Source organism: Cupriavidus sp. KK10 (assembly GCF_018223725.1).
Classification (GTDB): Bacteria; Pseudomonadota; Gammaproteobacteria; order Burkholderiales; family Burkholderiaceae; genus Cupriavidus; species Cupriavidus necator.
In genome coordinates, this window is the sequence record NZ_CP073677.1 from 611,489 (window position 1) to 723,668 (window position 112,180).

At 67.5% G+C, this 112,180-nt stretch carries 103 protein-coding genes and 5 pseudogenes (2 of these 108 cut by a window edge); 47 read left to right on the forward strand and 61 right to left on the reverse strand.

The features are described 5' to 3' along the window. Positions 1-838 carry the 5' portion of a sensor histidine kinase gene (locus KB879_RS03090; RefSeq protein WP_013955620.1) on the reverse strand. 719 nt of this gene lie to the left of the window's left edge, so the window shows 838 of its 1,557 coding nt (coding positions 1-838); the start codon lies at positions 836-838; the stop codon falls past the left edge of the window. Between the two features lie 55 nt (positions 839-893). Beyond that, on the reverse strand, positions 894-1,583 hold the full coding sequence (locus tag KB879_RS03095; RefSeq protein ID WP_013955621.1) for a response regulator transcription factor: 690 nt from the start codon (positions 1,581-1,583) through the stop codon (positions 894-896). 226 nt (positions 1,584-1,809) lie between these two features. Between KB879_RS03095 and recA the strand changes: the two genes are divergently transcribed. From recA to KB879_RS03135, 8 genes are all read left to right on the forward strand, one after another. Beyond that, entirely contained in the window at positions 1,810-2,874 is a 1,065-nt protein-coding gene (gene recA, locus KB879_RS03100) for a recombinase RecA (protein ID WP_010812222.1), read from the forward strand. A 100-nt stretch (positions 2,875-2,974) separates the two neighbouring features. Next, positions 2,975-3,442 (forward strand): recombination regulator RecX, encoded by a 468-nt coding sequence (gene recX, locus KB879_RS03105; protein WP_211980735.1) that lies wholly within the window; start codon positions 2,975-2,977, stop codon positions 3,440-3,442. A 312-nt stretch (positions 3,443-3,754) separates the two neighbouring features. Continuing rightward, entirely contained in the window at positions 3,755-4,450 is a 696-nt protein-coding gene (locus KB879_RS03110) for a DUF2889 domain-containing protein (protein ID WP_011614567.1), read from the forward strand. A gap of 89 nt (positions 4,451-4,539) precedes the next feature. Beyond that, a complete protein-coding gene (gene sucC / locus KB879_RS03115) occupies positions 4,540-5,706 on the forward strand; it encodes an ADP-forming succinate--CoA ligase subunit beta (RefSeq protein WP_013955623.1) in 1,167 nt (388 codons plus the stop codon). A gap of 99 nt (positions 5,707-5,805) precedes the next feature. Then, entirely contained in the window at positions 5,806-6,687 is an 882-nt protein-coding gene (gene sucD / locus KB879_RS03120; RefSeq protein ID WP_011614568.1) for a succinate--CoA ligase subunit alpha, read from the forward strand. 246 nt (positions 6,688-6,933) lie between these two features. Next, a complete protein-coding gene (locus KB879_RS03125; RefSeq protein ID WP_013955624.1) occupies positions 6,934-7,629 on the forward strand; it encodes a TerC family protein in 696 nt (231 codons plus the stop codon). Positions 7,630-7,948: 319 nt separating this feature from the next. Continuing rightward, complete coding sequence (locus tag KB879_RS03130; protein WP_211980736.1) at positions 7,949-8,464, forward strand: pilin; 516 nt, start codon at positions 7,949-7,951, stop codon at positions 8,462-8,464. A gap of 96 nt (positions 8,465-8,560) precedes the next feature. After that, a complete protein-coding gene (locus KB879_RS03135; protein WP_211980737.1) occupies positions 8,561-10,372 on the forward strand; it encodes a Wzy polymerase domain-containing protein in 1,812 nt (603 codons plus the stop codon). A 1-nt stretch (position 10,373) separates the two neighbouring features. Here KB879_RS03135 and KB879_RS03140 read toward each other — a convergent pair whose 3' ends face one another. The 3 genes from KB879_RS03140 to moaC form a co-directional block, all read right to left on the reverse strand. Further along, positions 10,374-10,880, reverse strand: a complete 507-nt coding sequence (locus KB879_RS03140) for a hypothetical protein (RefSeq protein WP_211980738.1) — start codon at positions 10,878-10,880, stop codon at positions 10,374-10,376. Between the two features lie 14 nt (positions 10,881-10,894). After that, a complete protein-coding gene (locus KB879_RS03145) occupies positions 10,895-11,329 on the reverse strand; it encodes a hypothetical protein (protein ID WP_013955628.1) in 435 nt (144 codons plus the stop codon). A gap of 228 nt (positions 11,330-11,557) precedes the next feature. Beyond that, complete coding sequence (moaC, locus tag KB879_RS03150) at positions 11,558-12,037, reverse strand: cyclic pyranopterin monophosphate synthase MoaC (RefSeq protein ID WP_013955629.1); 480 nt, start codon at positions 12,035-12,037, stop codon at positions 11,558-11,560. Positions 12,038-12,134: 97 nt separating this feature from the next. Here moaC and KB879_RS03155 point away from each other — a divergent pair, with 97 nt between their 5' ends. Continuing rightward, a complete protein-coding gene (locus KB879_RS03155) occupies positions 12,135-13,973 on the forward strand; it encodes a M48 family metalloprotease (RefSeq protein ID WP_153953261.1) in 1,839 nt (612 codons plus the stop codon). Between the two features lie 80 nt (positions 13,974-14,053). Here the strand turns inward: KB879_RS03155 and KB879_RS03160 are convergent, their stop codons facing one another. Beyond that, entirely contained in the window at positions 14,054-15,091 is a 1,038-nt protein-coding gene (locus KB879_RS03160; protein WP_211980739.1) for a helix-turn-helix domain-containing protein, read from the reverse strand. Positions 15,092-15,335: 244 nt separating this feature from the next. Here KB879_RS03160 and KB879_RS03165 point away from each other — a divergent pair, with 244 nt between their 5' ends. Next, positions 15,336-16,358 (forward strand): serine hydrolase, encoded by a 1,023-nt coding sequence (locus KB879_RS03165; RefSeq protein ID WP_013955632.1) that lies wholly within the window; start codon positions 15,336-15,338, stop codon positions 16,356-16,358. A gap of 395 nt (positions 16,359-16,753) precedes the next feature. Here KB879_RS03165 and KB879_RS03170 read toward each other — a convergent pair. Continuing rightward, a pseudogene (locus KB879_RS03170) lies at positions 16,754-16,840 on the reverse strand (IS200/IS605 family transposase); the annotation flags it as partial. 22 nt (positions 16,841-16,862) lie between these two features. Here KB879_RS03170 and KB879_RS03175 point away from each other — a divergent pair. Both KB879_RS03175 and KB879_RS03180 read left to right on the forward strand, forming a co-directional pair. Further along, on the forward strand, positions 16,863-18,023 hold the full coding sequence (locus KB879_RS03175) for an RNA-guided endonuclease TnpB family protein (RefSeq protein WP_049800573.1): 1,161 nt from the start codon (positions 16,863-16,865) through the stop codon (positions 18,021-18,023). Between the two features lie 244 nt (positions 18,024-18,267). Continuing rightward, positions 18,268-19,290 (forward strand): IS110 family transposase, encoded by a 1,023-nt coding sequence (locus KB879_RS03180; protein ID WP_211980740.1) that lies wholly within the window; start codon positions 18,268-18,270, stop codon positions 19,288-19,290. A gap of 299 nt (positions 19,291-19,589) precedes the next feature. Here the strand turns inward: KB879_RS03180 and KB879_RS03185 are convergent, their stop codons facing one another. The 6 genes from KB879_RS03185 to KB879_RS03210 all read right to left on the reverse strand — a co-directional run bounded on the left by KB879_RS03185 (position 19,590) and on the right by KB879_RS03210 (position 24,178). Then, the gene (locus tag KB879_RS03185) at positions 19,590-20,171 is read right to left on the reverse strand and encodes a DUF2946 family protein (RefSeq protein ID WP_013955635.1); all 582 of its coding nucleotides are present in this window, start codon (positions 20,169-20,171) and stop codon (positions 19,590-19,592) included. Between the two features lie 48 nt (positions 20,172-20,219). Next, positions 20,220-21,314 carry a YheT family hydrolase gene (locus KB879_RS03190; protein ID WP_211980741.1) on the reverse strand — a complete coding sequence of 365 codons (1,095 nt, stop codon included), beginning with the start codon at positions 21,312-21,314 and terminating at the stop codon, positions 20,220-20,222. Positions 21,315-21,358: 44 nt separating this feature from the next. Continuing rightward, positions 21,359-21,799 (reverse strand): nuclear transport factor 2 family protein, encoded by a 441-nt coding sequence (locus tag KB879_RS03195; protein ID WP_013955637.1) that lies wholly within the window; start codon positions 21,797-21,799, stop codon positions 21,359-21,361. A gap of 31 nt (positions 21,800-21,830) precedes the next feature. Beyond that, positions 21,831-22,853, reverse strand: a complete 1,023-nt coding sequence (waaF, locus tag KB879_RS03200; protein WP_013955638.1) for a lipopolysaccharide heptosyltransferase II — start codon at positions 22,851-22,853, stop codon at positions 21,831-21,833. 112 nt (positions 22,854-22,965) lie between these two features. Further along, on the reverse strand, positions 22,966-23,160 hold the full coding sequence (locus KB879_RS03205) for a zinc-finger domain-containing protein (RefSeq protein WP_013955639.1): 195 nt from the start codon (positions 23,158-23,160) through the stop codon (positions 22,966-22,968). A 97-nt stretch (positions 23,161-23,257) separates the two neighbouring features. Next, positions 23,258-24,178, reverse strand: coding sequence for a branched-chain amino acid transaminase (locus KB879_RS03210; protein WP_013955640.1), 921 nt, complete (start codon positions 24,176-24,178; stop codon positions 23,258-23,260). Between the two features lie 182 nt (positions 24,179-24,360). Between KB879_RS03210 and KB879_RS03215 the strand changes: the two genes are divergently transcribed. Continuing rightward, on the forward strand, positions 24,361-27,357 hold the full coding sequence (locus tag KB879_RS03215) for a DEAD/DEAH box helicase (RefSeq protein ID WP_371827388.1): 2,997 nt from the start codon (positions 24,361-24,363) through the stop codon (positions 27,355-27,357). 140 nt (positions 27,358-27,497) lie between these two features. After that, positions 27,498-28,517 carry a tripartite tricarboxylate transporter substrate binding protein gene (locus KB879_RS03220; RefSeq protein WP_211980742.1) on the forward strand — a complete coding sequence of 340 codons (1,020 nt, stop codon included), beginning with the start codon at positions 27,498-27,500 and terminating at the stop codon, positions 28,515-28,517. A gap of 75 nt (positions 28,518-28,592) precedes the next feature. Here KB879_RS03220 and KB879_RS03225 read toward each other — a convergent pair whose 3' ends face one another. After that, a complete protein-coding gene (locus KB879_RS03225) occupies positions 28,593-29,735 on the reverse strand; it encodes a helix-turn-helix transcriptional regulator (protein ID WP_013955643.1) in 1,143 nt (380 codons plus the stop codon). 101 nt (positions 29,736-29,836) lie between these two features. Continuing rightward, positions 29,837-30,943 (reverse strand): helix-turn-helix transcriptional regulator, encoded by a 1,107-nt coding sequence (locus tag KB879_RS03230; RefSeq protein WP_013955644.1) that lies wholly within the window; start codon positions 30,941-30,943, stop codon positions 29,837-29,839. Positions 30,944-31,325: 382 nt separating this feature from the next. On the opposite strand from KB879_RS03230, the gene KB879_RS03235 reads away from it, so the two are divergent. The 7 genes from KB879_RS03235 to KB879_RS03265 all read left to right on the forward strand — a co-directional run bounded on the left by KB879_RS03235 (position 31,326) and on the right by KB879_RS03265 (position 39,095). Then, a complete protein-coding gene (locus KB879_RS03235) occupies positions 31,326-32,522 on the forward strand; it encodes a phosphoglycerate kinase (protein WP_211980743.1) in 1,197 nt (398 codons plus the stop codon). Between the two features lie 54 nt (positions 32,523-32,576). Next, entirely contained in the window at positions 32,577-34,013 is a 1,437-nt protein-coding gene (gene pyk, locus KB879_RS03240) for a pyruvate kinase (protein ID WP_211980744.1), read from the forward strand. A 168-nt stretch (positions 34,014-34,181) separates the two neighbouring features. Beyond that, complete coding sequence (gene fba, locus KB879_RS03245) at positions 34,182-35,246, forward strand: class II fructose-bisphosphate aldolase (protein WP_211980745.1); 1,065 nt, start codon at positions 34,182-34,184, stop codon at positions 35,244-35,246. A 104-nt stretch (positions 35,247-35,350) separates the two neighbouring features. Next, positions 35,351-36,259 (forward strand): phosphoribosylaminoimidazolesuccinocarboxamide synthase, encoded by a 909-nt coding sequence (locus KB879_RS03250; RefSeq protein ID WP_211980746.1) that lies wholly within the window; start codon positions 35,351-35,353, stop codon positions 36,257-36,259. Between the two features lie 53 nt (positions 36,260-36,312). Next, a complete protein-coding gene (gene purE, locus KB879_RS03255) occupies positions 36,313-36,810 on the forward strand; it encodes a 5-(carboxyamino)imidazole ribonucleotide mutase (RefSeq protein ID WP_010812195.1) in 498 nt (165 codons plus the stop codon). Between the two features lie 28 nt (positions 36,811-36,838). Next, on the forward strand, positions 36,839-38,083 hold the full coding sequence (locus KB879_RS03260; protein WP_211980747.1) for a 5-(carboxyamino)imidazole ribonucleotide synthase: 1,245 nt from the start codon (positions 36,839-36,841) through the stop codon (positions 38,081-38,083). Positions 38,084-38,105: 22 nt separating this feature from the next. Further along, complete coding sequence (locus tag KB879_RS03265; RefSeq protein WP_013955652.1) at positions 38,106-39,095, forward strand: L-threonylcarbamoyladenylate synthase; 990 nt, start codon at positions 38,106-38,108, stop codon at positions 39,093-39,095. 7 nt (positions 39,096-39,102) lie between these two features. Here KB879_RS03265 and KB879_RS03270 read toward each other — a convergent pair whose 3' ends face one another. The 7 genes from KB879_RS03270 to KB879_RS03300 all read right to left on the reverse strand — a co-directional run bounded on the left by KB879_RS03270 (position 39,103) and on the right by KB879_RS03300 (position 45,714). Next, a complete protein-coding gene (locus KB879_RS03270) occupies positions 39,103-39,429 on the reverse strand; it encodes an AzlD domain-containing protein (protein ID WP_013955653.1) in 327 nt (108 codons plus the stop codon). Next, on the reverse strand, positions 39,426-40,253 hold the full coding sequence (locus KB879_RS03275; protein WP_153955647.1) for an AzlC family ABC transporter permease: 828 nt from the start codon (positions 40,251-40,253) through the stop codon (positions 39,426-39,428). Before KB879_RS03275 ends, KB879_RS03270 begins: the two co-directional genes overlap by 4 nt. A gap of 189 nt (positions 40,254-40,442) precedes the next feature. Continuing rightward, positions 40,443-42,017, reverse strand: coding sequence for a D-alanyl-D-alanine carboxypeptidase/D-alanyl-D-alanine-endopeptidase (dacB, locus tag KB879_RS03280; RefSeq protein ID WP_211980748.1), 1,575 nt, complete (start codon positions 42,015-42,017; stop codon positions 40,443-40,445). Positions 42,018-42,065: 48 nt separating this feature from the next. Beyond that, positions 42,066-42,653 carry a MarR family winged helix-turn-helix transcriptional regulator gene (locus tag KB879_RS03285; RefSeq protein WP_211980749.1) on the reverse strand — a complete coding sequence of 196 codons (588 nt, stop codon included), beginning with the start codon at positions 42,651-42,653 and terminating at the stop codon, positions 42,066-42,068. Next, entirely contained in the window at positions 42,650-43,801 is a 1,152-nt protein-coding gene (locus KB879_RS03290) for an ABC transporter substrate-binding protein (protein WP_194946887.1), read from the reverse strand. The genes KB879_RS03285 and KB879_RS03290 overlap by 4 nt, the downstream gene beginning before the upstream one ends. Positions 43,802-43,851: 50 nt before the next feature. Beyond that, entirely contained in the window at positions 43,852-45,105 is a 1,254-nt protein-coding gene (locus KB879_RS03295; protein ID WP_211980750.1) for a flavin-dependent oxidoreductase, read from the reverse strand. 156 nt (positions 45,106-45,261) lie between these two features. Then, entirely contained in the window at positions 45,262-45,714 is a 453-nt protein-coding gene (locus KB879_RS03300; protein WP_013955659.1) for a PACE efflux transporter, read from the reverse strand. 111 nt (positions 45,715-45,825) lie between these two features. On the opposite strand from KB879_RS03300, the gene KB879_RS03305 reads away from it, so the two are divergent. Next, positions 45,826-46,731 (forward strand): LysR family transcriptional regulator, encoded by a 906-nt coding sequence (locus KB879_RS03305; protein WP_013955660.1) that lies wholly within the window; start codon positions 45,826-45,828, stop codon positions 46,729-46,731. Here KB879_RS03305 and KB879_RS03310 read toward each other — a convergent pair. The 4 genes from KB879_RS03310 to KB879_RS03325 are packed head-to-tail and all read right to left on the reverse strand — an operon-like array spanning position 46,718 to position 56,099. Then, a complete protein-coding gene (locus KB879_RS03310; RefSeq protein ID WP_211980751.1) occupies positions 46,718-48,196 on the reverse strand; it encodes an efflux transporter outer membrane subunit in 1,479 nt (492 codons plus the stop codon). The genes KB879_RS03305 and KB879_RS03310 overlap by 14 nt on opposite strands. Before the next feature lie 17 nt (positions 48,197-48,213). Continuing rightward, positions 48,214-51,513: an efflux RND transporter permease subunit gene (locus KB879_RS03315; RefSeq protein ID WP_211980752.1), complete on the reverse strand. Its 3,300-nt coding sequence runs from the start codon at positions 51,511-51,513 to the stop codon at positions 48,214-48,216. Between the two features lie 2 nt (positions 51,514-51,515). Continuing rightward, complete coding sequence (locus KB879_RS03320) at positions 51,516-54,638, reverse strand: MdtB/MuxB family multidrug efflux RND transporter permease subunit (RefSeq protein WP_211980753.1); 3,123 nt, start codon at positions 54,636-54,638, stop codon at positions 51,516-51,518. 9 nt (positions 54,639-54,647) lie between these two features. Beyond that, positions 54,648-56,099: an MdtA/MuxA family multidrug efflux RND transporter periplasmic adaptor subunit gene (locus KB879_RS03325; RefSeq protein WP_153955654.1), complete on the reverse strand. Its 1,452-nt coding sequence runs from the start codon at positions 56,097-56,099 to the stop codon at positions 54,648-54,650. 339 nt (positions 56,100-56,438) lie between these two features. Between KB879_RS03325 and KB879_RS03330 the strand changes: the two genes are divergently transcribed. After that, the gene (locus KB879_RS03330; protein ID WP_013955665.1) at positions 56,439-57,182 is read left to right on the forward strand and encodes a response regulator; all 744 of its coding nucleotides are present in this window, start codon (positions 56,439-56,441) and stop codon (positions 57,180-57,182) included. A gap of 52 nt (positions 57,183-57,234) precedes the next feature. Continuing rightward, a complete protein-coding gene (locus KB879_RS03335; protein WP_013955666.1) occupies positions 57,235-58,506 on the forward strand; it encodes an ATP-binding protein in 1,272 nt (423 codons plus the stop codon). Between the two features lie 28 nt (positions 58,507-58,534). Here the strand turns inward: KB879_RS03335 and plsY are convergent, their stop codons facing one another. From plsY to KB879_RS03365, 6 genes are all read right to left on the reverse strand, one after another. Further along, a complete protein-coding gene (gene plsY / locus KB879_RS03340) occupies positions 58,535-59,143 on the reverse strand; it encodes a glycerol-3-phosphate 1-O-acyltransferase PlsY (protein WP_013955667.1) in 609 nt (202 codons plus the stop codon). A gap of 122 nt (positions 59,144-59,265) precedes the next feature. Further along, positions 59,266-59,757 carry an aminoacyl-tRNA deacylase gene (locus KB879_RS03345; RefSeq protein ID WP_153955656.1) on the reverse strand — a complete coding sequence of 164 codons (492 nt, stop codon included), beginning with the start codon at positions 59,755-59,757 and terminating at the stop codon, positions 59,266-59,268. A 23-nt stretch (positions 59,758-59,780) separates the two neighbouring features. Then, the gene (gene xerD / locus KB879_RS03350; protein WP_153955657.1) at positions 59,781-60,719 is read right to left on the reverse strand and encodes a site-specific tyrosine recombinase XerD; all 939 of its coding nucleotides are present in this window, start codon (positions 60,717-60,719) and stop codon (positions 59,781-59,783) included. Then, a complete protein-coding gene (locus KB879_RS03355; protein WP_013955670.1) occupies positions 60,716-61,195 on the reverse strand; it encodes a methylated-DNA--[protein]-cysteine S-methyltransferase in 480 nt (159 codons plus the stop codon). The genes xerD and KB879_RS03355 overlap by 4 nt, the downstream gene beginning before the upstream one ends. Positions 61,196-61,301: 106 nt before the next feature. Then, on the reverse strand, positions 61,302-62,270 hold the full coding sequence (locus tag KB879_RS03360) for a tripartite tricarboxylate transporter substrate binding protein BugE (RefSeq protein ID WP_013955671.1): 969 nt from the start codon (positions 62,268-62,270) through the stop codon (positions 61,302-61,304). A 103-nt stretch (positions 62,271-62,373) separates the two neighbouring features. Next, positions 62,374-63,045 (reverse strand): chalcone isomerase family protein, encoded by a 672-nt coding sequence (locus KB879_RS03365; protein ID WP_228772607.1) that lies wholly within the window; start codon positions 63,043-63,045, stop codon positions 62,374-62,376. 186 nt (positions 63,046-63,231) lie between these two features. Between KB879_RS03365 and KB879_RS03370 the strand changes: the two genes are divergently transcribed. Beyond that, entirely contained in the window at positions 63,232-64,125 is an 894-nt protein-coding gene (locus KB879_RS03370) for an AEC family transporter (RefSeq protein WP_010812244.1), read from the forward strand. Here KB879_RS03370 and queG read toward each other — a convergent pair. Continuing rightward, positions 64,118-65,329: a tRNA epoxyqueuosine(34) reductase QueG gene (gene queG, locus KB879_RS03375; RefSeq protein ID WP_041227760.1), complete on the reverse strand. Its 1,212-nt coding sequence runs from the start codon at positions 65,327-65,329 to the stop codon at positions 64,118-64,120. The genes KB879_RS03370 and queG overlap by 8 nt on opposite strands. Before the next feature lie 16 nt (positions 65,330-65,345). Between queG and tsaE the strand changes: the two genes are divergently transcribed. Together tsaE and KB879_RS03385 are read left to right on the forward strand one after the other, a co-directional pair. Next, the gene (gene tsaE / locus KB879_RS03380; RefSeq protein ID WP_153955658.1) at positions 65,346-65,858 is read left to right on the forward strand and encodes a tRNA (adenosine(37)-N6)-threonylcarbamoyltransferase complex ATPase subunit type 1 TsaE; all 513 of its coding nucleotides are present in this window, start codon (positions 65,346-65,348) and stop codon (positions 65,856-65,858) included. Next, a complete protein-coding gene (locus tag KB879_RS03385; RefSeq protein ID WP_013955675.1) occupies positions 65,852-67,354 on the forward strand; it encodes an N-acetylmuramoyl-L-alanine amidase in 1,503 nt (500 codons plus the stop codon). Before tsaE ends, KB879_RS03385 begins: the two co-directional genes overlap by 7 nt. Positions 67,355-67,411: 57 nt before the next feature. Here KB879_RS03385 and KB879_RS03390 read toward each other — a convergent pair whose 3' ends face one another. Continuing rightward, positions 67,412-68,437, reverse strand: a complete 1,026-nt coding sequence (locus tag KB879_RS03390) for a bile acid:sodium symporter family protein (RefSeq protein ID WP_153955659.1) — start codon at positions 68,435-68,437, stop codon at positions 67,412-67,414. Between the two features lie 103 nt (positions 68,438-68,540). Here KB879_RS03390 and KB879_RS03395 point away from each other — a divergent pair, with 103 nt between their 5' ends. Next, the gene (locus KB879_RS03395) at positions 68,541-69,458 is read left to right on the forward strand and encodes a LysR family transcriptional regulator (protein WP_013955677.1); all 918 of its coding nucleotides are present in this window, start codon (positions 68,541-68,543) and stop codon (positions 69,456-69,458) included. Here the strand turns inward: KB879_RS03395 and KB879_RS03400 are convergent. Both KB879_RS03400 and KB879_RS03405 read right to left on the reverse strand, forming a co-directional pair. Continuing rightward, a pseudogene (locus KB879_RS03400) lies at positions 69,458-69,724 on the reverse strand (helix-turn-helix domain-containing protein); the annotation flags it as partial. The gene KB879_RS03395 and the pseudogene KB879_RS03400 sit on opposite strands and share 1 nt — an antisense overlap. Positions 69,725-69,937: 213 nt before the next feature. Then, positions 69,938-70,717, reverse strand: coding sequence for a class I SAM-dependent methyltransferase (locus KB879_RS03405; protein ID WP_153955660.1), 780 nt, complete (start codon positions 70,715-70,717; stop codon positions 69,938-69,940). 152 nt (positions 70,718-70,869) lie between these two features. On the opposite strand from KB879_RS03405, the gene KB879_RS03410 reads away from it, so the two are divergent. Further along, positions 70,870-71,682: a helix-turn-helix domain-containing protein gene (locus KB879_RS03410; protein WP_153955661.1), complete on the forward strand. Its 813-nt coding sequence runs from the start codon at positions 70,870-70,872 to the stop codon at positions 71,680-71,682. A 17-nt stretch (positions 71,683-71,699) separates the two neighbouring features. On the opposite strand, the gene KB879_RS03415 is transcribed toward KB879_RS03410, so the two are convergent. From KB879_RS03415 to KB879_RS03445, 7 genes are all read right to left on the reverse strand, one after another. Continuing rightward, positions 71,700-72,458, reverse strand: a complete 759-nt coding sequence (locus KB879_RS03415) for a 3-hydroxyacyl-CoA dehydrogenase (RefSeq protein WP_211980754.1) — start codon at positions 72,456-72,458, stop codon at positions 71,700-71,702. Positions 72,459-72,631: 173 nt separating this feature from the next. Next, positions 72,632-73,297 carry an adenylate kinase gene (gene adk, locus KB879_RS03420; protein ID WP_211980755.1) on the reverse strand — a complete coding sequence of 222 codons (666 nt, stop codon included), beginning with the start codon at positions 73,295-73,297 and terminating at the stop codon, positions 72,632-72,634. Between the two features lie 372 nt (positions 73,298-73,669). Further along, the gene (gene kdsB, locus KB879_RS03425) at positions 73,670-74,479 is read right to left on the reverse strand and encodes a 3-deoxy-manno-octulosonate cytidylyltransferase (RefSeq protein ID WP_153955662.1); all 810 of its coding nucleotides are present in this window, start codon (positions 74,477-74,479) and stop codon (positions 73,670-73,672) included. A 9-nt stretch (positions 74,480-74,488) separates the two neighbouring features. Beyond that, positions 74,489-74,695 carry a Trm112 family protein gene (locus KB879_RS03430; protein ID WP_013955684.1) on the reverse strand — a complete coding sequence of 69 codons (207 nt, stop codon included), beginning with the start codon at positions 74,693-74,695 and terminating at the stop codon, positions 74,489-74,491. Continuing rightward, positions 74,676-75,779 (reverse strand): tetraacyldisaccharide 4'-kinase, encoded by a 1,104-nt coding sequence (gene lpxK, locus KB879_RS03435; protein ID WP_153955663.1) that lies wholly within the window; start codon positions 75,777-75,779, stop codon positions 74,676-74,678. Before lpxK ends, KB879_RS03430 begins: the two co-directional genes overlap by 20 nt. 150 nt (positions 75,780-75,929) lie before the next feature. Beyond that, positions 75,930-76,361, reverse strand: coding sequence for a biopolymer transporter ExbD (locus KB879_RS03440; RefSeq protein WP_013955686.1), 432 nt, complete (start codon positions 76,359-76,361; stop codon positions 75,930-75,932). 21 nt (positions 76,362-76,382) lie between these two features. After that, the gene (locus KB879_RS03445; protein ID WP_041228296.1) at positions 76,383-77,003 is read right to left on the reverse strand and encodes a MotA/TolQ/ExbB proton channel family protein; all 621 of its coding nucleotides are present in this window, start codon (positions 77,001-77,003) and stop codon (positions 76,383-76,385) included. A gap of 1,061 nt (positions 77,004-78,064) precedes the next feature. Here KB879_RS03445 and xseA point away from each other — a divergent pair. The 3 genes from xseA to KB879_RS03460 all read left to right on the forward strand — a co-directional run bounded on the left by xseA (position 78,065) and on the right by KB879_RS03460 (position 81,908). Then, complete coding sequence (gene xseA / locus KB879_RS03450; protein WP_194946888.1) at positions 78,065-79,450, forward strand: exodeoxyribonuclease VII large subunit; 1,386 nt, start codon at positions 78,065-78,067, stop codon at positions 79,448-79,450. 211 nt (positions 79,451-79,661) lie between these two features. Continuing rightward, positions 79,662-80,243, forward strand: a complete 582-nt coding sequence (gene sodB / locus KB879_RS03455) for a superoxide dismutase [Fe] (protein WP_013955690.1) — start codon at positions 79,662-79,664, stop codon at positions 80,241-80,243. A gap of 288 nt (positions 80,244-80,531) precedes the next feature. Then, entirely contained in the window at positions 80,532-81,908 is a 1,377-nt protein-coding gene (locus KB879_RS03460) for an alginate export family protein (RefSeq protein WP_249221245.1), read from the forward strand. A gap of 65 nt (positions 81,909-81,973) precedes the next feature. Here KB879_RS03460 and KB879_RS03465 read toward each other — a convergent pair whose 3' ends face one another. Beyond that, positions 81,974-82,453, reverse strand: a complete 480-nt coding sequence (locus KB879_RS03465) for a GNAT family N-acetyltransferase (RefSeq protein WP_153955678.1) — start codon at positions 82,451-82,453, stop codon at positions 81,974-81,976. A 291-nt stretch (positions 82,454-82,744) separates the two neighbouring features. Beyond that, entirely contained in the window at positions 82,745-83,302 is a 558-nt protein-coding gene (locus KB879_RS03470) for a tripartite tricarboxylate transporter substrate-binding protein (protein ID WP_249221246.1), read from the reverse strand. Between KB879_RS03470 and fdxA the strand changes: the two genes are divergently transcribed. Beyond that, positions 83,274-83,603 (forward strand): ferredoxin FdxA, encoded by a 330-nt coding sequence (fdxA, locus tag KB879_RS03475; RefSeq protein ID WP_211980758.1) that lies wholly within the window; start codon positions 83,274-83,276, stop codon positions 83,601-83,603. The genes KB879_RS03470 and fdxA overlap by 29 nt on opposite strands. Here the strand turns inward: fdxA and KB879_RS03480 are convergent. Then, positions 83,600-84,694: a substrate-binding domain-containing protein gene (locus KB879_RS03480; protein ID WP_013955697.1), complete on the reverse strand. Its 1,095-nt coding sequence runs from the start codon at positions 84,692-84,694 to the stop codon at positions 83,600-83,602. The two genes, fdxA and KB879_RS03480, sit on opposite strands and share 4 nt — an antisense overlap. Positions 84,695-84,843: 149 nt before the next feature. Here KB879_RS03480 and KB879_RS03485 point away from each other — a divergent pair, with 149 nt between their 5' ends. The 5 genes from KB879_RS03485 to KB879_RS03505 are packed head-to-tail and all read left to right on the forward strand — an operon-like array spanning position 84,844 to position 90,948. Next, a complete protein-coding gene (locus KB879_RS03485; protein ID WP_013955698.1) occupies positions 84,844-85,371 on the forward strand; it encodes a formate dehydrogenase subunit gamma in 528 nt (175 codons plus the stop codon). Next, positions 85,368-86,930 (forward strand): NADH-quinone oxidoreductase subunit NuoF, encoded by a 1,563-nt coding sequence (locus KB879_RS03490; RefSeq protein ID WP_114131253.1) that lies wholly within the window; start codon positions 85,368-85,370, stop codon positions 86,928-86,930. Before KB879_RS03485 ends, KB879_RS03490 begins: the two co-directional genes overlap by 4 nt. Positions 86,931-86,965: 35 nt before the next feature. Further along, positions 86,966-89,845, forward strand: coding sequence for a formate dehydrogenase subunit alpha (gene fdhF / locus KB879_RS03495; protein WP_013955700.1), 2,880 nt, complete (start codon positions 86,966-86,968; stop codon positions 89,843-89,845). Positions 89,846-89,860: 15 nt separating this feature from the next. Beyond that, entirely contained in the window at positions 89,861-90,727 is an 867-nt protein-coding gene (fdhD, locus tag KB879_RS03500) for a formate dehydrogenase accessory sulfurtransferase FdhD (protein WP_211980759.1), read from the forward strand. Then, on the forward strand, positions 90,724-90,948 hold the full coding sequence (locus tag KB879_RS03505; protein ID WP_010811246.1) for a formate dehydrogenase subunit delta: 225 nt from the start codon (positions 90,724-90,726) through the stop codon (positions 90,946-90,948). The genes fdhD and KB879_RS03505 overlap by 4 nt, the downstream gene beginning before the upstream one ends. Before the next feature lie 54 nt (positions 90,949-91,002). Here the strand turns inward: KB879_RS03505 and KB879_RS03510 are convergent, their stop codons facing one another. The 3 genes from KB879_RS03510 to KB879_RS03520 are packed head-to-tail and all read right to left on the reverse strand — an operon-like array spanning position 91,003 to position 94,343. Next, the gene (locus KB879_RS03510) at positions 91,003-91,698 is read right to left on the reverse strand and encodes a transglycosylase domain-containing protein (protein WP_114131256.1); all 696 of its coding nucleotides are present in this window, start codon (positions 91,696-91,698) and stop codon (positions 91,003-91,005) included. A gap of 58 nt (positions 91,699-91,756) precedes the next feature. Continuing rightward, positions 91,757-92,806 carry an Ldh family oxidoreductase gene (locus KB879_RS03515; RefSeq protein ID WP_211980760.1) on the reverse strand — a complete coding sequence of 350 codons (1,050 nt, stop codon included), beginning with the start codon at positions 92,804-92,806 and terminating at the stop codon, positions 91,757-91,759. 13 nt (positions 92,807-92,819) lie between these two features. Next, complete coding sequence (locus KB879_RS03520) at positions 92,820-94,343, reverse strand: DASS family sodium-coupled anion symporter (protein WP_211980761.1); 1,524 nt, start codon at positions 94,341-94,343, stop codon at positions 92,820-92,822. 436 nt (positions 94,344-94,779) lie between these two features. Between KB879_RS03520 and KB879_RS03525 the strand changes: the two genes are divergently transcribed. Together KB879_RS03525 and KB879_RS03530 are read left to right on the forward strand one after the other, a co-directional pair. After that, positions 94,780-95,025: a hypothetical protein gene (locus KB879_RS03525; RefSeq protein ID WP_013955706.1), complete on the forward strand. Its 246-nt coding sequence runs from the start codon at positions 94,780-94,782 to the stop codon at positions 95,023-95,025. 50 nt (positions 95,026-95,075) lie between these two features. After that, complete coding sequence (locus KB879_RS03530; protein WP_211980762.1) at positions 95,076-95,897, forward strand: tyrosine-protein phosphatase; 822 nt, start codon at positions 95,076-95,078, stop codon at positions 95,895-95,897. Position 95,898: 1 nt separating this feature from the next. On the opposite strand, the gene KB879_RS03535 is transcribed toward KB879_RS03530, so the two are convergent. Beyond that, positions 95,899-97,134, reverse strand: coding sequence for an acetate/propionate family kinase (locus KB879_RS03535; protein ID WP_211980763.1), 1,236 nt, complete (start codon positions 97,132-97,134; stop codon positions 95,899-95,901). Between the two features lie 47 nt (positions 97,135-97,181). Beyond that, the gene (locus KB879_RS03540) at positions 97,182-98,051 is read right to left on the reverse strand and encodes a phosphate acetyltransferase (RefSeq protein WP_249221247.1); all 870 of its coding nucleotides are present in this window, start codon (positions 98,049-98,051) and stop codon (positions 97,182-97,184) included. A gap of 437 nt (positions 98,052-98,488) precedes the next feature. Between KB879_RS03540 and KB879_RS03545 the strand changes: the two genes are divergently transcribed. The 5 genes from KB879_RS03545 (at position 98,489) to KB879_RS03565 (ending at position 103,828) form a co-directional block, all read left to right on the forward strand. Further along, the gene (locus KB879_RS03545) at positions 98,489-100,873 is read left to right on the forward strand and encodes a DUF3141 domain-containing protein (protein WP_211980765.1); all 2,385 of its coding nucleotides are present in this window, start codon (positions 98,489-98,491) and stop codon (positions 100,871-100,873) included. 41 nt (positions 100,874-100,914) lie between these two features. Continuing rightward, positions 100,915-101,694, forward strand: a complete 780-nt coding sequence (gene fabI / locus KB879_RS03550) for an enoyl-ACP reductase FabI (RefSeq protein ID WP_013955711.1) — start codon at positions 100,915-100,917, stop codon at positions 101,692-101,694. An 88-nt stretch (positions 101,695-101,782) separates the two neighbouring features. Continuing rightward, the gene (locus tag KB879_RS03555) at positions 101,783-102,577 is read left to right on the forward strand and encodes a TOBE domain-containing protein (RefSeq protein WP_013955712.1); all 795 of its coding nucleotides are present in this window, start codon (positions 101,783-101,785) and stop codon (positions 102,575-102,577) included. 94 nt (positions 102,578-102,671) lie between these two features. After that, entirely contained in the window at positions 102,672-103,271 is a 600-nt protein-coding gene (locus tag KB879_RS03560) for a LysE/ArgO family amino acid transporter (RefSeq protein ID WP_013955713.1), read from the forward strand. A 17-nt stretch (positions 103,272-103,288) separates the two neighbouring features. After that, the gene (locus tag KB879_RS03565; RefSeq protein ID WP_013955714.1) at positions 103,289-103,828 is read left to right on the forward strand and encodes a class IV adenylate cyclase; all 540 of its coding nucleotides are present in this window, start codon (positions 103,289-103,291) and stop codon (positions 103,826-103,828) included. On the opposite strand, the gene KB879_RS03570 is transcribed toward KB879_RS03565, so the two are convergent. The 6 genes and pseudogenes from KB879_RS03570 to tnpA form a co-directional block, all read right to left on the reverse strand. After that, positions 103,798-104,520 carry an ATP-binding cassette domain-containing protein gene (locus KB879_RS03570; RefSeq protein WP_035821992.1) on the reverse strand — a complete coding sequence of 241 codons (723 nt, stop codon included), beginning with the start codon at positions 104,518-104,520 and terminating at the stop codon, positions 103,798-103,800. The two genes, KB879_RS03565 and KB879_RS03570, sit on opposite strands and share 31 nt — an antisense overlap. Positions 104,521-104,531: 11 nt before the next feature. Then, the gene (modB, locus tag KB879_RS03575) at positions 104,532-105,242 is read right to left on the reverse strand and encodes a molybdate ABC transporter permease subunit (RefSeq protein ID WP_013955716.1); all 711 of its coding nucleotides are present in this window, start codon (positions 105,240-105,242) and stop codon (positions 104,532-104,534) included. Positions 105,243-105,260: 18 nt separating this feature from the next. Continuing rightward, positions 105,261-106,034 (reverse strand): molybdate ABC transporter substrate-binding protein, encoded by a 774-nt coding sequence (gene modA / locus KB879_RS03580; RefSeq protein WP_211980766.1) that lies wholly within the window; start codon positions 106,032-106,034, stop codon positions 105,261-105,263. Positions 106,035-106,244: 210 nt separating this feature from the next. Then, on the reverse strand, positions 106,245-106,439 hold the full coding sequence (locus KB879_RS03585; protein WP_013955718.1) for a DUF1059 domain-containing protein: 195 nt from the start codon (positions 106,437-106,439) through the stop codon (positions 106,245-106,247). Positions 106,440-106,510: 71 nt separating this feature from the next. After that, positions 106,511-106,642, reverse strand: a pseudogene (locus tag KB879_RS03590) (NAD(P)-dependent oxidoreductase); the annotation flags it as partial. An 80-nt stretch (positions 106,643-106,722) separates the two neighbouring features. After that, a pseudogene (tnpA, locus tag KB879_RS03595) lies at positions 106,723-107,022 on the reverse strand (IS200/IS605 family transposase); the annotation flags it as partial. 54 nt (positions 107,023-107,076) lie between these two features. On the opposite strand from tnpA, the gene KB879_RS03600 reads away from it, so the two are divergent. Continuing rightward, the gene (locus KB879_RS03600) at positions 107,077-108,237 is read left to right on the forward strand and encodes an RNA-guided endonuclease TnpB family protein (RefSeq protein WP_049800573.1); all 1,161 of its coding nucleotides are present in this window, start codon (positions 107,077-107,079) and stop codon (positions 108,235-108,237) included. A gap of 146 nt (positions 108,238-108,383) precedes the next feature. Here the strand turns inward: KB879_RS03600 and KB879_RS03605 are convergent. Beyond that, positions 108,384-109,017, reverse strand: a pseudogene (locus KB879_RS03605) (NAD(P)-dependent oxidoreductase); the annotation flags it as partial. 177 nt (positions 109,018-109,194) lie between these two features. Between KB879_RS03605 and KB879_RS03610 the strand changes: the two are divergent. Next, a complete protein-coding gene (locus KB879_RS03610) occupies positions 109,195-109,755 on the forward strand; it encodes a nucleoside 2-deoxyribosyltransferase (RefSeq protein ID WP_211980767.1) in 561 nt (186 codons plus the stop codon). On the opposite strand, the gene KB879_RS03615 is transcribed toward KB879_RS03610, so the two are convergent. The 3 genes in view from KB879_RS03615 to KB879_RS03625 are tightly spaced (each overlapping or abutting the next) and all read right to left on the reverse strand, a layout consistent with a single transcriptional unit that may run on beyond the window. Continuing rightward, a complete protein-coding gene (locus KB879_RS03615) occupies positions 109,752-110,357 on the reverse strand; it encodes a membrane integrity-associated transporter subunit PqiC (protein WP_211980768.1) in 606 nt (201 codons plus the stop codon). The two genes, KB879_RS03610 and KB879_RS03615, sit on opposite strands and share 4 nt — an antisense overlap. Then, positions 110,354-112,009: an intermembrane transport protein PqiB gene (locus tag KB879_RS03620; RefSeq protein ID WP_211980769.1), complete on the reverse strand. Its 1,656-nt coding sequence runs from the start codon at positions 112,007-112,009 to the stop codon at positions 110,354-110,356. Before KB879_RS03620 ends, KB879_RS03615 begins: the two co-directional genes overlap by 4 nt. Then, positions 111,996-112,180, reverse strand: the final stretch of a protein-coding gene (locus KB879_RS03625; RefSeq protein ID WP_013955724.1) for a paraquat-inducible protein A. The gene runs 568 nt beyond the window's last position; only the last 185 of its 753 coding nucleotides appear in the window; its start codon lies off the right edge, out of view; the stop codon is at positions 111,996-111,998. Before KB879_RS03625 ends, KB879_RS03620 begins: the two co-directional genes overlap by 14 nt.

A 112,180-nucleotide genomic window follows, 5' to 3' on the forward strand; every position in this document is an offset into this window, starting at 1 on the left:
CCAGGCGCGCCAGCAGGTCGTTGAACGAACCCACCAGCGGCGTGATTTCCTGCGGTGCGGCGCGTTCGTCGATCGGGCTGGTATCGCCGGGGTTGCGCGCGCGGATGCGCTGCTGGATCGCGGTCAGCGGCGCTAGCCCGCGCGACAGCCCGAACCACACCAGCACCACCGCCAGCGGCAGGATCACGAACTGCGGCAGGATCACGCCCTTGATGATTTCGTTGGCCAGGCGCGCGCGCTTGTCCAGGGTCTCGGCCACCTGCACCAGCACCGGCTGGGTGCCGCTGACCTGCTTCAGGTCGATATAGGTGTAGGCCACGCGCACGTCGTTGCCGGCCACGTGGTCATCGCGCAGGGACACCAGGCCCGCATGGCCCTGGTCTTCCTCGGACGGCAGCGGCAGGTCGTGGTCGCCGGCGATATACTCGCCGCGCTTGCCGACCACCTGGTAATAGATGTTGTCGGTCTCGTCGGCGCGCAGGATCTCGCGCGCCGACAGCGGCAGCTGCAGCGTGATGCGCCCGTTGACCTCGCGCACCTGCTGCGACAGCACGATGGCGCTGGCCTCCAGCGCGCGGTCGAAGGGCCCGTTGGCGATCGACTTGGCCACCAGGTAGGTCACCGCGATGCTCATCGGCCAGAGCAGCAGCAGCGGCGCCAGCATCCAGTCGAGGATCTCGCCGAACAATGAGCGCGGCGACGGATGCGCGGTGCTTTCCTCCAGGTGCGGCAGTGCGTCGGCCAGGTCCTGGTCGGCGGCGTCCGGGGCCGGGGCGGTGGAAGGAGGGGGTGGCGCGGCGCGGGGCGCGCGCCGCCAAGGCAGTCGCAGCAGGCTCATCTCGGCGGTTTGCGCTCAGGTCGGTCGCTTGGCCTGCGGTTGCGTCGGGTGGGGATCAGTGGTGCGTGGCCACCGCCGGCTGGAATTTCTCCAGGCAGTAGCCAAGCCCGCGTACAGTGGCGATGCGGATGCCGCCGACTTCGATCTTCTTGCGCAGTCGGTGCACGTAGACCTCGATGGCGTTGTTGCTGACTTCCTCGCCCCACTCGCACAGGTGGTCCACCAACTGCTCTTTCGATACCAGGCGGCCGCTGCGTGTCAGCAGGATCTCCAGCAACCCGATCTCGCGCGCGGACAGGTCGAGCATCTGGTCGTTGATATAGGCGATGCGCCCGACCTGGTCGTAGGCCAGCGGCCCGTGCCGCATCAGCGTGGCGCCGCCGCCGGCGCCGCGCCGCACCAGCGCGCGTACGCGCGCTTCCAGTTCGGACAGGGCAAAGGGCTTGGCCATATAGTCGTCGGCCCCAAGGTCCAGGCCCTTGACGCGCTCGTCGACGCTGTCGGCGGCGGTCAGGATCAGCACCGGCAGCATGGCGCCGCGCGCGCGCAGGCGCTTGAGCACTTCCAGCCCGGACATGCGCGGCAGGCCCAGGTCCAGGATCAGCAGGTCGAAGGTCTGGGTCGACAGCGCGGAATCGGCTTCCAGGCCATTGGTGACGTGGTCGACGGCATAGCCCGAGTGGCGTAGCGAGCGCGTCAGGCCGTCGGCCAGCACGTCGTCATCTTCGGCGATCAGAATGCGCATGGTTGTCTCCACCCTGGCCGGCATAGCCGGCGCCGGCGGAATGAGGCGCGATGGGGCTTGCCAAGCATACTGTTTTTTTATACAGTACCCGCACGTTCCGCTGGGGCTGCCCGGGGAGACCCCCTGGAGAGCGGCCGCGCAGACAGCCGGGCCGGCGCTGGCGCCAGAAAATGCCGGTGCCGCGCCACATGCGGCCTATTTATACACCATTGATTCAAGGACGACCATGGACGACAAGAAGGCAGGTGCCGGCGTGAGCGCCGAGAAGCAGAAGGCGCTTGCCGCCGCGCTCTCCCAGATCGAGAAGCAGTTCGGCAAGGGCTCGATCATGCGCCTGGGCGACGGCGAGGTCGAGAAGGACATCCAGGTGGTATCCACCGGTTCGCTCGGCCTGGACATCGCGCTTGGCGTCGGCGGCCTGCCGCGCGGCCGCGTGGTCGAGATCTATGGTCCGGAATCGTCGGGCAAGACCACGCTGACGCTGCAGGTCGTGGCCGAGATGCAGAAGCTGGGCGGCACCTGCGCCTTTATCGACGCCGAGCACGCGCTGGACGTCAGCTACGCCAACAAGCTGGGCGTCAATGTCGGCGACCTGCTGATCTCGCAGCCGGACACCGGTGAGCAGGCGCTGGAAATCACCGACGCGCTGGTGCGCTCGGGCTCGATCGACCTGATCGTGATCGACTCGGTGGCGGCGCTGGTGCCCAAGGCCGAAATCGAAGGCGAAATGGGCGACTCGCTGCCGGGTCTGCAGGCCCGCCTGATGAGCCAGGCGCTGCGCAAGCTGACCGGCACCATCAAGCGCACCAACTGCCTGGTGATCTTCATCAACCAGATCCGCATGAAGATCGGCGTGATGTTCGGCTCGCCGGAAACCACCACTGGTGGCAACGCGCTGAAGTTCTACGCCTCGGTGCGACTGGATATCCGCCGCATCGGCTCGATCAAGAAGGGCGACGACGTGATCGGCAACGAGACCAAGGTCAAGGTGGTCAAGAACAAGGTGTCGCCGCCGTTCCGCGAAGCCTTCTTCGACATCCTCTACGGCCAGGGTATTTCGCGCCAGGGCGAGATCATCGACCTGGGCGTGGACGCCAAGATCGTCGAGAAGTCCGGCGCCTGGTACAGCTACAACGGCGACAAGATCGGCCAGGGGAAGGACAACGCGCGCGAATACCTGCGCGAGAACCCGGACATTGCCGACGAGATCGAAAACAAGGTGCGCGCGGCGCTGGGCGTGGTGGCCATGAACCCCACGGCGGCTGCCACGCCGGTAGCGGTCGAAGACTGACCGCGCCAGCGGCCATTGCGCCATCCGGAAGGCCGGGGCATCGCCGATGCCCCGGCCTTTTTGCTTGGCGCGGGTCCCCATCCACAGAATTCGGTAACCCATGGCAACCCGTCCCCCGCTCTCGCTGAAGGCCCGCGCCGTCGGCTACCTGTCGCGCCGCGAGCACAGCCGTGCCGAACTGGCGCGCAAGCTGGCGCCGCATGCCGAGTCGGCCGAGCAGCTGGAGCAGTTGCTGGACGCGCTGGAGCGCGAGAACTGGCTGTCGAACCAGCGCTTTGCCGACAGCCTGGTGCACCGCCGCGGCGCCCGCTACGGCACCGCGCGCGTGATGCAGGAGGCCAAGACCCACAAGCTCGGCAGCGAGCAGCTGGGTGATCTACAAGAGCGGCTGCGCGCCACGGAAGTGGAGCGCGCCCGTGAGGTCTGGCGCAAGCGCTTCGGCACTCCGCCCGACACACCCGAGGCGCGGGCCAAGCAGATCCGCTTCATGGTGGCGCGCGGGTTCTCGCGTTCGGTCGTCAGCAAGATCATCCAGGGTGCGGACGAAGACTATGGCGACGAGGGTTAAGTACCGGCGTATGGCGCAAGCGCCATTTTTCACCCGGAGTACCTGCACTGCCATCAGGGTAAATTCGCTGCATTGCGTCATCTCCCGATTGGACTGCAGACGATTTTGTTGCCATCGCTGAGCCCGTGTTTGCTGGTGCGTTGCGCCAAGCCGCTGTGTCATGCCGGGTGCCATGGTCGGCCGACAATCGCGCCGCGACAGTTGCTGCGCAAGGATGTTCCCGGTCAACGTGGCGCGGCATGTTAAACTCCCCAGGTTATTCGGTGCTCCGGCACCGCCGTTCCCCAGTCCCCCCGTATTTCCAGCCTGGCCATGCCTCTGTCCCAGCCCGTCAACCGCTCCCAGCGTCACCGTCGCGCCATTACGGCCGAGGCGTACCAGAGAGAGGATGGTTTGTGGGATATCGAGGTGCGCCTGACCGACACCAAACCTCGCGACATCGAACTGGCCGGCGACCGCGTCCGGCCGGTAGGCCAGCCCCTGCACGACCTGTGGCTGCGCGTCACGATCAATGAGGAAATGACGGTGCTGGATGCCGAGGCCTGCTCGGACTGGGTGCCGTACCCGTCCCATTGCGACACGATCGGCCCGGCTTACCGCAAGCTGATCGGCCTGAACCTGCGCAAGGGCTTTCGCAAGGCCGTGCGTGAGCGCCTGGGCGGCATGCACGGCTGCTCGCACCTGACCGAGGCCGCGGGTGTGCTGCCCAGCACGGCGATCCAGGCCTTTGCCGGTGAAGTCATCAATATCCGCGACAACGGCGAGGACGACCCGAATCCGGAGCCGCCCTATCAGTTGAACGGCTGCCACGCCCTGCGTTTCGATGGCGAGGTGGTTCGTCAGTTTTACCCGCGCTGGTATGGTCACCAGCCGACGCCCAAGGTACGGGCCGAGGCAGCACCTGCCGTCGCGACTGCGCCTCAGGCGCCGCCCGCGGCCAATGGCGACCGCGGCAATGATGGCAACGACGCTGTCCCGGCCGAGCGGCCGACCGGCACCTCCGGCTGATTCTCAGGATTGGCCAGCCTGACGAGAGAGTTCGTCTTCTTTCAGATTCTTCCCTTCTACCTTTTACGCCTACCCGAAAGGAAACACGCATGAATATCCATGAGTATCAAGGCAAGGAAATCCTGCGCAAATACAATGTGCCGGTTCCGCGCGGCATCCCCGCGTTCTCGGTTGACGAGGCCCTGAAGGCCGCAGAAACGCTCGGCGGCCCGGTGTGGGTCGTCAAGGCCCAGATTCATGCGGGTGGCCGCGGCAAGGGCGGCGGCGTGAAGGTTGCCAAGAGCATCGACGACGTCAAGACCTACGCCTCGAACATCCTGGGCATGCAGCTGGTCACGCACCAGACCGGCCCGGAAGGCAAGAAGGTCAACCGCCTGTTGATCGAAGAAGGCGCCGACATCAAGAAGGAACTGTACGTTTCGCTGGTGGTGGACCGTGTTTCGCAGAAGGTCGCGCTGATGGCCTCGAGCGAAGGCGGCATGGACATCGAAGAAGTCGCTGCCCACAGCCCGGAAAAGATCCACACCCTGATCATCGAGCCGTCGGTCGGCCTGACCGACGCTGAAGCCGACGACATCGCCCGCAAGATCGGCGTGCCCGACGCGAGCGTGGCGCAAGCCCGCCAGGCGCTGCAAGGCCTGTACAAGGCGTTCTATGAAACCGACGCTTCGCTGGCTGAAATCAACCCGCTGATCCTGACCGGCGACGGCAAGGTCATCGCGCTGGACGCCAAGTTCAACTTCGACTCGAACGCGCTGTTCCGTCACCCGGAAATCGTTGCCTACCGCGACCTGGATGAAGAAGACGCCAACGAAATCGAAGCCTCGAAGTTCGACCTGGCCTACATCTCGCTGGACGGCAACATCGGCTGCCTGGTGAACGGCGCCGGCCTGGCCATGGCCACCATGGACACCATCAAGCTGTTCGGCGGCGAGCCGGCCAACTTCCTCGACGTGGGCGGCGGTGCCACCACCGAGAAGGTGACCGAAGCCTTCAAGCTGATGCTGAGCAACCCGAACGTAGAGGCCATCCTGGTCAACATCTTCGGCGGCATCATGCGTTGCGACGTGATCGCCGAAGGCGTGATCTCCGCTTCCAAGGCCGTGCACCTGACGGTGCCGCTGGTCGTGCGCATGAAGGGCACCAACGAAGACCTCGGCAAGAAGATGCTGGCCGACTCGGGCCTGCCCATCATCTCGGCCGACACGATGGAAGAAGCCGCCCAGAAGGTGGTGGCCGCTGCCGCTGGCAAGTAAGCCGTCGCACGAACGCAACCATACGCGAACGCGGGCGGTGCGCAGGCGCTTTGATGCGCCCTCGCGCGCGCCGCTCGTAGCCAAGCAAAGGATTACAGCATGTCGATTCTGATCAACAAAGACACCAAGGTCATCACCCAGGGCATCACCGGCAAGACCGGCCAGTTCCACACCCGTGGCTGCCGCGACTACGCCAACGGCAAGAACTGCTTCGTCGCGGGCGTGAACCCGAAGAAGGCCGGTGAAGACTTCGAAGGCATTCCCATCTACGCCAGCGTCAAGGACGCCAAGGCCCAGACCGGCGCCACCGTGTCGGTCATCTATGTGCCGCCCGCAGGCGCCGCTGCCGCGATCTGGGAAGCCGTTGACGCCGACCTGGACCTGGTGGTCTGCATTACCGAAGGCATCCCCGTGCGCGACATGATGGAAGTCAAGGACCGCATGCGCCGTGAGAAGAAGAAGACCCTGCTGCTGGGACCGAACTGCCCGGGCCTGATCACGCCGGACGAAATCAAGATCGGCATCATGCCGGGCCACATCCACAAGAAGGGCCGCATCGGCGTGGTGTCGCGCTCGGGCACGCTGACGTACGAAGCCGTGGGCCAGCTGACCGCGCTGGGCCTGGGCCAGTCGTCGGCTGTCGGCATTGGTGGCGACCCCATCAACGGCCTGAAGCACATCGACGTGATGAAGATGTTCAACGACGATCCGGAAACGGACGCCGTGGTCATGATCGGTGAGATCGGCGGTCCGGACGAGGCCAACGCGGCTTACTGGATCAAGGAAAACATGAAGAAGCCGGTGGTTGGCTTCATCGCTGGCGTGACCGCGCCTCCGGGCAAGCGCATGGGCCACGCCGGCGCGCTGATCTCGGGCGGTGCCGATACCGCCCAGGCCAAGCTGGAAATCATGGAAGCCTGCGGCATCAAGGTGACCAAGAACCCGTCGGAGATGGGCCGCCTGCTGAAGGCAATGCTGTAATTTGCTGACGATGTTCAGTACGTCGTTTCCGCCTGCGCGGAAATGATAAGACATTGCCCCCGCCGCGTGCGGGGGCAATGTCATTCTGGTGGGACACTTACTAGGGTATCTCCCAAGCGGCACCATCCGGAATTGAAACCGAATCGTAAGGTTCGTGCGTTAAACAGTCATGTCTGTGTTTTCAGACATCCGAATTGCCGTCATATGACGGGTCGGACCTATAGATAGAACTCGAGGAGCCTCCCCGTGGAACTGCTGTCTTCCACCACTTTCTGGATTGCGTTGGGATCGATCATCCTGACCAATATCGTCCTGTCCGGCGACAACGCGGTGGTGATCGCGCTCGCCTCGCGCAACCTGCCGCCCGCCCAGCAGAAGAAGGCCATCTTCTGGGGCAGCGCCGCCGCCATCATCATGCGCGTGGTGCTGACCGTGGCCGCGGTCAAGCTGCTGAGCCTGCCGTACCTGAAGATCGTCGGCGCCGTGCTGCTGGTCTACATCGGCGTGCAGCTGCTGACCGGCGATGACGACGAGGAAGGGCACGATGGCAAGGACAATATCTGGGCCGCCATCCGCACCATCCTGATCGCCGACCTGGTGATGTCGCTCGACAATGTGGTGGCCGTGGCCGCCGCTGCGCAGAAAGGCCCCGAAGGCAGCCAGCTGATGCTGCTGATCATCGGCCTGGGCCTGTCGATCCCGCTGATCGTGTTCGGCAGCACGCTGCTGCTCAAGGTCATGGAGCGCTTCCCGGTCATCATCGTGCTGGGTGCCGCGCTGCTGGGCTACCTGGCCGGCGAAATGCTGGTCAGCGACCCGGTCGACGCCGCCTGGTTCGAGGTCCACGTGCCGCACGCCCACCTGGTATTCGGCGCCGCCGGCGCGATCCTGGTGGTGCTTATGGGCAAGCTGCTGAGCCGCCGGTCGGCACAGACCGCCTGACGAGGTTCCGCCCGGGCGAGAAGGGCGGCCAGCTGGCCGCCCTTTTTCATTGGTGCGCCGGCAAGGCGGTCGTCGGTGCCTTGGCCAACTAACTCATGTGAGTGATCGCACATTTTGTCGGTTGGCGCGGTGGTAAGAGGCGCAAGTGACAAATTTTGGCGCATCCGGCAAGCATCCCCCTGACGGGTGACGAAATTTGTCGTTTTTTACCCCCCTACGGATGGGGAATGCCGCTGGCACGCTTACTGCTAAATAGTCCCCGCGTCACGAAACCGAAGACGTGCAACGCTCAACTAAAATCTCTTCGAGGGGTCAAATCATGCAACGGGTACAACAACTGAAGAAACTGGGCCGTCGTGTCCAGAAGGGCTTTACGCTGATCGAACTGATGATCGTGGTGGCGATCATTGGTATTTTGGCGGCGATTGCTATTCCGGCGTATCAGGACTATCTGATTCGTTCTCGGGTTACCGAAGGCCTGAGCTTGGCCGCTTCAGCCAAGACGTCAGTTACCGAAAATGCAGCGAACGGCATTGCGCTTGCTAACGGTTGGACGGCTCCATCCCCGACGCAAAACGTAACGGCTATGGCAGTCGACGCTACTGGGCAAATCACGATCACGTATTCTGCTCGCGCCGGTGGCGGTACGCTGGTCCTGGTGCCCTCGTCTGCCGCCGCCGCTCTGGCAGTCGGCACTCCGCCGGCCGGTGGTTCGGTGGATTGGGAGTGCTTCTCGGCGGCCAAGGCTGCGTCGACTCTGCCGACTCCGGGGCCGGCACCTGCCACGGCCGCCACGCTTCCGGGTAACGTCTCCCCTGCAAGCTGCCGCAGCTAATACCATTTCATAGGCAAAGAAAAAGCGCCTTCGGGCGCTTTTTCTTTGCCCAGCCACCACGCTATCATGCGCCTTTCCCTATAAACAGGCGCCCCGATGCAGCCGTCCAGGCCCTTCCTACCGTCGGCCGCCCTCATCGCAGCAATCGTCATCCCGCTGCTAGTCTCTCGGCACACGCTGCCGCTGGCGACGTTCTATGGCGAATGGACCGCCGCATTCTGTGCCATCGCCGTCTTCGCCTTCCATGCGATCCACAAGTCCCCAGCAGCGAGTTCGGAAACCCATATGTGGCTTCCGTGGGGCTGCCTGCTGTTTGTCTGGCTAAGCCTTGTCAGCCTTTTACTCGGCGCCCTCGGTCACGCTGACATCACTGGCAGCCGGCTGATCACGATTCTCACGCTGATCCTTGGAGCCGCAGTGACTTGCGCTGGATGGTGGTATCGACGCGCGCCAGCAACAACCACGCAGGACATCGGCGATGCCTTCGCCACGGCCTTTCTCATTGCGGGGTCGCTCGGTACGCTCACGCAATGGGTGCAGCTCTTCCACCTCGAACCCCGCGCCTTCGGCCTCGTCTCCACCTACTTCTACGACAACAATCGCCGCCTCTGGGGCAACCTGAACCAACCCAACCACCAGGCCACCGTTGAAGGCCTGGCGTTGGTGGCGTCAGTGTGGCTGGCTTCGCGTGGCCGCTTGCGTTTCCCGATGTGGCTCGCCGCCGTGGTCTTGCTGGAAAGCGGCATCGTGCTGTCCGGTTCGCGCACCGGCGTGCTGCATGTTGGCCTGGCTGCGGTCTATGCACTGGTCGCAGCGTGGCTCGCACGAGGCGGGCGGCGCGACTCGGATCCAATGCAGCGACCGGTCGGTCTGCTCGTCGCAGCAGTAGCAATGGTGGCGATGCTGCTGATCCTGCAGCCCGCGATCCGCGCGGCAGGGCAAGCCTTCGACTGGCGCCTGTTCGACACCATCGCCCAACTCGAAGCAGAAGACCAGATGTCCGCGCGCGGCGCGCTGTGGACCCACGCGCTGGCAATGTTCCGCTCCCACCCCTGGTTCGGCGTCGGCTGGGGCGAGTTCGGCTGGGCGCAGTTCCAGCAAATGCAGCAAGTCGGCGTGAAGGTGGAGATGTCCCTGCACGCCCACAACGCCATCCTCGACTTGCTGGCGAAGACGGGCATCGTCGGCGCCGCCGGCGTAGGCCTGATCCTGCTGGCGTGGCTATGGCGCGTGGTTCGCGTTCGCCTGTGGCACGGCGATAGCGAAGAGCGCAAGCAGACCGTGCTGGTTCTTACCTGGCTGGCGATGCTGTGCGCGCATTCGATGCTCGAATACCCGCTGCATTACCTCTATTTCTTCCTGCCGTTCTGCTTCATGCTCGGTTGGCTGGAGCCGTCAGGCTTCGGGCGTTGGCGCGTGCCGATGCCAGTGGCACGGGCGCTGGCGATCGCGTTTGTCGTGGTGGCCGCGGCCGTGCTGGCCACCATGTGGCAAGACTACCGCCGCGCCGAAGCCCGCGAATACGCCAGCAGCGAAGGCCACCGCAATGCCTTGCCGATGCCGCGCTTCTGGTTCCGCCAGCACGCGCAGGCCGACGCTGCCGGCCAGGCCACCATCACGCCGGCCAATGCGGCAGAGTTGTTGCCCGCCCACATCGCCGCCGTCCACCTGCTGCCTACGCCGACCATGATCGCGCGCACCGCATGGCTGCTGGCGCTGACCGGCGATCCTGCGCAAGGTCGCCAGTGGATGGAACGGCTGCGCTGGTACTACCTTGGCGATGAAGTCGCGCAATACGCTGAGATTGCGAAGGCATGCCGCGACCTGACGCCAGATGAACGCCCGCAGGCATTCTGCGCATGGGTTGGCGACCGTTCGCGTCGGTACTCCGAATGGCCCCGGGGCTGACCTAATAGTACGGATACGGGCTGTAATATACCGGTGGCGGAGGCGGCGGATTGTAGTAATACCGCGGCGCAGCGGCGACGCGTCCGGGGGCGGGCACGCGGTTGCCGCTGGCGTACATGCACTGTACGTAGGCGGCATCGTATTGCTGTTGCGTGCCGTAACCCGCGTACTGGGCATTGCCCGCGCCGACCGCCGCGCCAGTCAGCAGGCCTACGCCCGCACCCACCGCCGCACCCGAACCGCCATTAAAGGCCGCACCCGCCGCTGCGCCCAGCGCGGTGCCGACTACGGCGCTGCCGACGGCCGCATTGTTGGCGGCCTGCGAGGATGAGACACCGCCCACCCGCCCGAAGGCGAACTGGCGGCAGTTGTAGTCGTCGGCGCGGAACTGTTCGAAGCTCTTGCCGGTGCCCGGCAGCACCATCACGCTGGGGCCGGCAGGCATCACGGCGCACGCGCCGAGGGTCAGGGTGGCCACGGCCAGCGTGGCGCGGGTCAGGGCATGCATGGTGTCACCCCGCATCAGGAGTTGGCCGGCGGCTGTGCCGGTATGCGCTGCCAGCCGCCGGGACAGGACTGCACATAGGGGTAGTAGCCTTCGGGCTGGTCGCAGTGGTACCACCAGCCCTGCTGCGGCGCTACGCCGTCCGGGCCGGGGACCGGCACGGGGCCGTTCGGTCCCTGTTCGATGTACTGCGGCGGCGCCGCGGGTGCGGTGACCACGGCGGGCGGGTAGTAGTACGGGGCGGGGTAGCCATACGGGTAGCCGCCGTAGAACACGCCGGGCCCGAAATAGAGGCCCACGCCGACGCTTGTGCGCGTCTTGATAAAGCCGCCGCGTGCGTCGCTATCGTGCAAAGCAGCATCGTGGAGATCCGCCCGCCCGGCGAGGGCGGCGCCGCTTGCGGCCGTGGCCGCCAGTGCCAGGGCGATCTGGCAGAGCATGCGCCCGTTCATGGTATCCACCTCTTCCCCGCGCGCACCGCATGGCACGCCACGGACAGGGTCAGCAGGCCGCAACCAGCGCGGGCCTGCAATCATATTGAATACCAAATTGTCCCGTGCCGGCGCCACGGCGGTGCGGCTGGAAATGCGGCGTTACCTTTATTACCGGGGAACGACGTTGGCGTAAGACGTCGTGACCCAGCCCATCGCGGCGCGTGTTGCAGGCGTCACGTGGGGAGGTCAGCCGGCCGCCACCCAATCCCCCGACTTGCCCCCATGCTTTTCCAGCAACTTCACATTGCCGATTACCATGCCGCGGTCCACTGCCTTGCACATGTCGTAGATCGTCAGCAGCGCCACCTGCACGCCGGTCAGCGCTTCCATCTCCACGCCGGTCTGGCCGCGGGTTTCGGTGCGCACGGTGCAGGCGACGGTGGCGGTGGCCTCGTCCAGCGCGAACTCGACCGCCACCTTGGTCAGGCCGATCGGGTGGCAAAGCGGGATCAGGTCGGCGGTGCGCTTGGTGGCCATGATCGCCGCCACGCGGGCGATGCCGATCACGTCGCCTTTCTTTGCGCTGCCGTCGCGCACCAGCGCGAAGGTGGCGGGCTCCATGGTGATGGTGCCGGTGGCCACGGCGACGCGGTGGGTGCTGGCCTTGTCGCCGACGTCGACCATGTGGGCCTGTCCGGCGGTATCGAAATGGGTGAGCTGGGTCATGATCGTGAGCTTCAGTGCGAACTGCGTGCAGGTGGCCGCCAGCGTCCCTGGGAAGCATCCGATGGGAACGGCCACGGGAGGCCGCTATCATAGCAACATGCCAAAACACCCATCGCTTCGCAGGTCTGCCGCACGCGGCCCTGGTGCCGTGGCGGACGCTGTTCCTGCCGGTTCCGCGTCACATCGCGGCGACGACAGCCATTGCCGCGCTGGCGGCGCATGGACGCCATGGCGGCGGCCGCTGGCGGCGCTGCTGGCGCTGACGTTGGCGGCGCCGGCCTGGCCCCAGGGTACGCCGCGCACGACCACGGCGCCAGCCACGCCGGTGGCGGCCACGCCCGCGGCCAGGCCGCCGCAGCCGGTGCCCGCCATCTCCGGCGAGGCCAGCGACCAGGTCTATGACAACCTGAACCGCAGCGTGAAGGCGGGCCAGAAGTCCGAGTTCGGCCTGCGCACCAACAACGCGGTGGTGGAGGCCGGCGGCGTGCAACTGCCGGACCTGGGCGACCCGTCCACGGCGTCGCTGTCGCCCGACATGGAAAAGCGCCTGGGCGACCGCATCATGCGCGATATCCGCCGCGACCCGCTATACGTGCCGGATCCGCTGCTGTCCGATTACCTGAACGCGCTGGGCTACGGGCTGGTGCAGGCGGCGCGGCGCCAGAGCATCTCCGGTTCGACCGGCGCGGGCACCTTTGCCACCGGCTTCGACCTGTTCGCGGTGCGTGACCGCAGCATCAACGCGTTTGCGCTGCCGGGCGGCTATATCGGCGTGCATACCGGGCTGCTGGTGCAGTCCGATACGGAATCGGAGCTGGCCTCGGTGCTGGGCCATGAAATCGGCCACGTGATGCAGCGGCATATCGCGCGCGGCATCACCTCGCAGGACCAGTCGATGTGGATCGCGCTGGCCTCGATGGTGCTGGCGGGCCTGGCCGCCACGCGCAGCCCGGATGCGGCGGCGGCGCTGGCGATGGGCGGGCAGGGCGCGGCCATCGCCAACCAGCTGTCGTTCTCGCGCGGCGCCGAACGCGAGGCCGACCGGGTCGGCTTTCAGATCCTGACCGCGGCGGGGTTTGACCCGCAGGGCATGCCCGATTTCTTCATGCGGCTGCAGCGCACATCGGGGACTGCGGAAAACTCGGTGCCGTCCTATGTGCGGACCCACCCGCTGACCTCCGAGCGGATTGCCGACATGCAGGATCGCGTCAGCCATGCCAGCAAGCGCAAGGTCGCCAATACGCCCGAATACGAGTTTGCGCGGATGAGGGCCCGCGTGATCCAGGAATCGTCGCCCAGCGACCTGCAGAACCTGCGCGCGGCGCTGCGCACGCAACTGCCGGGAGCAACGGTACTGCGCGCTCCGGCGCTGCACTACGGCCTTGCCTTTACCGAGCAGCGGCTGGGCCGCTACCCGGCAGCCGAGCAGGAATTGGCCGAGGCGCGCCGCCTCTACGGCAATATCCCCGGCGCCACCTCGGGCAGCCCCATGCTGGACGTGATGACAGTGGAACTGGCGCGCGCCCAGGGCCGCGTGCCCGAGGCGCTGTCCCAGGCCACTGCCTCGATGAAGGCGTTCCCGTTGTCGCATGCGGTGGCGATTGCCTATGCCGATACCCTGGTCGGCTCAGGCCGCTATGAAGAGGCCGTGCGCTTCCTGCGCGACCGCACGCGCCAGGAGACCAGCCGCAGCGATTGGTGGGAGCTGCTGGCGCGCGCCTACGCGGGCCAGGGCAAGCGCTTGCAGCAGCACCAGGCGCTGGCCGAAAAGTATGCGATGGACGGCGCCTACCAGGCCGCGATCGAGCAACTGCAGATCGCGCGCAAGGCCGGCGACGGCGACTTCTACACGCTGTCCGAGGTCGATGCGCGCCTGCACCAGCTGGAGCGCCAGTACCGCGAGGACAAGCAGGACAGCAAGGGCATGCCTAACTGAGGCACGCTGCACTTGTTGTCACGAAGTCATCGAGAGCACCAGCGTCGTCCCCGCATGCAGCCGGGGACTCCCTCTTCCATTCACTCTGCAAGCCTGGCCGGCCCGATGGCGCCGGCCAGTGCCTGCCGCGGTGTCATGCCGAAACGCTCCCGGAACAATTTGCCGAACGCCGACGGATCGGCAAAGCCGCAGGCATGCGCGATCGCGCCGATGTGCGCGGACTGGCCGGCCCGCTCCAGGTATTCGCGGCTGCGGCGCAGGCGAATCTCGCGCAGGGCCGCCATGACGCGCAGGGGCTCTCCCTCGAACAGCCGGTACAACTGTGCGCGCGAGCAGTGCAGGAACGCGGCAATCCGGTCGGGCGTGAGGTCGTGCTCGTGCGCATGCTGCTCCATGAAGCGATACGCGGCCTGCAGTTGCAGCTTGCCGGAGCGCCACCGGGCATTCCCGGCATCCGCTCTGGCGATGTCCGGATGCGTGGCGATAAGCTGCAACGCCATGCCGACTGTACTCTCCATGACCACGCCAAGGGCGGCGCGGTCAAGCCGGGGACCGTGAGCGGCAAGCATGCGCAGCTGCATGGAAACAAACGGGGCAAGCGAGGACGCCGTCAGCAGCGTGGCGATACGGCCCGGATTCGCGGGATCGTGGCCAAGCGCCTGGCGCACGGTCTCGCGCGGCAGGCGCAGGTAGCAGGTGGAGGACTCGGTCCAGTCCGATGACATCGGCTGGCCGCAATCGAACATGAAGAGTTCGCCGGCACGCACGACGGTGCGCATGCCGTCCTGCTGCTCCACCCGGTACTCGCCGCGGTCAAGCAGGCAGATGGCGATGTGCTCGTCGGTGCTGCGCACGCGCTGCGGTGTCAGCCAGGTGCGAACGGCCGAGCTGGTGCAGTGGATAAACTGGGCGCCGGCGCCTTCGCAGCTCGCGACGCTGCCGTACAGCGCGACGTCCGGGTCGGGGCGCGCCTCGACCGAGCGATAGGCATTGGCCATCCAGAAGTCGAGACGGTCGGACTCGGCCAGGTCGCTGGTGGAGAAACTGCGGAACGTGGCTTCCGTGCCTGCGCGTGGCTTCGGCATGACGGCATGCGCGTCGCGGCTTGTTGTTGTCATGACCCTGCCCCCGAAACAAGAAACCACCATGGCGTGGCAACCCATGCAGCGGTGGCGCTTGCCTTGCATGCCCTTGCGACGCTTTGACCAGACTTCGAGACCCGTTGACTACTTTTGATGGCTGATTCTGGCATAAACTCGCCGCAAAATCAGCCAGCTTGTGCAGCGCGGCAACACCGTGCCGACACAGGCCAACTCAACGTGCCGGCGCGCCGGCCAGTCTTTTCAGTACGGGAACCTTCGCATGTCTGCCTTCCAGCCCGCCAAGCGGCGCACGCTCAAGCTCGCCGCCACGTCCCTGGTATTGCCCGCCATTGCTGCCTGCGGCGGCAGTGCCGAAGCTGCGGCGCCGCCGAACGTGGAAGGCGCGATCGCGCGCTTTGCCGCGCTGGCGCCGGATACCGCCAACTGCCTGGTGCGCGCGGAGCCGGCTGGCGGCGGCGCCAATGCATGGTCGGCTGGCTACAATCCGGACCGCCAGCTGTTCGTCGGCAGTGCGGTCAAGACTTTCATCCTGGCGCAGTTCCTGCGCGACGCCGAAGCCGGCCGCGGCGGGCTGAGCGAGAACCAGGCCTGCGACGTCAGCGATACCTTCCGTTCCCCCGGCAGTCCGGTGTTCCTGGGGCTGACCGGCAAGACGCCGTACCGCAATGCGCTGGAGGCCATGATCACGCACAGCGACAACACTGGTACCGATATCGCGCTCGCCGCCGTCGGCCCCGACCGCGTGCGCGCGCTGATCGCAGAAGCGGGCCTGGCCCAGACCCGCATCCCGGATTCGACCCGCAAGCTGTTCTCCTACCTGGCCGGGGCGGAATCCGGCGTCGACCTCGGCTGGGACGGCATGGTCAGGATGGACAATGGCGAGGATCTTGGCCTCACGTCGCGCACCAATGTCATCAACGACAAGCAGGCGATGCTGAGCACCGCGACCGAAATGGTGAACTGGTACCGGCAAGCGCTGGCGGGCAAGTTCTTCGCGCAGCCGGCAACGCTGACGGAGTTCAGGCGTATCCAGGCCATGGCCGATGCGGTTTGGATGGCCGTGCCGGCCGGTGCGCAGGGCTTCGGCAAGGGTGGCAGCATCGACTGGGAAAGCTTCCATTGCCTGTGCTTCGCCGGGCAGATGCTGGTGGGCGCGGTGCCGGTGACCTTCTGCCTGACGCTGAACTGGAACGGCGGACCGCTGAGCACCGAACGCACCGGCGAGTTCATCCGCGCCGCGGCCGACGTGCTGGGCGAAGCGGCAAAGGCCGCCCAGGCCTGACGCACCGGCCTGCGCGTCATGAAGCCACGGATTTCCCCCCTGCCGCTCGCGTTGGCGCTCGGCGTCCCCCACCTGACGCTCGGCACACCAGTCTTTGCGCAATCGGGACCGGTGGTGCAGGACTTGCGCGGGGCCGACGGCGGCCACTGCGCTGGCAGCAATGGCTGCGCCGGCGCAGACGGTAGAAGCGACCTGGTGCTGACCCAGTCTGGCCTAAACATCAAGGCGGCTGGCACCGCCGTGACGCTCAATGTGAGAGGCAGCAATGGTGGCGACGGCGACGATGTCGACAGCCAGAATCACTGGGGCGGCAAGAGCGGCATGGGCCGGATCATCGAGCTGTCCGCGGTGGCGAACATGCGTGGCAGCGCGATGTCCCGCCGCTGCGTCGACGCTTTTCGGTATTTGGTCACAAAGACCAAATGCACGTGCAGGAGGAAAACGCAGTGTCTTCCATGCCCAATGTCATTGTCGTCGCTCATAGACCAAGAATATGATTGGGCCATGCAGCGTCTTCAAGCCTTCAAATACGAATTGATGCCGAACGGCGAGCAGCAGCGCAACATGCGCCGTTATGCCGGATCGTGCCGGTTCGTCTATAACAAGGCGCTGGCGTTGCAGAAACAGCGTTACGATCAAGGCGAAAAGAAGCTCAGCTATGCCGGTCTGTGTAAGCAACTCACGGAGTGGCGCAACAGCACGGAAACAGCATGGCTGGCCGATGCACCAGTCCATCCTCTTCAACAGACGCTCAAGGACTTGGAGCGGGCCTACACAAATTTCTTCGCAAAACGGGCCGACTTCCCGCGTTTCAAGAAGAAGGGTCTGGGCGACAGTTTCCGCTATCCCGACCAGAAGCAAATCAAGCTTGATCAGACCAACTCGCGTATCTTTTTGCCCAAGCTGGGCTGGCTGCGATACAGGAACAGCCGCGACGTACTCGGTGAGGTACGCAATGCCTGCGTCAGCCTGTCGGGCGGCAAGTGGTTTGTTTCGATCCAGACTGAGCGGAAGGTCGAGCGACCTGTGCCGAAAGCCACCAGCGCCATCGGCATCGACATGGGCATCGCTCGCTTTGCCACCATGAGCGATGGCACTTTCCTCGCGCCGCTCAACAGCTTTAGGAAGCACGAAGCCAGACTGCGCCGTGCGCAGCGGGCGATGAGCCGCAAGACGAAATTCAGCAACAACTGGAAGAAGTCCAAGGCCCGAATCCAGCGTATCCACGCACGCATCGGTAACGCCCGCCTCGACTACCTGCACAAAGCCACGACCACGATCAGCGAAAATCAAGCGATGGTGTGTATCGAGGACCTGAAGGTACGGAACATGTCCAAGTCAGCGGCCGGTTCAAGCGGGCAACCGGGCAAGAACGTCAGGGCCAAGTCCGGCCTGAACAAGGCCATCCTCGATCAGGGTTGGTACGAGTTCGGGCGTCAACTGGAATACAAGCTAGCGTGGAATGGCGGCTGGCTAATAGCTGTGCCGCCACAGCACACCAGTCGCACGTGCCCTTGCTGCGGGCATGTATCTGCCGAGAACCGGCAGAGCCAGGCGAGCTTCGCCTGTGTGGCATGCGGCTATGCGAATCACGCCGACGTGGTCGGCGCGATCAACATTTTGGCGCGGGGGCACCGCGTTGCAGCCTGTGGAGAGTCGGCGTAGTCAAGCCGCTCTACGAAGCAGGAACCCACCGAAGTGACTACGTAGAGCATCACGTAGCGCCGTAGGAATCCTCGTCCTTTCCGCCGTAAGGCGGCAGCCGAAGGCTGAGGACGGGGAGATGGAATGAACACCGCCCGCCAGTAACGCTAGCGGGGGTTCCACGATGAGGGGCTCTCGCTTGACCGACGGCATCGATGTGCCAAAGTGAAGATCCAAACCATCACTTGAGGTAAGGAGAGCCCAAATGAATGCTACGACATATGGGCTGGATCTTGCAAAGTCGATCTTCCAGCTCTACTGGGTCGACCCAGAGACGGGCGAGACGCACAGCCGGCGCCTCAGCAAGACCCAACTGATTTTCTTTCTGAGCAATCGCACCCCCGGCAAGTTCGTACTGGAGGCGTGTGGCGGCGCGCACTGGTGGGCAAGAAAGATTGTCAGCCTGGGCCATGAAGCCATCCTGCTCCACCCAAAGTACGTGCGACCGTTCGTGCGGACCAACAAGACCGATGCGGCCGACGCGCGCGCGATCTGGACAGCCGCGCAGCAACCTGGGATGCGACCGATACCGGTAAAGACTGAGGCACAGCAAGCCTTACTTGGATTGCACCGAATTCGCTCGGAACTAGTCGACAGCCGCACGCGGCAAGTGAATCAGATTCGCGGCTTGCTGGGCGAATACGGCCTGCACTTCGTGCTTGGTCGCAAGGCTGCCATGGCGCAGTTTGTCACCCGACTGAGCGAGATCGAGCAAACCATCCCGGCTCCCTTGTGGCGACTGTTGTCGCGCCAGTTACAGCGACTCAGGCAGTTGGACGCTGAAATCCTCGCGGCCGAGCAAGAGATCGCTGCATGGCTAAAAACCGAGCCTGCCGCCCAATGTGTGGATGCGATTCCGGGAATTGGCCCGATCACCGCCACGGCCCTGGTTGCCACCATGGGATCTCCCCAGGCTTACCGCTCAGGCAGAGCCTTCGCGGCCAGCCTGGGCCTGGTACCAACCCAGAGTGGCACCGGCGGCAAGGTTCACCTCGGCCATATCAGCAAACGTGGCGATCCCTATTTGCGCAAACTGCTGATCCATGGCGCACGCATCGTGCTGACCCGCTCGAAGCGGCGCCCGTGCTGGGCTGAGGCCCTGCTGGTCAGGCGCCCGACCAATGTTGCCATCGTCGCGCTAGCCAACAAGATGGCGCGCACCGCCTGGGCATTGCTTGCCCATCGCCGCCTCTATGAACCCGGCTATGTCAGCGCACGGCCTGCGTAGCGAAAGCACGACCACAGCAGGGCACAAACGAATACCTTCAGGGTTGCACAGGGTAAGGAGATAAGGTGTGATGGCAAACTAGGTCGGACCGCGGGAACGCAAACCCGATGACATCCAAGCGGCTTACAGCCCGTCGTGGGAGATGGGGACGTTCCCGGCTGATTCCATCAAGGCCCGCAGGCACGTTCCTGCAGCAAGGTCGGATATAAGACAGCAACCCATACCTACAAGCCTAAGCCCTTCAATTTACCTTGGCATCCGGGCGGTGTTCATATAAGGATGTCAAGGGGGCGGTTGCGTCAGGCCGCCGGCTGGCGCACGAAGCCAAAGCGCTTGGGCACCTCGCTCTCGGCAATCGGCTCGATCGGGATGTCGCGGCCATCGTGATGGAATACGCCCAGGTCCGTGCCGCAGGCTTCGCCATGCCAGGTGCTGGCGCCGCTGAACAGTTCCAGGTCGTGGTCGTGCAGCAGGGCGCCCTGCTGTGCCGGCAGGCTGCCTTGCGCCATGCCTTCGACCGTGCCGGCCAGCACCACATTGCCGTGCTCGTCGGCGAAGCAGGCCTGCAGCGTGAAGGGCTGCTGCGTGGTGGTGCGCAACGCGCCTTCATGCAGCCGCACGACCCACGGCGCATAGCCCAGCGATACGAACACCCGTTGCGGACCGTTCTGGAAGTACCAGGCGCCGCGCTCGTCGCACAGGTAGTTGCGTTCGATAAAGCCGATCAGCGCTTCATGGCGGATGGGGTCGCCCGACAGCCCGTGCTGCTGGGCGTATTCATTGCGCAGGCGCCACTGCCCGCGGCGGTCCAGTGCCAGCCAGCCGTAGGCATTGGGCACGTTGGGCCAGCGTGCCATGGCTTGCCTGACGATCTCGTCCATGTCTGTCTCCTCGGGGGGCCGGTGGCTTATCGTGCCGCTGCACCCGCCCTACATCATGCGGTCAAAAAATCTCAGGATCCGTGCCGGCAGCCATTCGATATCGCCGCTGAAGCGCCCGTCGGGCAGCAGCGGCAGGTGCCGGCGCCAGCCCTCGGGCGGGGTCATGAAGCCGACATGGCCACCGTGCTCGGGCTGTTCCAGCCATACCTGGGGGCTGGCGTCGGCCGGGCCGGGCAGGTGCCGGGCCGGCAGGAAGGGATCGTTGCGCGCATTGAGCACCAGCGTGGGCACGGCGATGTCGCGCAGCACGGGTTTGCTGGCGGCGCGGCGCCAGTAGTCGTCGGTATCGACAAAGCCATGCAGCGGCGCGGTGACGACGTTGTCGAAGGCGTACAGGTCGCGGCTGGCCAGCATCGTGTCGCGGTCGAACAGCCCCGGGAACTGCCCCAGCTTGGCCAGCGACTTGCGCTTGAGCGTCTGCAGGAACATGCGCGTGTAGACCAGGTTGAAGCCGGCCGACAGCGCCGCGCCGCCGGCAGCCAGGTCCAGCGGCGCGGAGATCGCCGCGGCCGCATGCACGTGGCCGGCGCTGGTGCCATCTTCGCCCAGGAAGCGCAGCAGCGCGTTGCCGCCCAGCGAGATCCCCACCACCAGCAGCTTGCGCCCGCTGGTGCAGTGGCGCTGGCGCATGCGCTCCAGCACCCAGCGGATCTCGGCCGAATCGCCCGAATGGTAGAAGCGCGGGGCCAGGTTGAGCTCGCCCGAGCAGCCGCGGAAATGCGGGACCACGCCCTGCCAGCCGCGCAGGGACAGCGCATGCATCAGCGCCTGCGCGTAATGGCTGCCGGAATCGCCCTCCAGGCCGTGGAACATCACCACCAGCGGCGTGTCCGGGCGCACCGGGTGGGTGGTCCAGTCGAGGTCGATGAAGTCCTGGTCGGGGGTGCCCCAGCGTTCGCGGCGGAAGCTCACGCGCGGCGGGCGGCGCGTGAAGCGCGCGGGGATGATGGTCTGGGCATGGCCGCCGCGCAGCCACCAGGGCATCGGCACGCCTTCGCCGTAGCCATGGCCGGGTGCCGTGGCGGGATCAGCCTGGGCGGCGTTGACGACCTGGGGAAGGCGGTGGTGCGGAAGCTGCGTCATGCCGGCGTGGTGTTGCAGCAGGCCGCGGCGCGGCCATGCGGGGTTCAGTGCAGCGCCTGCCCCGGCGCGGCGGCCACGGCGGCAACCTGCACCGCGTTGGCCGGGCTGCAGTGGATATGTGCCAGGCGCCAGCCTTCGTGGTTCTGCATTAGCACATAGGTGGTGTGCACGTACAGGTCGGCCTCGACGCGGTCGCCGCCGAAGCGCAGTGCCTCGGTCACGTCGAAGATCGCCACGGCCATCGACGCATGACTGCTGGTCTCGATCGCATCGACCAGCACCGGTTGTTCTTCCAGCAACTGCAGGAAGGCCTGGCGCAGCTGTTCGTGGCCGATCAGGCGCTGGCCGTCGGGCAGCACGCAGGTGATCGAGTCTTCGTCTAGCCACAGGCGCAGCGCGCCGTCGGCGTCGCGCAGCTTCAGTGCTTCGCGAAAGGCTTCGACGATGTCTTCGGCGGAATCGAACAGGCGGGCAAAGCGAGGCATGGTGGCAGTAGAAGTGGCGAGGGCGGTGAAATCAGGGCCGGTGCAGCAGCTTGCGCAGCTCGACGAACACCATTTCAGGTTCGATCTCTTTCAGGCAGCGCAGGTGGCCTAGCGGGCACTCGCGCTTGAAGCAGGGACTGCACTCCAGCTGCAGCCACATGATACTCGCTGCCTGTGACAACGGCGGAGTGTGGCGCGGGTCGCTCGAGCCAAATACCGCCACCTGGGGCCGGTTCAGCGCCGCGGTGACGTGCATCAGGCCGGAGTCGTTGCAGACAGCGGCTTCGGACAGCGCCAGCAGGTCCACGGCGTCATCCAGCGAGGTCTGGCCGCACAGGTTGCGCACGAACGGGGCCTCGCTGACGATCTCGGCGGCGATCTCGGCGTCCTTGGCCGAGCCCAGCGTGATCATCTGCGCATACGGGTAGGAACGCCGCAGCATCTGCGCGAGCCTGGCGAAATGTCCGGCCGGCCAGCGCTTGGCCGGGCCGAACTCGGCACCCGGGCAGAACGCGATCACGCGCGTGTGCGGGGCGATGCCAAAGCGCTCGGCGGTGGCCGCCATGCGCGTCGGGTCGACGCGCAGACGCGGCTCTGGCAGGTCTTCGGGCAGGCGCGCGCCGGGCCTGAGCGCCAGGCGGGCGTAGTGCTCCACCATCGGCGGGCGCTTGTCGCGCGGCGGGTTGGCGTGGCGCACGTTGAGCAGGCCGAAGCGGGCTTCGCCGCGGTAGCCGATGCGCAGCGGGATGCCGGCCAGCCAGGGGACCAGTGCCGACTTGAGCGAGTTCGGCAGCACGTAGGCGAGGTCGTAGCCTTCGTTCTTGAGCTGCTGCGCGAACATCAGCCGTGCCGACAGCTGCAGCTTGCCGTGCGCGAGGTCGGACGGGAACACGCGGCCGATCTCCGGCATGCGCGCGAGCACGGGCGCGACCCACTTGGGCGCGAGTGCGTCGATGACCAGGCGCGGATGGCGCGCCTTGAGCAGCGCAAAGAGCGGCTGCGCCATCAGGGCGTCGCCGATCCAGTTGGGGGCGATGACGAGGGCTTTCTTCATGGGCGGGGCGCTTGGAGCCGGCACGCCGGCGCGGACGCCGGGAACGCCGACGCTCCGGGGCGCCTGCAAGCGGCCCGGAGCGTCAGGATCGTGCGAATGCGGGCGGCTCGGGTCAGTGGTGGCCCTTCAGCACGGTGCCCGGCTTGAGCTTGTAGACGGTGCCGCAGTAGGGGCACTTGGCTTCGCCGGTGTCTGCCACGTCGAGGAACACGCGCGGATGGTAGTTCCATGCCGGGGTGCTGGCGGTCGGGCAGTGCAGCGGAATGTCTTCAGCGCCGATTTCGATGATGGTGGCGGTTTGCGTCATGGTGTTGCAGGGAGTGATGCTTATTGTTCGATGAAAACAGCGGGTGTGCCGCGCCCGGCAGTACCGGGCGCGCGCAGAAGGGGCTGGCAGCCGGTGCTCAGACCAGCGTCAGCCACTTCTTGTACTTTTCGTTGGTGCCGCCCACGGCGGCAAAGAACGTGTCCTGGATCTGCTTGGTCACCGGGCCGCGGCGGCCTTCGCCGATGACGCGGTCGTCCAGTTCGCGGATCGGCGTGACTTCGGCGGCGGTGCCGGTGAAGAAGGCTTCGTCGGCGCAGTACATCTCATCGCGGGTGATGCGCTTTTCACGCACCTCGATGCCCAGGTCGCGGGCGATGGCCAGGGTGGCGTCGCGGGTGATGCCGTCCAGGCAGGAGGCCAGGTCCGGCGTGTAGATCACGCCGTTGCGCACGATGAAGACGTTCTCGCCCGAGCCTTCGCTGACATAGCCTTCGGTATCCAGCAGCAGCGCTTCGTCGTAGCCCAGGCCGGTGGCTTCCTGGTTGGCCAGGATCGAGTTGATGTAGTAGCCGCTGGCCTTGGCGCGCACCAGCGACACGTTGACGTGGTGGCGCGTGAACGACGAGGTCTTCACGCGGATGCCGCGCTCCATGCCTTCCTCGCCCAGGTAGGCGCCCCACGGCCAGGCCGCGATCGCCACGTGGATGGTGTTGCCCTTGGCCGAGACGCCCAGTTTCTCGTCGCCGACCCACACGATCGGGCGGATGTAGCAGGATTCCAGCTTGTTGGCGCGCACCACTTCGCGCTGCGCCGCTTCCAGCGTGGCCTCGTCGAAAGGCATGACCATCTGGAAGATCTTGGCCGAGTTGAACAGGCGCCGGGTGTGCTCGTGCAGGCGGAAGATGGCGGTGCCTTCGGGCGTCTTGTAGGCGCGCACGCCTTCGAACACGCCCATGCCGTAGTGCAGCGTATGCGTCAGCACATGGATCTTGGCGTCGCGCCATTCGATCAGCTTGCCGTCCATCCAAATCTTGCCGTCGCGATCAGCCATCGACATGTCTTTTCTCCCAGCGCCGTCAAATTAGCAAAAACGCCATTGTAAGCCGCGGGGGCATGGGTCACAACGCGATGCAGGCGTTGCGGCGGTCTAGAATCCTCTTTTCCGGGCGTTTGCCGAATTTCGGACGTCATTTCCTGCTGTTCCCCCGTTGTTGCACGTTTCCCTATCCCAGAACCGCCGTGCCTTTGACCACACATCCCGGCCATGACGACCTGCCTGAACCCGGCGAGGACGGCGCCAGCCCCGCGCCGGGCCCGGACTGGCAGCAGGCGCTGGCAGCACTGCGTGCACTGGCCGGCGCCGAACCCGCCGCCGGCGCCGAGGCCCGGCGCCTGCTGTGGGCGCTGACGCTGGACGCCGACGGCGTGCCGGGCACGATCGAGCCGCTCGAGCAGGTGCGCGGCGCGCGCGGCTGGGGCAAGCCGAAGCCGGTGCCACTGGCCCGGGTCGCCGAGGACGACCGGCTCGAGCCGTGGGATGCCCGCGTGGCGCGCACCATCCGCCGCGACCAGTCGCATAACCGGCGCTGCGTGCTGGACCGCGCCGCCGCGGTGATGGCGTTGGTGGGCCACCCGGGCGTGGTGCTGGCGCATGCGCCATCGCAGACGCTGGAGGTGGTCGAGGACGCCCCCGCGCTGGAAGCGGTCCACAGCGCCGGCCGTTATGTGCTGCGCATCTTCCCGCCGGTGCGCGAGGCGCCGGCGATGGAAGCCTTGCTGCCCGCCGCCGCACGCCAGGAGGCCGAGGCGCTGCGCCAGCTCACGGTGGTGCGCGATGGCCCGCACCGACTGCGGGTGATCCGCTACACGCCCGCCCAGTTCGATGCCGCGCGGCTGCTCGGCGACGGTCTGGCGATCCCGGAGGACGGCCAGGCGCAGCTCGACCAGACCCTGCGCGCGCTGGCCGGCCACTTCCAGGTCCATGCCGACCAGGCCGTCGGCACACGCGCGGTGGAGGCCGAGACACGGCTGCGCGCCGAGGTGGCGCCGGTGGCCCGCGGCATTTCGCTGCGGCTGGTGGTGACGCCGCTGGGGCCGCTCGGGCCGCGGCTGGCGCCTGGCGCCGGGCGCGAGCGCCTGATGGCCGCCGTGCGCGGCGAGACCCTGGCCACGCAGCGCGACCTGGATGCCGAGCTGGCCAGCGTGGCCGAGGTCTTCGCGGCATTGCCGCAGTTGGTGGCGCTGTCGCCGCCGGGCGGCGATTACACCTGGACACTGGACGATCCGGAGGACGCGCTCGCCGTGGTCGAGGCACTGCCCGGCCTGCCCGCCGTGCAGGCCGTGGAATGGCCGCGCGGCAAGGAGATCCGCGTGCTGCCGGCCGACCTGCCGCAGCTGGGGGTGCAGATCGAGAGCCGCGGCGCGTGGTACCGGCTGGCCGGCGAACTGCGCGTGGCCGAGGGGCTGGTGCTGGAGCTGGGCAAGCTGATCGACTGGACCGGCAGCCACGCCGGGCGCTTCGTGCCGATGGGGCAGGGCGTCTACGTGGCGCTGACGCGCGCGCTGCGCGGCCGGCTGCGCGACCTGGCCGGCGTCGGTGAGCATGTGCCCGACGGCATTCGCGTCCCGCAGATGGCCACGCCGTGGCTGGACGACGTGCTGGCCGGCGCGGGCGTCGATCCCGACGCGCATTTCCGCCAGCGCATCGCCCGGCTGCGCGCCGCGCGCGAGGCTGACATCGCGCTGCCTGCCACGCTGGCGGCTGAGCTGCGGCCCTACCAGGAGGCCGGCTACCGCTGGGCCATGACGCTGGCGGCCTCGGGCCTGGGCGCCTGCCTGGCCGACGACATGGGCCTGGGCAAGACCCTGCAGGCGCTGGCGGTGCTGGTGGCGCGCGCCGGCGGCGGCGCCGCGCTGGTGATCGCGCCGACCTCGGTGTGCGGCAACTGGGCGGCCGAGGCGCGGCGCTTTGCGCCCACGCTCAACGTCCATGTCTATGCCGAGGGCGATCGTGAGACGCTGCTGGCGCAGGCCGGGCCGCATGACCTGGTGATCGTCTCGTACACGCTGCTGCAGCAGGCCAGCAAGGCGTTCTGCGCGCGCGAATGGCATACCGTGGTCGCGGACGAGGCGCAGGCCTTCAAGAACGCGGTCACGCGGCGGGCGCAGGCGATGTTCGCGCTGCCGTCGGGCTTCCGCATGGCGCTGACCGGCACGCCGGTGGAGAACCGGCTGGCGGAACTCTGGTCGGTGATGCGGTTCTGCAATCCGGGCTTGCTGGGCTCGCTGGCCCGCTTCAACGAACACTTTGCCAACCCGATCGAGCGCGGCGGCGTGCGTGAGGCGCGCCAGCGGCTGCGCCGCATGATCGCGCCATTCGTGCTGCGCCGGACCAAGGCGCAGGTGCTGGACGAACTGCCGCCGCGCACGGAGCTGGTGATCCGGGTCGAGCCCGAGCCGGTCGAAGCCGCGCACTACGAGGCCCTGCGCCGCCAGGCCCAGACCGAGGCCGAGGCCGCGCTGGCGCGCGTGGAAGCGGCGCGCAAGGCCACCAAAGGCGCGCCTGCCGGGGCCCGTGCGCGCGCCCTGGCGCAGGCCCAGCACCAGGCGCAGGCGCGCATCCACGTGCTGGCGCAGCTGATGCGGCTGCGGCGCGCCGCGTGCGATCCGCGCCTGGTCACGCCGGAACTCAGCGGCCAGCTGTCCGAAGGCGCCAAGGTGCGCGCCTTTGTCGAGCTGGCCAGCGAGCTTGCCGCGAGCGGCCACAAGACCCTGGTGTTCAGCCAGTTTGTCGATTTCCTGCAGCTGCTGCGCCAGGGGCTGGAGCGGGCCGGGCTGGCGCTGCAGTACCTGGACGGCGCCACCCCCGCGGCCGAGCGCACTCGCCGCGTGGCCGCCTTCCAGGCGGGCGAGGGCGATGTCTTCCTGATCAGCCTGAAGGCCGGCGGCTTCGGCCTGAACCTGACCGCGGCCGACTACGTGATCATTGCCGACCCCTGGTGGAACCCCGCCGCCGAAGACCAGGCCATGGGCCGCGCGCACCGCATCGGCCAGCAGCGCCCCGTGACGGTGTACCGACTGATCAATGCGGGCACCATCGAAGAGCGCATCGTCGACCTGCACCGCGACAAGCGCGCGCTGGCCGACGGGCTGCTGGAGGCCGACGACGACAGCACCGCGGGAACCGGCGCGCCGCTGCCGGACGTGGATGAACTGGTGGGCCTGCTGCGGCGCTGAGCGGCACCGGGCAGCACCATATGCCCGCACGGCATACCTTCAAACCAACTCGGTCGTTTGGTTTTGGCAGGAACCTTGCTATCGTGTGGCGCTGGCCCGGGGCTCAGATCCCGGTCATTAAACTTACCGACGGTGCCCCCATGCCTATTTCGTCCCGCCTGCTTCCGCGCTTGTCCTTCCGTCCCGCGACCGGCCTGGCCGTGCTGTGCGCCGCCGCTGCCATCAGCACGGTCAGCATGCCCGCCCGCGCGCAAGGGGAGTGGCCGACGCAGCCGGTGACGATCCTGATGGGCTTCACCGCCGGCTCCGGCGTCGACATCGTCGGCCGCACGCTGCAGGAATCGCTGCAGAAGTCGCTGAAGACCACCATCATCTACGACTACCGGCCGGGCGCCGGCGGCAACGTCGCCTCCGAAGCAGTGGCGCATGCCAGGCCGGATGGCTACACGCTGCTGCTGGGCACCGCCGCCACGCACGGCATCAACCCGGCGCTGTACAAGAGCCTGCCGTTCGACGCCGAGGCCGATTTCACCCCGATCGCGCCGCTGGTCGAGGTCTCCAACGTGCTCACCGTCAACCCGGCGGTGATCGACGTGAAGTCGGTCAAGGAGTTTATCGAGAAGGTCAAGGCCAACCCGGGCAAGTACAACTTCGCGTCCACCGGCAACGGCACCGGCACGCACCTGGCCTTTGCCGAGTTCAATGCGCGCGCCGGCCTGGACATGGTCCACGTGCCCTACAAGGGCGGCCCGGACGCGCTACAGGCGGTGGTGAAGGGAGAGGTCTGCTGCATCTTCAACCAGGTGCAGAGCGTGCTGCCGCAGTACCGCGCCGGCAAGGTGCGCCTGCTGGGCGTGACCACCAGGCAGCGGGTGCAAGTGATTCCCGACGTGCCGACCATTGCCGAGAGCGGCCTGCCCGGCTTCAACAGCACCATCTGGTTCGGCTTCTTCGGGCCGAAGGGGCTGGATCCGAAGATCGCGCGCAAGGTCAACGATGCGGTGAAGGTGGCGCTGGAAACGCCGGCGATCCGGCAGAAGCTGATCGATGCGGGCAACACGCCGCGGGTCGAGACTGTGGATCAGTTCAAGGCGACGGTGAAGGGGGATCGGCAGAAGTGGGCGGGGGTGGTTAAGACTGTGGGGGCGTCGGTGGATTGAGGGTGGTTGGGGGATGGTTGGCTATCGCAGAGCCTGCATCCACGAGAAGCGGCAAGCGCCCCCCAAGCCCCGCCCCTAAGCTCTTACCCCCAACCGAGTCAACAAATGCGCCAACTGCGCCTGCGTCCCCGTAGCCGTCTTGGTAAAAATAGCCTTCAACTGCGTGCGCCCAGTCTCGCGCCGGATGCCGATCAGCTCGCACGCCTCGGGCAGGCCGATGCCCGATGACAGCTGCAAGGCCAGCCGGGTCTCGGCCGGCGTGAGGCCGTAGAGGTCGCGCAGAACCGCCGGCAGTGTCATCGGCGCGGTGCCGGGCTCGTGGATCGCCACCAGCACGCTGGGGCGCTGCCAGTCCATCGCCAGATGGTGCGCGGGTGGCAGCGGCAGCAGGACGACCTGGGCCTGGCGGCCGGCGCTGTCGGCGGCGCGCAGCGCCTGTGCCGGCTGCGGGTTGGCGGGGTTGCATGCCGCCCGCAGCGCTTCGGCAAATGGGCGCGACAGCTGCCAGTCGGCTTCCTCGCGCACGGCCGCGGCAGGCGACGCCACGGCGCTGGTTTCGATCGACGCCGCCGGCAGCAGCCGGCGCACCCAGGCCTCGCCGATGCTGTTGGCCAGCAGCGGCTTGCCGTCATCGCGGAACACGATCACGCCGAACGGCAGCCGCTCCATCAGCTGCGCCGACGCATGCGCCAGTGCCGACACCTGGTGGGTGCGGTCGCGCAGCGCCATCGCTTGGCGCACGTGCGGGATGGCCCAGTCGAGCGCGCGCGCGTCTTCGGGCGAATAGTGGTCGTGGCCATGCGGGCGCTGCAGCGACAGGAACACGTCGTAGTGCGGCTGGCGCTCGATCAGGCAGGCCATCACCGACGACTGCTCGAATTCCCGCAGGAACTCGCCATAGAAGGGCGACCTGCGCATCGCCGGCACGCCCAGCTCGCGTGAATCGATATACCAGTTGCCCACCGACATGCGCCTGGCGAACGGCAGGGCCGGGTCGATGGCCACGTACTGTTCGCTGTAGGCGGCCACCGCCTCCGGCATGGGGTTGACCTCCTGGTTCACCAGCACGCGCTCGTTGACCGTGTCGAGCACCAGCAGATGGGCATGCGTGCTGCCGCTGGCCTGGCACAGCGCGCCCAGGCTGCGCTGCCAGGCGTCGGCATCGAAGATCCCCTCGTACAGCGCGCGAATGGTGTCGTGCATCTGTGTATCGCTCATGGCTTCCCTTCTTTTTACTTCTTGTATTTTTAGCACTTTCTTCGCGGGGCAACGGGCGGGCCGCAGGCGCGGCGCTGGCCCGATGCCGGGCGCGGTGGTGTTCAGGCCTCGTCCAGCGCTGCGCCGAGGCGCGAGAGCAGATGCGTCAGCTGGGCCTGGCTGTTGCAGCCGGTCTTGTGGAACACGGCCTTGAGCTGGGTGCGCGCGGTTTCGTGGCGGATGTTCAGCTGCTGGCTGGCTTCTGGCAGGCCCTGGCCGGTGGCCAGCTGGTTGGTCAGCCGGGTCTCCGCCGGGGTGAGTCCGTACAGGTCGCGCAGCACCGGCGCCAGCAACAGCGGCGCGCTGTCCTGCTCATGCACGATCACCAGCGCCGCCGGTTCCTGCCATTGCGCGGCAAAGGCGTGCGAGGGCGGCAGCGGCAGCACGATCACCTGCGCGCCGGCGCCGCTGCCGTCGGTGGCGCGGGCGGCCTGCGCCGCGACCGCGCGTTGCGGGTCGCAGGCGGCCTGCACCATGTCGGCGAACGGGCGCGACAGGGTCCAGTCCGACACCTTGCCGGCCGGGTCCAGGCGCCGCGCCCAGCGCTCGCCGGCGCGGTTGCTGAGCAGCACGTGGCGCTGCGGCGAGAACACCAGCAGCGCAAAATTGAGCCGTTCCACCAGCTGCGTCGACAGCCGCGCCAGCACCGTCAGCCCCAGGGTGCGGTCGCGCATGGCCATGGCGCTGCGCATATGCGGGATGATCCAGTCCATGCCGCGGGTGTCGTCGGGCGAGAACAGCGGCTGCGTGCGCGCGCGCTGCATCGAGAAATAGACTTCGTAGTGGGGCTGGCGCTCGACCAGGCAGGCCACGTAGGAGCGCAGGTCATAGCGGTGGAAGAAGTCGCGGTAGAACGGATGGCGGGCCATGGTGCCTTCGCCCAGTTCGCGCGCGTCGATATACCAGTCGCCCGGCCGCAGGCGCGGCGCGAACTGCTTGGCCGGATCGATGGCCTGGTAGTCCGATTCGTACTCGGAAAACAGTTCCACCACCGGATTGACGATCTCATTGACGGTGACCTGGTCGCGGACGGTGTCCCAGACCATCATCGAGGCATGTGCCGTGCCCGCCAGTTCCGTCAGGGTGCGCAGGCTCTGCTGCCAGGCACCGGGATCGAGAATGCCCTCGTACAAGCCACGGATCGCTCCGTGCATGTCGGCTTCTTTCATCTGACTCACCCCCTGCATTCGCGACAAGGAAATGCGCGGCGCCGGCGGTGCGTCTGATCGCACACCGGCTGCATTCTTTTTGGCTGCTTGTTATTTTGGCCGCCTGTTGTCATGGCCGTTTCAAGACCGGCTCTGGCGCTTTTTGCGTGTCTGTTGTAGCAGACGTTGCATACATTACCGCACTCGGGGGTCAACAGGGGCATGGAGCTGACCCTTCTTTCGTGGGGAAGTATGTCACCAGCACCCTGTGGGGTTGCCATGAATGTGACGCAAGGGTAATTTCTCAAGCGCGTAACGGTCCGGAATCGGCAAAGCGTTGACCGCGATCAGGTAAAATGCCCGTTTCCCCGAATTTCAGCGAAATCTCGCGCCATCCATCGCCATGACCTCTGTCCTGCGTCTTTCCGACCTGATTTCCCAAGGCAAAATCTCCGGCAAGAGGGTGTTTATCCGCGCCGACCTGAACGTGCCGCAGGACGACGCCGGCAACATCACCGAGGACACCCGCATCCGTGCCTCGGTGCCGGCCATCGAGGCCTGCCTGGCTGGCGGCGCCGCGGTGATGGTCACCTCCCACCTGGGCCGCCCGACCGAGGGCGAGTTCAAGCCCGAAGATTCGCTGGCGCCGATCGCCACGCGCCTGTCCGAACTGCTGGGCAAGCCGGTCAAGCTGGTGCAGAACTGGGTCGACGGCGTCGAGGTGGCGCCGGGCCAGGTGGTGCTGCTGGAAAACTGCCGCGTGAACAAAGGCGAAAAGAAGAACAGCGACGAACTGGCCCAGAAGATGGCCAAGCTGTGTGACGTCTACGTGAACGATGCCTTCGGCACCGCCCACCGCGCCGAAGCCACCACGTATGGCATCGCCAAGTACGCCCCGATCGCCTGCGCCGGCCCGCTGCTGGCCGCCGAGATCGACGCGCTGGGCAAGGCGCTGGGCCAGCCGGCGCGTCCGCTGGTGGCAATCGTGGCCGGCTCCAAGGTCTCGACCAAGCTGACCATCCTGAAGTCGCTGGCCGACAAGGTCGACAACCTGGTCGTCGGCGGCGGCATTGCTAATACCTTCATGCTGGCCGCCGGCCTGAAGATCGGCAAGTCGCTGGCTGAAGCCGACCTGGTCGGCGACGCCAAGACCATCATCGACATCATGGCCGCCCGCGGCGCCTCGGTGCCGATCCCGGTCGACGTGGTGTGCGCCAAGGAATTCAGCGCCACCGCCGCGGCCACCGTCAAGGACGTCAAGGACGTCGCCGACGACGACATGATCCTGGACATCGGCCCCAAGACCGCCGCGATGCTGGCCGAGCAGCTCAAGGCCGCCGGCACCATCGTCTGGAACGGCCCGGTGGGCGTGTTCGAATTCGACCAGTTCGGCAACGGCACCAAGGTGCTGGCCCAGGCCATCGCTGAATCGAAGGCGTTCTCGATCGCCGGCGGTGGCGACACGCTGGCGGCCATTGCCAAGTACGGCATCGCCGACCGCGTGGGCTATATCTCCACGGGCGGCGGCGCGTTCCTGGAATTCCTGGAAGGCAAGAAGCTGCCCGCATTCGAAGTGCTGGAGCAGCGCGCCGCAGGCTGACGCATCCGCCGGGCCCGGCGGTGTTGCCGGGGCCCTGAACCAGGAATTCCGCGCATGACTCGTTCCACCAAGATCGTCGCCACCATCGGCCCCGCCTCCAGCTCGCTGGAAATCCTGACCCGCATGATCGCGGCGGGGGTCGACGTGGTGCGGCTGAATTTTTCGCACGGCACCGCCCAGGACCATCTCGACCGCGCCCGCCTGGTGCGTGAAGCCGCGCAGGCATGCGGGCGCGAGGTCGCCATCATGGCCGACCTGCAGGGTCCCAAGATCCGCGTCGGCAAGTTCGAGCACGGCAAGATTACGCTCAAGGCGGGCGACCCGTTCATCCTGGATTCGAGCTGCCAGCTCGGCAACGAGCAGCGCGCCGGCCTGGACTACCAGGACCTGCCGCGCGACGTCGGCCCGGGCGACCTGCTGCTGCTCAACGACGGCCTGATCGTGCTGGTGGTGGACCGCGTGCTCGGCAGTGAGATCTTCACCACCGTGCGCGTGGGCGGCGAGCTGTCCAACAACAAGGGCATCAACCGCCAGGGTGGCGGGCTGTCGGCGCCGGCGCTGACAGCCAAGGACATGGACGATATCAAGACCGCCATGGCCCTGGGCGCCGACTACGTCGCCGTCAGCTTTCCCAAGAACGCCACTGACATGGAAATGGCGCGCCAGCTGGCCGCCGTGGCCGGCCAGCCGCACGGCCACAAGGCCCGCATGATCGCCAAGATCGAACGCGCCGAGGCAATCCGCCCGGGCGTGCTGGAAGAGATCCTGCAGGCGTCCGACGGCATCATGGTGGCGCGTGGCGACCTGGCCGTGGAGGTGGGCAATGCCGCCGTGCCGGCGCTGCAGAAGCGCATGATCAAGCTGGCGCGCGAGGCCAACAAGCTGACCATCACCGCCACCCAGATGATGGAGAGCATGATCATCAACCCTGTGCCCACGCGTGCCGAGGTCTCGGACGTGGCCAACGCCGTGCTGGACGGCACCGACGCGGTGATGCTGTCGGCCGAAACTGCGGCGGGCCGCTACCCCGTGGAGACGGTCGAGGCCATGGCCGCGGTCTGCATCGAAGCCGAGAAGTCCGAGGTGGTGCAGCTCGACACCGATTTCCTGAACCAGACCTTTTCGCGCATCGACCAGTCGGTGGCGATGGGTGCGCTGTTCACGGCCTATCATTTGCAGGTGAAGGCGATTGCCGCGCTGACCGATTCCGGCGCCACCGCATTGTGGATGAGCCGTCACCGTATCCATGTGCCGATCTATGCGATGACGCCCAACCTGGCCTCGCAGCGCAAGATGCAGCTGTACCGCAACGTGGTGCCGCTGCCGCTGCAGTCCAGCGCCGACCGCGACACCGCGCTGGAGCAGGCAGAAGAACTGCTGCTGGCCCAGGGCGTGGTGCAGCGCGGCGATTTCATCGTGCTGACCATTGGCGAGCCGATGGGCCAGCCGGGCGGCACCAATACCCTGAAAATCGTCAGGGTGGGCAGCTGAAAGTGAGATGAGGCAATGCGTGCCATGCCGGACGGAGCGCCAGCGCGGAATGCGCAGGGCTGACGGCGCCGGCAGGCACGGGCGATGCGCTACGTAAGTCGATTCACTGCGTAAGCGCCGATTAGAAGAATACGCGGAAGACACCCCATTTTTTATTAGGAGTTAGACATGCCACTCGTATCGATGCGCCAGCTGCTGGACCACGCGGCCGAGAACAGCTACGGCCTGCCGGCCTTCAACGTCAACAATCTCGAGCAAGTGCAGGCCATCATGCAGGCCGCTGACGAGGTCAACGCACCGGTGATCATGCAAGCCTCGGCCGGCGCGCGCAAATACGCCGGTGAGCATTTCCTGCGCCACCTGATCGAAGCCGCCGTTGAGGCTTATCCCCATATTCCGGTCGTGATGCACCAGGACCACGGCCAGTCGCCGGCGATCTGCCAGGGCGCGATCGACCTGGGCTTCTCGTCGGTGATGATGGACGGCTCGCTGCGCGAAGACGGCAAGACCCCGGCCGAGTACGACTACAACATCGACGTCACCCGCAAGGTGGTGCAGCTGGCCCACGCCGTCGGCGTGACCGTGGAAGGCGAACTGGGCTGCCTGGGTTCGCTGGAAACCGGTGAAGCCGGCGAAGAAGACGGCATCGGCGCCGTCGGCGTGCTGGATCACTCCATGCTGCTGACCGATCCGGAGCAGGCCGCCGATTTCGTCAAGGCCACCCAGCTGGACGCCCTGGCCATCGCCATCGGCACCTCGCACGGCGCCTACAAGTTCACGCGCAAGCCCACCGGCGACATCCTGGCGATCAGCCGCATCAAGGAAATCCACGCTCGCATCCCCAACACCCACCTGGTGATGCACGGCTCGTCGTCCGTTCCGCAAGAGCTGCTGGAAGAGATCCGCAAGTTCGGCGGCGACATGAAGGAAACCTACGGCGTGCCGGTCGAGGAAATCCAGGAAGCGATCAAGTACGGCGTGCGCAAGATCAACATCGACACCGACATCCGCCTGGCCATGACCGGCGCGATCCGCCGCTTCTTCGCCGAGAACCCGAGCAAGTTTGACCCGCGCGAATACCTGAAGCCGGCCCGCGAAGCCGCCAAGCAGGTGTGCAAGGCGCGCTACATCGCCTTCGGCTGCGAAGGCCAGGCCAGCAAGATCAAGCCGATCGGCCTGACCGACATCGCGCAGCAGTACAAGGCGGGCAAGCTGTCGCAGGTCGTGCAGTAAATGTCCCTAGTCCGCCTTCCGCGCAAGGGGAAGGCGGATTGCAGTTCCGGCCGCCGCGGCACGCATCCAGCGCCCGGCGGCTTCGCCGTTTTATCGGAACCAACATGTCCAACGCTCTCTACCAGTCCTCCATCAACTCGCTGCCGCTGCTGGGCCACGGCAAAGTGCGCGACAACTATGCCGTCGGCAATGACAAGCTGCTGATCGTCACCACCGACCGCCTGTCGGCGTTCGACGTCATCATGGGCGAGCCGATCCCTGACAAGGGCCGCGTTCTGAACCAGATGGCGAACTTCTGGTTCCGCAAGCTCGCGCACATCGTGCCGAACCACGAGACCGGCATCGCGCCCGAGACCGTGGTCGCGCCGGAGGAAGTGGAGCAGGTCAAGGGCCGCGCCGTGGTGGTCAAGCGCCTGAAGCCGATCCTGGTCGAAGCCGTGGTGCGCGGCTACCTCGCCGGCAGCGGCTGGAAGGACTACCAGGCCACCGGCAAGGTGTGCGGGATCGAACTGCCCGCCGGCCTGCAGAACGCGCAGAAGCTGCCCGAGCCGATCTTCACCCCGGCCGCCAAGGCCGAGATGGGCGAGCACGACGAGAACATCTCGTTCGGCGAAGTCGAGGCCCGCATCGGCATCGCGCTGGCGCGCCAGATGCGCGAGATCTCGATCCGCCTGTACAAGGAAGCGGCCGAGTTTGCCGCCACGCGCGGCATCATCATCGCCGATACCAAGTTCGAGTTCGGCCTGGACGACAATGGCGTGCTGACGCTGATGGACGAAGTGCTGACCGCCGATTCGTCGCGCTTCTGGCCGGCCGATTCGTACCAGGTGGGCACCAACCCGCCGTCGTTCGACAAGCAGTTCGTGCGTGACTGGCTGGAAGCCGTGCGCATCGACGGCAAGCCCTGGCCCAAGACCGCGCCGGCGCCACAACTGCCGGACGACGTGATCGAAAAGACCGCCGCCAAGTACCGTGATGCGCTGACGCGCCTGACGGGCGAAGAACTGCAGTAATGCAGGGCGCCGTTCCCGCGCGTGCGGGAACGGCCAACGAAGGAACAGACAAAGTGAGCAAGCAAGACAAGCCGCTGGTCGGCGTGGTGATGGGCAGCAGTTCCGACTGGGACGTGATGCAGCACGCAGTGGCCATGCTGAAGGATTTCGGCGTGCCGTTCGAAGCCCAGGTGGTGTCCGCGCACCGCATGGCGGATGACATGTTCCGCTATGCCGAGAGCGCGCGCAGCCGCGGCATCCGCGCCATCATCGCCGGGGCCGGCGGCGCCGCGCACCTGCCCGGCATGATCGCCGCCAAGACCATCGTGCCGGTGTTCGGCGTGCCGGTGCCGTCCAAGTACCTGCGCGGCGAGGATTCCCTGCTGTCGATCGTGCAGATGCCCAAGGGCGTGCCCGTAGCCACCTTTGCCATCGGCGAGGCCGGTGCCGCCAATGCCGCGCTGCACGCGATCGCCACGCTGGCCACCACCGACGAGGCGCTGGCCGGCGCGCTGGAAGCGTTCCGCGCGAAGCAGACCGAAGCCGCGCGCGCGATGACGCTGCCGCTGTAATCATCCGGACATCCCACGGAACCTAGCAATGCCTACCGATATCCATCCCTACCTCTCCGAAGCCCACACGCCGGAATCGCGCGCCGAGTTCGGCGTCGACCGTCCCGACGCGCCCATCCTGCCCGGCGCGTGGCTCGGCATGCTGGGCGGCGGCCAGCTCGGCCGCATGTTCACGCATGCGGCGCAGGCGATGGGCTATCGCGTATGCGTGCTCGATCCGGACCAGGACAGCCCGGCCGGCTCGGTGGCGGACAAGCATATCTGTGCGCAATACACCGACGAGGCCGCGCTCGCCGAGATGGGCAAGCTGTGCCAGGCGGTAAGCACCGAGTTCGAGAACGTGCCGTCGCTGTCGCTGGACCGGCTCGAGCAACTCGGCGCCTTTGTCGCGCCGCGCGGCTACTGTGTGTCGATTGCGCAGAACCGCATCGGCGAGAAGAAGTTCTTTGCCGCGTGCGCCGAGCGCACCGGCGTGTCGCCGGCCCCTCACTGGGTAATCCAGCACGATGCCGATGTCGACCAGCTGCCCGACCACGTGCTGCCCGGCATCCTCAAGACCGCGCGCATGGGCTATGACGGCAAGGGCCAGGCGCGCGTGAAGACGCGCGACGACGTGCGCGCCGCCTGGAACGCCATGCAGCACGTGCCGTGCGTGCTGGAGCAGATGCTGCCGCTGGCCTATGAGGTCTCGGTGCTGGCCGCGCGTGCCGCGAACGGCTCCACTGCCACCTGGCCGCTGGCCGAGAACGTGCACCGCGACGGCATCCTGTTCTCGACGGAAATGCCGTCGACCAGCGTGTCGCCTGAGATCGCCGACCGCGCGCGTGCCGCAGCCGCTGCCATCGCCACCGAGATGGGCTACGTCGGCGTGCTGTGCATCGAGTTCTTCGTGCTGACCGACGGCTCGCTGGTCGCCAACGAGATGGCGCCGCGCCCGCACAACTCGGGCCATATCACCATGGATGCGTGCGAGACCAGCCAGTTCGAACAGCAGGTGCGCGCCATGGCGCGGCTGCCGCTGGGCAGCACGCGCCAGCACTCGGCCGGCAAGATGCTGAACCTGCTGGGCGACGTGTGGTTCGAGTTCGGCCTGGAGCGCACGCCGTCGTGGGACGAGGTGGTGGCGCAACCTGGTGCCAAGCTGCACCTTTACGGCAAGGGCGATGCGCGCCCGTCGCGCAAGATGGGCCACGTCAACTGCGTGGGCGAGCATGCCGAAGCGGCTGCCGCCGCCTTTGCCGCCGCCGCGCGGGCGCTGCATATCCCGCTCTGAAGCCATAGCTCCAAGGAACACGATGTCGCCGCGAATGCCCACGGCCGCTGAACTGGACGAAGCCGTCCGCCTGCTCGAGGCCGGGCAACTGGTCGCCTTTCCCACCGAAACCGTCTACGGGCTCGGTGCGGACGCCGAGAACCCCGAGGCGGTCGCCCGCATCTTCGCGCTGAAGGGCCGGCCGTCGAACCATCCGGTGATTGTCCACGTGGTGGACGGTGCCGATATCGGCTACTGGACCGACGAGGTCCCCGAGGCCGCGCAGCAGTTGATCGACGCCTTCTGGCCCGGCCCGCTGACGCTGATCCTGAAGCGCGCCGCGCATATCCATTCGGCCGTCGCCGGCGGCCAGGACAGCATCGGCGTGCGTTGCCCGTCTCACCCCGTGGCGCAGGCGCTGCTGGCGCGCTTCAAGCGCGGCCGCGGCGGCATTGCCGCGCCGTCGGCCAACAAGTTCGGCCAGGTCAGCCCGACCACCGCGCAGCATGTGCGCGATGAATTCGGCGATGCGGTCTATGTACTGGAAGGCGATGGCGTGGAGGTCGGTATCGAATCGACCATCGTCGACCTGTCGCGGCTGGACCAGGGCATCGGCCCGGTGCTGTTGCGGCCGGGCGCGATTACCGCGGCGATGATGGCGCAGGTACTGGGCGCGGCCCCGCTGCCGCCTGATGCGGCTGCGCCGCGGGCCTCAGGCACGCTCAAGGCCCACTACGCGCCGCACACACCGCTGCTACTGGCCGATGCGCAAGCGGCTTCGGCGCAGCTGGCCTCGCTGCCGGACGATGCACGCGTGGTGTGGGTCGGCCGGGCGCCGCTGGTGGACCAGCGGTGCACCTGGGTGCAGGCGCCTGCGGATGCGGCGGCTTACGCGCGTGAGCTTTACCGCTTGCTGCGCAAGCTCGACAAGCAGGGCTATACGCAGCTGATGTTCGAGGTGCTGCCTGTAGGGCAGGATTGGGCCGGGGTGCGGGATCGGCTGGAGCGGGCGGCGGCGGCGTTCGAGGGGTGAGGGTCCCTTACCCCCCCAGCAAGCGCAACGCCGTATACACGGCCATCCCCACCATAATCATCCCCACCATCTTCCGGGTCAGCAGGTAGAACAACGTGGCCGCAATCCCGGCCATCAGCTTGTCGTTGGAAAACGCCACCGTGAAATGCCCCTGCCAGGTCATCAGGTCCGGCAGGATGATTGCCGCCAGCGCCGCGGCCGGCGCATAGCGCAGCGCCCGCGCGATGCGGTCCGGCACGGTGACATGCTCGCCGGCCATCAGGAACAGCGCGCGCGTGACGATGGTGACGACCGCCATGCCAAGGATGGCAATCCAGATTTCAAGATGGCTCATGCGCGGTCTCCCGGCGGCGTTTCCGGCGCGGCGGCGTTGGTGACCTCGGGGACCTTGGGCTTGCGCCGGCGGATGCCGCGCAGCGCCGCGCGCGCGGCCAGGTCGTCGCTGGCCATGCCGGCCGCGATCGCGCCCACCACCGCCACCACCAGGCTGAGGCGGTACGGCAAGTCGAAGCACAGCAGTGCCAGCACCGCCGACACCACCACTGCCAGCAGCGTCGAGCGCGAGTTGATGGTGGCGATCATCACCGGGATCAGCGCCATGGTGCCCGCCAGCCCCAGGCCCCAGCTGTCTGGGAACAGGCTGGCCAGCACGATGCCGATGATCGACGACAGCTGCCACATGCAGAAGTTGGTCAGCGCCATGCCCCAGAAATAGCCTTCCTTGCCGGGCTCGTAGCCGGGCGTGCTGTACTTCTGCAGGAAGTAGACGAAGTGCAGGTCGCCGTTGAAAGAACCCAGGATGGTGCGCCGCCATAGCGGCATGTAGCTGAAGTGCGGCTGCATGCCGGCGCTGAAGATCACGAAGCGCAGGTTGACCACGGCCGCGGTCAGCCAGATGGTCCACAGCGGCAGGCCCGCGGCGAACAGCGGCAGCACCGCCAACTGCGCCGAGCCGGCGTAGACCAGCAGCGACATGCCGATGGCTTCGGGCACGGTCATCACGGATTTGCTCATCGCCACGCCGGTCACCAGGCCCCAGGAGAAGACCGCGGGCAGGGACGGGGCAAAGTAGCGCGCGCCGTCGATAAAGCCGGCGCGTTCGGCGGGTGCGAAGCGATGCCAGAGGCGCAACCACACCGGGGGTTGTCGGGAAGTCATGTCAGAGGGCGAGGGGGCAATGCAGGCCCGGGGCCGAGGGCCGGCCCGGAAGGCTGCCGCCGCAGGACGCGGCCGGCACCCTGGCATTATAGGGGCGGATCGGGCGCTGGTAAGTGTCCGCTTAACAAAATGCGGCCGCGGCGTTGGCGCCAGGCCACGGCGCCGCGCAGCAGCCCGCCCGGCGCGGACTCAGGGTGCGCCGCGGTACACCCATTGCAGCAGGGCGTCGTGTGCTTCCAGCGCCTGCGCGGCGTTGGGATCGTTGATCATGCTGACCACCACGTAGCGGCCGCCGTCGGCAGCATCCACATAGCCGGCCAGCGCGCGCACGTCGGCCAGCGTGCCGGTCTTCAGGTAGCCGTTGCCGGCCGCGTTGGCGCGCGTCAGGCGGTTGCGCAGCGTGCCGTCGACGCCCAGCACCGGCAGCGAATCGATCAGCACCGGCCCCACGTTGCTGGCCGCGGCCTGCTGCAGCAGGCGCGCCATGTCATAGGCGCTGATGCGTTCCTCGCGCGACAGGCCCGAGCCGTTGTCCAGCACCAGGCCGGGCATGTCCAGCCCCTGGCGCGCCAGCCAGCGCTGCACCACGCGGGTCGAGCGGGCCGTGCTGGCCGGGCCGCCGCGGTCCATTTCGGCGCCGATGGTCAGGAACAGCTGGCGTGCCATCACGTTGTTCGAGAACTTGTTGATGTCGCGCACGATGTCCGCCAGCGGCAGGCCGTAGTGGCGCGCCAGCAGCACCGCGCCGCGCGGCACCTTGCCGCTGCGCAGCCCGGGCAGATGGGCAAAGCGCCCGCCGGCGCGCTGCCACTCGGCGACGAAGCCGCCCCAGGTGAATTCCGCGTGCGACAGCGTGGCGATATTGAGCACGTGCTCGCCGCAGTCGCTGGCATAGTTGCCCGAGAACGACGCCAGCACGGTGCCGTCCGCCTGCGGCAGCACGCTCGGGCTGGCGCTGGACTGCCAGTCGCCGCAGCGGCCGTTGGTCAGCGTCAGCCGGTTGTCCAGCTTGAGCTGGGCCAGCTCGGGCGTGACGCTGACTGCCACGGTCTGGCTGGCCGGGTCCGGCGTCAGCGTGAATGACAGCGTCTTGAACGCATAGAGCAGTGCATCCGGGCCGACGTTGTAGGCGCGCTGCACCTCGCCGTCGATGGTGCCGTTGCCGTCCAGGCCATCGGCAAAGTAGCTGCGGTCCAGCACCAGGTCGCCGTTGATGCCTGTGGCGCCCGCGGCGCGTGCCTTCGCCACCAGCTTAGCCATTTCCTCGGGCACCAGCTTGGGGTCGCCGTGGCCGCGCAGGTAGACATTGCCGTTGACGGTGCCGTCGAAGCCGGGCTGGGCATCGGCGTAGAGCGAGGTCTGCCAGCGGTAGTCGGGCCCCAGCAGCTGCAGCCCGGCAAAGGTGGTGACCAGCTTCATGGTCGAGGCCGGATTCATCGGCTGCTGCGCATTCCAGCTGGCGCGGGCGGTGCCCGCGCCCAGCCTGACCACGTAGAAGCTGGCGGCCGAGGCCGGCACGCCGGCGCGGCGCAGCGCCGCGGCCACCGGGGCCGGCACGCCGGCGCTCACCAGTGCGGGATCGGCAGCGGTTTTCGCGGCGGTGGCCGCCTTGGCGGGCGCTTTGGCTTGCGCCGGGGTGAGTGCGGGACCGCCGGCCAGCAGCACGGCGGCAAGGATGGGCGAGAGCAGTGGCGACAGGCGGCGCAGCAGGGCGCCGGGTCGCGATGCAGTAGGCGCGGCGATTGGTCTTGGCATGGCGGCCATGTTAACGCATGGCCGCTGGCAGGCGGGTGACAGTCTTGCCGGTCGCTCTCAGCCGGCGCGCGGCGGCGCCAGCCGTGCCAGCAGCGACTTCAACGTGGCCTGCTCGGTATCGGTCAGCGCCGAGCCGACGTGCGCGTCGTGCGCCACCACCGCCTGCGTGGCGGCTTCCAGCGTGCGGCGGCCGGCGGCCGTCAGCACCAGGCTGTAGGCGCGGCGATCCCCGGCTGCCGGGCGGCGCGCCACCAGGTTCATCTCTTCCAGCGCGTCGACCAGAAGCACTGCCCCGGAGCGGGCGATGCCGAGGATCTGCGCCAGCTCGGTCAGCTTCAGGTGCGGGTTGCGCGAGATGATGATCAGCGCCGAAAAGCGCGGTGGCGTGATCTGCCACTGCGCCAGTGACAGCACGAAGTCTTCATAGATGCGGATCTGCGCGCGGCGGATGGCGTAGCCGATCAGGTTGTCGAGCACGCCATAGTCGATATTCGGCACATGCGGGTCGAAACCGGCATCGGCACCGGCGCTTGCGGCCGGATCCGGCGCGAGCGGGTCCGGCGCCTTGCGCCGCGCGGACGCGGCGGTGGTGCTGCGCGGGCGCGGGGGCGCGGCGGGCGGTGTGCCGGATGCGTCGGGATTCATTTCAGCAGTTTCCAGTTGCCGTTGTCGATGGTCAGCATAACCCGCCCGCGCTGGTCGAAGCCATAGTGGTCTTGCCCACTGTAATTCAGCACGCCGTGCGAGACCACGATGTCGCGCTCGGTCTCCAGCGCCTGCCGCAGCGCCTGGCGGAACGCCGGCGTCCCCGGCTTGGCATGCTTGAGCGCCACCGGCACGATGCGCTCCAGCACCAGCCCGGCGTCGTAGGCATGGGCGCCGAACTGGGTGCGGCTGTCGGCGCCGTACTGCTTCTCATAGCGGGTGACGTAGTCCAGCCCCGGCTTGCGCACCGGGTCGCCCGCGGGCAATTGCTCCGGCACGATCACCGGCCCGGCCGGCAGGATTGCGCCATTGACCATGCGCCCGCCGATGCGGATCAGGTCCTTGGTGGCCGCGCCGTGGGTGTGGTAGATGGTGCCGCCGTAGCCGCGCTCGCGCAGCGTGGTGTGCGGCAGCGCGGCGCCGGTGCCGGCGCCGGCGATCAGGATGGCGTCGGGTTTGGCGGCAATCAGCTTGATGGCCTGCGCGGTCACGCTGGTATCGGCGCGGCCGTAGCGCTCGGTGGCGATCAGGCGGATGCCGTTGGCACTGGCGGCGGCGGTGAAGTCCTTCAGCCAGGTCTCGCCGTAGGCATCGGCGAAGCCGATAAAGCCGATGGTCTTGACGCCGTTGGTCTTGGCGGTGGCGGCCACGGCATTGGCCATCAGCCGCACCGGCTGCGCCAGCCGGAAGGTCCAGGCGCCGCGCCCGGGCTTGAGCTCAATCGGCGAGAACGCCAGCTGCACAGTCTGGGCTTCATCGGCCACCTCGGCAATGGCGATCGACGGCGCCACCGCGGACGAGCCCAGGATGATGTCGACCTTGTCCTCGGAGACAAAGCGGCGCGCCACCTTGGCGCCCTGCGTGGGGTCCGACGCATCGTCCAGCACGATGTAGCGCACCGCCTCGCCGCCGATCTTCTGCGGCAGGTAGGCCAGCGAGTTCTTCTGCGGGATGCCCAGCGACGCCGATGGGCCGGTGGTGGACAGGCTGACGCCGACGGTGATGTCGGCCAGCGCGCTGCCGGCGCTGAAGGCGAGGGCCGCGGCCAGCGCGAGGCGGGCCAGCTTGGTGGTGGTCAGGGGCGCCATGGTGTCTCCTCTCTCGATGGTCTTGTTCTGCATGTCAAACCTGCCGGATCCTACCGGTTGCCTTGCATCGACTGCCGGTCGAATCCCGCCAGCTGCTTGTACCGCAGCGAAATCGCCTCCAGTTCGGCGCGCGGGATCACCTGGTCGATGTCGGCAAAGCCCTGCGGCGCACGTTCCTCGGCCAGCTGCATCACTTGCTCGGGTCCGTTCATGCGGTTGCGCAGCACGATGCCGGCGGTGCGCGGCAGGCGCTCGGCCTCGTATTCGCGCAGCGCGTAGCCGGTGTCGGGCGTGCCGAGCAGGCTGTCGACCAGGTAGCGCGCGTCCAGGATGGCCTGGGCGCTGCCGTTCGAGCCGATCGGGTACATCGGGTGCGCGGCGTCGCCCAGTAGCGTGACGCAGTCGAAGGTCCAGCGCGGCAGTGGGTCCTTGTCGACCATCGGGAATTCGTAGATCGCCTGGGCACCGTCGATCAGCGCGGGGATGTCGATCCAGTCCCACTTCCAGTCGGCAAACGCGGCGCAGAACACGGATTTGTCGACCTGCTTGTTCCAGTCGCTGCGCGGCGGGGTGTCGGGAACGCTGTCGGGCACGCGCAGCTCGGCGATCCAGTTGACCAGCGAGCGGCCCTGGCGGCGCAGCGGTTCCGAGATCGGATAGGCCACGAACTTCTGGTCCTGGTGCCCGGCCATGAACATCGAGCGCCCGTCCAGGTAGGGCGGCGCCTCGGTGACCGCGCGCCACAGCAGGCGGCGCGAAAAACGCGGCAGGTCGCCGGTGGGGTAGAAGTGGCGGCGCACAGCCGAGTGGATGCCATCGGCGCCGACTAGCACATCGGCGCTGGCTTCGACCTCGGCATTGTCGCTGCGGCGGCGCAGGCCAAAGCGCGCCTGTCCGCCCGCGCCGGTGTCCAGCACGGTCTCGAAGCTATGGCCGGTATGCACTGCGCTGGCGCCCAGGCGCTCCACCACGGTACGGTGCAGCAGCATCTGGAATTCGCCGCGATGGATCGAGAACTGCGGCCAGTCATAACCGGCCGCCAGCCCGCGTGGCTCATGCCAGATGCGCTGGCCGCGCTTGTTGTAGTAGGAGAGCGACGAGGTCTCGATGGCGATATCCGCCAGCGCGTCGCGCAGTCCCAGCTCGGACAGGATGCGCACGGCGTGCGGCAGCAGGTTGATGCCCACGCCCAGCGGGCGCAGCGTTTCGCTGGCCTCCCAGACCTCGGCCTCGATGCCGTGGCGTTGGCACAGCAGCGCCAGCGTCAGTCCGCCGATGCCGCCACCGGCGATTGCGATCTTCATGTTGTCTCCCCCGCGTGCAGGATGCGCCGGTACGCAAGCGCGGGCGCGCTGCCCCCGGTCGAATTGGATTTGTTATGGAGTATAACAATTTGACCGGTCGCGGCAAGACGGGGAAGTCCCCGGAGTGACGCCTCCGGGGTCAGGAAAAACCCGCGCTCAGCCGAGCGCGGCGCCTTCCGGCTTGGCTTGTGCCTGCAGCGAAGGCACCGGGAAGACAAGGTCGTACAGCCAGTTGTACACGAGCGCGTAGACCATGTAGAAGCCGGCCACGGCGAGGTCCATGATGAGCGCGTCGAACAGGCTGATGCCCAGGTACCAGGCCACCGACGGCAGGAACACCACCAGCAGGCCCAGTTCGAACAGCACGGCGTGCAGCACGCGCACCGGCAGCGACTTGCGCAGCTGGCCGGTGAACCGCAGCATGCCCTTGTCGAACAGCACGTTGTACAGGTAGTTCCAGCCGGTGGCGATCAGCGAGGCGACCGCGCCGATCACGCCCATCTCATGCAGTTCATAGCCGAAGGCCCAGCTGGCCACCGGCGCGAAAATCAGCAGGCCGACCACCTCGAAGCCGATGGCGTGGCGAATCCGGTCCCAGGTCTTGCGCATCGTTGCTCTCCTTGCGTGTCAAACGCGATGGGAGCTAGTCTATCTGCTGGGTAGGGATTGCCAAGTTGGATACTATCTGCAAAACAGATGGATAAACATTGAAAGTTATTTATGAGCCTCTCCATCGAGCAATTGCAGGCATTCGTCGCGGCGGCTGACACCGGTTCGTTCTCGGCCGCCGCGCGCCGGCTGGGCAAGGCGCAGTCGGTGGTCAGCGCGGCGGTGTCCAACCTGGAAATCGACGCCGGCAACGCGCTGTTCGACCGCGCCGGCCGTTACCCGGTACTGACTCCCGCGGGCGAGCGGCTGCTGGCCGAGGCGCGCGTGATCCTGGAGCGCTGCGAACACTTCCGCGGCGTGGCCAAGAGCCTGGGCGAGGGCGTGGAGACGCGGCTGGTGCTGGCGGTGGACGAGCTTTATCCGGAAGAGACGCTGGGCATGCTGCTGGAAGAATTTTCCAGCCGCTTCCCGGCGGTGGAGCTTGAGCTGCTGTTTCCGTTGATGGAGGACGTCAGCCGACTGGTGCTGGAAGGCGGCGCCGACCTCGGCATCATGTGGCGGCAGGAGGTGCTGCCGCCGGCGCTGGGCTTCCATGCGCTGGGCTGGGTGCCGATGCAGATCCTGTGCGCGCCCGAGCATCCGCTGGCCGGCCAGCGCGTGGACTGGGAGGAACTGAAGCGCTACCGCCAGCTGATGGTCGCAACCCGCTCAGACAGCGAAGAGAAGATGCGCCTGCGCGTGGCCGCGGACGTGTGGTGGGTGGAAAGCCAGTGGGTGATCGTGGAGCTGGTCAAGCGCGGGCTGGGCTGGGCCTTCGTGCCGTGGCACGTGGTGGCCAATTCACCGGCCGCGGCGCGGCTGGTGACGCCGCCGCTGGCATTCCAGCAACAGGACTGGCCGGTGGCGATGGAACTGGTCTGGCACAAGCAGCGGCCGCTGGGCAAGGCCGCCACCTGGCTGCGCGAGCGCATCTGCCAACAGCCGCTGCCGCGCGCCCCGGCGGCTAGCGCTGGCTGACGGCCTGGTTCGTACCGGCCTGTGCCGGCGTAGCCTCCGCGCCGGGCGCATGCCAGCCGCCGCCCAGCGCCTTGATCAGCACCACCGCCGCCGTGTACTGGCGGCCGGCGATCGACAGTGCGGTGCGCTCGGCGGTGTAGGCGCTGGTCTGCGCCGTCAGCACGTCGAGCAGGCCAGCGGTGCCGGCGCGGTAGCGGTTGTTCACCAGCGCCAGCGCCTCGCGCGCCGAGCGCAGCGCGTCGTTCTGCACCACCGCTTCCTGTTCCAACAGCCGCTGCGCGGCGAGGTTGTCCTCGACTTCCTGGAACGCGCCCAGCACGGTCTGGCGGTAGTTGGCCACGGTCTGGTCGTAGGCCGCCACCGCCTGCGCCTTGGCCGCGCTGCGCAGGCCGCCGTCGAACAGCGTGCCGGCCAGCCCGCCGCCGATCGACCAGATCCGGTCCGGCAGCGACATCCAGCGCGCCAGCGTGCTGGCGGTCAGGCCGCCGCTGGCCGACAGCGACAGGGTCGGGTAGTAGGCCGCCTGCGCCACGCCGATCTGCGCATTAGCCGAGGCCATGCGGCGCTCGGCCGCGCCGATGTCGGGGCGGCGCTCCAGCAGTTGCGACGGCACCGCGGCCGGCACGCGCGGCGGCGCGGTGCGGAAGTCGTCGGCGCCCAGCGTCAGCGCCGCGGGGGCCTTGCCCACCAGCACGGCAATGGCGTGCTCCAGCTGCGCGCGCGTGATCTGGATGTCGATCTGCTGCGCCTGCGCGCTCTTGAGCTGGGTCTCTGACTGCAGCACGTCCGAGCGCTGCGCGGTGCCGGCGGCGTACTGGTTTTGCACCAGCTGCAGGGACTTCGCGTAGTCCGCCACGGTGCGGTCCAGCAGCGCCTTCTGCGCATCGGCCACGCGCAGCAGGAAATAGCTCTGCGCCAGCGTCGCCTGCGTCGACAGCAGCGTCGATGCCAGATCGGCCTGGCTGGCTTGTGCGCTGGCCTCGCTGCTCTCTACCTGGCGCCGCACGCGGCCCCACACGTCGATTTCCCAGGTCGCGCCCAGCGTCACGCTCTGCCCGCTGAGCGTATTGCCGCTGGCGCCGCGCGCGCGCGACGCCCCGGCCTGCGCGTCGACGATCGGGAAGAAGCCGGCGCGCGCCGCCTGCAGCGCGGCCACGGCCTGACGGTACTGCGCCTCGGCGGCCTTGATGTTCTGGTTCGAGATCTGCACCTCGGACATCAGCGCGTCGAGCTGCGCATCGCCGAACACGGTCCACCAGTCGGCGCGTGCCAGCGCATCCTGCGGCTCGGCGGGCTTCCAGTCGCCGCTCCAGGCAGGGGTGGCGGCATCGGCTTCCTTGAAGGATGCGGAGACCGGCGCATCGGGGCGCTGGTAGTCGGGGCCGACGGCGCAGCCGGCCAGCAGCAGGGCGCAGGCCAGCGGCACCGGCAGGGCATGGGTCAGGAAGCGGGAAAGAACTGTCATGTCGAGTCTTCGCAAATCTAGACGGTGGCCGGCTGGTCCGGCGTGCCAGTACCACGGCGGCGCTGGCGCCAGGCCTTGACCTTCAGGCGCCAGCGGTCCAGCGTCAGGTAGACCACCGGCGTGGTGTACAGCGTCAGCAGCTGGCTTACCACCAGCCCGCCGACAATAGAGATGCCCAGCGGCGCGCGCAGCTCGGCGCCGTCGCCGCGGCCGATCGCCAGCGGCACCGCGCCCAGCAGCGCGGCCATGGTGGTCATCAGGATCGGGCGGAAACGCAGCAGGCAGGCGCGGTAGATCGCGTCGCGCGGCGACAGCCCCTCGCGTCGTTCGGCATCGATGGCAAAGTCGATCATCATGATCGCGTTCTTCTTGACGATACCGATCAGCAGGATCACGCCGATCAGCGCGATGATGCTGAAGTCGGTCTTCGATGCCAGCAACGCCAGCAGCGCGCCCACGCCCGCCGAGGGCAGCGTCGACAGGATCGTCAGCGGGTGCACGTAGCTTTCATACAGCACGCCCAGCACGATATAGATCGTGATCAGCGCCGCCAGGATCAGGATCGGCTGGCTCTTGAGCGAGTCCTGGAACGCCTTGGCGCCGCCCTGGAAGTTGGCGCGCAGCGTCTCCGGCACGCCGATGCGCGCCATCTCGCGCGTGATCGCGTCGGTCGCCTGCGACAGCGACATGGCCTCGGCCAGGTTGAACGAGATCGTCGAGGCCGCGAACTGGCCCTGGTGGTTCACGCCCAGCGGCGTGCTGGTCGGGGTCACGCGCGCGAAGGCCGCCAGCGGCACGCGGTTGCCGTTGCCGGTGACCACGTAGATGTCCTTGAGCGCATCCGGCCCCTGCAGGTACTCCTGGCTCAGCTCCATCACCACGCGGTACTGGTTCAGCGGATGGTAGATGGTGGACACCAGCCGCTGGCCGAAGGCATCGTTGAGCACCGCATCCACCTGCTGCGCGGTCACGCCCAGGCGCGAGGCCGCGTCGCGGTCGATGATCACCGAGGTCTGCAGGCCCTTGTCGTTGGTATCGGTGTCGATATCCTCCAGCCCCTTCAAGTTCGACAACGCGGCGCGCACCTTGGGCTCCCACGCGCGCAGCACCTCCAGGTCGTCTGACTGCAGCGTGAACTGGTATTGCGAACTGCTCTGCCGCCCGCCGATGCGGATGTCCTGCACCGACTGCAGGAACAGGCTCGCGCCTGGCTCCTTGGCCAGCTTGCCGCGCAGCCTCGCGATAATCGCGTCGGCCGATTCCTTGCGCTCCGACAGCGGCTTGAGCGTGACGAACATCTGCCCGGTATTGCGCTGCGAGCCGCCGGTAAAGCCGGTCACGTTCTCCACCGCCGGATCCGACCGCACGATGGTGATGAAGTTGTCGAGCTTGCCGCGCATGGCCTGGAACGAGGTGGCCTGGTCGGCGCGGATAAAGCCGATCAGCCGGCCGGTGTCCTGCTGCGGGAAGAAGCCCTTGGGCACGATCACGTACAGGTACACGTTCAGCGCGATGGTGGCGATCAGCACCAGCCACACCAGCGGGCTGAAGCGCAGCGCCGTGGACAGCGAGCGCGCATAGCCGTCGTGCAGCCACTGGAACATGCGCTCGGTGGCGCGGAAGAAGCGGCTCTGCTTCTCCGGCTCGGGCGGGCGCAGCAGGCGCGCGCACATCATCGGCGTGGTGGTCAGCGACACCACCAGCGATACCAGGATCGCCACTGACAGCGTGATCGCGAACTCCTGGAACAGGCGGCCGACAATGCCGCCCATCATCAGCAGCGGGATGAATACCGCGATCAGCGACAGGCTCATCGACAGCACCGTGAAGCCCACTTCGCGCGCACCGCGCAGCGCGGCGGCGAGCGGCTTCATGCCTTCCTCGATATGGCGCGAGATGTTTTCCAGCACCACGATGGCATCGTCGACCACAAAGCCGGTGGCAATCGTCAGCGCCATCAGCGACAGGTTGTTCAGCGAGAACCCGGCCAGGTACATCACCGAGAACGTGCCGATCAGCGACACCGGCACCGCCACGCTGGGGATCAAGGTGGCGCGCACATTGCGCAGGAACACGAACACCACCATGATCACCAGCGCCACCGAGATCATCAGCGTGTGCTCGACCTCGCGCAGCGAGGCGCGGATGGTGGGCGTGCGGTCCATCATCACGTCCATCGAGATTGCCGCCGGGATCATCTTCTGCAGGTTCGGCAGCATCTCGTTGACGCGGTCGACGGTCTCGATGATGTTGGCGCCGGGCGAGCGGTTCAGCACCAGCAGCACCGACGGCTTGCCGTTGGCCGAGCCGGCATTGCGGATGTCCTGCACCGAGTCGACCACATTGGCCACGTCGTGCAGCCGCACCGGCACCGCGAACGAGTTGGGGCCGCTGGTGGCACTGGTGCCGCCGGTGGCGCCGCTGGTGATGGTGGTGGTGCCGCTGCTGGTGGTCAGCGTGGTCACGGTGACGCCGTTGACCACCTTGGTGCTGACGCCGCCGCTGGCGGCGGCGTTGGCCGTGCTGGCAATCAGCGCGCCCGCCGACGTCGACGAGAAGGTTCCTGGCGTGGCATAGCGGATGATCAGCGGCATGTAGTCTTCCGCCTTCATCGCCTGGTCGTTGGCATAGACCTGCCAGTTGTTGGCGGCGTTCTCCAGCGTGCCCAGCGGCCGGTTGGCATTGGTAGCGCTGATGGTGTTGCGCACGTCCTCCAGCGAGATGCCGTAGTGGTTCAGCGCAGTCGGGTTCAGCTCCACCCGCACCGCCGGCAGCGAGGCCCCGCCGATGGTGACCTGGCCCACGCCATCGACCTGCGACAGCTTCTGCGCCAGGATGGTCGAGGCCGCGTCGTACAGCTGCCCGCGCGTCATGGTCGGCGAGGTCAGCGCGATGATCATGATCGGCGCGTCGGCCGGGTTGACCTTGCGGTAGGTCGGGTTGTTGGGCAGGCTGGTCGGCAGCGTCGCGCGCGAGGCGTTGATCGCCGCCTGCACGTCGCGCGCGGCGCCGTCGATATTGCGCGACAGGTCGAACTGCAGCGTCACCCGGGTAGAGCCGAGCGAGCTGCTCGACGTGATCTCGGTCACGCCGGCGATGGTGCCGAGCGCGCGCTCGAGCGGCGTGGCCACGGTGGCGGCCATCGTTTCCGGGCTCGCACCCGGCAGCGACGCCGATACCGAGATGGTCGGGAAATCCACCTGCGGCAGCGGCGACACCGGCAGCAGCCGCAGCGCGGCCAGTCCCGCCAGCAGGATGCCGAGCGTCAGCAGCGCGGTCGCGACGGGGCGGTGGATGAAGGCAGCCGAGAGATTCATCGTTACACCGGCTCCTCGCCGGTACCGCCTTCCTCCGGATCGCCGAAGCGCCGCTTGCGCCAACCCTTCACGCGCGTGGCGATGCGGTCGAAGGCCAGGTAGATCACCGGCGTGGTGAACAGCGTCAGCACCTGGCTGACCAGCAGGCCGCCCACCATGGTCACGCCCAGCGGCCGGCGCAGCTCGCTGCCGATGCCCGAGCCCAGCATCAGCGGTAGCGCCGCCAGCAGGGCCGCCATGGTGGTCATCAGGATCGGGCGGAAGCGCAGCAGGCAGGCCTGGAAGATCGCGTCGCGCGGTTTCATGCCGCCCTCGCGCTCAGCCTCGAGCGCGAAGTCGATCATCATGATCGCGTTCTTCTTGACGATGCCGATCAGCAGGATGATGCCGATGATCGCGATGATGCCCAGGTCCTGGCCCGCCACCAGCAGCGCCAGCAGCGCGCCCACGCCGGCAGACGGCAGTGTCGACAGGATGGTGACCGGGTGGATGGTGCTTTCATACAGCACGCCCAGCACAATATACATCGTCACCACCGCGGCCAGGATCAGCCACAGCGTGTTCGACAGCGACGCGCGGAAGGCCAGCGCGGCGCCCTGGAAGCTGGTCTGCATCGAGATCGGCAGGCCCAGTTCGTGTTCCACCTTGGTGATCTTGTCGACCGCGGCGCCCAGCGATTCGCCGTGCGCGAGGTTGAACGAGATCGTCGCCGCCGGGAACTGGCCCTGGTGGTTGACCACCAGCGGGCCGGTGCGCTCCGTGATGCGCGCAAACGAGCCGAGCGGCACTTGCCCGCCGGAAGAGGAGGGCAGGCGCAGGTCGGCCAGCGACTGCGGGTTCTTGCGGAATTCCGGCATGGTCTCCAGCACCACGCGGTACTGGCTCGCCTGCGTGAAGATGGTCGACACCAGCCGCTGGCCGAAGGCGCTGTACAGCGCGCTGTCGATCACCGCGGTGGTGATGCCGAAGCGCGCCGCGGCGTCGCGGTCGATATCGACATAGGCGCGCAGGCCGTTGTTCTGCTGGTCGCTGGTGACATCGCGCAGCTCGGGTTCCTGGCGCAGGCGTTCCACCAGTTTTGGCACCCATGTTGCCAGCGTCTCGGGATCCGGATCCTCCACGGTGAACTGGTACTGCGTGCGCGAGACCTTGTCCTCGATGGTCAGGTCCTGCACCGGCTGCGTGAACAGCGACACGCCGCCGAGGTCATGCACCGCCTGCTGCAGCCGCTGTGTGACCACCTCGATCGGATCGCGTTCGCCCTTGGGCTTGAGGTTGATCAGCATGCGCCCGGCGTTGAGCGTGGTGTTGGTGCCGTCCACGCCGATAAACGACGACAGGCTTGCCACGGCCGGGTCCTGCATCACCACCTTGGCCACGGCCTGCTGCCGGCGCGCCATGGCGTCGAACGAGGTGGTCTGGGCGGCTTCCGTAATACCCTGGATAACGCCGGTGTCCTGCACCGGGAAGAAGCCCTTGGGTACCAGCAGGTACAGCAGCACGGTCAGCACCAGCGTGGCCACGGCCACCACCAGCGTGGCCTTCTGGCGGTCCAGCACCCACTCCAGCGCGCGGCCGTAGCGGTCGATCACGTTGTCGAAGAAGCGGCCGCTGGCGCGGTGAAAGCGCGACAGCTTCTCTTCCGGCACGTGGTGCAGCAGGCGCGCGCACATCATCGGCGTGAGCGTCAGCGATACCACCGCCGAGATCAGGATCGACACTGCCAGCGTGATCGCGAACTCGCGGAACAGGCGCCCCACCACATCGCCCATGAACAGCAGCGGGATCAGCACTGCCACCAGCGAGAAGGTCAGCGAGATGATGGTGAAGCCAATCTGCTTGGAACCCTTGAGCGCCGCCGCCATCGGCGAATCGCCTTTCTCGATGTAGCGCATGATGTTCTCGATCATCACGATCGCATCGTCGACCACGAAGCCGGTGGCGATGGTCAGTGCCATCAGCGTCAGGTTGTTGATCGAGAACCCGGCCAGGTACATCACGCCGAAGGTGCCCACCAGCGACAGCGGCACCGCCACGCCCGGGATGATGGTCGCCGGTATATTGCGCAGGAACAGGAAGATCACCAGCACCACCAGCGCGATCGCCAGCAGCAGCTCGAACTGCACATCCTCGACCGAGGCGCGGATGGTGGTGGTGCGGTCGGTCAGTAGCTGCACGTGGACCGAGGCCGGCAGCGCGTTCTGCAGCTGCGGCAGCAGCGCCTTGATGCGGTCCACCACTTCGATCACGTTGGCGCCCGGCTGGCGCTGGATGTTCAGCACGATCGCGGGCTTGTCATTGGCCCAGGCCGCCAGGCGGCTGTTCTCGGGGCCGTCGACGATCTCGGCCACGTCGGTGATGCGGATCGGCGCGCCGTTCTTGTAGCCCAGGATGATCTGGCGATATTCGTCGGCCGAGCGCAGCTGGTCGTTGGCATCGATGGTGGAGGCGCGTGCCGGGCCATCGAAGCTGCCCTTGGCGCCGTTCACGTTGGAGGCGCCGATGGCGGTGCGCAAGTCGTCGATCGACATGCCCAGCGAGGCCAGCGCGGTCGGGTTGGCCTGGATGCGCACCGCGGGGCGCTGACCGCCGCTGATGGTGACCAGGCCCACGCCCTGGATCTGCGAGATTTTCTGCGCCACGCGCGTGTCGACCATGTCCTGCAGCTTGGGCAGCGGCATGGTGTCCGAGGTCATGGCGATGGTCATGATCGGCGCGTCGGCCGGGTTGACCTTGCTGTAGACCGGCGGCATCGGCAGGTCGGATGGCAGCAGGTTGCTGCCGGCGTTGATGGCGGCCTGCACCTCCTGCTCGGCCACGTCCAGCGGCAGCGTCAGCTCGAACTGCAGCGTGATCACCGAGGCGCCGCCCGACGAGGACGACGACATCTGCTTCAGGCCCGGCATCTGGCCGAACTGGCGCTCCAGTGGCGCTGTTACCGACGAGGTCATCACGTCGGGGCTGGCACCGGGGTAAAGCGTGGTGACCTGGATGGTCGGGTAGTCGACCTCGGGCAGCGCCGACAGCGGCAGCAGCCGGTACGCCACCAGCCCGGACAGCAGGATGGCCAGCATCAGCAGCGCCGTGGCGACCGGGCGCTCGATGAAGAGGCGTGAGGGGTTCATGCGGTGTCCTTACTGCTGCGCGCCGCTGGCGGGCGGGGCGCTGGCGCCGGCGTCGCGGTGGCGGCGATGTTCGCCGGCCGCGCCGGAGGCTGCGGCCCCGCTGGCGTCGGCGTGCGCGCCGCTGGCACCGCCGCCGTCCCGGTTGCGTCGGCCGCGCCCGCGCGGCTGGCTGGCCGGCACCACCGCGGCGGCGCGCGCGGCCGGATCGACGGCCTCCACCGTCATGCCTTCCTTGAGGCGGTCGGCGCCGTCCACCACCACGCGCTGGCCGGGCTCCAGGCCCTTGAGCACGGCGTTGCGGCTGCCGTCGCCCGGGCCGAGCGTGACCACCTGCACCTTGACCTTGCTGGCCTCGTCCACGGTGTAGACAAAGGTGCCCTGCTGGCCGCGCTGGATTGCGGCCACCGGGATCACGGTGGCGTCCCTGAGGGTATCGACGCGCGTGCGCACGTTGACGAACTGGTTGGGGAACAGCATGCCGTCTTCATTGGGGAAGACCGCCTTGAGCTTGACCGTGCCGGTGGTGGTGTCGATCTGGTTGTCGGTGGTCAGCAGCGTGCCTTCGCCCAGCTGGTTGCGCACCTGGCGGTCCCAGGCCTGCACCGGCAGCTTTTCGCCGGCGTTGAGCTTCTTCAGCACCGAGGGCAGGTTGTCCTCGGGGATGGTGTACATCACGGCAATCGGCTGGATCTGCGTGATCAGCGCGATGCCGTTGGTGTCGCCGGTATTGACGATATTGCCCGGGTCGACCTGGCGCAGGCCGATGCGGCCCGACACCGGCGCCACGATCCTGGTGTAGCCCAGCTGCAGGCGCGCGTTGGCGACATTGCCCTGGTCGGTCTTGACCACGCCCTCGTACTGGCGCACCAGCGCGTCCTGGGTATCGACCTGCTGCTTGGAGATCGAATCCTGGCCCAGCAGGGTGCGGTAGCGCTGCTGGTCCAGCCTGGCGTTCTGCAGCAGCGCCTGGTCGCGCGCCAGCTGGCCCACGGCCTGGTCCAGCGCGGCCTGGAACGGGCGCGGGTCGATCTCGGCCAGCACGTCGCCGGCCCTGACCATCTGGCCTTCCTTGAACAGCACCTTGAGCAGCGGGCCGGACACCTGCGCGCGCACGGTGACGTTGGACACCGGGGTCACATTGCCCAGGCCATTGAGCACCACGTCCATATCGCGCTTGGCCACGGTGGCGACCACCACGGGCGAGCGCGGCATGCCGGGGCCACCGGCGCCACCCCGCGCGCCCGGGCCGCTGGCACCCCGCTGCGCGCCTGCCGCCCCGGTCGCCTCCTGCGGCGCCTGGCCGCGATGGGCATACCAGTACCAGGCGCCCCCCACGAGCAGCAGCACCAGCACGCCGGCGGTCAGCCGGCGCCGGCCGGTGCGCCGCGGCGGAGTGCCCTCGGGCGGACGCGAAGACGGGGTCGGGGTGGGGGTAGGCTGGCCTTGTTCGGGGTTGGACATGTACGCAAATCCTGGGGGCGGCGCGCGCGGCGCGCCGGCAATGTTCGGTCTGGCAAGTGACGATGCAGCAGTATGCCGCAACGCCACGGGCGCCGGCCTGCCGCGTGGGAGGGCACGCCGCGGGGTGGCCGGCAGGCCGGCAAGTGCCGTGTGGCGCGCAATGCGGCGGCGCCAGTGGCACGTCATGCCGCAAGGATAATGTGCGGGCCCGGACGCCCGTATTTCGGCGCCCGGCGCTTTTATTACAGCGGATTACCAGCGCCCCGGGTGTAACCTCCGGAAACAAAACCGCCCGGCCAAACCGGCATGTGTGGCGCCGGGGCTGACTATCATGTGCCTATGCGAACGAACCAGCCTACCCAGATCCTCGTCGTCGACGACGATCCCGAACTTCGCGACCTGCTGCGCGAGTACCTGACCCAGCAGGGTTTTGCCGTCTCGGTGATGCATGACGGCGACGGCCTGCAGGCGCGCCTGGAGCGCGAGCGCCCCGCGCTGATCGTGCTGGACCTGATGATGCCCAAGGTCGACGGCCTGACCGCGCTGCGCAACCTGCGCGCCAAGAACGACGATATCCCGGTGATCCTGCTCACGGCCCGCAGCGACGAGATCGACCGCATCGTCGGGCTTGAGATCGGCGCCGACGATTACCTTGGCAAGCCGTTTTCGCCGCGCGAACTGCTGGCGCGCATCAATGCCGTACTGCGGCGCAAGCTGGCGCGCCCGGCGGCGGCGCCCGAAGACCGCGAATCGGTCGCCTTCGGCCCGTTCCGCGTCAATTTCCGCCAGCGCACGCTGACCCGTGCCGGCCAGACGCTGTCGATCAGCGATACCGAGTTTGCGCTGCTCAAGCTGCTGCTGATGCATCCGCTCGAAGTGCTGTCGCGCGAGCGCATCGTCGAACTGATGTACGGCAGCGCCAGCGGCATTAGCGACCGCGGCATCGACGTGCAGATCTGGCGCCTGCGCCGGCTGCTCGATGAAGACGCGCAGCGCCCGCGCTATATCCAGACGGTGCGCGGACGCGGCTATACCTTCGTGCCCGACGAAGCGGAAGAGATGTCCGCGGGGCTCCCCGAATAATGGCCGCGGCGCCCGCCCCCTGGCGCCGCTTGCCACCAGATCCTGCTTTGCGATGAAGTTGCGACGTATCGACACCCTGTTCGGCCGCATTGCGCTGCTGATCGCCGCCGTGCTTGTGATCAGCCATTTCTCATGGCTGGCCATCCTGCGCATGGACCGCCGCCAGCAGCAGGTGGACTATTCCGTCGAGCAGATGCTGTTCCAGCTCGACAGCATCGAGCGCGCGCTCGACGCGCGTCCGCCGGCGAAGCTGCCCAGCCTGGTGGAGACGGCCAACACGGCCGACGCCGAAGAGCATGCCACCGTGCCCAAGGGCGGGCGCTCGCGCCGGCTGGTCGAGCAGTTCATCGGCAGGCTGCCGCAGGGCACCGAGATCCGGCTGGAGGACGAAACCACGCCGCGCATCTGGATCAAGCTGCCCAGCCGCGCCCGCTGGATCGCCATGCCGATCCTGTGGGTCCACAATCCGCCGCCCGACAACCGGCTGGTGCCGGGCGTGATGCTGGTGGTGGGCGTGGCCATCATCTTTGCCGTGCTGATCGCCTGGCAGATCCAGCGGCCGGTGCGCGACATGGCCAATGCGGCAGAGCTGCTGTCGCGCCAGCACGCCGTGCCGCCGTTGCGCGAGCGCGGCCCGCATGAGCTGCGCCAGCTGATCGAGCGTTTCAACCGCATGGTGGCCGACCTGGCGCGCATCGACCAGGAGCGCAACACCATGCTGGCCGGCATCGCGCATGACCTGAAGACACCGCTGGCGCGGCTGCGCCTGCGCGCCGAGATGCTGGCCGATCCCAAGGCCGCCGCGGGGGTGACGCGCGACGTGGAGTCCATGTCGGCCATCGTCGAACAGTTCCTGAGCTTCGCGCAGACCAGCGAGTCGACCGCGCGGCCGGTGCCGGTGGACCGGCGCGTCAATGAGCTGGCCGCGTCGCTGGCCGAGCAGGAGCGCCAGGTGGTGCTGTCGCTGGGCGCGGGCGAGGGCTTCCGCATGATCGCCACGCAGCTGGACCGCATCGTCGGCAACCTGGTCGACAACGCCTACGCCTATGGCAAGCCGCCGGTGTGCATTGCGACCGCGCGCACGCCGGAGGGTTACCTGCTGGTGGTGGAGGACCAGGGCGCCGGCATTCCCGAGGATGACAAGGATCGCGCTACGCTGCCCTTTGTGCGGCTGGACCCGGCTCGGGGCGGCAATGCGCATTCCGGGCTGGGGCTGGCGATCGTGGACCGGCTGGTGCGGCAGGCGGGCGGGAAGCTGAACCTGGTGAATGCCGACGGCGGCGGGTTCCGGGTGGAGATGCTGTTTGGGGCAGCCGAGGCCTGAGCCGGCGTCAGGGCTGCCCAGGCTGTTTTCAGACCTTCTTCTTCTCGCCGATCCGACTTTCCTTGCCGGCCAGCAGCTTCGCAATATTCTGCCGGTGCCGCGCAATCAGCAGCACGCTGATCACGAAGATCGCCCCCGTCATCACGTCCACGCCGTTCATCAGCACATGGAAGAACGGCGCGAAGATCGCCGCCACCAGCGCCGCCAGCGACGAGTAGCGGAAGAAGAACGCGATGACCAGCCACGTGGCCAGCGTGCCCAGGCCCAGGATCGGGTCGATGGCCAGCAGGATCCCGGCCGCAGTGGCCACGCCCTTGCCGCCGGCAAAGCGGTGGTACACCGGGAACAGGTGTCCCAGGAAGACTGCCAGCGCCACCATGGCCAGTCCGGTTTCGTTCAGCCCGTAGGCCGGCCCGAAGCGCGCGGCCAGCCATACCGCCAGCCAGCCCTTCAGGGCATCGCCGATCAGCGTCAGGATGGCGGCCTTCTTGTTGCCGGTGCGCAGCACGTTGGTGGCGCCGGGATTGCCGGAGCCATAGGAGTGCGGGTCCGGCAATCCCATCAGCTTGCTGACGACTACAGCGAAGGAAACGGAGCCGATCAGGTAGGCGGCAAGGGCGAAAAGCAGATTGGCCATGTGTAGTGGGGTGTTTTCAGGCTGGCGCGATTGTAGCGCGGCAGGGGCCTCGCTACGTCCGTGACTTCCCGGATTGGCATCGAAGCGTCCCTCGGTTTGCGCGGGGGCGCCCGGTCATGTGCTCAGTCAGGCAGTGCGCATTGCACCGGCTGGGCGTCCACCAGCGTGGCCAGCAGCGTCGGGTCCAGGCTGACCAGGTAGCCGCGGCGCCCGCCGTTGATATAGATGCGCGCCAGCTCCAGCACGGTCGCTTCCACGTAGACCGGCATGCGCTTGCGCGTCCCGAAGGGCGAGGTGCCGCCCACCATGTAGCCGCTGTGGCGCTGCGCCACCTCGGGCTTGCACGGCTGCACGCTCTTGCGGCCGGCCTGGCGCGCCAGGTTCTTGGTCGAGACCGAGCAGTCGCCGTGCATCAGCACCACCAGCGGCTGCGCGCGCTCGTCTTCCATGATCAGGGTCTTGATCACATCGTGCTCGGGAACGCCCAGCTGGCGCGCCGATTCGCCGGTGCCGCCGTGCTCGACATAGTCATACGGATGCTCGCCGAAGGCGACGCCATGCTTGCGCAGGTACTGCGTGGCGGGGGTTTCTGATACGTGCCTGGTCTTGCTCATGACAGTGGTCGCTGCCCGCTTGCTCAGCCGCGCGGATGGTGCTGCTGGTGCAGCTCGCGCAAGCGTTCGCGGGCGACGTGCGTATAGATCTGGGTGGTGGAAATATCGGCGTGGCCCAGCAGCAGCTGCACCACGCGCAGGTCGGCGCCGTGGTTGAGCAGGTGCGTGGCAAAGGCGTGGCGCAGCGTGTGCGGCGACAGCGGCGCGTGCACGCCGGCATCGCGCGCATGGCGCTTGATCAGGTGCCAGAACGCCTGCCGCGTCATGCCTTCGCCGCGCTGCGTGACAAAGAGCGCGTCGCAGGCGCGCCCGGCCAGCAGCTCGGGGCGCGCACTGGCCAGGTAACAGCGCAGCCAGTCGCCGGCCTGCTGGCCGAACGGCACCAGCCGCTCCTTGTCGCCCTTGCCGCCGACCACGCGCGCCACGCCTTCGTTCAGGCCGATCTCGATGGTCTTCATCTGCGTGAGCTCCGACACGCGCAGCCCGCTGGCGTACATCAGCTCCAGCATGGTGCGGTCGCGCAGCCCCAGCGGCGTGTTGGTGTCGGGCGCTTCGAGCAGCGCGTCGACCTGGGACTCGGTCAGGGTCTTGGGGTAGCGCGGCGGCTGCTTGGCGGGGCGCAGCAGCAGGCAGGGGTCGGCTTCGACCAGGTGTTCGCGCAGCGCCCACTGGTAGAAGCGGCGGAACACCGCCAGGCGCCGGTTGGCCGACGAGGCGCGGGTCTGCGTGTGGCGCGCGTTGAAGTAGGCCGACAGCGCGCCGTCGTCCGCGCCCAGCAACTCGCCGCGGTGCTCATGCTGCAGCCAGCGCGCCAGCAGTGTCAGGTCGCGCCGGTAGGCATCGATGGTGTTGCGCGAGAGGCCGTCTTCCAGCCACAGCGCGTCGCAGAAGCGGCTGACCAGTGCCACGTCGGCGTCGCTGGGCGCGGTGGCGATGTCAGGTGGCTGGGCGGCGCCGCTCATATCAGCATGGCGCCCTCATGGCGCAGCAGCCAGCGTTTGACGTCGAGGTAGAAGCCGTCTTCGGCATGGTGCGAAAAGCCGCCGATGCCGCGCGCCGAGACCACGCGATGGCAGGGGATCACGATCGGGAAAGGGTTCTGCCCGCAGGCCTGGCCCACGGCGCGCGGCATCGCGCCGATGGCCTCGGCGATGGTGCCATAGGTGGTCACCGCGCCGCGCGGCACTGCGCTGATGGCCTGCCACACGCGCTGCTGGAAGTCGCTGCCGGCCGGGGCTAGCGGCAGGTCGAAGGCGGCGTCGGGATTGGCGTAGTAGGCCTCCAGCTGCTGCGCGAGCTGTTGCGTCAGCGCGTCCGCCGGGGCGCGCGTCTCGACGTGCTCGGGAAGGTACACGATGGCCCGGATGCGCGCGCCGTCCGTGCGCACCCCGATCTTGCCGAAGGGGGCGGTGAGGATGGCGTCATAGGTGGCGGGCATGGCGGTCAGGCTGGGGCGAATGCTGGATTTTAGTGCTTTTTGGCGCGGGCAAGAATAAAGGGCCGCCTCGCGGCGGCCCTTTGCGGGTGGCGTCACACCAGCCGGATCATTGCTCCAGCTTGATGTTCTGCACCTTCACAAGATTCTTCATCTTGTCGAATTCCTTCTTGATCTCGGCCGCATGCTGCGCCGGCGTGTTGCCCGACGGCTCGGCGCCGGCAGTGCGCAGGCGCTGCTGGAAGTCTTTGTCCTGCAGGGCCTTGACGGCGGCTTCGTTGAGCTTCTTGATGACGTCGTCAGGCGTGCCGGCCGGTGCCACCAGGCCGTACCAGGCCGGGTCGTTCGGCTCCTTCAGGCCCATTTCGCCGAAGGTCGGCACGTTGGGCATGGATTCCAGGCGCTTGTTCCAGGCCACCACGATCGGGCGCAGCTTGCCGGCCTTGATGTAGGGGATCGAAGAGGGCAGGTTGTCGACCATGATCGGCACCTGGCCGGCCAGCACGTCGTTCAGCGCCGGGCCCGCGCCGCGGTACGGGATATGGACCATGAAGGTCTTGGTCGAGACCTTGAACTGCTCGCCCAGCATGTGGCCGAAGCCGCAGGTGCCCGACGAGGCGTACGAATACTTGCCCGGGTTGGCCTTCAGCACGGCCAGGAACTCCTTGTAGTCCTTGGCCGGGAAGTTCGGGTTCACGGCGATCACGTTGGCCACGTTGGCCAGGTTGGTGATGGGCTTGAAGTCCTTGATCGGGTCGTACGACAGCTTGGGGTTGCAGGCCGGGTTCACGGCCATGGTCGAGACCGTGGAGATGCCGATGGTGTAGCCGTCCGGCGCGGCCTTGGCGATCGCGTCGGCACCGATCGAACCACCCCCGCCGGCGCGGTTCTCCACCACTACGGGCTGGCCCAGGATGCGGCTCATCTGGTCCGCGGCGCCGCGGCCGACGATGTCGGTGGTGCCGCCGGGTGCGAACGGAATGATCAGTCGGATCGGCTTGGTGGGGTAGCTCTGCGCCTGCGCCGCGGTGGCGGCGGCGGCCAGGGCCAGGGTCAGTGCGAGTTTGCCAGCTTGCATGAGATCATGTCTCCCGTCAGGAAATCCGGGCAGGATGCCGCCCGGAAGCAAAAAAACCGTCGCAGTGCCACAGGTGGGGCCGTGCGCCGGCAGCGTAATTGTGTCAGCCGCCCAGCAGCCCGCGCTTGACCTCGGCGTCGACCGGGCGCTCGCCCAGGAAGACCCGCAGCACGGCCTGGTAGAAGTCTTCGCCAGGGATCGGCCGGCCGCGAGGTGTGCCGTTGATGGCGACGACGGTCCCCGTCTGCGGGGAAAAATCCAGGTTGATCACGTCGCCCTTGTGCGCGGTGCCGACCTCGCCCAGGGTGCGCTCGAACTGTACCAGCCGCGTGGCCAGTTCCTGCATCTGCTGCTCGCTGTGGTTGTTGCGGATGCCCTGGCGGATGGCGCGCATGAGGGCCGGCGGTTCGGCCTCGCGCAGCATGCGCAACTGCAGCCGCTTGGTGCCGGGCGTGCCCAGCACCAGGGCCGCGTTGCGGGCCCTCTCCTGCAGGTACAGGGCGGCCACGTAGCCCTTGGCCAGGAAGCCCGCGCGCAGGGCGGTGCCGTTGAGCTGCAGTTCCTTGCCGCCCACGCGTGCCGCATCGTCAAAACGTATCCCTTCGATCTCCACCGAGCGCGCCGGCATGGGCACGGCGCCCGCGGCCGTGGCGGCGCACAGCGCCACCAGCACGGCGGCCAGGCGCAGGCAGCGGCCCGGGTGCAGACCAGGGCGGAAGGGGGCTCGGAGGTGGGTGTCCGGGCGCGGCGGCGCGGACCGGGTGCGGGACAACATGGCGGCAGGCGTACAACTTGGCATGCCATGCTGGCCTAAATCTGGAAAAATACCTATCCGTATCTGCCCTAGTCTGCACATTCCGGTTTTTTGCCGTTATCCACCCCCGCCGCCGCCGCTGCAATCCCGCGCAACGGCCCACAGGGCAGCTGCCGCGTCATGCCACCGCCACTACAACAACGATAAATGTCTTCTGCTCTCCTGCTGGTCCCGGACTTCAGCCTGATCCTCATCGGCTGGCTGCTGGTGCGCTATACCCCGTTCGACCGTGCCTTCTGGGGCGGCGTGGAGCGCTTGGTCTACTTCGTGCTGTTCCCGGCGCTGCTGCTGCAGTCGACCAATACCGCGGTGCTGGATTTCTCCTCGACCTCGGCCATGCTGGGGCTGGCGCTGCTGGTGATGGCCACCGGCATGGCCGGCGGCTACGCCGTTAAATGGGTGTTGCGCCCGGACGCGCTGAGCTTTGCCTCGGGCCTGCAGACCGCGTTCCGCTTCAATTCCTATATCGGGCTGGCGCTGGCATCGCGCCTGGGCGGCTCCGAGGGGCTGGCGCTGATGGCGGTGATCGTCGGCTGCACGGTGCCGCTGTGCAACGTGGCGGCGGTGTGGGCGCTGGCGCGGCACGGCCAGACCGCGCTGTGGAAGGAGCTGGCGCGCAACCCGCTGATCCTGGCCACTGCCGGCGGCCTGCTCACCAACCTGATGGGGCTGCATGCGCCCGAGGTGCTGGGCATGACACTGAACCGGCTGGGCTCGGCCTCGACCGCGCTGGGGCTGATGACGGTGGGCGCCGGGCTGCAGATGAGCGGCGCCACCGGCACTGCGGGGCCGGTGGCCTGGTGGACCGGGGTCAAGCTGCTGGCGATGCCGTGCGTGGCCTGGCTGGTGGGGCGTCATCTGCCGCTGACCGCGCTGCAGTACCAGATCGTGGTGCTGTATGCCTCGCTGCCCACGGCCTCCAGCGCCTATATCCTGGCGGTGCGCATGGGCGGTAACGGGCCGATGGTGGCAGCGACGATTTCGCTGATGACGGTGGCGGCGATCGTGACCACGCCGCTGTGGCTGGCGCTGGTCAGCTAGCGCCTGGCGGCGGGCCGTCCTGGGCAAGGGCCCAGTCGATATGCTCGCGCACCAGCGGCGTGGCGCTCTCGCGCCGCTCCAGCAGCGCTGCGCGGATGCGCGCGGCCAGGGCAGCATCTTCGGCGCGCGTGCCCGACCGCGCCGCGCGCAGGCTGTTGCCCAGCCCCACCGCCAGGTTGCGCAGCCAGCGCTCATGGCCGATGCGGCGGATCGGGCTGCCTTCGAGCCGCTGGTTGAATTCCGCTTCGGTCCACTGGAACAGCGCCACCATGTCTGGCGCGTCCAGCCCGTTGCGCACGTCGAAGTCCGGCACCATGGCCACATGCGCGAACTTGTTCCACGGGCAGGCGAGCTGGCAGTCGTCGCAGCCATAGACGCGGTTGCCCATGGGCGCGCGGAACTCCACCGGGATCGGGCCCTTGTGCTCGATGGTCAGGTAGGAGATGCAGCGGCGCGCATCCAGCCGGTACGGCGCCAGGATGGCACGCGTGGGGCAGATGTCCAGGCAGCGGTGGCAGTTGCCGCAGTGGCCGGACTCGGGCGCGTCCGCCGGCAGCGGGATGTCGACCAGGATCTCGCCCAGGAAGAACATCGAGCCGCCGTCGCGGTCCAGCAGCAGCGTATGCTTGCCGCGCCAGCCGAGCCCGCCCTGGCTGGCCAGCGCCACTTCCATGACGGGTGCGGAATCGGTAAAGACGCGGTAGCCGAATTTTCCGATTTCGGCTTCGATCCGGCTGGCCAGTTGCTGCAGGCGGCTGCGCAGCACCTTGTGATAATCGCGTCCGCGCGCATACAGCGACACCACCGCGGTGGCCGGATCGTCCAGCCGCGCCAGCTCGTGGCGGCGCCAGTCTGTGGCGCCGGCCTGGGCGCCGGCGGCCGGAATGTAAGGCATCCGCGCCACGATCGCGCGCACGGTGCCGGGCACCAGTTCGGCCGGCCGGGCGCGCCGCAGGCCGTGGTTCGCCATATAATCCATGTCGCCGTGGTAGCCCTGCGCCAGCCACGCCATCAGCCCCGGCTCGGCATGACTGAGGTCGACATCGGCGATGCGCACGGAGGCAAAGCCCAGTTCCGCGCCCCATGTGCGGATCGACGCGGCCAGTGCCGCAAGTTCCCCGGGTCCCGCGGCCAGGTGGCCGGGGGTGCCGGAAACGGGGGTAGGTGGCGCATCTGCCTGCCCTGGGGCGACTCGGTCGATCATCCCTGAATTGTACGCAATGCCCTTGCTCGAAGAACGCACCCTGACGCTGCCCGACGAAGCCGCCACCGCGCGCCTGGGCGCCGCGCTGGCCGCCACCGTGCAGGCCATGCCGCCGCACACGGTGCATGTGCAGCTGTCCGGCGACCTGGGCGCCGGCAAGACCACGCTGACGCGCGCGATCCTGCGCGCACTCGGCCATGCGGGCAAGGTCCGCAGCCCCACCTACACGCTGTGCGAGCCCTACGAGGTGGCCCGCGCCGACGGCTCGCCGCTGACCGTCTACCACTTCGACCTGTACCGCTTTGCCGACCCCGAAGAGTGGATCGACGCGGGTTTTCGCGACTGCTTCGGCGAACCGGCTTTCAACCTGGTCGAGTGGCCGGAGAAGGCCGGCCGCCTGCTCGGGGAACCGGATCTCCATATGTTGCTCCAATCGGACATGGCCGGGGCGGATGACGCCGGCGAGCGGCGGATCGCGACGATGCGCGCCTATACTCACACTGGACTTACCCTGCTGAACGCATGCTGATCAAGCGACTTGCCACTGACCGCCCCGATGGACCCGACGGCCTGCTGCAGGCGCGCCGCAAATGGATGGCGCAGGCACTGAAGCTGGGCGCGGGCACGGCCGTGCTGACCCTGGTCGGCCCGCAGATCGCGTTTGGCGCCGGCATCGTCGCGGTGCGCGTGTGGCCGGCCGAGGACTACACCCGCGTCACCATCGAATCCGATGCCCCGCTGGCCGCCGTGCACCAGATGATCCGCGACCCCGACCGGCTGGTGGTCGACATCGACGGCCTCGACCTGTCGCCCACGCTGCGCGAGCTGGTGGCCAAGATCACCCCGAACGACCCCTATATCCAGACCGTGCGCGTCGGCCAGAACCGCCCGCGCGTGGTCCGCATGGTGTTCGACCTGAAGGAAAACGTGGCGCCGCAGGTGTTCACGCTGGCGCCGATCGGCACCTACCGCAACCGGCTGGTGTTTGACCTGTACCCGGTCAATCCGCCCGATCCGCTGTGGAAGCTGGTGCGCGACACCGAGGAAAAGCAGCGCCGCTTCGCCACCTCGGATCCGGCGCCGGGCAACGATGGCATCGCCGGCGCGCCGGCTGGTGCCGAGGAAGACGCGATCGGCGCGCTGGTGCGCCGCTTCGACGAGAAGGGCGAGGTGCCGCCCACCACCGCGCCGCTGCCGCCGCCGGTGGCCTCGGCCCGGCCCAGGCCGTCCGCACCGCCGGTGCCGAGCCCCAATGCCCCGGTGGTGCCGCCGGTCGCACGCGACAATCCCACTGCCGAACGGCCCTTCAAGATGCGCCGCCTGCTGACCGTGGCGATCGATCCCGGCCACGGCGGCGAAGACCCGGGCGCGATCGGCGCCGCCGGCTCGCGTGAGAAAGACGTGGTGCTGCAGATCGCGCACCGCCTGCGCGCCAAGATCGATGCCCAGCCCAATATGCGCGCGATGATGACGCGCGACGCCGACTTCTTCGTGCCGCTGAACGTGCGCGTGCAGAAGGCGCGCCGGGTGCAGGCCGACCTGTTCGTGTCGATCCACGCCGATGCCTTCCTGTCGCCAGAGGCGCGCGGCGCGTCAGTGTTCGCGCTGTCCGAGCGCGGTGCTTCCAGTACCGCGGCACGCTGGCTGGCCAACAAGGAAAACGCAGCCGACCTGATCGGCGGCGCCAATATGGGCAACAAGGATGCGCAGGTCGCGCGCGTGCTGCTGGACCTGTCCACCACCGCGCAGATCAACGACAGCCTGCAGGTCGGCAAGGCCGTGCTGGGCGAGATCGGTGGCATCAACAAGCTGCACAAGGGCAGCGTGGAGCAGGCCGGGTTTGCGGTGCTGAAGGCCCCGGATATTCCGTCGATCCTGATCGAGACGGCCTTCATCAGCAATCCGGAAGAAGAGCGCAAGCTCAACGACAACGCACACCAGGAGCAGCTGGCCAATGCGATCCTGAAGGGGATCCGGTCCTACTTCGCGCGCAATCCGCCGCTGTCGAAAAATCCGTCCGTGTGAATCTGGCGGGCACAAAGAAACCGGGGCATGCCCCGGTTTTTTTCATGGCTGCATGCCTCAGGCGCGCGCCGCGGCCTCGTCCTCCAGCAAGGCATCGCGGTCGGCATAGCGCGATGCAATCACCGAGCACACAATCAGCTGCAGCTGGTGATAGACCATCAGCGGCAGCACCAGCAGGCCCAGCGCCGGATGGCCGGCAAACAGGATCTTGGCCATCGGGATGCCGTTGGCCAGGCTCTTCTTGGAGCCGCAGAACACTGCCGTGATCTCGTCCTCGACAGAGAAGCCAAGGCGGCGCGCGGTCAGCGTGGTAAAGCCCAGCACCACGAACAGCAGCACCGCGGCGATCAGCATCACGGCGCCGATGGTCTGCCACTGGTACTGGTGCCACAGGCCCTTTGCGGTGGCGTCGCAGAATGAGGAATAGACGATCAGCACGATCACGCCACGGTCGATCTTGTTGGTGATGTTCTTCTTCTTTGTCAGCCAGTTGCCGATCAGCGGGCGCAGCAACTGGCCCAGCGCGAACGGCAGCAGCAGTTGCAGCGCCACGCCGGTGAGCGCCTTGCCCAGCGGCATCGAGGCGCCGCTGGCGCTGATCACCAGCCCCATCAGCAGCGGCGTGACCAGCATGCCGATCAGGCCCGAGATGGTGGCGTTGAAGATCGCGCCGGACACATTGCCGCGCGCCATCGAGGTCATGGCCACCGACGACGATACCGTCGACGGCAGCGCGCACAGGAAGAACACGCCCAGCAGCAGGTCCGGCGGCAGCGTATTGCGCAGCGACAGCATCAGCAGCGCGCCCACCAGCGGGAACACCACGTACGTGAAGGTCTGCACGAAGACATGCAGGCGCCAGTGCTTGGCGCCCGACACCAGCTTGTCGCGCGAGAGCGCCGCGCCGTGCAGAAAGAACACCAGCGCCACGCCCAGGCTGGTCACCACGCCCAAGTGCAGCGGGCCGTTGCCGGTGCCGATTTCAGGGGCGACCAGCGCAATGGCGATGGCCGTCAACATGACGAGAACGAAGCCGTCGATCAGGTCATAAAGTTTCTTGAGCTTGCGGACAATACGAGACATGACTGCGGGTGGATCCTGCAATGTTAGGGTTTTGCCTAGTATTGGACGTCAGCCAAGTCTAGAATGCAAATTCATTTATAGAATCTATTTATCCGGTCGTTGCATGAATTACACACTGCGCCAGTTGCGCGTCTTCCTGGCCGTGGCCAATACCGGCGGCTTCAGCCGGGCCGCCGATGTGGTCGGCCTGACCCAGCCTGCGGTCAGCCGCGGTGTGGCTGAGCTGGAAGAGGCACTTGGCGTGCGCCTGCTCGACCGCACCACGCGCGAGGTGGTGCTGACCGAGGCCGGCCACGCGCTGGCGCCGGCGTTGGAGCGGCTGCTCGGGCAGCTCGACGACACCCTGGAAGAGACGCGCCAGCTCGGCGAACGCTATCGCGGACGTGTAGTGATAGCCGGTGCGCCGACGATCTCGGCCCGACTGATGCCGCTGTACGTGGCCGCCTGCGCCGCCCAATACCCTGAGATCCGCCTGATCGTGCGTGACAACGTGCAGGCCGACGGCCTGGAGCAGGTGCGCGCCGGCGCCGTGGACTTTGGCGTGCTGATCGATCCGCTGGTGCGCGACGGGCTGGTGGTAGAGCCGGTGGCGACCGACCCGTTCTGCTTTGTCTGCCGGCGCGACCATCCGCTGGCGCAGTCGGCCTCGGTGCCGTGGTCGGCGCTGCATGGGATGCAGTTGGTGCTGCTGGACTTTGCCTCCGGCAGCCGGCCGCTGATCGACCGCGTGTTCGGCCGGCATGGCGTGGTGCCCCTGGTGGTGCAGGAACTGGGCCACTCGGCCAGCGTGTTCGGCATGGTCGAGGCCGGCATCGGCGCCTCGGTGCTGCCGTCGTTCTCGCTGCCGCTGCCGGCGGCGTCGCCGCTGGTGTGGCGGCCGCTGGTGCCGCGCGAGGAGCGCAGCATCGTCATGGTCCGGCGCGAGGACCGTTCACTGTCGCCGGCCGCGGCGGCGGTATGGGACCTGGTGCGCCGCCTGACCGTGCGCGCCGAGGCGCCCGCGATGAGCGCCGCGGCCTAGGCGCGCTCCAGGTCCTTGAGTGCCTGTTGCAGCGGGTGCGTCGGCGCTTCCTTCAGCCACGGCGTCTCTGGACCGTTGCGCCAAACGGTGAGCAGCTTGCACAGACCGGCATAGCCGAGCTTCCTCTCGCCTTGCTCGTAGCGCTCCTTCTGCAACGCCAGCGCCTTGTTGAACACGAACCGGCACGGCCCGGCGAAGCGGCGCATGTTGCGCTGCTGTTCGCCGGTCGGCATCAATGCGTATTTGAAGGCTTGAAGTCGCTGCATGAGCCCATCTTACCCTTGGTCTATGAGCAGCGAAAACGATGTTCGGCACGGTAGGCATTGCGTCCTTCTGATGCCGGTAGCCGCAGCCACGCACCCATGGCGATCATCCGCCAGTACATCGAGCAGCAACAGACGCCACACTGAAAACCCAACGGAAAGGACGCCTGCGGCGTCCGCGCTATCCTTCCCCGCCTAAAGGTGCCGCGCACCTGGTCAACGCGCGGTGACCATCACCGCTTCCAGTTCAAAGCTGCCGTCGGCCTGCACGCGATAGTGCTCGCGAACTTCCGCGGGCGCCATCTGCCACAGGTGGCGGATGGCCTCCACGGCCACCGGTGCCGTGCGCATGCGCCTGACCCAGCTGTCGAACTCGATGCCGATGCGCCAGATGTCCGATACGGCGATGCCATCGGCGCCAAAGCCCGCCGCCTCGAACATCGCCCGCCAGCCCGCCGGCGTGTAATCGCGCACATGCGAGGGATCGCGCAGCAGTTCCACCGATTGCAGCCAGGTATCGCGCAGCGGGTCCGGCGCACCGGCAATATCGATCAGCACCACTTTGCCGCCGGGCCTGAGCACCCGGCGGATCTCCGCCAGCGCCGCCGGCACGTCGCGCCAGTGGTGCGCACTCATGCGCGAGACCACCGCGCAGAAGCTTGCATCGTCGAACGGCAGCTGCTCTGCCGCGCCCTGGCGCGTGCGGATATTGGCCAGCCCGCGCTCGCGCGCTGCGGCCTCGACCACGGCCAGCATGTCCGCCGACAGGTCGTAAGCCGTCACTTCGCCCGCAACCGCTGCCGCGGCAAAGCTGGCATGGCCGGCGCCGCAGCCCAGGTCCAGCACGCGGCTGCGCGGGCGGTTGGCCGCGGGGATCAGCGCGGCCAGTTCGTCTTTCAGTTGCTGCAGGTCCGCGCCGCTGGCGTGGACGGTGCTGGTGAGGTAGGCGCTGGCGGTGGCGCCGAACTGGGCGGCGACGAGTTCCTGCTGTTGCATGGTGCTGGGCTCCTTGGGCCACGCCCAGGTCGTGGGCGGCCTTCTTGTGGGGGAGGGGACTTGCCCGCGAGGCGGGTTCGGCATACTGTAGGCGGGCAGTTTTCCCGGTACAAGTTACCGATTTATCCTGGTATAAGCGACACCAGCCTGTCATGCCTTTATCTGCCGATCCCCCTGTTGCCCAGTCTGCATCGCCATCGTCGCGTGAATCCGTGCTGGGCGCTTTCCTGCGCGCGCACCGCGAACGGCTGGCGCCGGCCGATGTCGGGCTCGCACCGGGCCGGCGCCGCCGCACCCCAGGGCTGCGCCGCGAGGAAGTTGCGCAACTGGCGGGCTTAAGCGCCACCTGGGTGACGTGGCTGGAGCAGGGGCGGCCGGTATCGCTGTCGGCACGTGCGCTCGCCAGCCTGGCTGCCGCGCTGCGGCTGTCGCGCGCCGAGCGCGCCTACCTGTTCGAACTGGCGGGCCGCCGCGACCCGCAGCAGGCCCCGGACGAAACCGTGCCGCCGGTGGTGCTGGCCAGCGTGCATGCCATCGGCGGGCCGGCCTACCTGCTCGACCGGCAATGGACCGCGCTGGCCTGGAACGATGCCGCCGCGGACCTGTTTATCGGCTGGCTCGATGCCGCCAGCGCCGAGCGCAACCTGCTGCGCGCGATGTTCCTGTCGCCGGGGCTGATGGCGCTGGTGGAAGACTGGCCGCACCGCGCGGCACGGCTGGTGGCGGAATTCCGTGCGCACAGCATCCGCCATGCGGACGAGGTGCCGACGCGTGCGTTGATCGAGGGGCTGATGGCAGAGAGCGCGGCCTTCCGCGATGCCTGGCTGTCGCAGGACGTGGAAGACCGCGAGGGCGGCCGCCGCGGCTTTCGCCACCCGATGCTGGGCGCGCTGCAGTTCGAGCAGCTGACGCTGGTGCCGGCGGCGGCGCCGGGTTTGATGCTTGTGATGCTGCTGCCCGGCTGAGCGGGCAGGCCTGGGCATTACTTGGGCTGCATCCGGATCGCGCCGTCCAGGCGGATCACTTCGCCGTTGAGCATGGTGTTCTCGATGATCGAGCGCGCCAGCTTGGCGTACTCCGCCGGGCGGCCAAGGCGCGGCGGGAACGGCACCATCTTGCCGAGCGCGTCCTGCACCTCCTGCGGCATGCCCAGCAGCATCGGCGTTTCGAAGATGCCCGGGGCGATGGTCATGCAGCGCACGCCGTCGCGCGACAGGTCGCGCGCGATCGCCAGCGTCATTGCCACCACGCCGCCCTTGGACGCGGCATAGGCGGCCTGCCCGATCTGGCCGTCAAAGGCCGCCACCGACGCAGTATTGATGATCACGCCGCGCTCGCCTTCGCTGTCGGGGGTGTTTTGCACCATGGCCGCGGCGGCCAGGCGGATCATGTTGAAGGTGCCGACCAGGTTGATGCGGATGGTCTTGTCGAAGGCGTCGAGCGGATGGGGGCCGTTCTTGCCAACGGTCTTGTTGGCGGTGGCGATGCCGGCGCAGTTGACGATACCCGAGAGCCGGCCCAGTGCCTGGGCGGCGGTCACCACCGTCTGGCCGTCGGCTTCGGAGGTGACGTCGCAGCGGACAAACTGGCCGCCCAGTTCTGTTGCCAGGGCCTGGCCGGTGGCCTCGTTCAGGTCGGCGATCACGACCTTGGCGCCGGCTTCGGACAGCATGCGGGCGGTGCCTGCACCCAGGCCTGAGGCGCCGCCGGTGACGATGAATACGTTGCCTTGGATTTGCATTTGGGGTTGTCTCCTTGGGATTGGGGTTTTTTGTTGCCGTTTACGTAAACGTCAATTCATTGGCGGTATTTTACGGGGTGGTGGGGGATGTGCAAGGGGGCCACACCCCACCTACTCGCCCATAAAACAAAAGCGGCCCAAAGGCCGCTTTCACAACACAGCAGGCGAAAGAATTACTTCAACGCCTCAAACACCCGCGCAGTAATGTCATCGACATTGCCCACGCCCAGGATCTTGCGGTACTTCGGCGGCGCCACCTTGGCGGAAGCATCCCCCTTGGCAGCCCAGTCCGAGTAGTAATCCACCAGCGGACGCGTCTGCTGCGAATAGACATCAAGACGCTTCTTGACCGTCTCTTCCTTGTCATCGTCACGCTGGATCAGCGCCTCGCCGGTCTCGTCGTCCACGCCCTCGGTCTTGGGCGGGTTGTACTTGACGTGGTAGGTGCGGCCCGAGGCCACGTGCACGCGGCGGCCGCTCATGCGCTCAATGATGGCGTCGAACGGCACGTCGATTTCCAGCACGTAGTCGATTGCCACGCCCGCTTCCTTCATCGCCTCGGCCTGCGGAATGGTGCGCGGGAAGCCGTCGAACAGGTATCCGTTCTTGCAGTCGTCTTCCTTCAGACGGTCCTTCACTAGGCCGATGATGATGTCGTCCGACACCAGTCCGCCCGCGTCCATGACCTTCTTGGCTTCCACCCCCAAGGGGGTGCCGGCCTTCACCGCGGCGCGCAGCATGTCGCCCGTGGATATTTGCGGAATGCCGAACTTCTCGCAGATGAACTTGGCTTGCGTGCCTTTGCCGGCGCCAGGCGCGCCCAACAGGATCAAACGCATTTACGGGTCCTCAGAGTTTTTAATCTGGTATGGCGGGAGATCAGAAGGAGGGTAACGCCGTAACTTGACGCAGGACTTACTGCGGTCCTGATGCGTTCTGACTGCGTTCAGCGCGGGCACTGCTCAGGCGTACCCACGCGTACGGCCGGCGGCGGCTGCCAGGGGGATGGCGGCGCGGCACACCGGACGGGCTCTATCTTTATCTCCCCACCGAGCCTTGGCCGGCGGCACGCTTGCGCATGCCGGCCGGGCGGCTCTGTATCGGCAAGCATTATGCCATGAGGCGGCGCAAAATCGGCCCGAAATCCGCCCCCCGGTTCAGGTTGCAGCAGTATGAACCTGAGCGGGCAGACGCCCGCGCGGGTCGTTTTGTCAGGGCCCTTCCTGGGCCATCGACTGCGCCCACAGTGCGCGCACCCGTTCCAGGTCGGCCGGGGTGTCGACGCCGGGGGCCGGCGCGGCGCTGGTCTGCAGCACCGCAATGCGCTCGCCATGCCACATGGCGCGCAGTTGCTCCAGCGCCTCGGTCTGCTCCAGCGGCGCCGCCGCCAGCGTCGGGAAGCGGCGCAAAAAGCCCGCCCGATAGGCGTACAGCCCGATATGGCGCAGCACCGGCATGCCGGGCAGCGGCACCTGGGCCAGCGCCGCGGGCACGGCCGGCACGCCCGACCAGGCATCGCGCGCCCACGGGATCGGCGCGCGCGAGAAATACAGTGCGCGGCCGGCGGCGTCGCACACCACCTTGACCACATTGGGGTTGAAGACTTCGGCGATGTCCTGCAGCGGATGCGCCGCGGTGGCGATGGCACAGTCGGCGTGGTGCGCCAGATGCAGTGCCACCTCGTCGATCAGTGACGGTTCGATCAGCGGCTCGTCGCCCTGCACATTGACCACGATGGCGTCGTCGGCCAGGCCCAGTTGGGCGGCCACTTCGGACAGGCGGTCGGTGCCGGAAGGGTGGTCGGCGCGGGTCAGTACGGCTTCGATGCCGTGCGCGGCGCAGGCCTGCGCCACCGCGGGCGCGTCGGTGGCGACCACGGTGCGCCGCGCCGACGACGCATGCGCGCGTTCGGCCACGCGCACGATCATCGGGCGCCCGCCGATATCGGCCAGGGGCTTGTCAGGCAGGCGCGTCGAGGCGAGCCGCGCGGGAATGACGACGGTGAACGCGGGGACGGTCATGGCGCGCGCTCAGTTGCCGGCGGCAGGGGCGTCCGGGTTGACCACGCGGCCCGGCACCGACTGGCGGGCCTCGTCGGCCAGCATCACGGGGATGCCGTCGCGGATCGGGTACGCCAGCTTGTCGGCGTGGCAGATCAGCTCCTGCGCGGCGCGGTCGTATTCCAGCTTGCCCTTGCACAGCGGGCAGACCAGGATTTCAAGCAGCCGGTTGTCCATCTCGGTGTTCCTCGTTGCGCCCTGCGGCGCCCGGCGTGGTTGCCGGCGCGGTCGGCGCGGGTTTGACTTGCGCCAGGACGGCGCGGCGGATTTTTTCGATCAGGCCGGTATCGATCACGGGCCTGGTGGGGACGACCCAGATGCGCGGGTCGTCGAAGCGCTCGCATTTTACGGCATCCTTCTCGGTGATCAGGATCACGTCGGCGTCGAGCGCATCGGCATTGTCGACGAACGGGTCGGCGACAAAGTCATAGTGGTCGGGCAGCGGCAGTGTCTTCGGCGACAGCCCTGCGCCACGCAGGCTGGCGAAGAAGCGTTCGGGGTTGCCGATGCCGGCGGCGGCCAGCACGCGCCGGCCGGCGAAGGCGCTGACCGGCCGCGCCATGGTGGGATCGGCCAGCTGCCAGGCGTCGTCCAGCTCCAGCCGCATGCCGTACACGCCGGGGCGGTCGGGCGTGGCGCGGAAGGTGGGGTCGTTGATCAGCGTGGCGTCGCGCGGGCGCGAAAGCGGCTCGCGCAGCGGGCCGGCTGGCAGCAGCAGGCCGTTGCCGCCCATGCGTGAGTCGAACATCACGATCTCGAAGTCGCGCTGCAGCTTGTAGTGCTGCAGGCCGTCGTCGAGCAGCAGCACATTGACGCCCGGGTGCGATACCAGCATGGTCTGCGCGCACAGCGCCCGGTCGGGGAAGACCCAGACCGGCACGTCGGTGGCGCGCGCGATCAGGAGCGGCTCATCGCCTACGTCGGACGCCTTCGAGGTCGGCTTCACGCGGCGCGGGTGCTTGAGTTCCACGCCGTAGCCGCGCGACACCACGCCGGGGCGCAGCCCCGCCTCGGTCAGCGCTTGTGCCAGCGCGATCACCGCCGGCGTCTTGCCGGTGCCGCCCACGGTCACGTTGCCGACCACCACCACCGGCATCGGCAGGCGTGTCGACTTGAACCAGCCACGCTGGTAGCCATAGCGGCGCACCCGCGCGATCAGCCCGAACAGCAGCGAGAACGGCAGCATCACCCACGCGAACCAGCCGCGGCGTTGCCACTGGGCGGTCACGAAGTCGGCAAGGGCATGTCGGGGAACGGGCATGGGCGCGGCGGGCGGTGGAGTCGGTGGTTGGGATGGGATTGTAGTGCGCCCGCGGCTTCGCCCCCTGGGGGCGCGGGTGGCTCAACCATTATGGGCATTGCACAGCGCATGCGGCAAGCCCGTCGGCCGCATGCGCCAGGGCGCCCGGAGTCAGCGCGGCTGTGCGCTCTGCGTGGCGAAGGTCAGGCGCGACAGCCCGGCCAGCCGCGCGGCCTCCATCACGTTGATCACGGCCTGGTGGCTGGCCTGCGCGTCGGCATTGACGATCACCACCGGCGGCTGGCCGCCGGCACCGGTGCCCGAGGCGGCGCGCAGCTGGTCGGCCAGGCTGGTGACGTCCTTCTGCTCCATCACCTGCTTGTTGACGGAGTAGACCCCGCGCGATGACACCGACACCACGATCTCCCGCGGCCGCTGCTGGGCGCGCTCGGCGTCGGCGGTGGGCAGCTGGATCTGCAGCTCGGTAAAGCGCGAGTAGGTGGTCGTGATCATCAGGAAGATCAGGATCACGAGCAGCACGTCGATCAGCGGGATCAGGTTGATCTCCGGCTCTTCGCGCCGCTGACGGGAACGGAATTGCATGGCGTTCGTTCTGTTCGGCGATCAGGCGCGGCGTTGCGGCAGGATCGCGTCGAGGAACGACGTGGCGCGAAATTCCAGCTCGGCCACGTAGTCATCCACGCGGCGGCGGAAGTAGCGCCAGAAGATCAGCGCCGGGATTGCCACGATCAGGCCGAAGGCAGTGTTGTACAGCGCCACCGAGATGCCGTGCGCCAGTTGTTCAGGGCTGGCGCCGGTGCCGCCCTGGCTCCCGAAGATCTCGATCATGCCGATCACCGTGCCCAGCAGGCCCATCAGCGGCGCCACCGAGGCGATCGTGCCGAGCGCGTTCAGGTAGCGCTCCAGCTCATGCGCGACCACGCGGCCGGCTTCCTCGACCACGTCTTTGGCGGCATCGCGCGAGGTATGCGGCTGCAGCACCACGTGGCGCAGCCCGGCGGCCAGCACCCGGCCCAGCGGCGAGTTCTGCTCAATCGTGTTGACGACTTCCGGCGTCGCGCGGCGTTGCTGCGCGGCCGCCAGCGCCTCTTCATAGAGCCTGGCGGGCAGGACCTTGCTACGCTTGAGAGTGAGAAAACGTTCGACGATCAGCGCCAGCGCGATGACCGAGGCGAGCAACAGCGGCCAGATCGGCCAGCCGGCCGCTTGAATGATGGAAAACAATTGGACCCCCGGGATCGACAACCGAATAACAAAACCCCAAACCACCTGGACGGCATGCCTTGATGCGCGTCTGGCCGCTGGCGGCGCGCGCTCCGGCATTGCTCTGAAAAATCAGGCGCCACTCTAACCTGCGCCCTGTCGCACGGCAAGACGGCACCCGACGCTGTCTCGGCCACGCATCGCCCATTTCCACAGCAAAGCGGGACAGTGTTGTGGATCGATTGTGGAAAGCTACCTGACAAGCGTGCTAACACATTGATCTTTAAGGGCAAAAACATCACTGCTTAAATTTTGTGCAAAAGCCTGACGCAGACCCTGCGGCGCATGGTGCACGCCGCCAGGCACCGCTTTCCACAACCTGGCCGGGCGCGTCGGTGTGCTGGCACGCATTCCTGTGCGGCTTTCCACACAGCGCCGGGACAGGATTGTGGAGCGCTTGTGGAAAGCTGCCTGAGAGGTCACCTAAGTCTTTGATTTATAAGGTGGCACCATCGGCTGCTCAAAAAACAGGCAAACGGGTGTATCCGTGCGGCCCGCGGCCGATGTGGCGTCAGGCAGGGCAGAAACCGGGTTTTTCCACATTCCGCAGGGAGAGCATTGTGGACGGCCTGTGGACAAATCCGGGAGAAGCAGGTTAACCCATTGATTTTTATGACCTCCCATCGCCCTGCCCAGAAATTGTGCAAATGCAGCATGGACGCTGCGCCCCGGACGGCCAGCGGCGCTCTGATACGCCACGCGCCGGGTCGGCCGCTTTCATCGGGCAGCAAGCGGTTTTGGGGCCACTTTCGCCGGAAAAGTGTGGTTTACGGCGCCTTTTATCCAGAGAAGCTGTGGATAACTTTGTGAACAAGCCTGCCAGGCGCTATGTAAGTGATTGATGCAAAAGAGAATTGGTTATATTGCCTAATTTTTGTTTTGCTCGTAAAACTCATAAGAATCAAAGGGTTGGACGAACCCATGCGCCTTTCGGGGCAGGGCGCCGGCATCAATGCTACCCCCTTGACATAGCGGTTATGCTGTGGACATGTCCCATTCACGCCGCTTGCCATCCGTGCGCCATGCCAGACTTGCCGAACTTTTCGCGTGACCCTTCCTCCACCGCGCCGCGCAGCGGCCGCGACGTCATTCCTGTCGGTGAGCTGAACCACACCATCGCCAGGCTGCTGGAACGCAGTTTTCCGCTGGCCTGGGTGCGCGGCGAGATTTCCAATTTCACGCGCGCCGCCAGCGGGCACTGGTATTTCTCGCTCAAGGATGCACGGGCGCAGATCCGCTGCGTGATGTTCCGCGGGCGCAACCAGCATGTCGACTTCCAGCCGCGCGAGGGCGAGGCGGTGGAAGTGCGCGCCGTGGTCACCATGTATGAGGCGCGCGGCGAGGTGCAGCTGGGCGTAGAGGCCATGCGCCGGGCGGGGCTGGGCAACCTGTACGAAGCCTTCCTGCGCCTGAAGGAAAAGCTGGCGCAGGCGGGGCTGTTCGCGCCGGAGCGCAAGCGCCCGGTGCCGGCGCATCCGCGCACCATCGGCGTGGTCACCTCGCTGCAGGCGGCGGCACTGCGCGATGTGCTGACCACCTTGCGCCGGCGTGCGCCGCATGTGCCGGTGGTGGTCTATCCGGTACCGGTGCAGGGCGCTGGCGCGGCGCAGAAGATCGCCGACATGCTCGATGCGGCCAGCGCGCGGCGCGAGTGCGACGTGCTGATCCTTTGCCGCGGCGGGGGCAGCATCGAAGACCTGTGGTCGTTCAACGAAGAGGTGGTGGCGCAGGCGATTGCGCGCTGCGTGCTGCCGGTCATCTCCGGCGTGGGCCACGAAACCGACTTCACCATCGCCGACTTTGTCGCCGACGTGCGTGCGCCCACGCCGACCGGCGCGGCCGAGCTGGTCAGCCCGGATCGCGCGCACCTGCTGGCGCAGGCGATGCGTGCGCGCGACGCGCTCACGCAGTGCATGCGGCGCGGGCTGGACCTGCGCGCGCAGCACCTGGACTGGCTGGCGCGGCGCGTGCGCAGCCCGCAGGCGCAACTGCAGGAGCGGCGCGCGCGCGTCGACAATCTGGCCCGACATTTGCGGTCGGCATTGCGCGACACGGTGGTGTCGCAGCGCCACCGCCACCAATTGCTGGCGATGCGCTGGAGCGCGTGCCGCCCCGATGCCAGCGCCGCTCATGCCGACGTGGCCCGCCTGTGGCAACGCCTGCAGGCCGCCGCCGCACGCCAGCACGAGCGCGCCGGCCAGCGCCTGGCGCGCAGCGCCGGCGCGCTGGAGCTGCTGGCGCCGCAGCGTACGCTGGAACGCGGCTATGCGGTGCTGCTGGACCAGCGCGGACGCGCGCTGCGCTCGCCCGCCGAGATCCGCGCCGGCAGCGTGCTCGAAGCGCACTTGGCCGAGGGCGTGGCCGACCTGGCGATTGCCGGCGTGCAGGCCAAGCTGCCGGATTTCTGAGCGCCTGCGCGGCCCGGGAACGCCTCCCATTCGCGATGCCGCGGCGGGCCCGAAGCGTTCCGGGAAGCCGGGCGGAAATCCCCCCGGAAACCCTTGCCCGGACAAACTAACATCGGAGCAGGGGGCTTTGTCCCGCGGTTTGCGCGGGTCTTGCAAGTCCCCTACAATCGGCAATTCCGGACCCACAACCCCAACCCACAGAGACAGAACAATGGAACACAAGCTCCCCCCGCTCCCGTACGCGCATGATGCCCTGGCTCCGCACATCTCCAAGGAGACGCTGGAGTTCCATCATGACAAGCACCACCAGACCTACGTCACCAACCTGAACAACCTCATCAAGGGCACCGAGTTCGAGAACTCGACCCTGGAAGAGATCGTCAAGAAGTCGTCGGGCGGCATCTTCAACAACGCTGCCCAGGTGTGGAACCACACCTTCTACTGGGACTCGATGAAGCCCAACGGCGGCGGCCAGCCGACCGGCGCGCTGGCTGATGCCATCAACGCCAAGTGGGGCTCGTTCGACAAGTTCAAGGAAGAGTTCACCAAGACCGCCGTGGGCACCTTCGGTTCGGGCTGGGCCTGGCTGGTCAAGAAGACCGACGGCTCGCTGGACCTGGTCTCGACCTCCAACGCCGCCACCCCGCTGACCACCGACGCCAAGGCGCTGCTGACCTGCGACGTGTGGGAACACGCCTACTACATCGACTACCGCAATGCCCGCCCGAAGTACGTCGAGGCATTCTGGAATGTCGTGAACTGGGACTTCGCCGGCAAGAACTTCGCTGGCTGATCCGCGGATCAGCCTTGCAGCAAGAAAGGGCCATGTGGCCCTTTTTTGTTTTGGGCGCGCACGGGGCGGGATTGGGTTTGAATCTGCCTGCGGGATCGTCCATATTTGTCCGTATCCGGCCACCAGCTTCCGGTGCGCCCGCGCGCGCTCCGTGTCATCGTGCACTTCGCAGGCCGGCCGTTTCCCACAGCCAGGTGCCCGATGGCCCGATGGAAGGCATGTTCCCCTTGCAGCCACGTCGGTGCCTGTCGCGCGCCCCGTCCATGGGCTGCTCTGGCTGTCGCGCTCTTGCTAGTCACCGCCGTCGGCGGCGCGAGCGCGCAGCCGCTGCCGTCCCCGCCGAGCGTGCCGCCCCCGTTCAAGCTGTTGCGCTATGACGAGGACTATCGCTACCTGCGCGATCCGGCCATGCGCACGGATTTCTGGGGCCCGGTCAAGTATGTGCCGCTCGGCAGTCCTGGCTGGTTCCTGAGCCTCGGCGGAGAGATCCGCGAGCGCTTTGAGGACTACTCGGCCAGCAATTTCGCCGTGCCGGGTCCGCGTGGCGATGGCTACCTGATGCACCGGGCGCTGCTGCACGCCGACCTGCATGCCGGCGAATCCCTGCGCGCGTTCGTGCAGCTGGGCAACCAGCTGGCCATGGGCAAGGACGTCACCACGCCGCCCTATGTCGACCAGCTCGATGTGCAGCAGGCATTCGTCGACCTGCGCGTGCCGCTCCCGGCGCCCGCGCAGGACCCGCTGCTGGTGCGCGTGGGCCGGCAGGAGATGGCGTTCGGCGCGCAGCGCCTGGTTTCGATCCGCGATGCCCCCAATGTGCGGCGCGCCTTCGACGGACTGAGGCTTGGCTCAAGCCTGGGCGGCGCACGGGTGGATGCCTTCGCCACGCGTCCGGTGCTGCTCAAGGACGGCAGCTTCGACGACCGGCCCAATCAGGCGCAGGGCTTCTGGGGCGTCTATGAGACGATGCCGGCGGCTTTCCTGCCGGCAACCTCCGCCGATCTCTACTACCTCGGTTTCGAGAATGACCGCGCGCTGTTCAGCGATGGCAGCGGCGCGGAGCGGCGGCATTCGCTCGGGGGCCGTCTGTTCGGCCGTCACGGCCGCTGGGACTGGGACTGGGAGGCGCTGTTCCAGTTCGGCAGCCTGGCCTCGCAACAGATCCGCGCATGGGGCTTTTCGACCGATACCGGGTACACCTTTGCGGCGTCGGCCTGGCACCCGCGCGCAGGCATCAAGGCGACCATGGGCAGCGGTGACCGCAATCCGCACGACGGCACCATCGGCACCTACAACGGCTTGTTTCCGAAGCTGGCCTACTTCAACCAGGCCGGCCTGATCGGCGCTTCCAACGTGCTGGATATCCAGCCGTCGCTGACGCTGATTCCCGCGGCCGGCATCAAGCTGACCTTCGCTTGTGACTTCATCTGGCGGGCAACCACGCACGACGCGGTCTACACCTCGGCGGGCATCCCGGTTCCCGGCACCGCGGGCCGCTCCGGCCAGTACAGCAGCAGCCAGCTCTCCGTGGACGTTGCGTGGCAGGCGAGCCGGCATGTGCTGGTCAATGGCGGCGCCGTGTACGTGGACGAGAGCCGCACGCTGAAGGCCGTTGGCGGACACAACACGCGCTTTCTCTACCTGGCACTCGGCTATACGTTCTGATGCGGCGGGCGCCATGCGGCGCATGAATGCATGCACCGCAATCCCTGATTTCCATCAGCCGCGGTTCAAAGCTGCTTGCGGTACACCACGAATCCGGACTTCTCAGCGACGGTGTCGTAAAGGCGCATGGCGGTGGTGTTCGTTTCGTGGGTCTGCCAGTACACCCTTGCCACGCCCAGTGCTTTGGCACGTGCATAGACCTGATCTATGAGTCGACGCGCGACGCCTTTTCCCCTTGCTTCCTCGGCAGTGAAGAGGTCCTGCAAATAGCAGTTCGGACTGAGTTGAATGGTGCTTCGATGCAGCAGAAAATGCGCCAGCCCGATCAACTCGCCCGCTTGCTCTGCAACTAACGCGTACATCGGCTCGTAGGCGTCGAAAAAGCGTGACCAGGTCGTGAGCGTGATTTCCGCCGGCAAGGCAGTGGCACCGTGCCGACCGTAGAATGCGTTATAGCCGCCCCAGAGGACTTTCCACGCAGGGAAGTCGTCCGGCTCGACGGCACGGATCTTCACCGGTTCAGCGGCTGGATCGATCGCTTGCATCATTTTCCTTTTCGGGAGTTCGACTGACCTGGCCACGGCCCGCATGGATCCGCCTGACCGGCAGATTTCGTTCATCCAGGCGCCGCCGCAGCAGCAGAAGGCGCGTTTCGAGATTGTCCTTGATTTTCCGGTTGCAAGGCACCCACCGACTGGAGGACGAACCAGTGCGGATGGCGTCAGTCGGGTGGAGCAGTATCCCTCGGAAAGCCACCCTCGCATGCCATCCACGATGGAAGATCGATGGCGTGGAATTGGCTACGTTCCGATCGGGAGCGAAGTCAGAGAGCGAAGTCAGGATTCTTTCGCCAGCTGCGAGATCCGCTTCCAGCGCGCATCCTCCTTCGGCAGCTCGGCAAGAAACTGGCGGCGATCCGCGATGTCGACGTACATCGACTGCTGCGCGCAGAACGCCTTGAACGCGGGCGATTGGGCGATGCGGATCAGTTCGTCGGACAGGCGCTCCACAACCGCTGCCGGCGTCGCCGCCGGTGCCAGGGCTCCGATCCACGACGAGACCTGGTAGCCCGCAACGCCGGCTTGCGCCGTGGTCGGGACCTCCGGGATCTCGCCCCATCGCGCGGGGCTGGTGACAGCGAGGCCGCGCAGTTTCCCCGCCTTGACCAGGTGCGCGACGTGGCGCAGGCCATGGCGGCGCGCAAGGAAGAACTGATGCGCGAGACCGCCTGACGCGCCTGCGCCCGGGCCAGGCCGGGTGCGGCTCTTCAGCGGATTTGAAGGAGTCGCACAATGGGACGCGTCCCGCGCCCGCGGGCGGGACGCTACGATGATGGGGTCATCACCTGCCGTACCGCAACTGCCCATGACCTTTGTCGTGACGGATGCCTGCATCCAGTGCCGCCATACCGATTGCGTCGAAGTCTGCCCGATGTCGTGCTTCCACGAAGGGCCCAACTTCCTCGCCATCGACCCCGACCAGTGCATCGATTGCTCGATGTGCGTGCCGCTGTGCCCGGTTGGCGCGATCTACTCGGAGCATGACCTGCCCGAGGACCAGCGCCACTTCATTGCCCTCAATGCCGAACTGTCGCGGCGCGCGGACTGGCTGCCGTTGCTCAAGGCCAAGGGGCCGATCCCCGGCCATGAGCAATGGGTCGGTCATCCTGACCGCCTGTCGTTGCTGGAGCGCTAGCGCCCCGCGGTGTAGTCCGGGAACGCTTCTTCCAGCGTCAGCACGGTGCCGGTCAGCGTGCCGTCGTAGCCGGGCAGTGCATTGACGCGCTGGCGGAAGGCTTCGCTGGTGAGCGCGTCCACCGCGCCGGCCAGTGCCGCGCTGCGCAGCTTGGCACGCTCGATCGCAAAGAAGTAGCGCTCCTTGATCACTGGCACGAACGCCAGCCCGAAGCGCCGCGCCGCGGTTTCCACGCCAAAGCCCACGTCGGCCATGCCGCTGCCGATATACGCGGCTACCGCGGCGTGGGTGAACTCGCCATTGCTGTAGCCCTCGATGCGGGCTGTGTCGATGCCGCGCGCGGCCAGCATCAGGTCCAGCAGCAGGCGCGTGCCCGAGCCCACTTGGCGGTTGACGAAGCGCACCTCGCGCCGGGTCAGGTCTTCCAGCGTGTGGATGCCAAGCGGGTTGCCCGGCCGCACGAACAGCCCCTGGCTGCGCACCGCCAGGTGCACCAGGCAGTGGGTGTCCGGTTTGAGCCAGGTGGTGAAATGCCGCCACATGCCGTGCTCGAACTCGCCCACCGGCACATGGAAGCCGGCGATATCGCAGGCGCCTTCGGCCAGGGCCGCCACGGCCTCGACGCTGCCGCAGTACTTCAGGTCGTGCCGCACCTGCTGCTCGTCGAGGAAGTCACGCAGCGCCGCCACCGCGAAGCCGTGGCTGGCATGCAGCCGCGCCGTGGCTTCGGGCTGGTCCATCAGCTTCTTCAACTCGATCTCCAGCTCGGACGCCAGGCTGTCCAGCGTCGGTGACAGCCGCGCCCCGATCCGCTTGCTGGCCCACACCAGCTGCTGCGCCAGCGGCGTCAGCGCGCTGCCGCGCCCGCGAGTCTTGTCGATCAGCGGGCCGCCGAACAGCGCCTCGGCATCGCGCAGGATGCCCCAGGCGTAGCGGTAGGACAGCGATACCGCCTGTGCCGAGTGGCTGATGCTGCCGGATTCCTCGATATGACCGAGCAGGGCGACAAGCCGGGACACGTCCAGGGCCTCGCCACCGGGGCTGGCTTCGTCCCGGATCTGCAGGTGCGGGTGAATCGAGATGCGGATCATATGTAGAAAATAGCTTATTGAAGGGGCGCTGTCACTCCCATATAGTCCTTCCAACGGGAAAAACGGCGACGCCACAGCCCGTAAATAGGAAAAAAATAGCATATAAGAGGCCGCGCTGCCGATCTGGGCGACGCCTCACAGGAGACGCTATGCCAGAAATTGCCCCCCACGCAGCGGCATCCGCCGATGCCACGCGCATCGCCGCCATCGTGGCGGCACGCCAGGAAATGCCGGGCGCCTTGCTGCCGATCCTGCATGAGATCCAGGACACACAGGGCTATATTCCCGACGCCGCCGTGCCCGTGATTGCCCGCGCGCTGAACCTGTCGCGCGCCGAGGTGCATGGCGTGATCACCTTCTACCACCACTTCCGCCAGCAGCCGGCCGGGCGCCACGTGGTACAGGTCTGCCGCGCCGAAGCCTGCCAGTCGGTCGGTGCCGAAGCGCTGGCCGAGCATGCGCAGCGCGCACTTGGCTGTGGCTTCCATGAAACCAGCGCGGACGGGCAGGTGACGCTGGAGCCGGTTTATTGCCTGGGCCAGTGCGCCTGCGGCCCGGCGGTGATGGTCGGCGAGCAACTGCACGGCTATGTCGACGCGAAACGCTTCGACGCGCTAGTGCGCTCGCTGCGCGAGTCTTCGAAAGAAACCCCGGAAGCGGCGGAGGCACAGGCATGATCACGGTCACCACCATCTTCGTGCCGCGCGACTCCACCGCGCTGGCGCTGGGCGCCGACGATGTGGCGCGCGCCATTGCGCGCGAAGCCGCCGCGCGCAACCAGCACGTGCGCATTGTCCGCAACGGCTCGCGCGGCATGTTCTGGCTGGAGCCGCTGGTCGAGGTGCAGACCGGAGCCGGCCGCGTGGCCTATGGCCCGGTCAGCGCCGCAGACGTGCCGGAATTGTTCGACGCTGGCCTGCTGCAAGGCGGCGAGCACGCGCTGTCGCAGGGCGTGACCGAAGAGATCCCCTTCCTGAAGCAGCAGGAGCGCCTGACCTTCGCCCGCGTCGGCATCACCGATCCGCTGTCGCTGGACGACTACCGCGCGCATGAGGGCTTTGCCGGCCTGGAGCGCGCGCTGGCGATGCAGCCCGCCGAGATCGTGCAGGAGGTCACCGACTCCGGCCTGCGCGGCCGCGGCGGCGCGGCATTCCCGACCGGCATCAAGTGGAAGACCGTGCTGGGCGCGCAGTCCGCGGTCAAGTACATCGTCTGCAATGCCGACGAAGGCGACTCGGGCACGTTCTCTGACCGCATGGTGATGGAAGACGACCCGTTCATGCTGATCGAAGGCATGACCATTGCCGCCCTGGCGGTGGGTGCTGAGCAGGGCTACATCTACTGCCGTTCCGAATACCCGCACGCGATTGCCGTGCTGGAAAGCGCGATCGGCATCGCCAACGCCGCCGGCTGGCTCGGCGACGACATCCGCGGCAGCGGCAAGCGCTTCCACCTGGAAGTGCGCAAGGGCGCCGGCGCCTATGTCTGCGGCGAGGAAACCGCGCTGCTGGAAAGCCTGGAAGGACGGCGCGGCGTGGTGCGCGCCAAGCCGCCGCTGCCGGCGCTGCAGGGGCTGTTCGGCAAGCCCACGGTGATCAACAACGTGATCTCGCTGGCCACCGTGCCGGTGATCCTGGCGCGCGGCGCGCAGTACTACCGCGACTACGGCATGGGCCGTTCGCGCGGCACGCTGCCGTTCCAGCTGGCCGGAAACATCAAGCGGGGCGGACTGGTGGAGAAAGCGTTCGGCGTCACGCTGCGCGAGCTGCTGGTCGACTACGGCGGCGGCACGCGCAGCGGCCGCGCCATCCGCGCGGTGCAGGTGGGCGGGCCGCTGGGCGCCTACCTGCCCGAGTCGCGCTTCGACGTGCCGCTGGACTATGAAGCCTATGCCGCGTTCGGCGGCGTGGTCGGCCACGGCGGCATCGTGGTGTTCGATGAAACCGTCGACATGGCAAAGCAGGCCCGCTACGCGATGGAGTTCTGTGCGATCGAATCGTGCGGCAAGTGCACCCCGTGCCGGATCGGCTCGACCCGCGGGGTCGAAGTGATGGACCGCATCATTGCCGGCGAGCAGCCGGTCAAGCATGTCGCACTGGTGCGCGACCTGTGCGACACCATGCTTAACGGCTCGCTGTGCGCGATGGGCGGCATGACACCGTACCCGGTGCTGTCCGCGCTGAATGAATTCCCCGAGGACTTCGGCCTCGCCTCCAACCCAGCCAAGGCCGCCTGAGCCAGGTCCAGCAGAGACACGGGAGACAAACCGCCATGAACGCCCGCAACGAGATCGATTTCGGCACGCCTGCCAGCCCATCCACTGAACTGGTCACCCTGGAGGTCGATGGCGTCAGCGTCACCGTGCCCGCCGGCACCTCAGTGATGCGCGCCGCGATGGAAGCGCAGATCGCCGTCCCCAAGCTGTGCGCCACCGACAGCCTCGAAGCCTTCGGCTCGTGCCGGCTGTGCCTGGTCGAGATCGAAGGGCGCCGCGGCTATCCGGCATCGTGCACCACGCCGGTCGAAGCCGGCATGAAGGTCAAGACCCAGAGCGACAAGCTGGCCGACCTGCGTCGCGGCGTGATGGAGCTATATATCTCCGACCACCCGCTCGATTGCCTGACCTGCCCGACCAACGGCAATTGTGAACTGCAGGACATGGCCGGCGTGGTCGGCCTGCGTGAAGTGCGCTACAACGACGGCGGCCCGGAAGCTGCGCCGATCGCGACGCACACGCAGATGAAGAAGGACGAATCCAATCCTTACTTCACCTATGACCCCTCCAAGTGCATCGTCTGCAACCGCTGCGTGCGTGCCTGCGAGGAAACGCAGGGTACCTTCGCCCTGACCATCAGCGGCCGCGGCTTCGATTCCCGCGTCTCGCCCGGCACCAGCCAGTCGTTCATGGAATCGGACTGCGTCTCGTGCGGCGCCTGCGTGCAGGCGTGCCCGACCGCGACGCTGACCGAGACCTCGGTGATCAAGTTCGGCCAGCCCTCGCACAGCACCGTGACTACCTGTGCCTATTGCGGCGTGGGCTGTTCGTTCAAGGCCGAGATGAAGGGCAATGAAGTGGTGCGCATGGTGCCGTACAAGGACGGCAAGGCCAATGAAGGTCACGCCTGCGTCAAGGGCCGCTTTGCCTGGGGCTACGCCACGCACAAGGACCGCATTCTCAAGCCGATGATCCGCGCCAAGATCACCGATCCGTGGCGCGAGGTGTCGTGGGAAGAGGCGATCGACTACGCCGCGTCGCAGTTCAAACGTATCCAGGCCGAGCACGGCAAGGATTCGATCGGCGGCATCGTGTCGTCGCGCTGCACCAATGAAGAGGGCTACCTGGTCCAGAAACTGGTGCGTGCCGCCTTCGGCAACAACAACGTCGACACCTGCGCGCGCGTGTGCCATTCGCCGACCGGCTATGGCCTGAAGCAGACCCTGGGTGAATCGGCCGGCACGCAGACCTTCAAGTCGGTCGAGAAGGCCGACGTGATCATGGTGATTGGCGCCAACCCGACCGACGGACACCCGGTCTTTGCCTCGCGCATGAAGAAGCGCCTGCGCGCCGGAGCGAAGCTGATCGTGGTCGATCCGCGCCGCATCGACCTGGTGGATTCGCCGCATATCCGTGCCGACTATCACCTGCAGCTGCGCCCGGGCACCAACGTGGCACTGGTGACCTCGCTGGCCCACGTGATCGTCACCGAAGGCCTGCTCAACGAAGCCTTCATCGCTGAGCGCTGCGAGGACCGCGCCTTCCAGCAATGGCGCGATTTCGTCTCGTTGGCGGAGAACTCGCCCGAGGCCATGGAAAGCGTCACCGGCATTCCGGCGGAACAGCTGCGCGGCGCCGCGCGCCTGTACGCTACCGGCGGCAATGCAGCGATCTACTACGGCCTGGGCGTGACCGAGCATGCGCAAGGCTCCACCACCGTGATGGGCATTGCCAACCTGGCCATGGCCACCGGCAATATCGGCCGCGAAGGCGTGGGCGTGAACCCGCTGCGTGGGCAGAACAACGTGCAGGGCTCGTGCGATATCGGCTCGTTCCCGCATGAGCTGCCGGGCTACCGCCACGTGTCGGACTCGACCACGCGTGGCCTGTTCGAAGCTGCGTGGAACGTCGAGATCAGCCCCGAGCCGGGCCTGCGCATTCCCAATATGTTCGAAGCCGCGCTGGCTGGCAGCTTCAAGGGCCTGTACTGCCAGGGCGAGGACATCGTCCAGTCCGACCCGAATACGCAGCACGTGTCCGAGGCGCTGTCGTCGATGGAATGCATTGTGGTGCAGGACATCTTCCTCAACGAGACCGCCAAGTACGCGCACGTGTTCCTGCCGGGCTCGTCCTTCCTGGAAAAGGACGGCACCTTCACCAACGCCGAGCGCCGCATCTCGCGCGTGCGCAAGGTGATGCCGCCCAAGGCGCGCTATGCCGACTGGGAAGCGACCATCCTGCTGGCCAATGCGCTCGGCTATCCGATGGAGTACAAGCATCCGTCGGAGATCATGGACGAGATCGCGCGCCTGACGCCGACCTTCGCGGGCGTCAGCTACAAGCGCCTGGACCAGCTGGGCAGCATCCAGTGGCCGTGCAACGCCGACGCGCCGGAAGGCACGCCGACCATGCATATCGACGCCTTCGTGCGTGGCAAGGGCAAATTCATCATCACCAAGTACGTGCCCACCACCGAGAAGATCACGCGCGCCTTCCCGCTGATCCTGACCACTGGCCGCATCCTGTCGCAATACAACGTCGGCGCGCAGACGCGCCGCACCGACAACGTCTACTGGCATGCCGAGGACCGGCTCGAGATCCATCCGCACGATGCCGAGGAGCGCGGCATCAAGGACGGCGACTGGGTTGGGGTGCAGAGCCGGGCAGGGGACACCGTGCTGCGCGCGATTGTCAGCGAGCGCATGCAGCCGGGTGTGGTCTACACCACCTTCCACTTCCCGGAATCCGGCGCCAACGTGATCACCACCGACAACTCCGACTGGGCCACCAACTGCCCGGAATACAAGGTGACCGCGGTGCAGGTGCTGCCGGTGGCGCAGCCTTCGGCGTGGCAGCGGGAGTACCAGGAGTTCAACACCCAGCAGCTGCAACTGCTGGAAGCCGCGAGCGCCGATCCGGCGCAGGCCGCAGGGTGAGCGGAGGGTCACGCCATGATGCGCTGCATGCAGTCACCGGAAATTGATCCGGAAGCGGCGGAAGACGCCGTGCCCGCCACCCACAGCACCTTCGCCGTCAGCCGCTGGCGCCGCGGCGAGCTGATGCTGAGCCCCGATGAAGTGGCCGAGGAAGTGCCGGTCGCGCTGGTGTACAACGGCATCTCGCACGCGGTGATGCTGGCGACGCCGGCCGACCTGGAGGACTTTGCGATCGGGTTCAGCCTGAGCGAGGGCATCGTTACCCGTGCCAGCGACGTCTATGACATCGAGATCGATATGCGCGAGCACGGCATCGCCGTGCAGCTGGAGATCGCCTCCGAAGCCTTCATGCGGCTCAAGGATCGCCGCCGCTCGCTGGCCGGGCGCACCGGCTGCGGGCTGTGCGGCACTGAATCGCTGGAGCAGGTGATGCGCCTGCCGGCACCTGTGCGCAGCGAAGCCAGCTTCCATACCGACGTGATTCAGGCCGCCTTCGTGCAACTGCAACTGCGACAGGAGCTGCAGCAACACACGGGTGCGACGCACGCTGCCGCATGGCTGCGTGCCGATGGCCATGTATCGCTGGTGCGCGAAGACGTGGGCCGCCACAACGCGCTGGACAAGCTGGCGGGCGCGCTTACCCGCAGCGGCGAGGACATCTCCAGCGGCGCGGTGCTGGTGACCAGTCGCGCGAGCTATGAAATGGTGCTGAAGACCGCCGCCATCGGCGCCGGCGTGCTGGCCGCAGTGTCCGCACCGACGGCGCTGGCCGTGCGCCTCGCCGAGCAGGCCAACATCACCCTGGCCGGCTTCGTGCGCGCCGGCGCGCACGTGGTCTATGCCCATCCCCAACGTTTGCAGCACGAAGCGAGTCTGGCATGAAGATCGACAACCTCATCACCATGGCCAACCAGATCGGCAGCTTCTTCGAGGCCATGCCGGATCGGGAAGAGGCTGTCTCGGATATTGCGGGGCATATCAAGCGGTTCTGGGAGCCGCGGATGCGCAAGGCGCTGCTGGGGCATGTGGATGCCGAAGCAGGGAGCGGGCTGTTGGATATCGTGCGCGAGGCGCTGGGGCGGCATCGGGCGATGCTGGAGTAAGGGAGGCGTTGGGCTTGGTGCCAGGCACCTCCGGCGCCAAGCAGAAACACCACCTCACCTCAACCTCAACGGCTCCAGCAACGCCCCGTCATACTCCCCCCGCGAGATCCGCCCAAGCTCCAGCATTCGCTGCAGGATATAAACCTGCCGCTGCCGCGCCCGCCTAGGATTCGCCACCGGATTGTTAGCCGAAGGCGCCTTGGGCAACCCGGCCAGCATCGCACACTCAGCCAGCGTCAACTGATCCAGCCGCTTGCCAAAGTAAGCCCGCGCCGCATCGGCAAAGCCGTACGCCCCCTGTCCCAGGTAGATCTTGTTCATATACAGCTCCAGGATCTCGTCCTTGGTCAGCGCCTTTTCAATCCGGTAGGACAGCAGCACCTCGTACAGCTTGCGGGTATAGGTCTTGTCCCGCGACAGGTAGAAATTGCGTGCCACCTGCATGGTGATGGTCGATGCCCCCTGCGACAGCTCGTCCGACAAGTTGGCAACGCCGGCACGGACGACGCCGATGTAGTCAATGCCGTCATGCACGTAGAAGCGCTCATCCTCGATCGCCACCACGGCGTCGGTCAGCTCGCGCGGGATCTTGCCGATGGGCACATAGTCGGGCGTATGGCGGAAGGCGGTAAGCGCGTCGAGCGACGGCAGCTGCCGGTTGGCGGCCAGGATGGCGATGGCGGCCAGCAGCGCGCCGCCGATCACGGCGAGCACCAGCAGCTTGATGAAGGCGGACCAGAGGCTTTTCATGGCACGTATTGTGCCAGCCGCGCGCGGCAGGACGCGAGCCCCGCCGCGGGCGGCGCCTTCAGGCCGTTGGGACGGCTACGTTGAGCGACTGTGCCAGGCGCTCGAGGTTGCGCCAGATGGCCGGGTTGATGTCCAGCGTGTCGCCGGCCTGCGCCCGGTTGGCGGCCTCGTACTCGCCGGGGTACTGCACGCGGTCGACGCCCGGCGCCGGCGGCGTGTCGTGCAGGTAGCGGATGAACGCCTCGACCTCGGCGCTCTGCCAGTCCAGGCCCAGGTCCAGCGCAGGATTGAGCAGCACCGCGAACAGGTTGTTGGTGGCCACGCCGCCGCGCGGGTTGTCCGGCTGGATGGTGCCGCCGCCGGACAGCACGCCCGCCAGCAACTCGGCCACTACGCCCAGCGCATAGCCCTTGTGGCCGCCGAAGGGCAGCAGCGCGCCGGGGTGTTCGCCGAACATGGTGGAGGCGTCGGTGGCGGGGTTGCCGTCGGCGTCGATGATGCTGCGCTCTGGCGCCGCCTCGCCTTTCTCGGCCAGCACACGGGCCTTGTTGATCGCAATCGCGCTGGTGGCGATGTCCATCACCAGCGGCGGCCGCCCGTTGGGCATCGGCCCGGCAAAGCACAGCGGGTTGGTGGTGAGCCGCGCCACGCGGCCGCCGAACGGGGCCACCACAGGCGCGCGGTTGATCACGTTGGTGAAGCTCAGCAGCACAAAGCCGGCGGCTGCCACCATCTCGCCGTAGTGGCCCATGCGGCCGAGATGGTGCGAGCGGCGCAGCGTGACGATGCAGTGGCCATGCTGGCGCACGCGCTCGATCGCTGCCTGCATCACGGACTTGCCCACGTGCTGGCCGAAGCCGCCGTCGCCGTCGAACACCATCAGCGTGCCCTGGTCCAGCACGCATTTGGCGCGGCCTTGCGGGTTGACGCTGTGGCTGTCGAGGGCCGTGCGGTAGTTGGGCAGGATCGACAAGCCGTGGCTGATATAGCCGCAGCGGTCGGCTTCGACCAGGTGCTCGGCCACGTCGTCGGCGATGTCGGCGGGTACCTGCTGCGCGGCGAGGATGTCGCGGGCAAGCTGGCGGGCGCTGGCGAGGGAGACCTTCATGGCAGCCATCTCCTCAGATCCAGCCGAGCCAGCGCCAGTAGGTGGCCGCGAACAGCAGCATCATGGCGTAGCCGATGATCGTCACGGGGATGCCGATGCGCGCGAACTGGCGGCCGTTGAAGGTTTCCGTGCCCAGGCACACCATGTTCTGCGGCGCGTTGATCGGCAAGATAAAGCCGAAGCTGACGGTAAAGCCCAGCAGCATGGTCATGCCCACGCGGTTGATGTCGCCGGGCAGCGTCTGCAGCACCGCGATCAGGATCGGCAGCAGCGCCGCGGTCAGCGCGGTGGCGCTGGCAAAGCCCAGGTGGATCAGGATCAGGAAGGCCGACAGTATCGCAAACACCAGCAGCGCGCCGTGCGTCGCCAGCCCGGAATGCGTGACCACGAACTGCCCCAGCCACTGGCCGGCGTTGGTGGACAGCAGCGCCGTGCCCAGGCTGATGCCGACGCCGAACACGATCAGCGTGCCCCAGGGCGTGCGTTGCTGCATGGTCTTCCAGTCCATCACGCCGATGCGCGGCATCATCAGGATCACCAGGCCGACGAAGGTCACGGTGGCGGTATCGAAGCTGTGCAGCTTGCCTTCGGTGGCCCAGAGCAGCAGCAGTCCCAGCGATACCGCGGCCAGCCGCTTCTGCGGCGCGCTCATCGGGCCGAGGGCCGACAGCTCGCGCTGCACGGCTTCCTTGCCGCCGGGGATGGCGTCGGTCTCGGCGGGCAGCAGGAAGCGCACCAGGAAATACAGCACCACCGACATCGCGATGGCCCACGGCGCGCCGGCGATCAGCCATTGCAGCCAGGTGATGCGCTCGCCCAGCAGCTTGTCCATGAAGCCCACCGTCAGCAGGTTCTGCGCCGCGGCGGTCTGGATGCCGACGTTCCAGATGCTGGTGGCCTGCGCCACCGTGATCATGATGCCGGCGGCGATATTGGACTTTTTGTCGACGCCGAAGGCGGCGATCACGCCCATCATGATCGGCACCACGCAGGCGCTGCGTGCGGTGGCGCTGGGCACCACCAGGCTCAGCGCGATGGTGACGGCGATCGTGCCGATCAGGATGCGGCGCGTGCTGGTGCCGATGGCAGACAGCGTCACCAGCGCGATGCGCCGGTCTAGCCCGGTCACGGTCATCGCTGCGGAGATAAACAGCGCCGCGGCGACCAGTGCCAGCGCGGTGTTGGAGAACCCCGCCAGTGCCATGCCGAGCGCTTTCGAGGTGCCGTACTGCACCGAGGGGTCGTTGACGGTCGGCGCAAAGCCGATCAGCCCCGCCATCAGCGAGGTGATCATGATGGCACTGGTCTCATATGACACCGCCTCAGTGATCCACACCACGATGGCGAACGCGAGGATCGCCAGCATGCGCTGGCCGGCGACGGTCAGCCCCTCGGGCTGCGGGATCGCCAGCACCACGAGCAGCGCAGCGACGGCGGCGAACAGGCCCCAGTGCAGCGTGAGTTTCGGTGTCGGCACGACAGCCTGTGCAGCCGCGGCGGAGGGGGCGGAAGGGGGGGAGGCGGAAGTGTCTGTCATCGCCGGCATCCTGTTGGTTGGTGATCCTGGTCGGTACCCGGGGACACCTGGCTCGGACGGCTCTCGGCGGACAGTGCGGCGCGCCGGCGCTGGGACAGCACGGCCGGCAGGACAGGCAAGTGTCGGTCGCGAGACGGCATCCGTGTGCGGTGTGCCCGGAGCGGCCTCGCTGCTGGCGTGGCCGCCGCGTTCGACATGATAGGAATTTTCCGACTGGCAGCCGGCCCTGTCGAGGGCAACTCCGTGCTATTTCCGCCCGCCATGAGCAAGATCAAGTCCACGCGTGATCAATGGATACTCGGGCCGCCACAGGCGTCATACCAGTGAGAAGCTCGCCACATAAGGTCTGGCGGCGGTGTGTGTGCGCAAGCGCGCCACCATGGCCCCGGCCGGGTGATGCATGAGCGGAAGTGATCTGAAATAATTGGAGCCGACCATGAAGGTTTTGGTACGTGGACTGAAAGCAGGGCTGGACGCTGCGGCGCTGCGCGAGGCGCTGGCGCGGTATGCGAAGATCCGTTCGGTGGAACTGGTGGAAGCGGGCGACCCGAAGCACCCGTGGGCGTGGGTCGATATCGATGCCAGTGCGCTGACGGTGTGGAAGCTGGTGGCGCGGCTGGACCGGCGCTATATCGCCGGCTGCCACCTGCGCTGGCATGTGCCGGCGTACCGCGAGCGCTGAAGCGCCGGCACGGCATCGGCCCGTATCGCAAGGACAATCAGGAAAGAACAATGATCAAGTGGCTTCAACGCGCAGGCTGCCTGCCAGCGCATGCCGTCGTGCCGCAGGCTCCGGCCGCGGCCAGCGACCAGGGCCGGCATGACCTGGCCTTCGACACCATCAGCAATGCGCGCGACCTTGGCGGCCTGGCCGGCGCGGGCGGACGCCGCGTGCGCCAGGGGCGCCTGTACCGCAGCGGCAACCCCGCGCTGGCCAGCGCGGCGGACCTGGAGCGGCTGCAGACGCTCGGGCTCGACATGGTGGTGGATTTCCGTTCGCCCGGCGAGAAGTCGCCCGAAGAGGCCGCCTTCGGCCAGCGCTTCCACTGGGTGGCGGCGCCGGTGCTGGAGGGCAGCATGGCGATGGACGTGCTGATGCCGCGCCTGCGCGCCAGCACGCCGGCACAGATGGATGCCTTCATGCTGGAGGTCTATGGCGACTTCCCGGTGCGCTACCGCGAGGCCTTCGCCGGCTTCATGCGCACCGCGCAGGACGGCAAGACGCTGCTGTTCCACTGCACCGCCGGCAAGGACCGCACGGGCTTTGCCGCCCTGCTGTTGCTGGCGGCGCTGGGCGTGGCGCAGGCCGATATCCTGGCTAACTACCTGGAGTCGAACCAGCGCAATGCGCAGTTCAACCAGACTGCGCTGGCGCGCATGGCCGAGCTTGGCGTGGCTCCCGCGGTGATGACGCCGCTGCTGGAAGTCCGCGCCAGCTACCTCGATGCGTCGATGCAGGCCATCGATGCAGGCTGGGGCAGTGTCGACAACTACCTGCGCGACGCGCTCGAAGTGGACGTCGCGCAGCTGCGCGGGCACTACCTGGCAGGCTGACTCAAAGCTGCCCGCATTCGCGCAGGATGCGGGCGGTGTTCAGCGCAATCATTCCTTCTTCATCGGTCGGCAGCACCAGCACCGGCACGCGGCTGTCGTCCCGGCTGATGCGCTGGCTGTTCTCGCCGTTGGCGCCACCGTCGAGCGCGATGCCGAACAGGCCCGCCAGGTGTTCGCAGATGCGTGCGCGCACCGGCGGCGAGTTGGTGCCGATGCCCGCGGTGAACACCAGCGCGTCAAGGCCGCCCAGCGTGGGGGCGAGCTTGCCGATCTCCTGCGCGGCGCGGTAGGTGTAGAAGTCCACCGCCAGCCGCGCGCGCGGTGCATCGCTGGCCAGCAGCGCGCGCATGTCGCTGCTCACGCCTGACAGTCCCTTCAGCCCGGATTCCTGGTACAGCATCGCCTGGATCTCGGCCGGCTTCATGCCCTGCTGCGCCAGCCACAGCAGCGCGCCGGGATCGACCGAGCCGCAGCGCGTGCCCATGGGCAGGCCGTCGAGCGCAGTCAGGCCCATGGTGCTTTCCACGCTGCGGCCGTCGCGCATGGCGCACAGGCTGGCGCCGTTGCCCAGGTGCGCCACGATCACGCGGCCCTCGGCCAGGTCGGGCGCGACCTGGCGCAGCCGGCGCGCGATGTACTCGTACGACAACCCGTGGAAGCCATAGCGCCGGATGCCGCGCTCGTAGTACGCGTAGGGCAGCGCCATCAGCTGCGCCAGCACGTCGTGGCCAGCATGGAAGGCGGTGTCGAAGCAGGCCACCTGCAGCAGGTCCGGCACGGCCTCGCGCACCGCGCGGATGGCAGTCAGGTTGTGCGGCTGGTGCAGCGGCGCCAGCGGCACCAGCGCCTCCAGCTTTGCGATCACCTCGTCGTCGATGCGCACGGCCTGCGCATAGTCGGCGCCGCCATGCACCACGCGATGGCCGATCGCCACCGGCGGGTTGTCGCGCAGGCCCACGCTCAGCACCAGGCGCACCAGGCGGAAGGCGGCGTCGTGGTCGGCCACCTGGGCCTGCGGGAAGGTCTCTTCGGCGACCACGCGCCCGTCGGCCATGCGCGCGGTCAGGCGCGGCGCCACGCCGATGCCCTCGATCTGGCCGTGCGCGCTCAACACCGGGTTGATGTCGGCATTGCCATGCGCGGCGTCGGGCACGGCGTAGACCGATACCTTGACGCTGGACGAGCCGGCGTTGACAACTAGGATGATGGGATGCACGGCAGGATGGATGGCGGTCACGCTGGATGGACTCCCAAGTGGTTGCGCAAGGGCCGCACGGGCACGGCTCAGACCTGCGCCGCGGCTGCGGCGTTGCGGCGTGCGTGCGCCAGCAGCACGGCAATGGCGCAGCTGCCGATGCGCGCGCGCACGCTGTCGGCCCGGCTGGTGAGGATGATGGGCACGCGCGCGCCCAGCACGATGCCGGCGGCTTCGGCGCCCGCCAGGAAGGTCAGCTGCTTGGCCAGCATATTGCCGGCTTCCAGGTCCGGCACCAGCAGGATGTCGGGGTCGCCGGCCACGTCCGAGTCGATGCCCTTGGTGATGGCGGCTTCGCGGCTGATGGCGTTGTCGAAGGCGAGCGGGCCGTCCAGCATGCCGCCGGTGATCTGGCCGCGCCGTGCCATGGTGCACAGCGCCGCGGCGTCGATGGTGGAGGGGATCTTGTCGGTGACGGTTTCCACTGCCGACAGGATCGCCACCTTGGGCTGCTCGATGCCCAGCATGCGCACCAGGTCGATGGCATTGCGGCAGATATCTGCCTTCTCGTTGAGCGTGGGGAAGATGTTGACCGCTGCATCGGTGATGAACAGCGGCTTGTGGTAGCGCGGCACGCTCATGGCGAATACATGCGACAGGCGCCGCCCGGTGCGCAGGCCACTGGCCGAGGCGGTGACCGCATGCAGCAACTCGTCGGTGTGCAGGCTGCCCTTCATCAGCAGCTCGGCCTCGCCGGCCCGCACGGCTTCGACCGCGCGCTCGGCCGAGGCATGGCTGTGCGCGGTGTCGATGATCCGGGTGTCGCCCAGCGCAAGTCCATGCTCGGCGGCGACCTGCCGGATGCGCGCGGCGGGCCCGACCAGGATCGGTACGATCAGGCCCAGCTTCGCGGCCTCGAGCGCGCCGCTCAGCGATGAGACATCGCACGGGTGCGCCACCGCGGTGGGGATGGGCGGCAGCCCAGCGCAGCGCGGTGTACTTGTCCGGCGCCTCGGCGGCGGGCGCGGCAAGTCCGGACATGGCAGACGTGGCAGTCGAGGCAGCGGTCATGGCGATGTTCCGAGAGCGGATGCTGGGCAAGGATACTGGTCCGGCGCGGTGGCGTCGAGGGATGGCCGTCGGTCTCGCACCGGGTGCTCCGCGCACCGCCTTGCTGCAGTGCGCAAGCGCACTGCGCCAGTATAGGCGACGAATTTGTCGGGTTGATGACCGATGGATGCTGCGCGCGGCGAGGCTTTGGGGGGTGCCGGTCAGCGGGTTGCACGGCATCGCCGCGGCTGCTAGGCTTGTTTTTGCTGCAATGCAACAAGCGTCACTCCAGTGGCGCTGACAGTGCGCCAGCGCCCGGCAGCGGCGCCAATCAGGGGAAAGTGGAATGACCGCACGCATACCCGCCAGGCCGCCGCAAGGCAGTTCCGGCCCATCACCCTCCACCACGCAGGTCCCAGAAGCAGCCAATCCGTTCGCGGCGCTCGGCCAGCCGGCGTTGGAATACTTCACCGACGCCTGGCAGCGCACCGTGCTGCTGTTCGACATCCTGCGCGAGCGCGGCAACGAGACCGCCGAGCATGAGCGCGAGGGCATGCCGCCTGTGCTCGTGTTCGAGCAGGAACTGCTGGCCGACGGCCGCGAACTGCCCGAGCCCGTCAACTACGCGCTGCTGCGCATCGTGCCGCCGGCCAACAGCCCGACCGACCCTGCCAAGCGCCCCTTCGTGGTGATTGACCCGCGCGCGGGCCACGGCCCCGGCATCGGTGGCTTCAAGGCCGACAGCGAGATCGGTATCGCGCTGCGCACCGGGCATCCGTGCTATTTCGTCACCTTCTTCCAGGAGCCCTGCCCGGGGCAGACGATCGAATCGGTGGCGCGCGCCGAGGCCGACTTCCTCAAGATCGTCGGCGAGCGGCACCCGGACGCACCCGGCAAGCCCTTCGTCATCGGCAACTGCCAGGCCGGCTGGGCACTGATGATCCTGGCCGCGGTCGCGCCCGAGCGCACCGGGCCGCTGCTGGTGGCCGGCGCACCGCTGGCGTACTGGTCGGGCGTGCGCGGGCGCAACCCGATGCGCTACAGCGGCGGGCTGCTGGGCGGCTCGTTTCTGGCCTCGCTGACCGCCGACATGGGCAATGGCCGCTTCGACGGTGCCTGGCTCGTGCAGAACTTCGAGCAGCTCAATCCGGCCAACACGCTGTGGAAGAAGCTCTACGACGTCTACGCCAAGGCGGACACGGAAGGCCCGCGCTTCCTGGAGTTCGAGCGCTGGTGGGGCGGCCACTTCCTGATGAACCGCGCGGAGATCGACTGGATTGTGCAGAACCTGTTCGTCGGCAACCGGCTGACCGCGGGCGAGGTGCGCAGCAGCGACGGCAAGACCGTGGTGGACCTGCGCAACATCCGTTCGCCGGTGGTCGTCTTCGCGTCCTGGGGGGACAACATCACGCCGCCGCAGCAGGCGCTGAACTGGATCCCGGACCTGTACCCCACCGATGAGGAACTGGTCGCCAACGACCAAGTGATCGTCTACTGCCTGCACGAGACCGTGGGGCACCTGGGCATCTTTGTTTCCGCCGGCGTCGCCAACCGCGAACACAGCGAACTGTTCTGCGCGCTGGACCTGATCGATGTGCTGCCGCCGGGCCTGTACGAGGCCAAGATCGAGGACGTGGCGCCTGACCTGCCACACCGGGACCTGATCGAAGGGCGCTACCTGGTGCGCTTCGAGCGCCGCAGCGTCAACGACATCCTGGCGCTGGACGACGGCCGCGAGGACGAACGCCCGTTCGAGGTGGTGCGGCGCGTGGCCGAGATCAACCAGCACATGTACGACACCTTCGTCTCGCCATGGGTGCGCGCGATGTCCAATGAACTGGGCGCGCAGTGGATGCGCACGCTGCACCCGGCGCGGCTGGAGCGCTCGCTGGCGACCGACATGAATCCGTGGATGGCGTGGATCGGCGCGATGGCGCCGATGGTGCGCGCGCATCGCGCGCCGGTGGCGCCGGACAATCCGTTCCTGACCATGGAGAAGGCCGCGTCGGCGCAGATCGTCAGCGCGCTCGACCAGTATCGTGATGTACGCGACGCGTGGTACGAGCGGACCTTCGAGGCAATCTACGGTTCGCCGGCGATGGCGGCGCTGGTGGGCATGAGCGGGCAGTTGCCACCGGCCAACGTGGAGTCGCCCGTCACCGTGGCGTTGCGCAAGGAACTGGCGCAGCGGCGCCTGCACGATGCCGAGGCGGCGATCGGGCAGGGCGGCACACTGGAGGCCTTTGTGCGCGTGCTGGCCTACGTGGCCGATCGCCCCAGCGCCATCGAGGAGCGGCCGTTCAACCTGCTGCGCCGCATTGCGCGCGAACAGCAGCAAGCCACCGAGCAATCCGGCGGCCAGGCCGACCTGGCCGCCTTCAAGACCGCAGTGCGCCAGCAGAGCTTTATCGTCAGGCTGGATCCGCAGCGCGCGATCCGGGCGCTGCCGGCCCTGGTGCCGGACCGCGAGACCCGCCGCAAGCTGATGGTGGCGGCGCATCGCGTGATGACGGTCGGCGGCCCGCTGTCAGGCGAGCGGCTGGGGCGCTATCGCGAAGTCGCCGAAGTAATGGGCACGGGTCATCCGCCCGAGGCTGCCGACGCAGTTGCGCCGGTGGACGCGGCCGATACCGCGTCTGCCCTCAGCCATGCCGGGAACGGCAAGCCGCAGGCCGCGCGCACCACCGGCAAGCGCAAGGCCGCGCCGCGCGCCACGCGGCCGCGCAGCTGAGGCTTGCGCACCGCATCGGGTTTGGTCCAACAGGAGCCGCCATGGTCAACGTATCCAATCCGCCGCTTGCCGGCGCCCGTGTGCTGGTGGCCGGCGTGGCCAATGCCGATTCGATTGCGTGGGGCTGTGCCAGGGCGTTCCATGAACTGGGCGCACAGGTCGCCATGACCTACCTGAACGACAAGGCTTACCCGCACGTGGCGCCGCTGGCCGAAGCCATTCAGGCGCCCATCCTGATGCCGCTGGACGTGGAAGACGCGCAGCAGATGACGGCGCTCTTTGCGCGTATCGAGAGCGTGTGGGGCGGTCTCGATTCGATAGTCCATTCGATTGCGTTCGCGCCCAAGGCCGACCTGCAGGGCGGCCTGCTCAATTCGTCGGCAGAGGGGTTTGGGCGCGCCATGGACATCTCATGCCACTCCTTCGTGCGCATGGCGCGCCTGGCCGTGCCGCTGATGCCGCAGGGCGGCACGCTGTTCGCGATGAGCTATGAGGGCGCCAACCGCGTCGTGCCCAACTATGACCTGATGGGCCCGGTCAAGGCGGCGCTGGAAGCCAGCTGCCGCTACTTGGCGCACGAGCTGGGGCCGCTGGGTATCCGCGTCCACGCGATCTCGCCCGGGCCGCTGAAGACGCGCGCGGCCTCGGGCCTGAAGGACTTCGACCTGCTGCTGGCCGACGCCGCCGGGCGCGCGCCGCTGGGCGAGGTGGTCGACATCATGGACGTGGGCTTTGCCACTGCCTACCTGGCCACGCCGTATGCGCGGCGCATCTCGGGCAACACAGTCTATGTGGATGGTGGCGTGCACATCATGGCCTAGTGTCCTGCGCTGGACCGATCCGCAATTCGGATTACCATAGCCGCGTCTCGAACTCCATTGCGGTGCCGGCCACCGGCACCCGACATCCATGCTTGAACTCCAGGGAGCCATCTGGTTCCGCTCCGGCTCACAAGACTGGGGCGGCAAGGACCGCATCGCGCTGCTCGCCGCCATCGGCGAACACGGCTCGATCACCGCGGCCGCGCGCGCGGTCGGCATCAGCTACAAGGCCGCGTGGGACGCCATCGATGCCATGAACAACAGCGCGGGCGAGCCGCTGGTGGTGCGCGCCGCCGGCGGCAAGGGCGGCGGCGGCACGCACCTGACCGCGCGCGGCGAGCAACTGATCCGCACCTATCGTGCGCTGGAAGACGAACACCAGCGCTTTGTCGCGCAGCTGTCGCGCCTGGGCGAGGGGGCGGCCGACGATATCCACCTGATGAGGCGAATGATGATCAAGACCAGTGCACGCAACAAGCTGTTCGGGCGCGTGGCCAGTGTGCGCGGCGGCGCGGTCAATGACGAGGTCGTGCTGGCACTGCCCGGCGGGCAGCAGATCGTGGCCACCATCACGCATGAAAGCGTCGAAACGCTGGCGTTGGCCGAGGGCACCGAGGCGTTTGCGCTGATCAAGGCATCGTCGGTGCTGGTGGGGCTGCCCGATCCGGGGATGCGGCTGTCGGCGCGCAACCAGTTGCCGGGGGTGGTGTCGCGCGTGATGCCTGGCGCGGTGAACGCCGAAGTGGTGATCGAACTCGACGGCGGCGGTACGGTTGCGGCGATCGTGACCAATGGGAGTGTGGAAGCGCTGGGGCTGGAAGTGGGGGTGGCTGCGGTGGCGGTGTTCAAGGCGTCAAGTGTAATCCTGGGTGTAGTGGCGTGAGGTAGTCCTGCGGCAGGAATGGGAAGATGGGCGGGCATCGGCTGCCCCCGGCGTGCAATAATAGCCACCCAAAAAAACAGCCGTTCCACAACAAATGCACGCCGCTCTCGCCGGCTTCTCCCTCGGTCTTTCCCTGATTCTTGCCATCGGTTCCCAGAATGCTTTCGTGCTGCGACAAGGGTTGCGGCGCGAGCATGTGTTCTGGGTCTGCCTGGTGTGCGCGCTTTCCGATGCGCTGCTGATCCTGCTGGGTGTTTCCGGCTTTGCCGTGATGATCCGCGAGCTGCCCTGGCTGGGTGCGGCGATGCGCTATGGCGGCGCGGCTTTCCTGATCTGGTATGGCGCACGCAGCTTCCTGGCCGCGTGGCGCTCGAACGCGGTGCTGGATCCCAGCGACGCCGCGCCGCGGCCGCTTGGAGCCACGCTGGCGGTGTGCCTGGCGTTCACCTGGCTCAATCCGCATGTGTATCTCGATACGGTGATGCTGATCGGTTCGGTGTCGACGCAGTTCGCAGGGAACGCGCGCGAGTTCGCCGCGGGTGCCATGACCGCGTCGTTCCTGTTCTTCTTTTCGCTGGGCTATGGCGCGGCGCTGCTGCGGCCGGTGTTTGCGCGGCCGCGCGCGTGGCAGGTGCTGGAAGTGGTGATCGGCATCACCATGTGGGTGATTGCCGCGCGGCTGCTGCTGGGCTGAGCGCAGGAGAGAGACGCATGCCAAGAAACATCGAGATCAAGGCTCGCATTGACAGTATAGAAGCCTTGCTGCCGCATGCGGCAGCACTGGCCGACAGCGGTCCCGAATACATCCGCCAGGACGATACCTTCTTCCCCTGCGCCAACGGCCGGCTCAAGCTGCGCGAGTTCGCCCCCGACCGCGGCGAGCTGATCTTCTATGCGCGTGCCGACGAGGCGGGGCCGAAGGAGAGCTTCTACATCCTGTCGCCGACGCAATCGCCGGATACCTTGCGCGCGGCGCTGGCCGCGGCGCATGGCGAGGGCGGGCGGGTGCGCAAGCTGCGCACGCTGTACCTGGCTGGCCGCACGCGCGTGCACCTGGACCGGGTCGAGGCGCTGGGCGATTTCCTGGAACTGGAAGTGGTGCTGGCCGACGGCGAGCGCCTGGAGGACGGCGTGGCCGAAGCCCACGCATTGCTGGCGCGGCTGGGCATTCCCGCGTCGAACCTGATTGAAGGCGCCTACGTCGACCTGCTGCGCTCGGCTCAGGCCACCCGCGCCGACACCGGCGCGTAGACCGGCGGATGGTGGCGGCTGGTGCCGCTGCCGAAGATGCGGCCCTCGCGGATTTCCAGCACGTGGTCGCCCAGCGCCTCGACATCGGCGGGATCGTGTGAGATCACCAGCATCGGCACATCCAGGCTGGCCTGCAGCGTGCGCAACTCCGCGCGCATGCGCGCGCGCAGCGCGGGGTCCAGCGCGGAGAAGGGTTCGTCCAGCAAGACGATGTCGGGCTGCGCCACCAGCGCGCGCGCCAGTGCCACGCGCTGCTTCTGGCCACCGGAGATCTCGGCCGGGTAGTTGCCGACGATGTCGGCCAGGCCGAAGGCGTCGATCCAGCGCTGCGCTTCCGGATGCACGGCGCCGCGGCGCGGGTTGCGCCAGCCGCGCGACAGGCCGAAGCCGATGTTCTGGCCCACGTTCAGGTGCGGGAACAGCGCGTATTCCTGGAACAGGTAGGCCACACGGCGCTCTTGCGGGCGCACGTCGATACCGGCGTCGGCATCGAACAGCGTGCGGCCGTTCAGCACGATGCGGCCGCTGTCTGGCGCGAGCAGGCCGGCGATGGCGCGCAGCGTCAGGCTCTTGCCGGCGCCCGAGGGCCCGAACAACGCAATGCGCCGGCTGGCCGAATCGAAATCGATATCCAGTGCAAAGTGGCGGTCGGCCGAGACCATCTGCTTGCGGATGCTGACGTGCATGCTCATGGCGACTCGGCTTAGCGGATGCGCGGGCGCAGGCGCCGGCGTTCATAGAGTTCAGCGGGGTTGCGCGTGGCGGCCGGCACAAGGCGCCCGGCGACCACCAGCAGCAGCACGCAGGTGACGGAGGTCACCAATACCAGCAGGTTGGCGGTGTTGTCGTCGCCGGCCTGTACCGCCTCATAGATGGCGACTGACAGCGTCTGCGTGCGTCCGGGCAGGTTGCCGGCGATCATCAGCGTGGCGCCGAACTCGCCCAGTGCGCGGGCAAAGGCCAACAGCACGCCGGCGATGATGCCGCGCGCGGCCAGCGGCAGCGTGACGCGGAAGAAGATGCCGGCTTCTGGCACGCCCAGCACGCGGGCGGCGTTTTCCAGCTGATGATCCACGCCTTCAAAGGCGGCGCGCGCGGACTTGAGCACCAGCGGGAAGGCGACGATGGTGGAGGCCAGCACTGCGCCCTGCCAGGTAAAGACCAGTTCGATGCCCAGGCGCGCCAGCCACTCGCCGAATACGCCACGGCGCCCGACCAGCACCAGCAGGTAGTAGCCCAGCACCGTGGGCGGCAGCACCAGCGGCAGCGTCAGCACCGCATCGACCACGTCGCGCAGGGGCGAGCGCCAGCGCGCCAGCGCCCAGGCCGCGCCGACGCCGAGCACGGCATTCAGCGCGGTGGCCCAGCCGGCCACCTTCAGCGACAGCAGCAGCGGTACCCAGACGGCGTCCATGGTGCGCGCAACGCTCCGTCAGGGCTTCTGGAAGCCGAATCGCGACAGGACCGCCTGGCCTTCCGGCGAGGCGACGTAGTCGACGAACTGCGCCGCTTCCTTCTGCTGGCGCGTCAGGCTGGTGATGGCGATGGGGTAGGTCACCGGCGTGCGGCTTGGCACGCGCACGGCCACCTTGACCTTATCCGGCATCACCGCGGCATCGGTGGCAAAGACGAAGCCGGCCTCGACCTCGCCGCGCGCGACGTAGTCCAGGCTCTGGCGCACGTTCTGCGCCGGCACGCCCTTGGCGGCGACGGCGTCCCACAGCCCGGCCGCTTCCAGCGCGCCGCGGGTGTAGCGGCCCACCGGCACCGAGGCCGGGTTGCCGTAGGCGATGCGCTTCACTTCCGGGCGCGTCAGGTCCTGCAGCGAGGCGATGGCCAGCTTGCTGTCCGCGGGTACGATCAGCACCACCTGGTTGGCGGCGAAGTTGCGGCGCGAGGCCGGCGCGATCACCTTCTCGGCCTCGGCCTTGTTCATCGCTTCCTGGTCGGCCGAGGCGAACACGTCGGCCGGCGCGCCCTTGATGATCTGCTGCGTCAGCACGTCGGACGCGCCGAAGTTCAGCACCACGTGCGTGCCAGGATGGGCGCGCTCGAACGACTCGGCCAGCGACTTGAAGGCGTTGGTCAGGCTGGATGCCGCGGACACCACCAGGTCGGCGGCAAAGGCGGGCGGCGCGGCCAGCGCCAGCGTGGCGACGGAGGCGGCCAGCAGGAACCCGCGGCGGCAGGAACGGAGGGCAGACATCGGAATCCTCGGGATTCGGCCAGCCGGCGTGTGCGGCAAGGCCTGTGCGGGTGGGCTGTCAGGCGCAATATACGTCTGTATATAGCGCTGCGTCAATGATGTGCCATGACGGCCGTCATGGGTATTCGAAGTGGTATAAGTGCTGTATCAGGGACTGCGAATGAGCCCCAGGGGTGGGGGCCGGCGCCCCCGGGCGCCAGCCGTGCCGTTTCACGCCGGCGGCATGCCTTCCTTGAACAATGACTTCAACTGGGTGCGCAACTCAGGGGTGTCCTGATGCTGGTGCACCGCTACCGCGTGCTGGACCGCGGCTTCGAGCAGTTCGTCTTCGCTGTCGGCGCTCATTGCCACCGTGCAGTGGGTGTCGCTCGGGAACTCGCGGCAATCGATAAACTTGCGTGCCATGATGCCTCCTGACGCCGGCCCGCAGAGTGGGCTGGGGCCGGTGCATCCAGTATAGGCACGCGGGTAGCCTTCTACAGCACTGGCGTCAGTACCCTGCCGTCAGCCAGGAACGCATCCAGGCCGGCGCCGCCCAGGCGCCCGTCAACCAGCGCCGCGACCATTGCCGCCTCGTCGATCACGCTGCCGCGCGACACATTGACCAAGTGCGCGGCAAGCCTCGGCCTTTAGGCAGCCTTTAGGCCGGGGAAGGATAGCGCGGACGCCGTCGGCGTCCTTTCGGCGGCTAATGCGGCGTCTGTTGTTGCTCAATGTATTGGCGGATGATCTCGATGGGCGCACCGCCGCAGTTCCCTGCGAAGTAAGACGGCGACCACAGCGCACCGCCCCATAGTTTCTTGCTGATGCTCGGGTAGTTCTTCTTTCGGATCATACGGCTGGATACCCCTTTCAAGCTGTTTACCAGTGCGGACACCGCGACCTTTGGCGGGTAGTTCACAAGAAGGTGAACGTGATCGTCCTCCCCATCGAACTCCACCAGTTCAGCTTCGAAATCTGCGCAAACGCCGGTAAATATGTCGCGCAGGTCCTCTGCCGAATGTCATTGTCGTCGCTCGTAGGCCAAGAGTATGATTGGGCCATGCAGCGTCTTCAAGCATTCAAATACGAATTGATGCCGAACGGCGAGCAGCAGCGCAACATGCGCCGTTATGCCGGATCGTGCCGGTTCGTCTATAACAAGGCGCTGGCGTTGCAGAAACAGCGTTACGATCAAGGCGAAAAGAAGCTCAGCTATGCCGGTCTGTGTAAGCAACTCACGGAGTGGCGCAACAGCACGGAAACAGCATGGCTGGCCGATGCACCAGTCCATCCTCTTCAACAGACGCTCAAGGACTTGGAGCGGGCCTACACAAATTTCTTCGCAAAACGGGCCGACTTCCCGCGTTTCAAGAAGAAGGGTCTGGGCGACAGTTTCCGCTATCCCGACCAGAAGCAAATCAAGCTTGATCAGACCAACTCGCGTATCTTTTTGCCCAAGCTGGGCTGGCTGCGATACAGGAACAGCCGCGACGTACTCGGTGAGGTACGCAATGCCTGCGTCAGCCTGTCGGGCGGCAAGTGGTTTGTTTCGATCCAGACTGAGCGGAAGGTCGAGCGACCTGTGCCGAAAGCCACCAGCGCCATCGGCATCGACATGGGCATCGCTCGCTTTGCCACCATGAGCGATGGCACTTTCCTCGCGCCGCTCAACAGCTTTAGGAAGCACGAAGCCAGACTGCGCCGTGCGCAGCGGGCGATGAGCCGCAAGACGAAATTCAGCAACAACTGGAAGAAGTCCAAGGCCCGAATCCAGCGTATCCACGCACGCATCGGTAACGCCCGCCTCGACTACCTGCACAAAGCCACGACCACGATCAGCGAAAATCAAGCGATGGTGTGTATCGAGGACCTGAAGGTACGGAACATGTCCAAGTCAGCGGCCGGTTCAAGCGGGCAACCGGGCAAGAACGTCAGGGCCAAGTCCGGCCTGAACAAGGCCATCCTCGATCAGGGTTGGTACGAGTTCGGGCGTCAACTGGAATACAAGCTAGCGTGGAATGGCGGCTGGCTAATAGCTGTGCCACCACAGCACACCAGTCGCACGTGCCCTTGCTGCGGGCATGTATCTGCCGAGAACCGGCAGAGCCAGGCGAGCTTCGCCTGTGTGGCATGCGGCTATGCGAATCACGCCGACGTGGTCGGCGCGATCAACATTTTGGCGCGGGGGCACCGCGTTGCAGCCTGTGGAGAGTCGGCGTAGTCAAGCCGCTCTACGAAGCAGGAACCCACCGAAGTGACTACGTAGAGCATCACGTAGCGCCGTAGGAATCCTCGTCCTTTCCGCCGTAAGGCGGCAGCCAAAGGCTGAGGACGGGGAGGATGTCAACTCGCGCGATACCAGCCCGGCCCGGCCGTCGACGGCCCGCCGACGGTGGCCACCACCAGGAAGTCGGCCCACGTCGCCAGCGCCTTCAGAGTCAGGCTCGAAGCGCCACGGCGCGCCCTCGCGCAGGCGGCGGTTGTTGTACGCGATCTCCATGTCGAAGCCCTGCGCGCGGCGCGCGACGATCTCGCCGATGCGGCCCAGCCCCAGGATGCCGAGCTTCTTGCCCGACACGCGCGTGGTCAGCGGGAAGCCGCCCTGCGGCCAGCGCCCGGCGCGCACGAAGCGGTCGCCATGGGCGATGCCACGCGCCGCATCCAGCAGCAGCCCGAAGGCCAGGTCGGCAACACAGTCGTTGAGCACGTCGGGCGTGTTGCTGACCTGGATGCCGCGCGCGCGGGCCGCGTCCAGCGCGATCGCGTCATAGCCGACGCCGAAGCTGACGATGGCTTCCAGGCGCGGCAGCGCATCGATCAGCGCCACGCTGCAGCCGTGGCGCGCCGAGGTCACCACCACGCGCACCTGCTGGCCCTCGCTGCGCGCCCACGCGATCGGATCGGCCTGCTGCCACAGCGCGGCGGCGCCGTATTGTTGCTGCAGGGTGGCGTTGGTCTGCGGCGCGAGCGGGCCGACCTGGAGGATCTGGGGAGCAGGCATGGGATGCGGGATGCAAGGAGGGGACGGGCAATGGTAGCGCAAGGGCCTCCTATGCGCAGGGAGCAGGCAAAGCGTGCGCGCGCAAGTTGTGCGATGTTCGTGCAGGCCGGTGGTATCGCGCCCGCGGGCGGCGGGTTATGCTGCGATCCTGATCCCTGTTGCCCTACTTCACGTGCCATGAAAACCATCTACCTGGCTGGCTTCGACGTCTTTCGCAAGGATGCGCGCGCCTGGGGCGAGCACCTCAAGGCGCTATGCGCAGCGCATGGCTTCAGTGGCTTGTATCCACTCGACAAATCCGCGCCCGAAGGCCTGTCGGGTGCCGACACCGCGCGCTGGATCTATGACGCCAATCTCGCGCTGCTGCGGCGCGCCGACATGGTGATGGCCAACCTTGACGATTTCCGCGGACCGGGCGAGCCGGATTCCGGCACGGCGTTCGAGGTGGGCTTTGCGGTGGCGCTGCAGAAGCCGGTCTGGGCCTACAGCGCGGACGCGGGAACGCTGCGCGCGCGCGTCACCGTGGCCACCGACGAGGATGGCACGCCGCTGGATGCGCGCGGCTTCGTGGTGGAGAATTTCGGGCTGGGCAAGAACCTGATGCTGGCGTGTGCGGCGAAGCTGGTGCACGGTGGTGCGGCCGAGTGCCTGGCGGCGATGGCCGAGGCGATTCACCGGCGGGCCGCTGAAGCCGCCGCGCGCCGCGAGCGCGACACCGCGGCGTGGGGCGACGACTAAGGCCGCAGCGACTGCACCCCGGCCGCGATATCGGCCGCCGTGCTGGCGACGATCTCGCGGTACGCCGCCACGACGCCATCGACCGCGCCGGGCGCCGGCAGCTCTGCCTGGGTGCGGCCGCTGACCACCTTGCCGTCCGGCAGCCGCCGCACGGTCCAGTTGATGGTGGCGCCGGCACGCTGGCCCACGTCGGCATCCAGGCGCAGCACTTCCGTGGTGATCCGGTACAGCGGCTGCACGTCCGACATCCCCTGCTGATAGGTGTCGACCGCGCCCAGCGTGGCCTGCAGGCGTTGCGACAGCGCGTCGCGCAGCTCGTCGGGCAGCGGCGCGGACCAGCGCGCCAGGTCCAGCAGGCGCAGGCCGGCCTCGCCGCCATCGCGCACCACCAGTTGCGGGCGGTTGAGCCGCTCCGGCACGCGCACCGGCGCGACTTCCAGCCATAGCGTGTTGGTCGATGCCGGCGTCGTCGTGGCCGGCAGCGGCGCGACCGCGCCCTGCGCCAGCGTGTAGTAGCGCGGCTCGGGCGAGGCGCACCCGGCCAGCACGGCCGCGACCAGCGCGCCGGCGAGGAGGCTGGTGAGAGTAAGGCGCTTCATCATTCTTGCTCCGGCTTGCCGCGCAGCAGCGCTTCAGGGTGGCGTTCGAGGTAATCGGTCAGCGTGCGCAGCGACGTGGCGGTGCGCGTCAGCTCCTGCAGCATGCGGCGCGTGTCCTGCTGCAGCGGCGCGTCCGAGGCCAGCGTGCCGTTGGCCGCGGTCAGCGTCTTGCGCGCGTCCTGCAGCGCGGCCAGCACCTGTGGTGCAACGTCGCCGTTGAGCTGCTGCACCAGCTTGTCGGCCGTTGCCAGCGTCTTGTTCAGGCTGGCCACCGTGCTGCGCAGGTCCTGGCCGATCTGATCGAACGGCACCTTGTCGATGCGGTTGACGATGTCGCCGACCTGCGCCTGTATCTGATCGAAGGTGCCTGGGGTAGTGGCGAACTCAGGAATCGGCGCGTCCAGGTCGACCTTGGCCGGCGGCGCCTTCGGGAAGAAGTCGAGCGCCACGTAGAGCTGGCCGGTGAGCAGGTTGCCGGTGCGCAGTTGCGCGCGCATGCCACGCTGCAGCAGCCCCTGGATGATCTTGCGCGCGCGCTCGCGGTCTTCGACATCGCGTTCGCGGAAGCCCATGCGCGACGGGTACAGCTCCACCACCACGGGCATGCGGAACGCCTTCTTGTCGCGCTGGTATTCGATGCCGATCGAACGCACCTGGCCCACGATCACGCCGCGGAAGTCCACCGGTGCACCCGGCGACAGCCCGCGCACGGACTGGTCGAAATTGAGCACCGCCAGCGTGGGCGCCAGTTCTTCCGGCTCCTTCATCGCCTCGGCCTGGTCGTTGGCCAGTAGGAACTGCGTGTTCTCGGCCGCGGCGTCGGTGACGGTGGTGTGGTCCGGCGCCTGGAAGGCGACGCCGCCCAGCAGCACCGTCACCAGCGACTGCGTCGACAGCTTGAGCCCGCCGGCATCGAGCTTCAGGTCGACGCCGCTGGCATGCCAGAAGCGCGTGTCGGCGGTGACCAGCTTGTCATAGGGTTTGTTGACGAACACGCGCAGCGTGAGGTCGCGCCCGTTGGGATCAAGCTGGTAAGCCACCACCTGGCCCACCAGCACGCGCCGGTAGTAGACCGGCGAACCGATATCGAGCGAGCCCAGCTCCGAGGCGCGCAGCACGAACTGCTTGCCGGAGGCATCGGTGGTGACCGCCGGCGGCACTTCCAGCCCCTTGAAGTCGCGCGCGGATTCCTGCGACTTGCCCGCGTCCACGCCGATATAGGCGCCCGACAGCAGCGTCTCCAGCCCGGACACGCCACTGGCCGCAAAGCGCGGGCGCACCACCCAGAAGCGGGTGTCGGCCACGGCGAAGTTCTCGGCGTCCTTGGTCAGGTCAATCGACGCCACCACGTGCGAGCGGTCGCGCGCCAGCCGCACCGACTTGACCAGCCCGATGTCGACGTCCTTGTAGCGCACCGCGGTCTTGCCGGGCGTCAGGCCTTCGGCGGTGCGGAAGGTGACGGTGATCTCCGGCCCGCGCGAGGTCAGCGTATGCACCAGCAGCGAGATGCCGACCACCGCGGCCACGATCGGGATTAGCCACACCAGCGAGGGCAGCCAGCGCGCGCGGCGCCGGCGTTCGGGCCGCGGCAGGCCCGGCGGTGCCGGCGGGGGCGAACCCGCCGGCGTGGTGGCTTGGTTGTCAGTGTCGGGCATTGTCGTCTTCCAGCGAATCCCACAGCAGGCGCGGATCGAAGCTGAGCGAGGCCAGCATGGTCATGACCACGACCGCGCCGAAGGCCATGGCGCCGCCGCCGGGGATGATGGTGGCCAGCGCCCCGGCCCGCACCAGCGAGGCCAGCAGCGCCACCACGAAAATATCGAGCA

Excerpts from the sequence above, each read along its gene's own strand:
- KB879_RS03530 (WP_211980762.1), top strand. The coding sequence starts at position 95,076 with ATGATCAAGTGGCTTCAACGCGCAGGCTGCCTGCCAGCGCATGCCGTC.
- KB879_RS03225 (WP_013955643.1), bottom strand. The coding sequence starts at position 29,735 with ATGAGCGATACACAGATGCACGACACCATTCGCGCGCTGTACGAGGGG.
- KB879_RS03485 (WP_013955698.1), top strand. The coding sequence starts at position 84,844 with ATGCCAGAAATTGCCCCCCACGCAGCGGCATCCGCCGATGCCACGCGC.
- recX (WP_211980735.1), top strand. The coding sequence starts at position 2,975 with ATGGCAACCCGTCCCCCGCTCTCGCTGAAGGCCCGCGCCGTCGGCTAC.
- KB879_RS03365 (WP_228772607.1), bottom strand. The coding sequence starts at position 63,045 with ATGTTGTCCCGCACCCGGTCCGCGCCGCCGCGCCCGGACACCCACCTC.
- xseA (WP_194946888.1), top strand. The coding sequence starts at position 78,065 with ATGCCAGACTTGCCGAACTTTTCGCGTGACCCTTCCTCCACCGCGCCG.
- KB879_RS03515 (WP_211980760.1), bottom strand. The coding sequence starts at position 92,806 with ATGAAGGTCTCCCTCGCCAGCGCCCGCCAGCTTGCCCGCGACATCCTC.
- lpxK (WP_153955663.1), bottom strand. The coding sequence starts at position 75,779 with ATGCCCGTTCCCCGACATGCCCTTGCCGACTTCGTGACCGCCCAGTGG.
- KB879_RS03510 (WP_114131256.1), bottom strand. The coding sequence starts at position 91,698 with ATGAAAAGCCTCTGGTCCGCCTTCATCAAGCTGCTGGTGCTCGCCGTG.
- KB879_RS03610 (WP_211980767.1), top strand. The coding sequence starts at position 109,195 with ATGAAAACCATCTACCTGGCTGGCTTCGACGTCTTTCGCAAGGATGCG.
- KB879_RS03520 (WP_211980761.1), bottom strand. The coding sequence starts at position 94,343 with ATGACAGACACTTCCGCCTCCCCCCCTTCCGCCCCCTCCGCCGCGGCT.
- pyk (WP_211980744.1), top strand. The coding sequence starts at position 32,577 with ATGACTCGTTCCACCAAGATCGTCGCCACCATCGGCCCCGCCTCCAGC.
- KB879_RS03465 (WP_153955678.1), bottom strand. The coding sequence starts at position 82,453 with ATGCAAGCGATCGATCCAGCCGCTGAACCGGTGAAGATCCGTGCCGTC.
- KB879_RS03565 (WP_013955714.1), top strand. The coding sequence starts at position 103,289 with ATGCCAAGAAACATCGAGATCAAGGCTCGCATTGACAGTATAGAAGCC.
- KB879_RS03285 (WP_211980749.1), bottom strand. The coding sequence starts at position 42,653 with ATGAATCCCGACGCATCCGGCACACCGCCCGCCGCGCCCCCGCGCCCG.
- KB879_RS03620 (WP_211980769.1), bottom strand. The coding sequence starts at position 112,009 with ATGCCCGACACTGACAACCAAGCCACCACGCCGGCGGGTTCGCCCCCG.
- KB879_RS03195 (WP_013955637.1), bottom strand. The coding sequence starts at position 21,799 with ATGCCTCGCTTTGCCCGCCTGTTCGATTCCGCCGAAGACATCGTCGAA.
- KB879_RS03525 (WP_013955706.1), top strand. The coding sequence starts at position 94,780 with ATGAAGGTTTTGGTACGTGGACTGAAAGCAGGGCTGGACGCTGCGGCG.
- fdxA (WP_211980758.1), top strand. The coding sequence starts at position 83,274 with ATGACCTTTGTCGTGACGGATGCCTGCATCCAGTGCCGCCATACCGAT.
- KB879_RS03345 (WP_153955656.1), bottom strand. The coding sequence starts at position 59,757 with ATGAGCAAGACCAGGCACGTATCAGAAACCCCCGCCACGCAGTACCTG.
- fdhF (WP_013955700.1), top strand. The coding sequence starts at position 86,966 with ATGAACGCCCGCAACGAGATCGATTTCGGCACGCCTGCCAGCCCATCC.
- KB879_RS03410 (WP_153955661.1), top strand. The coding sequence starts at position 70,870 with ATGCCTTTATCTGCCGATCCCCCTGTTGCCCAGTCTGCATCGCCATCG.
- KB879_RS03220 (WP_211980742.1), top strand. The coding sequence starts at position 27,498 with ATGCCTATTTCGTCCCGCCTGCTTCCGCGCTTGTCCTTCCGTCCCGCG.
- KB879_RS03135 (WP_211980737.1), top strand. The coding sequence starts at position 8,561 with ATGCAGCCGTCCAGGCCCTTCCTACCGTCGGCCGCCCTCATCGCAGCA.
- KB879_RS03300 (WP_013955659.1), bottom strand. The coding sequence starts at position 45,714 with ATGCGCAAGACCTGGGACCGGATTCGCCACGCCATCGGCTTCGAGGTG.
- KB879_RS03545 (WP_211980765.1), top strand. The coding sequence starts at position 98,489 with ATGACCGCACGCATACCCGCCAGGCCGCCGCAAGGCAGTTCCGGCCCA.
- KB879_RS03325 (WP_153955654.1), bottom strand. The coding sequence starts at position 56,099 with ATGTCCAACCCCGAACAAGGCCAGCCTACCCCCACCCCGACCCCGTCT.
- KB879_RS03260 (WP_211980747.1), top strand. The coding sequence starts at position 36,839 with ATGCCTACCGATATCCATCCCTACCTCTCCGAAGCCCACACGCCGGAA.
- KB879_RS03470 (WP_249221246.1), bottom strand. The coding sequence starts at position 83,302 with ATGCAGGCATCCGTCACGACAAAGGTCATGGGCAGTTGCGGTACGGCA.
- KB879_RS03355 (WP_013955670.1), bottom strand. The coding sequence starts at position 61,195 with ATGCCCGCCACCTATGACGCCATCCTCACCGCCCCCTTCGGCAAGATC.
- KB879_RS03110 (WP_011614567.1), top strand. The coding sequence starts at position 3,755 with ATGCCTCTGTCCCAGCCCGTCAACCGCTCCCAGCGTCACCGTCGCGCC.
- fabI (WP_013955711.1), top strand. The coding sequence starts at position 100,915 with ATGGTCAACGTATCCAATCCGCCGCTTGCCGGCGCCCGTGTGCTGGTG.
- KB879_RS03320 (WP_211980753.1), bottom strand. The coding sequence starts at position 54,638 with ATGAACCCCTCACGCCTCTTCATCGAGCGCCCGGTCGCCACGGCGCTG.
- KB879_RS03205 (WP_013955639.1), bottom strand. The coding sequence starts at position 23,160 with ATGACGCAAACCGCCACCATCATCGAAATCGGCGCTGAAGACATTCCG.
- KB879_RS03440 (WP_013955686.1), bottom strand. The coding sequence starts at position 76,361 with ATGCAATTCCGTTCCCGTCAGCGGCGCGAAGAGCCGGAGATCAACCTG.
- sucD (WP_011614568.1), top strand. The coding sequence starts at position 5,806 with ATGTCGATTCTGATCAACAAAGACACCAAGGTCATCACCCAGGGCATC.
- KB879_RS03480 (WP_013955697.1), bottom strand. The coding sequence starts at position 84,694 with ATGATCCGCATCTCGATTCACCCGCACCTGCAGATCCGGGACGAAGCC.
- recA (WP_010812222.1), top strand. The coding sequence starts at position 1,810 with ATGGACGACAAGAAGGCAGGTGCCGGCGTGAGCGCCGAGAAGCAGAAG.
- KB879_RS03415 (WP_211980754.1), bottom strand. The coding sequence starts at position 72,458 with ATGCAAATCCAAGGCAACGTATTCATCGTCACCGGCGGCGCCTCAGGC.
- KB879_RS03505 (WP_010811246.1), top strand. The coding sequence starts at position 90,724 with ATGAAGATCGACAACCTCATCACCATGGCCAACCAGATCGGCAGCTTC.
- KB879_RS03130 (WP_211980736.1), top strand. The coding sequence starts at position 7,949 with ATGCAACGGGTACAACAACTGAAGAAACTGGGCCGTCGTGTCCAGAAG.
- KB879_RS03555 (WP_013955712.1), top strand. The coding sequence starts at position 101,783 with ATGCTTGAACTCCAGGGAGCCATCTGGTTCCGCTCCGGCTCACAAGAC.
- KB879_RS03095 (WP_013955621.1), bottom strand. The coding sequence starts at position 1,583 with ATGCGCATTCTGATCGCCGAAGATGACGACGTGCTGGCCGACGGCCTG.
- KB879_RS03585 (WP_013955718.1), bottom strand. The coding sequence starts at position 106,439 with ATGGCACGCAAGTTTATCGATTGCCGCGAGTTCCCGAGCGACACCCAC.
- KB879_RS03145 (WP_013955628.1), bottom strand. The coding sequence starts at position 11,329 with ATGAACGGGCGCATGCTCTGCCAGATCGCCCTGGCACTGGCGGCCACG.
- KB879_RS03185 (WP_013955635.1), bottom strand. The coding sequence starts at position 20,171 with ATGGACGAGATCGTCAGGCAAGCCATGGCACGCTGGCCCAACGTGCCC.
- KB879_RS03615 (WP_211980768.1), bottom strand. The coding sequence starts at position 110,357 with ATGATGAAGCGCCTTACTCTCACCAGCCTCCTCGCCGGCGCGCTGGTC.
- KB879_RS03275 (WP_153955647.1), bottom strand. The coding sequence starts at position 40,253 with ATGACTTCCCGACAACCCCCGGTGTGGTTGCGCCTCTGGCATCGCTTC.
- KB879_RS03370 (WP_010812244.1), top strand. The coding sequence starts at position 63,232 with ATGTCTTCTGCTCTCCTGCTGGTCCCGGACTTCAGCCTGATCCTCATC.
- KB879_RS03600 (WP_049800573.1), top strand. The coding sequence starts at position 107,077 with ATGCAGCGTCTTCAAGCATTCAAATACGAATTGATGCCGAACGGCGAG.
- KB879_RS03295 (WP_211980750.1), bottom strand. The coding sequence starts at position 45,105 with ATGAAGATCGCAATCGCCGGTGGCGGCATCGGCGGACTGACGCTGGCG.
- KB879_RS03335 (WP_013955666.1), top strand. The coding sequence starts at position 57,235 with ATGAAGTTGCGACGTATCGACACCCTGTTCGGCCGCATTGCGCTGCTG.
- KB879_RS03310 (WP_211980751.1), bottom strand. The coding sequence starts at position 48,196 with ATGACAGTTCTTTCCCGCTTCCTGACCCATGCCCTGCCGGTGCCGCTG.
- fdhD (WP_211980759.1), top strand. The coding sequence starts at position 89,861 with ATGATGCGCTGCATGCAGTCACCGGAAATTGATCCGGAAGCGGCGGAA.
- fba (WP_211980745.1), top strand. The coding sequence starts at position 34,182 with ATGCCACTCGTATCGATGCGCCAGCTGCTGGACCACGCGGCCGAGAAC.
- KB879_RS03405 (WP_153955660.1), bottom strand. The coding sequence starts at position 70,717 with ATGCAACAGCAGGAACTCGTCGCCGCCCAGTTCGGCGCCACCGCCAGC.
- KB879_RS03230 (WP_013955644.1), bottom strand. The coding sequence starts at position 30,943 with ATGAAAGAAGCCGACATGCACGGAGCGATCCGTGGCTTGTACGAGGGC.
- KB879_RS03210 (WP_013955640.1), bottom strand. The coding sequence starts at position 24,178 with ATGTCGATGGCTGATCGCGACGGCAAGATTTGGATGGACGGCAAGCTG.
- KB879_RS03390 (WP_153955659.1), bottom strand. The coding sequence starts at position 68,437 with ATGTCTCGTATTGTCCGCAAGCTCAAGAAACTTTATGACCTGATCGAC.
- KB879_RS03155 (WP_153953261.1), top strand. The coding sequence starts at position 12,135 with ATGCCAAAACACCCATCGCTTCGCAGGTCTGCCGCACGCGGCCCTGGT.
- plsY (WP_013955667.1), bottom strand. The coding sequence starts at position 59,143 with ATGGCCAATCTGCTTTTCGCCCTTGCCGCCTACCTGATCGGCTCCGTT.
- KB879_RS03175 (WP_049800573.1), top strand. The coding sequence starts at position 16,863 with ATGCAGCGTCTTCAAGCCTTCAAATACGAATTGATGCCGAACGGCGAG.
- moaC (WP_013955629.1), bottom strand. The coding sequence starts at position 12,037 with ATGACCCAGCTCACCCATTTCGATACCGCCGGACAGGCCCACATGGTC.
- KB879_RS03360 (WP_013955671.1), bottom strand. The coding sequence starts at position 62,270 with ATGCAAGCTGGCAAACTCGCACTGACCCTGGCCCTGGCCGCCGCCGCC.
- KB879_RS03570 (WP_035821992.1), bottom strand. The coding sequence starts at position 104,520 with ATGAGCATGCACGTCAGCATCCGCAAGCAGATGGTCTCGGCCGACCGC.
- KB879_RS03265 (WP_013955652.1), top strand. The coding sequence starts at position 38,106 with ATGTCGCCGCGAATGCCCACGGCCGCTGAACTGGACGAAGCCGTCCGC.
- queG (WP_041227760.1), bottom strand. The coding sequence starts at position 65,329 with ATGATCGACCGAGTCGCCCCAGGGCAGGCAGATGCGCCACCTACCCCC.
- KB879_RS03385 (WP_013955675.1), top strand. The coding sequence starts at position 65,852 with ATGCTGATCAAGCGACTTGCCACTGACCGCCCCGATGGACCCGACGGC.
- KB879_RS03190 (WP_211980741.1), bottom strand. The coding sequence starts at position 21,314 with ATGACGCAGCTTCCGCACCACCGCCTTCCCCAGGTCGTCAACGCCGCC.
- KB879_RS03270 (WP_013955653.1), bottom strand. The coding sequence starts at position 39,429 with ATGAGCCATCTTGAAATCTGGATTGCCATCCTTGGCATGGCGGTCGTC.
- KB879_RS03490 (WP_114131253.1), top strand. The coding sequence starts at position 85,368 with ATGATCACGGTCACCACCATCTTCGTGCCGCGCGACTCCACCGCGCTG.
- tsaE (WP_153955658.1), top strand. The coding sequence starts at position 65,346 with ATGCCCTTGCTCGAAGAACGCACCCTGACGCTGCCCGACGAAGCCGCC.
- KB879_RS03160 (WP_211980739.1), bottom strand. The coding sequence starts at position 15,091 with ATGACAACAACAAGCCGCGACGCGCATGCCGTCATGCCGAAGCCACGC.
- waaF (WP_013955638.1), bottom strand. The coding sequence starts at position 22,853 with ATGAAGAAAGCCCTCGTCATCGCCCCCAACTGGATCGGCGACGCCCTG.
- KB879_RS03290 (WP_194946887.1), bottom strand. The coding sequence starts at position 43,801 with ATGGCGCCCCTGACCACCACCAAGCTGGCCCGCCTCGCGCTGGCCGCG.
- KB879_RS03180 (WP_211980740.1), top strand. The coding sequence starts at position 18,268 with ATGAATGCTACGACATATGGGCTGGATCTTGCAAAGTCGATCTTCCAG.
- KB879_RS03330 (WP_013955665.1), top strand. The coding sequence starts at position 56,439 with ATGCGAACGAACCAGCCTACCCAGATCCTCGTCGTCGACGACGATCCC.
- KB879_RS03395 (WP_013955677.1), top strand. The coding sequence starts at position 68,541 with ATGAATTACACACTGCGCCAGTTGCGCGTCTTCCTGGCCGTGGCCAAT.
- xerD (WP_153955657.1), bottom strand. The coding sequence starts at position 60,719 with ATGAGCGGCGCCGCCCAGCCACCTGACATCGCCACCGCGCCCAGCGAC.
- KB879_RS03140 (WP_211980738.1), bottom strand. The coding sequence starts at position 10,880 with ATGCATGCCCTGACCCGCGCCACGCTGGCCGTGGCCACCCTGACCCTC.
- KB879_RS03305 (WP_013955660.1), top strand. The coding sequence starts at position 45,826 with ATGAGCCTCTCCATCGAGCAATTGCAGGCATTCGTCGCGGCGGCTGAC.
- KB879_RS03560 (WP_013955713.1), top strand. The coding sequence starts at position 102,672 with ATGCACGCCGCTCTCGCCGGCTTCTCCCTCGGTCTTTCCCTGATTCTT.
- KB879_RS03165 (WP_013955632.1), top strand. The coding sequence starts at position 15,336 with ATGTCTGCCTTCCAGCCCGCCAAGCGGCGCACGCTCAAGCTCGCCGCC.
- kdsB (WP_153955662.1), bottom strand. The coding sequence starts at position 74,479 with ATGACCGTCCCCGCGTTCACCGTCGTCATTCCCGCGCGGCTCGCCTCG.
- KB879_RS03315 (WP_211980752.1), bottom strand. The coding sequence starts at position 51,513 with ATGAATCTCTCGGCTGCCTTCATCCACCGCCCCGTCGCGACCGCGCTG.
- KB879_RS03430 (WP_013955684.1), bottom strand. The coding sequence starts at position 74,695 with ATGGACAACCGGCTGCTTGAAATCCTGGTCTGCCCGCTGTGCAAGGGC.
- dacB (WP_211980748.1), bottom strand. The coding sequence starts at position 42,017 with ATGGCCGCCATGCCAAGACCAATCGCCGCGCCTACTGCATCGCGACCC.
- adk (WP_211980755.1), bottom strand. The coding sequence starts at position 73,297 with ATGCGTTTGATCCTGTTGGGCGCGCCTGGCGCCGGCAAAGGCACGCAA.
- sodB (WP_013955690.1), top strand. The coding sequence starts at position 79,662 with ATGGAACACAAGCTCCCCCCGCTCCCGTACGCGCATGATGCCCTGGCT.
- modB (WP_013955716.1), bottom strand. The coding sequence starts at position 105,242 with ATGGACGCCGTCTGGGTACCGCTGCTGCTGTCGCTGAAGGTGGCCGGC.
- KB879_RS03250 (WP_211980746.1), top strand. The coding sequence starts at position 35,351 with ATGTCCAACGCTCTCTACCAGTCCTCCATCAACTCGCTGCCGCTGCTG.
- sucC (WP_013955623.1), top strand. The coding sequence starts at position 4,540 with ATGAATATCCATGAGTATCAAGGCAAGGAAATCCTGCGCAAATACAAT.
- KB879_RS03235 (WP_211980743.1), top strand. The coding sequence starts at position 31,326 with ATGACCTCTGTCCTGCGTCTTTCCGACCTGATTTCCCAAGGCAAAATC.
- modA (WP_211980766.1), bottom strand. The coding sequence starts at position 106,034 with ATGTCTGCCCTCCGTTCCTGCCGCCGCGGGTTCCTGCTGGCCGCCTCC.